The sequence below is a fragment of the Paraburkholderia sp. 32 genome, from assembly GCF_050435345.1.
Taxonomy (GTDB): domain Bacteria; phylum Pseudomonadota; class Gammaproteobacteria; order Burkholderiales; family Burkholderiaceae; genus Paraburkholderia; species Paraburkholderia tuberum.
Window position 1 is genome coordinate 3,144,994 of the sequence record NZ_JBNDKD010000003.1, and the last position, 112,687, is coordinate 3,257,680.

The 112,687-nt window shown below is 65.4% G+C and carries 105 protein-coding genes, 1 other RNA gene, 1 pseudogene and 1 riboswitch (1 of these 108 cut by a window edge); of the genes and pseudogenes, 46 read left to right on the plus strand and 61 right to left on the minus strand.

All coding sequences use genetic code 11. The features are described 5' to 3' along the window. Positions 1-945, minus strand: the 5' portion of a protein-coding gene (locus OKW26_RS37350) for an MraY family glycosyltransferase (protein WP_184059737.1). The gene continues 156 nt to the left of window position 1, outside the view; the window shows 945 of its 1,101 coding nt (coding positions 1-945); it begins with the start codon at positions 943-945; its stop codon lies beyond the left edge, outside the window. Between OKW26_RS37350 and OKW26_RS37355 the strand changes: the two genes are divergently transcribed. Together OKW26_RS37355 and OKW26_RS37360 are read left to right on the plus strand one after the other, a co-directional pair. Then, positions 944-1,162 carry a hypothetical protein gene (locus tag OKW26_RS37355; protein WP_429356717.1) on the plus strand — a complete coding sequence of 73 codons (219 nt, stop codon included), beginning with the start codon at positions 944-946 and terminating at the stop codon, positions 1,160-1,162. The genes OKW26_RS37350 and OKW26_RS37355 overlap by 2 nt on opposite strands. 32 nt (positions 1,163-1,194) lie before the next feature. Continuing rightward, positions 1,195-2,754, plus strand: coding sequence for a methyl-accepting chemotaxis protein (locus tag OKW26_RS37360; RefSeq protein WP_429356718.1), 1,560 nt, complete (start codon positions 1,195-1,197; stop codon positions 2,752-2,754). 125 nt (positions 2,755-2,879) lie between these two features. On the opposite strand, the gene galE is transcribed toward OKW26_RS37360, so the two are convergent. The 4 genes from galE to OKW26_RS37380 form a co-directional block, all read right to left on the minus strand. Continuing rightward, complete coding sequence (galE, locus tag OKW26_RS37365; protein WP_429356719.1) at positions 2,880-3,902, minus strand: UDP-glucose 4-epimerase GalE; 1,023 nt, start codon at positions 3,900-3,902, stop codon at positions 2,880-2,882. A 13-nt stretch (positions 3,903-3,915) separates the two neighbouring features. Next, positions 3,916-5,064, minus strand: coding sequence for a glycosyltransferase family 4 protein (locus OKW26_RS37370; protein WP_429356720.1), 1,149 nt, complete (start codon positions 5,062-5,064; stop codon positions 3,916-3,918). Positions 5,065-5,201: 137 nt separating this feature from the next. Beyond that, positions 5,202-6,032 (minus strand): glycosyltransferase, encoded by an 831-nt coding sequence (locus tag OKW26_RS37375; protein ID WP_429356721.1) that lies wholly within the window; start codon positions 6,030-6,032, stop codon positions 5,202-5,204. Then, entirely contained in the window at positions 6,029-7,291 is a 1,263-nt protein-coding gene (locus OKW26_RS37380) for an oligosaccharide flippase family protein (protein ID WP_429356722.1), read from the minus strand. Before OKW26_RS37380 ends, OKW26_RS37375 begins: the two co-directional genes overlap by 4 nt. 343 nt (positions 7,292-7,634) lie before the next feature. On the opposite strand from OKW26_RS37380, the gene OKW26_RS37385 reads away from it, so the two are divergent. The 4 genes from OKW26_RS37385 to waaA all read left to right on the plus strand — a co-directional run bounded on the left by OKW26_RS37385 (position 7,635) and on the right by waaA (position 12,573). Further along, complete coding sequence (locus OKW26_RS37385) at positions 7,635-9,029, plus strand: phosphomannomutase/phosphoglucomutase (protein WP_090803354.1); 1,395 nt, start codon at positions 7,635-7,637, stop codon at positions 9,027-9,029. A 175-nt stretch (positions 9,030-9,204) separates the two neighbouring features. Further along, positions 9,205-10,206, plus strand: coding sequence for a lipopolysaccharide heptosyltransferase I (gene waaC, locus OKW26_RS37390; protein ID WP_429356723.1), 1,002 nt, complete (start codon positions 9,205-9,207; stop codon positions 10,204-10,206). 80 nt (positions 10,207-10,286) lie between these two features. Beyond that, positions 10,287-11,171: a Kdo hydroxylase family protein gene (locus OKW26_RS37395; RefSeq protein ID WP_184020906.1), complete on the plus strand. Its 885-nt coding sequence runs from the start codon at positions 10,287-10,289 to the stop codon at positions 11,169-11,171. Between the two features lie 88 nt (positions 11,172-11,259). After that, entirely contained in the window at positions 11,260-12,573 is a 1,314-nt protein-coding gene (gene waaA / locus OKW26_RS37400; protein WP_429356724.1) for a lipid IV(A) 3-deoxy-D-manno-octulosonic acid transferase, read from the plus strand. A gap of 132 nt (positions 12,574-12,705) precedes the next feature. On the opposite strand, the gene OKW26_RS37405 is transcribed toward waaA, so the two are convergent. Then, entirely contained in the window at positions 12,706-13,284 is a 579-nt protein-coding gene (locus tag OKW26_RS37405; RefSeq protein WP_187611816.1) for a hypothetical protein, read from the minus strand. Beyond that, the gene (locus OKW26_RS37410) at positions 13,274-13,762 is read right to left on the minus strand and encodes a hypothetical protein (RefSeq protein ID WP_429356725.1); all 489 of its coding nucleotides are present in this window, start codon (positions 13,760-13,762) and stop codon (positions 13,274-13,276) included. The genes OKW26_RS37405 and OKW26_RS37410 overlap by 11 nt, the downstream gene beginning before the upstream one ends. A 164-nt stretch (positions 13,763-13,926) precedes the next feature. Here OKW26_RS37410 and OKW26_RS37415 point away from each other — a divergent pair, with 164 nt between their 5' ends. Beyond that, the gene (locus tag OKW26_RS37415) at positions 13,927-14,337 is read left to right on the plus strand and encodes a hypothetical protein (protein ID WP_429356726.1); all 411 of its coding nucleotides are present in this window, start codon (positions 13,927-13,929) and stop codon (positions 14,335-14,337) included. A gap of 61 nt (positions 14,338-14,398) precedes the next feature. Continuing rightward, the gene (locus tag OKW26_RS37420; protein ID WP_429356727.1) at positions 14,399-14,626 is read left to right on the plus strand and encodes a hypothetical protein; all 228 of its coding nucleotides are present in this window, start codon (positions 14,399-14,401) and stop codon (positions 14,624-14,626) included. A gap of 12 nt (positions 14,627-14,638) precedes the next feature. On the opposite strand, the gene ureG is transcribed toward OKW26_RS37420, so the two are convergent. The 19 genes from ureG to OKW26_RS37515 all read right to left on the minus strand — a co-directional run bounded on the left by ureG (position 14,639) and on the right by OKW26_RS37515 (position 31,006). Then, positions 14,639-15,301: an urease accessory protein UreG gene (gene ureG / locus OKW26_RS37425; RefSeq protein WP_429356728.1), complete on the minus strand. Its 663-nt coding sequence runs from the start codon at positions 15,299-15,301 to the stop codon at positions 14,639-14,641. 20 nt (positions 15,302-15,321) lie between these two features. Beyond that, the gene (locus tag OKW26_RS37430) at positions 15,322-16,002 is read right to left on the minus strand and encodes an urease accessory protein UreF (protein WP_429357164.1); all 681 of its coding nucleotides are present in this window, start codon (positions 16,000-16,002) and stop codon (positions 15,322-15,324) included. Then, positions 15,989-16,624, minus strand: a complete 636-nt coding sequence (ureE, locus tag OKW26_RS37435) for an urease accessory protein UreE (protein ID WP_184059706.1) — start codon at positions 16,622-16,624, stop codon at positions 15,989-15,991. The genes OKW26_RS37430 and ureE overlap by 14 nt, the downstream gene beginning before the upstream one ends. Before the next feature lie 2 nt (positions 16,625-16,626). Then, positions 16,627-18,333 (minus strand): urease subunit alpha, encoded by a 1,707-nt coding sequence (gene ureC / locus OKW26_RS37440; protein WP_429356729.1) that lies wholly within the window; start codon positions 18,331-18,333, stop codon positions 16,627-16,629. Positions 18,334-18,420: 87 nt separating this feature from the next. Continuing rightward, positions 18,421-18,726, minus strand: a complete 306-nt coding sequence (locus OKW26_RS37445; RefSeq protein WP_018419648.1) for an urease subunit beta — start codon at positions 18,724-18,726, stop codon at positions 18,421-18,423. Positions 18,727-18,751: 25 nt separating this feature from the next. Continuing rightward, complete coding sequence (gene ureA, locus OKW26_RS37450) at positions 18,752-19,054, minus strand: urease subunit gamma (RefSeq protein WP_008923043.1); 303 nt, start codon at positions 19,052-19,054, stop codon at positions 18,752-18,754. Positions 19,055-19,215: 161 nt separating this feature from the next. Further along, positions 19,216-20,028 carry a transporter substrate-binding domain-containing protein gene (locus tag OKW26_RS37455; protein ID WP_090803364.1) on the minus strand — a complete coding sequence of 271 codons (813 nt, stop codon included), beginning with the start codon at positions 20,026-20,028 and terminating at the stop codon, positions 19,216-19,218. A 214-nt stretch (positions 20,029-20,242) separates the two neighbouring features. Beyond that, a complete protein-coding gene (locus OKW26_RS37460) occupies positions 20,243-21,112 on the minus strand; it encodes an urease accessory protein UreD (protein ID WP_429356730.1) in 870 nt (289 codons plus the stop codon). 80 nt (positions 21,113-21,192) lie between these two features. After that, positions 21,193-21,390, minus strand: a complete 198-nt coding sequence (locus OKW26_RS37465; protein WP_429356731.1) for a hypothetical protein — start codon at positions 21,388-21,390, stop codon at positions 21,193-21,195. 58 nt (positions 21,391-21,448) lie between these two features. Then, complete coding sequence (locus OKW26_RS37470) at positions 21,449-21,808, minus strand: hypothetical protein (RefSeq protein ID WP_429356732.1); 360 nt, start codon at positions 21,806-21,808, stop codon at positions 21,449-21,451. A 75-nt stretch (positions 21,809-21,883) separates the two neighbouring features. Continuing rightward, positions 21,884-22,576 (minus strand): urea ABC transporter ATP-binding subunit UrtE, encoded by a 693-nt coding sequence (gene urtE, locus OKW26_RS37475; RefSeq protein WP_429356733.1) that lies wholly within the window; start codon positions 22,574-22,576, stop codon positions 21,884-21,886. A gap of 50 nt (positions 22,577-22,626) precedes the next feature. Then, positions 22,627-23,490 carry an urea ABC transporter ATP-binding protein UrtD gene (gene urtD / locus OKW26_RS37480; RefSeq protein ID WP_187611808.1) on the minus strand — a complete coding sequence of 288 codons (864 nt, stop codon included), beginning with the start codon at positions 23,488-23,490 and terminating at the stop codon, positions 22,627-22,629. After that, positions 23,490-24,689 carry an urea ABC transporter permease subunit UrtC gene (gene urtC / locus OKW26_RS37485; RefSeq protein ID WP_429356734.1) on the minus strand — a complete coding sequence of 400 codons (1,200 nt, stop codon included), beginning with the start codon at positions 24,687-24,689 and terminating at the stop codon, positions 23,490-23,492. The genes urtD and urtC overlap by 1 nt, the downstream gene beginning before the upstream one ends. A gap of 1 nt (position 24,690) precedes the next feature. Continuing rightward, positions 24,691-26,325, minus strand: a complete 1,635-nt coding sequence (gene urtB / locus OKW26_RS37490; protein WP_429356735.1) for an urea ABC transporter permease subunit UrtB — start codon at positions 26,323-26,325, stop codon at positions 24,691-24,693. Positions 26,326-26,616: 291 nt separating this feature from the next. After that, on the minus strand, positions 26,617-27,915 hold the full coding sequence (gene urtA, locus OKW26_RS37495; protein ID WP_184020929.1) for an urea ABC transporter substrate-binding protein: 1,299 nt from the start codon (positions 27,913-27,915) through the stop codon (positions 26,617-26,619). 587 nt (positions 27,916-28,502) lie between these two features. Continuing rightward, positions 28,503-28,874: a hypothetical protein gene (locus OKW26_RS37500; RefSeq protein WP_184045504.1), complete on the minus strand. Its 372-nt coding sequence runs from the start codon at positions 28,872-28,874 to the stop codon at positions 28,503-28,505. Next, positions 28,871-29,743, minus strand: a complete 873-nt coding sequence (locus OKW26_RS37505) for a hypothetical protein (protein ID WP_429356736.1) — start codon at positions 29,741-29,743, stop codon at positions 28,871-28,873. The genes OKW26_RS37500 and OKW26_RS37505 overlap by 4 nt, the downstream gene beginning before the upstream one ends. Positions 29,744-29,939: 196 nt before the next feature. Then, positions 29,940-30,263, minus strand: a complete 324-nt coding sequence (locus OKW26_RS37510) for a rhodanese-like domain-containing protein (RefSeq protein ID WP_018419659.1) — start codon at positions 30,261-30,263, stop codon at positions 29,940-29,942. Between the two features lie 89 nt (positions 30,264-30,352). After that, the gene (locus tag OKW26_RS37515; RefSeq protein ID WP_090805605.1) at positions 30,353-31,006 is read right to left on the minus strand and encodes a protein-L-isoaspartate O-methyltransferase family protein; all 654 of its coding nucleotides are present in this window, start codon (positions 31,004-31,006) and stop codon (positions 30,353-30,355) included. A gap of 289 nt (positions 31,007-31,295) precedes the next feature. Here OKW26_RS37515 and OKW26_RS37520 point away from each other — a divergent pair, with 289 nt between their 5' ends. The 6 genes from OKW26_RS37520 (at position 31,296) to OKW26_RS37545 (ending at position 38,292) form a co-directional block, all read left to right on the plus strand. Beyond that, the gene (locus tag OKW26_RS37520) at positions 31,296-32,384 is read left to right on the plus strand and encodes a LacI family DNA-binding transcriptional regulator (protein WP_429356737.1); all 1,089 of its coding nucleotides are present in this window, start codon (positions 31,296-31,298) and stop codon (positions 32,382-32,384) included. Between the two features lie 3 nt (positions 32,385-32,387). Continuing rightward, positions 32,388-33,875, plus strand: coding sequence for a sugar ABC transporter ATP-binding protein (locus OKW26_RS37525; RefSeq protein WP_429356738.1), 1,488 nt, complete (start codon positions 32,388-32,390; stop codon positions 33,873-33,875). Further along, the gene (locus OKW26_RS37530; RefSeq protein ID WP_429356739.1) at positions 33,856-34,869 is read left to right on the plus strand and encodes an ABC transporter permease; all 1,014 of its coding nucleotides are present in this window, start codon (positions 33,856-33,858) and stop codon (positions 34,867-34,869) included. The genes OKW26_RS37525 and OKW26_RS37530 overlap by 20 nt, the downstream gene beginning before the upstream one ends. A 147-nt stretch (positions 34,870-35,016) precedes the next feature. Beyond that, positions 35,017-35,979, plus strand: coding sequence for a substrate-binding domain-containing protein (locus tag OKW26_RS37535; RefSeq protein ID WP_429356740.1), 963 nt, complete (start codon positions 35,017-35,019; stop codon positions 35,977-35,979). Between the two features lie 67 nt (positions 35,980-36,046). Then, positions 36,047-37,096, plus strand: a complete 1,050-nt coding sequence (locus OKW26_RS37540; protein ID WP_429356741.1) for a sugar phosphate isomerase/epimerase family protein — start codon at positions 36,047-36,049, stop codon at positions 37,094-37,096. 44 nt (positions 37,097-37,140) lie between these two features. After that, positions 37,141-38,292, plus strand: a complete 1,152-nt coding sequence (locus OKW26_RS37545) for a Gfo/Idh/MocA family protein (RefSeq protein ID WP_429356742.1) — start codon at positions 37,141-37,143, stop codon at positions 38,290-38,292. Positions 38,293-38,334: 42 nt separating this feature from the next. Here OKW26_RS37545 and OKW26_RS37550 read toward each other — a convergent pair whose 3' ends face one another. From OKW26_RS37550 to OKW26_RS37575, 6 genes and pseudogenes are all read right to left on the minus strand, one after another. Continuing rightward, positions 38,335-38,595, minus strand: a complete 261-nt coding sequence (locus OKW26_RS37550; protein ID WP_090803389.1) for a hypothetical protein — start codon at positions 38,593-38,595, stop codon at positions 38,335-38,337. Between the two features lie 161 nt (positions 38,596-38,756). Beyond that, a complete protein-coding gene (locus tag OKW26_RS37555; protein ID WP_429356743.1) occupies positions 38,757-39,521 on the minus strand; it encodes a ParA family protein in 765 nt (254 codons plus the stop codon). A gap of 90 nt (positions 39,522-39,611) precedes the next feature. After that, on the minus strand, positions 39,612-40,610 hold the full coding sequence (locus tag OKW26_RS37560) for a zinc-dependent alcohol dehydrogenase family protein (protein ID WP_429356744.1): 999 nt from the start codon (positions 40,608-40,610) through the stop codon (positions 39,612-39,614). Between the two features lie 23 nt (positions 40,611-40,633). Continuing rightward, entirely contained in the window at positions 40,634-41,173 is a 540-nt protein-coding gene (locus tag OKW26_RS37565) for a DUF302 domain-containing protein (RefSeq protein WP_429356745.1), read from the minus strand. Positions 41,174-41,341: 168 nt separating this feature from the next. Next, positions 41,342-42,512: pseudogene (locus tag OKW26_RS37570) on the minus strand (ABC transporter substrate-binding protein). A 39-nt stretch (positions 42,513-42,551) separates the two neighbouring features. Then, positions 42,552-43,493 (minus strand): CysB family HTH-type transcriptional regulator, encoded by a 942-nt coding sequence (locus tag OKW26_RS37575; RefSeq protein WP_184059671.1) that lies wholly within the window; start codon positions 43,491-43,493, stop codon positions 42,552-42,554. Positions 43,494-43,718: 225 nt separating this feature from the next. Here OKW26_RS37575 and OKW26_RS37580 point away from each other — a divergent pair, with 225 nt between their 5' ends. The 6 genes from OKW26_RS37580 to cobA all read left to right on the plus strand — a co-directional run bounded on the left by OKW26_RS37580 (position 43,719) and on the right by cobA (position 49,952). Beyond that, complete coding sequence (locus OKW26_RS37580; RefSeq protein WP_429356746.1) at positions 43,719-45,398, plus strand: nitrite/sulfite reductase; 1,680 nt, start codon at positions 43,719-43,721, stop codon at positions 45,396-45,398. A gap of 21 nt (positions 45,399-45,419) precedes the next feature. Then, positions 45,420-45,962 carry a DUF934 domain-containing protein gene (locus OKW26_RS37585; RefSeq protein ID WP_429356747.1) on the plus strand — a complete coding sequence of 181 codons (543 nt, stop codon included), beginning with the start codon at positions 45,420-45,422 and terminating at the stop codon, positions 45,960-45,962. Next, positions 45,959-46,705, plus strand: a complete 747-nt coding sequence (locus OKW26_RS37590) for a phosphoadenylyl-sulfate reductase (RefSeq protein ID WP_184021006.1) — start codon at positions 45,959-45,961, stop codon at positions 46,703-46,705. The genes OKW26_RS37585 and OKW26_RS37590 overlap by 4 nt, the downstream gene beginning before the upstream one ends. 101 nt (positions 46,706-46,806) lie before the next feature. Beyond that, complete coding sequence (gene cysD / locus OKW26_RS37595; RefSeq protein ID WP_429356748.1) at positions 46,807-47,769, plus strand: sulfate adenylyltransferase subunit CysD; 963 nt, start codon at positions 46,807-46,809, stop codon at positions 47,767-47,769. Between the two features lie 24 nt (positions 47,770-47,793). Next, positions 47,794-49,110 (plus strand): sulfate adenylyltransferase subunit 1, encoded by a 1,317-nt coding sequence (locus tag OKW26_RS37600; RefSeq protein ID WP_429356749.1) that lies wholly within the window; start codon positions 47,794-47,796, stop codon positions 49,108-49,110. An 86-nt stretch (positions 49,111-49,196) separates the two neighbouring features. Then, the gene (gene cobA / locus OKW26_RS37605; RefSeq protein ID WP_184059800.1) at positions 49,197-49,952 is read left to right on the plus strand and encodes a uroporphyrinogen-III C-methyltransferase; all 756 of its coding nucleotides are present in this window, start codon (positions 49,197-49,199) and stop codon (positions 49,950-49,952) included. A gap of 57 nt (positions 49,953-50,009) precedes the next feature. Here cobA and OKW26_RS37610 read toward each other — a convergent pair whose 3' ends face one another. Genes OKW26_RS37610 through lptF form a run of 3 tightly spaced genes read right to left on the minus strand, consistent with a single transcriptional unit; the run spans position 50,010 to position 52,678 of the window. Continuing rightward, positions 50,010-50,390: a sirohydrochlorin chelatase gene (locus tag OKW26_RS37610; protein ID WP_018419678.1), complete on the minus strand. Its 381-nt coding sequence runs from the start codon at positions 50,388-50,390 to the stop codon at positions 50,010-50,012. Positions 50,391-50,428: 38 nt separating this feature from the next. Continuing rightward, entirely contained in the window at positions 50,429-51,577 is a 1,149-nt protein-coding gene (gene lptG / locus OKW26_RS37615; RefSeq protein WP_184065287.1) for an LPS export ABC transporter permease LptG, read from the minus strand. A gap of 3 nt (positions 51,578-51,580) precedes the next feature. Further along, the gene (gene lptF / locus OKW26_RS37620; RefSeq protein WP_184059661.1) at positions 51,581-52,678 is read right to left on the minus strand and encodes an LPS export ABC transporter permease LptF; all 1,098 of its coding nucleotides are present in this window, start codon (positions 52,676-52,678) and stop codon (positions 51,581-51,583) included. 138 nt (positions 52,679-52,816) lie between these two features. Here lptF and OKW26_RS37625 point away from each other — a divergent pair, with 138 nt between their 5' ends. The 3 genes from OKW26_RS37625 (at position 52,817) to OKW26_RS37635 (ending at position 55,700) form a co-directional block, all read left to right on the plus strand. Further along, complete coding sequence (locus OKW26_RS37625) at positions 52,817-54,328, plus strand: leucyl aminopeptidase (RefSeq protein ID WP_429356750.1); 1,512 nt, start codon at positions 52,817-52,819, stop codon at positions 54,326-54,328. Positions 54,329-54,380: 52 nt separating this feature from the next. Further along, positions 54,381-54,797, plus strand: a complete 417-nt coding sequence (locus OKW26_RS37630) for a DNA polymerase III subunit chi (protein ID WP_184059659.1) — start codon at positions 54,381-54,383, stop codon at positions 54,795-54,797. A gap of 84 nt (positions 54,798-54,881) precedes the next feature. Continuing rightward, a complete protein-coding gene (locus OKW26_RS37635) occupies positions 54,882-55,700 on the plus strand; it encodes a DUF2486 family protein (protein ID WP_429356751.1) in 819 nt (272 codons plus the stop codon). A 24-nt stretch (positions 55,701-55,724) separates the two neighbouring features. Here the strand turns inward: OKW26_RS37635 and OKW26_RS37640 are convergent, their stop codons facing one another. Further along, positions 55,725-56,063 carry a c-type cytochrome gene (locus tag OKW26_RS37640; RefSeq protein WP_184021035.1) on the minus strand — a complete coding sequence of 113 codons (339 nt, stop codon included), beginning with the start codon at positions 56,061-56,063 and terminating at the stop codon, positions 55,725-55,727. Between the two features lie 147 nt (positions 56,064-56,210). Continuing rightward, entirely contained in the window at positions 56,211-57,884 is a 1,674-nt protein-coding gene (gene ilvD / locus OKW26_RS37645; RefSeq protein ID WP_429356752.1) for a dihydroxy-acid dehydratase, read from the minus strand. Positions 57,885-58,042: 158 nt separating this feature from the next. Between ilvD and OKW26_RS37650 the strand changes: the two genes are divergently transcribed. Together OKW26_RS37650 and lgt are read left to right on the plus strand one after the other, a co-directional pair. Beyond that, positions 58,043-59,029 carry a LysR family transcriptional regulator gene (locus OKW26_RS37650; RefSeq protein ID WP_184065300.1) on the plus strand — a complete coding sequence of 329 codons (987 nt, stop codon included), beginning with the start codon at positions 58,043-58,045 and terminating at the stop codon, positions 59,027-59,029. A 60-nt stretch (positions 59,030-59,089) separates the two neighbouring features. After that, entirely contained in the window at positions 59,090-59,995 is a 906-nt protein-coding gene (gene lgt / locus OKW26_RS37655) for a prolipoprotein diacylglyceryl transferase (RefSeq protein ID WP_187611785.1), read from the plus strand. Between the two features lie 94 nt (positions 59,996-60,089). On the opposite strand, the gene OKW26_RS37660 is transcribed toward lgt, so the two are convergent. From OKW26_RS37660 to OKW26_RS37680, 5 genes are all read right to left on the minus strand, one after another. Beyond that, positions 60,090-60,815, minus strand: coding sequence for an SIMPL domain-containing protein (locus OKW26_RS37660; protein ID WP_187611784.1), 726 nt, complete (start codon positions 60,813-60,815; stop codon positions 60,090-60,092). 245 nt (positions 60,816-61,060) lie between these two features. Continuing rightward, positions 61,061-61,519 (minus strand): EVE domain-containing protein, encoded by a 459-nt coding sequence (locus OKW26_RS37665; protein WP_429356753.1) that lies wholly within the window; start codon positions 61,517-61,519, stop codon positions 61,061-61,063. Positions 61,520-61,660: 141 nt separating this feature from the next. Beyond that, positions 61,661-61,842, minus strand: a non-coding RNA gene (gene ssrS, locus OKW26_RS37670) — 6S RNA. A 66-nt stretch (positions 61,843-61,908) separates the two neighbouring features. After that, entirely contained in the window at positions 61,909-62,223 is a 315-nt protein-coding gene (locus tag OKW26_RS37675) for a cell division protein ZapA (protein WP_018419691.1), read from the minus strand. Then, complete coding sequence (locus tag OKW26_RS37680) at positions 62,220-62,579, minus strand: ATPase (RefSeq protein ID WP_090803421.1); 360 nt, start codon at positions 62,577-62,579, stop codon at positions 62,220-62,222. The genes OKW26_RS37675 and OKW26_RS37680 overlap by 4 nt, the downstream gene beginning before the upstream one ends. Before the next feature lie 220 nt (positions 62,580-62,799). Then, positions 62,800-63,063, plus strand: a riboswitch (cobalamin riboswitch). Between the two features lie 91 nt (positions 63,064-63,154). Here OKW26_RS37680 and OKW26_RS37685 point away from each other — a divergent pair. From OKW26_RS37685 to cobC, 6 genes are all read left to right on the plus strand, one after another. After that, a complete protein-coding gene (locus tag OKW26_RS37685) occupies positions 63,155-65,101 on the plus strand; it encodes a TonB-dependent receptor domain-containing protein (protein ID WP_429356754.1) in 1,947 nt (648 codons plus the stop codon). Positions 65,102-65,140: 39 nt separating this feature from the next. After that, positions 65,141-66,205: a FecCD family ABC transporter permease gene (locus OKW26_RS37690; protein WP_429357165.1), complete on the plus strand. Its 1,065-nt coding sequence runs from the start codon at positions 65,141-65,143 to the stop codon at positions 66,203-66,205. A 29-nt stretch (positions 66,206-66,234) separates the two neighbouring features. Beyond that, positions 66,235-67,044 (plus strand): ABC transporter ATP-binding protein, encoded by an 810-nt coding sequence (locus OKW26_RS37695; RefSeq protein WP_429356755.1) that lies wholly within the window; start codon positions 66,235-66,237, stop codon positions 67,042-67,044. Positions 67,045-67,077: 33 nt separating this feature from the next. Further along, entirely contained in the window at positions 67,078-68,139 is a 1,062-nt protein-coding gene (cobT, locus tag OKW26_RS37700; protein ID WP_429356756.1) for a nicotinate-nucleotide--dimethylbenzimidazole phosphoribosyltransferase, read from the plus strand. A 73-nt stretch (positions 68,140-68,212) separates the two neighbouring features. Then, positions 68,213-68,989, plus strand: coding sequence for an adenosylcobinamide-GDP ribazoletransferase (locus OKW26_RS37705; RefSeq protein ID WP_429357166.1), 777 nt, complete (start codon positions 68,213-68,215; stop codon positions 68,987-68,989). Further along, a complete protein-coding gene (gene cobC, locus OKW26_RS37710; RefSeq protein WP_090803430.1) occupies positions 68,974-69,564 on the plus strand; it encodes an alpha-ribazole phosphatase in 591 nt (196 codons plus the stop codon). Before OKW26_RS37705 ends, cobC begins: the two co-directional genes overlap by 16 nt. Positions 69,565-69,617: 53 nt before the next feature. Here the strand turns inward: cobC and OKW26_RS37715 are convergent, their stop codons facing one another. Genes OKW26_RS37715 through cobU form a run of 4 tightly spaced genes read right to left on the minus strand, consistent with a single transcriptional unit; the run spans position 69,618 to position 73,228 of the window. After that, positions 69,618-70,568: a cobalamin-binding protein gene (locus tag OKW26_RS37715; RefSeq protein ID WP_429356757.1), complete on the minus strand. Its 951-nt coding sequence runs from the start codon at positions 70,566-70,568 to the stop codon at positions 69,618-69,620. Positions 70,569-70,622: 54 nt separating this feature from the next. Continuing rightward, positions 70,623-71,699 (minus strand): threonine-phosphate decarboxylase CobD, encoded by a 1,077-nt coding sequence (gene cobD, locus OKW26_RS37720; RefSeq protein WP_429356758.1) that lies wholly within the window; start codon positions 71,697-71,699, stop codon positions 70,623-70,625. A 33-nt stretch (positions 71,700-71,732) separates the two neighbouring features. Further along, positions 71,733-72,674, minus strand: coding sequence for an adenosylcobinamide-phosphate synthase CbiB (gene cbiB, locus OKW26_RS37725; protein ID WP_429356759.1), 942 nt, complete (start codon positions 72,672-72,674; stop codon positions 71,733-71,735). After that, entirely contained in the window at positions 72,674-73,228 is a 555-nt protein-coding gene (gene cobU, locus OKW26_RS37730) for a bifunctional adenosylcobinamide kinase/adenosylcobinamide-phosphate guanylyltransferase (RefSeq protein ID WP_429356760.1), read from the minus strand. The genes cbiB and cobU overlap by 1 nt, the downstream gene beginning before the upstream one ends. A gap of 89 nt (positions 73,229-73,317) precedes the next feature. Between cobU and OKW26_RS37735 the strand changes: the two genes are divergently transcribed. Next, the gene (locus OKW26_RS37735) at positions 73,318-74,844 is read left to right on the plus strand and encodes a cobyric acid synthase (protein WP_429356761.1); all 1,527 of its coding nucleotides are present in this window, start codon (positions 73,318-73,320) and stop codon (positions 74,842-74,844) included. Positions 74,845-74,901: 57 nt separating this feature from the next. On the opposite strand, the gene OKW26_RS37740 is transcribed toward OKW26_RS37735, so the two are convergent. Continuing rightward, entirely contained in the window at positions 74,902-75,321 is a 420-nt protein-coding gene (locus OKW26_RS37740) for a PaaI family thioesterase (RefSeq protein WP_090803438.1), read from the minus strand. Positions 75,322-75,564: 243 nt separating this feature from the next. On the opposite strand from OKW26_RS37740, the gene OKW26_RS37745 reads away from it, so the two are divergent. Beyond that, positions 75,565-76,203: a ParA family protein gene (locus tag OKW26_RS37745; RefSeq protein ID WP_184059634.1), complete on the plus strand. Its 639-nt coding sequence runs from the start codon at positions 75,565-75,567 to the stop codon at positions 76,201-76,203. Between the two features lie 45 nt (positions 76,204-76,248). Here the strand turns inward: OKW26_RS37745 and panD are convergent, their stop codons facing one another. The 4 genes from panD to OKW26_RS37765 all read right to left on the minus strand — a co-directional run bounded on the left by panD (position 76,249) and on the right by OKW26_RS37765 (position 78,942). Then, positions 76,249-76,635 (minus strand): aspartate 1-decarboxylase, encoded by a 387-nt coding sequence (gene panD, locus OKW26_RS37750; RefSeq protein WP_187611774.1) that lies wholly within the window; start codon positions 76,633-76,635, stop codon positions 76,249-76,251. 60 nt (positions 76,636-76,695) lie between these two features. Next, positions 76,696-77,529, minus strand: a complete 834-nt coding sequence (panC, locus tag OKW26_RS37755) for a pantoate--beta-alanine ligase (protein ID WP_187611862.1) — start codon at positions 77,527-77,529, stop codon at positions 76,696-76,698. A gap of 283 nt (positions 77,530-77,812) precedes the next feature. Further along, a complete protein-coding gene (locus OKW26_RS37760; RefSeq protein ID WP_429294671.1) occupies positions 77,813-78,736 on the minus strand; it encodes a segregation and condensation protein A in 924 nt (307 codons plus the stop codon). A 20-nt stretch (positions 78,737-78,756) separates the two neighbouring features. Then, complete coding sequence (locus OKW26_RS37765; RefSeq protein WP_090803441.1) at positions 78,757-78,942, minus strand: DUF3460 family protein; 186 nt, start codon at positions 78,940-78,942, stop codon at positions 78,757-78,759. Between the two features lie 267 nt (positions 78,943-79,209). On the opposite strand from OKW26_RS37765, the gene OKW26_RS37770 reads away from it, so the two are divergent. Both OKW26_RS37770 and OKW26_RS37775 read left to right on the plus strand, forming a co-directional pair. Continuing rightward, a complete protein-coding gene (locus OKW26_RS37770) occupies positions 79,210-81,063 on the plus strand; it encodes an autotransporter assembly complex protein TamA (RefSeq protein WP_429356762.1) in 1,854 nt (617 codons plus the stop codon). A gap of 45 nt (positions 81,064-81,108) precedes the next feature. Then, positions 81,109-85,446 carry a translocation/assembly module TamB domain-containing protein gene (locus OKW26_RS37775; protein ID WP_429356763.1) on the plus strand — a complete coding sequence of 1,446 codons (4,338 nt, stop codon included), beginning with the start codon at positions 81,109-81,111 and terminating at the stop codon, positions 85,444-85,446. Between the two features lie 97 nt (positions 85,447-85,543). Here OKW26_RS37775 and metG read toward each other — a convergent pair whose 3' ends face one another. Next, complete coding sequence (metG, locus tag OKW26_RS37780; RefSeq protein WP_429335912.1) at positions 85,544-87,676, minus strand: methionine--tRNA ligase; 2,133 nt, start codon at positions 87,674-87,676, stop codon at positions 85,544-85,546. 406 nt (positions 87,677-88,082) lie between these two features. Next, entirely contained in the window at positions 88,083-88,736 is a 654-nt protein-coding gene (locus tag OKW26_RS37785) for an OmpA family protein (RefSeq protein WP_184059624.1), read from the minus strand. Between the two features lie 340 nt (positions 88,737-89,076). Here OKW26_RS37785 and apbC point away from each other — a divergent pair, with 340 nt between their 5' ends. From apbC to OKW26_RS37810, 5 genes are all read left to right on the plus strand, one after another. After that, a complete protein-coding gene (gene apbC, locus OKW26_RS37790; protein ID WP_090803450.1) occupies positions 89,077-90,165 on the plus strand; it encodes an iron-sulfur cluster carrier protein ApbC in 1,089 nt (362 codons plus the stop codon). 130 nt (positions 90,166-90,295) lie between these two features. Continuing rightward, positions 90,296-90,832 (plus strand): superoxide dismutase family protein, encoded by a 537-nt coding sequence (locus OKW26_RS37795; protein ID WP_090803451.1) that lies wholly within the window; start codon positions 90,296-90,298, stop codon positions 90,830-90,832. A gap of 205 nt (positions 90,833-91,037) precedes the next feature. Further along, positions 91,038-91,607 carry a dCTP deaminase gene (dcd, locus tag OKW26_RS37800; RefSeq protein WP_008924193.1) on the plus strand — a complete coding sequence of 190 codons (570 nt, stop codon included), beginning with the start codon at positions 91,038-91,040 and terminating at the stop codon, positions 91,605-91,607. 90 nt (positions 91,608-91,697) lie between these two features. Further along, the gene (locus OKW26_RS37805; RefSeq protein ID WP_018419715.1) at positions 91,698-93,983 is read left to right on the plus strand and encodes an arginine/lysine/ornithine decarboxylase; all 2,286 of its coding nucleotides are present in this window, start codon (positions 91,698-91,700) and stop codon (positions 93,981-93,983) included. A 66-nt stretch (positions 93,984-94,049) separates the two neighbouring features. Further along, entirely contained in the window at positions 94,050-94,733 is a 684-nt protein-coding gene (locus OKW26_RS37810) for a lysozyme inhibitor LprI family protein (protein ID WP_429356764.1), read from the plus strand. 31 nt (positions 94,734-94,764) lie between these two features. On the opposite strand, the gene OKW26_RS37815 is transcribed toward OKW26_RS37810, so the two are convergent. The 4 genes from OKW26_RS37815 to zwf all read right to left on the minus strand — a co-directional run bounded on the left by OKW26_RS37815 (position 94,765) and on the right by zwf (position 100,110). Next, positions 94,765-95,691 carry a bestrophin family protein gene (locus OKW26_RS37815; protein WP_429356765.1) on the minus strand — a complete coding sequence of 309 codons (927 nt, stop codon included), beginning with the start codon at positions 95,689-95,691 and terminating at the stop codon, positions 94,765-94,767. Between the two features lie 151 nt (positions 95,692-95,842). Next, a complete protein-coding gene (locus OKW26_RS37820; RefSeq protein WP_187614126.1) occupies positions 95,843-97,759 on the minus strand; it encodes a bifunctional transcriptional regulator/glucokinase in 1,917 nt (638 codons plus the stop codon). Further along, positions 97,737-98,453, minus strand: coding sequence for a 6-phosphogluconolactonase (gene pgl, locus OKW26_RS37825; RefSeq protein WP_429356766.1), 717 nt, complete (start codon positions 98,451-98,453; stop codon positions 97,737-97,739). The genes OKW26_RS37820 and pgl overlap by 23 nt, the downstream gene beginning before the upstream one ends. A 193-nt stretch (positions 98,454-98,646) precedes the next feature. Then, positions 98,647-100,110 carry a glucose-6-phosphate dehydrogenase gene (gene zwf, locus OKW26_RS37830; protein WP_184059614.1) on the minus strand — a complete coding sequence of 488 codons (1,464 nt, stop codon included), beginning with the start codon at positions 100,108-100,110 and terminating at the stop codon, positions 98,647-98,649. A gap of 599 nt (positions 100,111-100,709) precedes the next feature. Between zwf and OKW26_RS37835 the strand changes: the two genes are divergently transcribed. The 4 genes from OKW26_RS37835 (at position 100,710) to OKW26_RS37850 (ending at position 105,167) form a co-directional block, all read left to right on the plus strand. Continuing rightward, positions 100,710-101,957, plus strand: coding sequence for an ABC transporter substrate-binding protein (locus OKW26_RS37835; RefSeq protein WP_184059612.1), 1,248 nt, complete (start codon positions 100,710-100,712; stop codon positions 101,955-101,957). 215 nt (positions 101,958-102,172) lie between these two features. Continuing rightward, positions 102,173-103,111, plus strand: coding sequence for a carbohydrate ABC transporter permease (locus tag OKW26_RS37840; protein WP_184059610.1), 939 nt, complete (start codon positions 102,173-102,175; stop codon positions 103,109-103,111). Further along, a complete protein-coding gene (locus tag OKW26_RS37845; RefSeq protein WP_429356767.1) occupies positions 103,101-103,958 on the plus strand; it encodes a carbohydrate ABC transporter permease in 858 nt (285 codons plus the stop codon). Before OKW26_RS37840 ends, OKW26_RS37845 begins: the two co-directional genes overlap by 11 nt. Positions 103,959-104,051: 93 nt before the next feature. Beyond that, on the plus strand, positions 104,052-105,167 hold the full coding sequence (locus OKW26_RS37850) for an ABC transporter ATP-binding protein (protein ID WP_429356768.1): 1,116 nt from the start codon (positions 104,052-104,054) through the stop codon (positions 105,165-105,167). An 84-nt stretch (positions 105,168-105,251) separates the two neighbouring features. Here OKW26_RS37850 and OKW26_RS37855 read toward each other — a convergent pair whose 3' ends face one another. The 4 genes from OKW26_RS37855 to trxB form a co-directional block, all read right to left on the minus strand. Then, entirely contained in the window at positions 105,252-106,172 is a 921-nt protein-coding gene (locus OKW26_RS37855; RefSeq protein ID WP_429356769.1) for a LysR family transcriptional regulator, read from the minus strand. A 130-nt stretch (positions 106,173-106,302) separates the two neighbouring features. Then, entirely contained in the window at positions 106,303-106,962 is a 660-nt protein-coding gene (locus OKW26_RS37860; RefSeq protein WP_429356770.1) for a glutathione S-transferase family protein, read from the minus strand. Between the two features lie 117 nt (positions 106,963-107,079). Then, a complete protein-coding gene (locus tag OKW26_RS37865) occupies positions 107,080-107,847 on the minus strand; it encodes a Smr/MutS family protein (RefSeq protein WP_429357167.1) in 768 nt (255 codons plus the stop codon). A gap of 203 nt (positions 107,848-108,050) precedes the next feature. After that, positions 108,051-109,052, minus strand: a complete 1,002-nt coding sequence (trxB, locus tag OKW26_RS37870) for a thioredoxin-disulfide reductase (RefSeq protein WP_429356771.1) — start codon at positions 109,050-109,052, stop codon at positions 108,051-108,053. Positions 109,053-109,443: 391 nt separating this feature from the next. Between trxB and OKW26_RS37875 the strand changes: the two genes are divergently transcribed. Further along, positions 109,444-111,753 carry a DNA translocase FtsK gene (locus OKW26_RS37875; protein ID WP_184021169.1) on the plus strand — a complete coding sequence of 770 codons (2,310 nt, stop codon included), beginning with the start codon at positions 109,444-109,446 and terminating at the stop codon, positions 111,751-111,753. Positions 111,754-111,904: 151 nt separating this feature from the next. Continuing rightward, positions 111,905-112,648, plus strand: a complete 744-nt coding sequence (gene lolA, locus OKW26_RS37880; protein ID WP_429356772.1) for an outer membrane lipoprotein chaperone LolA — start codon at positions 111,905-111,907, stop codon at positions 112,646-112,648. Positions 112,649-112,687 lie beyond the last annotated feature (39 nt).

A 112,687-nucleotide genomic window follows, 5' to 3' on the forward strand; every position in this document is an offset into this window, starting at 1 on the left:
GCACAGCAGCCACAGATACGGCGACGTCAGCGAGTTGCGGCGCGTCAGCTCGCGCGCGGTGCGCGCGCCGACCGCCCAGCGCATCAGCCGCTTGTAGACCAGCATATGCAGATGCACGCCATCCGGAATGCCCGGCGACATGCCGCGAATGAACTTCTTGCGGTAGATCGAGAAGCAGGTCTCGAAGATCGGGTACATGAAGAGCAGCATTGGATACCACGCGGATACGTCGCGATTGCGCATCACGAGCAGGATCGACAGCTCGGCGAGCATGAAGCCGATGAAGTAAGCACCGCCGTCGCCGAGAAAAATCAGCCCGGCCGGGAAGTTCCAGATGAAGAAGCCGAGCACCGCGCCCATCATCATGAACGACGCGGACAGCACGACCGGGTCGTGCACCTGGAACGCCACATACGCGAGCGACGCGAACATCATGAACGCGACCATCGACGCGAGGCCGTTGAAGCCGTCGATGATATTGATCGCATTGGCGAGCGCCGCGACCGCGAGCACCGTGACCACGAACGAGATCGCCGCATATGACAGCAGAAAGTCGAGCGGCGGCACGCTGATGCGCGTGACCGCGATGTCGAGAAAGAACCAGGCGAGCGCGGCGGCCGCCATCGTGCAGATCAGGCGTGCGAGCGGCGACACGCGCTTGGTCAGATCCTCGACGAGCCCCGAGCCGAACGCCGGCATGCCGCACGCGATCAACCCGAGAATGCTGCCCGATACGGCCGGATACGCGCGATGCAATTGCACCGCGGAGACGATCAGCCCGACCAGAATCCCAGTCCCGCCGATGCGCGGCACCGGCCGCACGTGGAATTTCTGGACGCCGGCCAGATCGGTGTCGGTCGAGAACTTTTCATGCAGATGCGCATAGCGCACGATCAACAGCGTGATCAGCAGAGAGACGAGAAAGCCGAGCGCAAAACTAAGCATGAAAGTGGGCCTGAGCGAAGACGCGGAATTATACAAACGAAACGTGCGGCGGCCGGCGCGCGGCACGGGCGCGAAGCTTTCATCCAGGCCGGCAAAAAAATCCCAGATAGCGAGACCGAAGTGGCCCGCACAGACCCGTGAGCGCTCGCTCCTCATGGATTCCCCCTATGCGGCGCTCGCGCGCCGCAACCGTAAACCTGGATGCGACGAAGTGTAAGTCGCGCGCAACAAAGGCGTTCCGGAGACCCAATGCTTAATAACATCACAATTCGTGGCGGACTGACGCTCGTGATCAGCGTATTCGTCGCCTTCCTTCTGACGGTGATCGCTGTCGGCTACGGCGCGCTGAAGCTCGCCAACGACAGCCTCGACGACACGCAGCGCAGTGCGGTCGCGCTGTCGCATCTGAAGGCGAGTTCCGAGAAGCTTCTGCAGGTGCAGCTCGCATTGGGCACCTATCAGACCTTGTTCAGCGTCGGCAAGCAGACCGACGATCTGCTGCCGGCCGCGCACAAGGTGCTGCTCGAATCGAACAACGACTTCCGCAACTACATGGCCGGCCCGTTCGAGAGCGACGCCGAGCGCAAGCTCGCGCAGAGCGTCGGCGACGCGCGCGCGGCGCTCGTCGACAAGGCGATCGAGCCGGAATTCAAGGCATTGACCGACTTCGACTTCAACACCTTCCGCAACATCCAGGGCGACACGGCGAACAGCCTGTACGCGTCCTACTCGAAAGCGATCGACGCGCTCGAAAAAGCGCAGATGGACAATCAGCATCAGCAGGCCGCGACCGGCGCGCGACGCTTCCAGCTCGCGACAGTGCTGTTCGGCGCGATCGCGGTGATCGCGCTCGTGATCGCGGTGGGCGCGCGCGTCGCATTGTCGTCGGCGCTGATCAAGCCGGTCAACGCGACGGTCAAGCACTTCGAGCGCATCGCGGCCGGCGACCTGAGCGGCGCGATCAAGGTGAAATCGCGCAACGAGATGGGCCAGCTACTCGGCGCGCTGACGCGGATGCGCGACGGCCTCGTCGAAACGGTCGGCAAGGTGCGCGGCAGCACGAGCGCGATCACGCAGGGCGCGAACGAAATCGCGTCGGGCAATGCCGATCTGTCGGCGCGCACCGAGCAGCAGGCGGCCGCGCTGCAGCAGACCGCGGCGAGCATGGAGCAGCTGTCGGCGACCGTGAAACAGAACGCCGACAACGCCAGGCAGGCGAACCGCCTCGCGCACGGCGCGCTCGATACGGTCACGCGCGGCGGCAAGGTGGTGTCGCGCGTGACCGAGACGATGGACGGCATCAGCGAGTCGTCGCGCAAGGTCACGGAGATCATCGGCATGATCGAGGGGATCGCGTTTCAGACCAATATTCTCGCGTTGAACGCGGCCGTCGAAGCGGCGCGCGCGGGCGAGCAGGGACGCGGCTTCGCGGTGGTCGCCTCGGAAGTGCGCAGTCTCGCGCAGCGCTCGGGCGCGGCGGCCAAGGAGATCAAGGAGCTGATCGGCGAGTCGGCGGCGAAGGTCGAGGAGGGTGCCTCGCTGGTGTCGGATGCGCAGAAGACGATTCAGGAAGCGCTGAAGGCCGTCGAGCGCGTGACCGGCGTGATGAGCGAGATCGAGGCGTCGGCGCTCGAACAGAGCGATGGCATCGAGCAGGTCAACAAGGCGGTGTCGCAGATCGACGAGGTCACGCAGCACAACGCGGCGCTCGTCGAGCAGGCGGCGGCCGCGGCGAAGTCGCTGGAGGAGCATGCGATGGCGTTGCGTGATGCGGTCGCGGTGTTCCAGCTGGAAGGGGCAACGGCGTAACGCGTTCAGCAGCCACGGCGCTCACCGTTCTGACGAGGTGAGCGCCAAAGCAAACGGCGGCGGCATCCGCGCTACGCGAATGCCGCCGCCATTTTTTTAACGGGATGCGCTGGTGCCGAAGCGCTTTATGCAAACCCCTGCGGATTCGTCGACTGCCAGCGCCAGTGGTCCGCGCACATGCGCTCGATGCCGAACTGCGCGCGCCAGCCGATGATTTTCTCGGCCGCGCTCGGGTCCGCGAAACACTGCGCGACGTCGCCCGGGCGGCGCGCGACGATCTCGTACGGCACCGGCCGCCCCGACGCCTTCTCGAACGAGCGCACCACGTCGAGCACGCTATAGCCCTGGCCCGTGCCGAGATTGACGACGAAGCTCGCATCGCGCTCGACGAGCGCATCGAGCGCGGCGAGATGCCCGCGCGCGAGATCGACCACGTGGATGTAGTCGCGCACGCCGGTGCCGTCGGGCGTCTCGTAGTCGCCGCCGAACACGCGCAGCTTGTCGAGCTTGCCGACCGCGACCTGGGCGACGTACGGCATCAGGTTGTTCGGAATGCCGGCCGGATCTTCGCCGATCAGGCCACTTTCATGCGCGCCGACGGGATTGAAGTAGCGCAGCGTCGCGATGCGCCACGACGGGTCCGACACTTCGAGATCGCGCAGGATCTGCTCGGCGATCAGCTTCGATTGACCATACGGATTGGTCGCCGACAGCGGGAACGATTCGTCGATAGGCGAGCTCTTCGGCACGCCGTACACCGTTGCCGACGAACTGAACACGAACTGCTTGACGTTGCGATCGCGCATCACGCCGAGTAGCGTCAGCAGGCTGCCGACGTTGTTCGCGTAGTACTCGATCGGCTTCGCGACCGACTCGCCGACCGCTTTCAGCGCCGCGAAATGGATCGCGCCGGTGATCGGATGCGCATCGAAAATCCGCTGCAGCGCGGCTGCGTCGCGCGCGTCGTCGTCGTAGAAGCTCACCGCACGGCCGGTTATTTTCTCGACGCGCCGCACCGCTTCGCGCTTGCTGTTCACGAGGTTGTCGATCACCGCGACGTCGTAGCCGCCGTTCAGCAGTTCGACGCAGGTGTGCGAGCCGATGAAACCCGCGCCGCCCGTTACCAGAATCGTGCCCTTCATGGTCATGCTGTTGCTCCCATTAAAGTAAAACACCCGTGATTTTTTGCACCAGGTCTTTATAGGTTTCGACGACCATGCGTTCGTCGAATTCGGTCGCGACTTTCTGCCGGCCGCGTTCCGCCATCGCGCGCCGCTCCGCGCCGCTCATCTCGAGCATGCGTGCGAGACTCGCGGCAAGGCTCTGCGCATTGCGCGCTTCGCACAACAAGCCGTTGACGCCGTCGGCCACCACCTCGCGGCAGCCGGGCACGTCGGTCGCGACGATCGGCCGGCCCATCGCCGACGCTTCCATCAGCGTGCGCGGCACGCCTTCGCGATACGACGGCAGCACCACGCAATCGGCATCGGCGATGAACGGCCGCACGTCGTGCGCCTCGCCCAGATATTCGATCACGCCTTCCTGTTCCCACGCGGCGACTTCGTCGCGCGTGATCGCGCTCGGATTGTCGACGCCGACCGGCCCGAGCAGCTGAAAGCGCGCGTGGCGGTAGCGCGCGCGCAATTGCCGCGCGGCCTCGACGTATTCGCCGACGCCTTTGTCCCACAGCAGCCGCCCGATCAGCACGAAGCGAAACTCCGCGCGCTCGCGCAGCGGCGTGAACGCGAACTGCTCGAGATCGACGCCCTCGCCGTGCAACAGCCGCGCGCGCTCCGGATGCACGAGCAGCTTGCCGTCGATGAACGCGGCCTGATCGTCGCGATTCAGGAACCACACTTCACGCGGAAAGCGGAACGCGAAACGATACAGCCTTTTGGCGATCTGCGCGGCGCGGCTGTGCTGGATGAACACGTAGCCGAGCCCGGTGGTGACCGCCACCGACTGCACGCCAGCCAGCTTCGCCGCGATCGAGCCGTAGATGTTCGGCTTGATCGTGTAGTGAAACACGACATGCGGACGGATGGTCCTGTACTGCCGATACAGCGCGACGAGCGTGCGCAGATCTTCGCCCGGACTCGTGCCTTTCGACGCCATCGGCAGCTCGATGCAACGGCAGCCCATCGCGGCGAGCAACTCGAACGTGCGGTCGCGCGGCGCGAGCACCGTCACGTCGACGCCGCGCCCGATCAGCGTGCGGATCAGCCCTTGCCGATAGGTATAGATTGCCCAGGCCGTGTTGCAAACGAGTGTAATGCGTAGCGCGGGCGTCGACTTGAAAGAGGGCTTCATGCGAAGAAATGCCGGGCGTTGAATGAACTGTGGACCATTGATACGAAGACAGCGCCCTACGATGCGGCGCGAACCTCAGCGAATGAAGCGACAACGACAGCGGCAGCGACAACGACAGCGCTCACACGCGGCGCGACTCAACGGTTCGCGCGCGGCGTGAGCAGCGCGCGCTTGACCCGCTGTAACGTGCGATAAGGCAGCATCAGATGCAACAGATTCTTCGCGAGGCCCAACCAGTCGTAAGGATTGGCCACGTTGAAGTAGCGCAACTGCAAACGCAGCGTCGAACCGATCTGCCGGCGCCGTTTCGTCGCGCTGATGCCGCCTTCGTTCAGCTCATAGAAAAGGCCGAGTTCCGGCAGATTCGCGCAGTCATAGCGTTCCATCAGACGTACGAACAGATCGAGGTCCTCCGCCGAACGATACGCGGCGCGGTAGTTGCCGACTGTGCGGACGGCATCGATACGCAGCATCATCGACGGATGCGCGAGGCACGAGCGGAAAAAGCGCTGGCGCCGGATCACGTTCGGCTCGGCCGGCGGCGTCAGCATGAAAAGCGGCTCGCCCGCGCGCGTGACGACCTGGGTCCACATGCCGAGGCCCGCCACGTTCGGATGCGCTTGCATGAACGCGCGCTGCTTCGCGAGCCGCTGTGGCACCGCGCGATCGCCCGCGTCGATGCGCGCCGCATAGCGAAAGCCGCGCTGCGCGAGCGCGTCGACGCCGGTTCGCAGCGCACGCTCGATGCCCCCGTTCTGCGCCATGCGCAGCACTTCGATCTTCAGGTTCGGCAGCGTGGGCGCGACGATCGGCGGCGTGCTGCCGTCATCGACGATCAGTACGTGCACCAGCGCACTTTCTTCGAACGACGCGAGCGTAGAATCGACGTCCGCCTGACCGTTATAGGCGGGTATCAGCACCGCGACGTCGTCGAGCGTGGTTTGCGCGGTGGCGGATGAATTCGTCATGGGCGCAATTTGAAACGGATGTAATAAAGATTGACCGAGGCGGCCGCCACATAGCCGGCCGCGAGGCCGACGAGCGCGCCATACGCGCCGAGCCGCGGGATCGCCAGCAGATTGACCGCGAACGCGACGGCGAGCGCGAGCAGCCACTTGGCGAGCAACACGAACTTGGCCTGATATTTGAGCACGACCAGATTGCCGATCGCCTCGACGCCGGCGGGCACCGACAGCCACACGGCCCAGCGGAAGATTTCGATCGCGCCTTCGAAGTCCGGCCCGAACACACGGCGGATGATGAAGCCCGCGAGCAGATCGAGCACGAACGCGCCGCACACCATCAGCACGGCGCTCAGCGCGGTGAGCCGCCACATGTTGCGGCGCAGTTGCGCGATGCCTTGCACGCGGTAGACGAAGGCGGGCGCAATGGTTTGCGCGAGCATCAGCGCGAGCGTGATCCAGTTTTCATTCAACTGCTGGGCGGCCGAGTAGCGACCGAGGTCGGCGAACGAAATCGCGCGCTCGAGCATCAGCCGGTCCAGTTTCAGAAATAGATACATACAGATGAGCCCGAGCCAGAACACGGTGCCCGCGCTCGCGAAGTGCCTGAAGAGCGAACGTTCGACATGCCAGCCCAGCTTGCCGTCATGCCGGCGCATGAAGTAGAGCAACAGCACCGCGCCGATCGCCGCCGATTCGAGCGCCCACAGCCAGCCGAAACGCGCGGGCGCGGCCGTCGCGCGCACCAGCAGATAGACGAGAGCCGCCTTGATCACCGCGGTGCTCATGCTGGTCAGCAATTGCGGCTTGCTGTAGGTCATGCTTTGCAGCCACGCGTTGATCACGCCGACGAACGGCTCGCGAAACAGCATCGTCACCGCGAGGCCGGCGAGCATCGCACCGACGAGCGGTTCGAAGAAGTGCAGCGCAATGCCGAGCCACGTAAGCAGCAGCGCAACGGCCGAGACGGAGATGCGCAACGCGAACGCGCTGCCGAGGACGGTACCGAGTTGTCCGGGCGGCCGGTTGACGATGGTCGGTACGAGGATTTCCGCGCCGCAGACCCAGGTGATCGGCGACAGCACCAGCAGCAGCGTATTCGCGTACTGCCATTTGCCGAACGTTTCGGGCCCGAAGTAACGCGCGAGCATGCCGCTGATCACGATTGCGACGCCGATCTGCGTGAGCCGCTCGAGACCCAGCCAGACGATGTTCGTAAACGCTCGGGTGACGTCGGGATTGGCGAAGCGCTTGACCGTCAGCATCCGTTGGCCGCTCGCCGCTGCGCGTCGGTCAAGCCGCCTCGCACGGCCATGCATGCGGCGCTATGCGCATTCGCCCGCCCGGCCGGCAGCCACGGCAACTTTACAAATGGAGGGCGTCTAAGCATTAGAATGGCGGTATTCAGGCTGGTCAGAAAAACGCAATTATAAGTTGGAACCGGACCGCTTCCGGCAAGGGCGCATCGAGGCGCGGTAACAGGTGTTTTTAACGTGAGTATTACCGTGGTTTTTAACGCGAATTTTTTCCGCGTTTTTTACCGGCGATTGTTACCGGTCGAGGTCGGTGCGCAGGTCAAAATTTTCCATTGCACGCAAGTGAGCCAACATGATCTCCAAATCCATTTTCAAGGCGTATGACATTCGTGGCGTCATTGGCAAGACGCTCGACGCCGACGCCGCGCGTTCCATCGGTCGCGCATTCGGCAGCGAAGTGCGCGCGCAGGGCGGCGACGCGGTCGTGGTCGCGCGCGACGGACGCCTGTCGGGCCCCGAGCTGATCGGGGCGCTGTCCGACGGCCTGCGTGCGGCCGGCGTCGATGTCGTGAACGTGGGCATGGTGCCCACGCCGGTCGGCTACTTCGCGGCGAGCGTACCGTTGAAACTGGCGGGCGGCGAGCGCCGCGTCGACTCGTGCATCGTCGTGACGGGTAGCCATAATCCGCCGGACTACAACGGCTTCAAGATGGTGCTGCGCGGCGCGGCCATTTACGGCGAGCAGATTCTCGCGCTGCATCAGCGCATCGTCGACGAGAACTTCGCCGACGGCAGCGGCAGCTACGCCGAGTACGACATCGCCGACGCGTATCTCGAGCGCATCGCGAGCGACGTGAAGCTCGCGCGTCCGATCAAGATCGTCGTCGATACCGGCAACGGCGTGGCCGGCGAGCTCGCGCCGAAGCTGTTCAGGAAGCTCGGCTGCGAACTCGTCGAACTGTTCACCGAAGTCGACGGCAACTTCCCGAATCACCACCCGGACCCGGCGCACCCGGAGAACCTCGAAGACGTGATTCGCGCGCTGAAGGAAACGGATGCGGAAATCGGCTTCGCGTTCGACGGCGACGGCGACCGCCTCGGCGTCGTCACCAAAGACGGCCAGATCATCTACCCGGACCGTCAGCTGATGCTGTTCGCCGAAGAAGTGCTGTCGCGCAACAAGGGCGCGCAGATCATTTACGACGTGAAGTGCACGCGCAATCTCGCGAAGTGGGTCAAGGACAAGGGCGGCGAGCCGCTGATGTGGAAGACCGGCCACTCGCTCGTGAAGGCGAAGCTGCGGGAAACCGGCGCGCCGCTGGCTGGCGAAATGAGCGGCCACGTGTTCTTCAAGGACCGCTGGTATGGTTTCGACGACGGCCTGTACACGGGAGCGCGTCTGCTCGAGATCCTCACGCGTGTCGCCGACCCGAGCAAGCTGCTGAACTCGCTGCCGAACTCGCACTCCACGCCCGAGCTGCAACTGAAACTCGAGGAAGGCGAGAACTTCGAGCTGATCGCGCGTATGCAGCAGAACGCGAAGTTCACCGGCGCGGACAACGTCGTGAAGATCGACGGTCTGCGCGTCGAGTATCCGGACGGCTTCGGCCTCGCGCGTTCGTCGAACACGACGCCGGTCGTGGTGATGCGTTTCGAGGCCGACAACGACGCGGCGCTCAAACGCATCCAGGACGACTTCCGCCGCGTGATTCTCGCGGAGAAGGCCGATGCGAAACTGCCGTTCTGACGGCTGATGCGGCGCTGCGCTTCGAAGTTCGTTAAGACGGCTCGAAGCGTCGCCCCTACCGAACGCGGCGCGGGTTGCCTTACCGCGCCGCGTTTTTCATGTCTTTCATGGACGGCGCGCTAGAATTGCGGTCCTTTCAACGCATCTTCGAGCCGGATAGCCGGTTTTCCCACTCTTGAGCGCGCAAAAGATACTGATCGTGAGGGTGTCGTCGCTGGGCGACGTCGTTCACAACATGCCCGTGATCGCCGACATCCGGCGCCGTCATCCCGACGCGCAGATCGACTGGCTTGTCGAGGAAAGCTTCGTCGGGCTCGTGGAACTCGTGAGCGGCGTGCGGCGCGCGATTCCGGTGTCGCTGCGGCGCTGGCGCAAGCGCATCCTGTCCGTCGACAACTGGCGCGAGATCGGCGCGTTTCGCCGCGCGCTCGCCGCCGAGCACTACGATCTGGTGGTCGACTGCCAGGGCCTCATCAAGACCGCGTGGCTCGCGAACATGGCGCGCGGACCGCTCGTCGGCCTCGGCAACCGTACCGAAGGCGCCGGCTACGAATGGCCGGTGCGCTTTTTCTACGGGCGGCGCGTGCCGATCGCGCCGCGCACGCACGTGGTCGAACGCACGCGTCAACTGGTGGCCGCGGCGCTGAACGATCCGCCGCCGCAACCCACCGACGACATCGACTTCGGTCTCGACACGGGCCGTGCCGCGCTCGCGCTGTCGCAGGCGAATCTGAATCTGCCGGTGCCGTACGTGGTGTTCGTGCACGCGACTTCGCGCGCCGACAAGCAGTGGCCCGATGCCGCGTGGATCGAACTCGGGCAGGCGCTGGTGCGGCGCGGCGCGTCGATCGTGCTGCCGTGGGGCAGCGACGCCGAGCGCGCGACCAGCGAGCGCCTCGCGAAGGAGTTCGGCGCGGCCGCGATCGTGCCGCCGAAGCTGTCGCTGCCGGCGGTGGTGGGGCTGATCGATGGCGCGGCCGCGACGGTCGGGGTTGACACAGGTCTGGTCCATATCGCGGCGGCGCTGAAGCGGCCCACGGTCGAGTTGTACAATTTCTCGACCGCGTGGCGCACCGGCGGCTACTGGTCGCCGAACGTCGTCAATCTCGGCGCGGCGGGGCAGCCGCCTACGCTGCAGCAGGTGAAGTCGGTGCTTGCCGGCTTCGGGCTGTTGTAACCCGGGCCGGCCGGCATCAGCACCTGCTGCATCCTGTCGGTGCGCTTCGCCTTGCGCACCCTCCGTTCCAAAGGGCGACCATGAACGAAACCCAGATCATCGAAGTAGCGAACGCCGACTGGCACGGCTGCAACCTGTCCGTGCCTCGAGAGACGCTGCTCGCCGGCGTCGAGCGCGGCAAGGTGCTGTACTTCCCGAACCTGCGCTTCGCGATCGACGGTGGCGAGCAGGCGCTGCTCGACCCGGCGCTCGCCGATCCGAACCGCAAGAACATCAGCCTCGAACCGAATGGCGGCGCGCTGCATGGCGTGGCCGGCGATGCGGTCACGCAATCGGCGGTGCGCGCGTTGATCGCGCGTTATCAGGCGAATGCGCGCACGCTCGTCGACGGGCTCTTTCCCGAGTACAGCGGCAAGCTGCGGGTCGCGCCGACGAGCCTGCGGCTGCATCAGGTCGAGACTCGCGAAACCTCGTGGCGCAAGGACGATAGCCGTCTGCACGTCGACGCGTTTCCGTCGCGGCCGAATTACGGCGAGCGCATCCTGCGCGTGTTCACCAACGTCAATCCCCATGGCGTGCCGCGCGTATGGCGCGTCGGCGAGCCGTTCGAGGACATGGCGCAGCGCTTCCTGCCGCGTATCAAGCCGCAGATGCCCGGCTCCGCGTGGCTGCTGAACCTGCTGCACGTGACCAAATCGCTGCGCAGCGAATACGATCATCTGATGCTCAGTCTGCACGACGGCATGAAGGCCGACCTCGACTATCAGAAGACGAGCCCGCAGCAGACCATGCCGTTTCCACCGGGCAGCGTGTGGGTGTGCTTCTCCGACCAGACCTCGCATGCGGTGATGTCCGGCCAGTTCATGCTGGAGCAGACTTTCTTCCTGCCAGTGAAGGCGATGGCGCAGCCGGAATGCGCGCCGCTCGGCATTCTCGAGCGCCTGAAGGGCAGGGCGCTGGTTTGAGCGCGGCGGTCGATTCGAGGGCCGGGCAGATGCCGGCCCGCATCGCGCGCGTGAGCGCGCTGCGCTTTCCGAATCACGCGGGGCGCCGATGCTAAGGGCGATCTATCGCGCGCTCTGGTGGCTCATCGCGCCGCTTGCGGTGCTGCGTCTGTTGATCCGTTCGCGTAAGGAGCGCGGTTATCGCGAGCATATCGGCGAGCGCTTCGGTTATTCGCGCGGGCGCTTGTTGGAGGACAGCGCGCCGTTGATCTGGGTGCATGCGGTGTCGGTCGGCGAGACGCGCGCCGCGCAGCCGCTGATCGATGCGCTGATGAAGGCGCGCCCCGACGCGCGCATTCTGCTTACGCACATGACGCCGAGCGGCCGCGCGACCGGCATCGAGATTTTCGGCGACCGCGTGTTGCGCAGTTATCTACCGTACGACATGCCGCATGCGGTACGGCGCTTCTTGCGCGGGTGGCGGCCGTCGCTCGGTCTCGTGATGGAAACCGAGGTGTGGCCGACCCTGATCGACGAGTGCCGTCGCGCCGACGTGCCGCTCGTGCTGACCAACGCGCGGATGTCGGCACGTTCGTTCAAGCGCGCGGCGAAATTCGGCGGTGCGACGAAGGACGTGTTCGGCGGCTTCGCGCGCGTGCTCGCGCAGAGTCCGTCCGATGCCGAGCGGTTGACCTCGCTCGGCGCGCGCAATGTCGCGGTGCTCGGCAATCTGAAGTTCGACATGAGCACGCCGCCCGAACTCGCGGCACGCGGCCACGCGTGGCGCGCGGCGATCGGCACGCGGCCCGTGTGGGTCGCGGCGAGCACGCGCGAGGGCGAAGAAGCGCTCGTGCTCGAGGCGTTCACGGCGCTCGGCATCGACGATGCGCTGCTGATTCTGGTGCCGCGTCATCCGCAGCGCTTCAATGAAGTCGCGGCGCTCGTCGAGAAAGCGGGGTTGCGGCTCGAACGGCGATCGAGTTGGGCGCCCGATGCGAAGGTCGCGTCGGCGGCGCGCACCGCTGACGATGGCGTGGCGCCGCTGCCTCGCGACGTGAACGTGCTGCTCGGCGATTCGATGGGCGAGTTGGGCGCTTACTACGCGGCGTCGGATCTTGCGTTTATCGGCGGCAGTCTGTTGCCGCTTGGCGGACAGAACCTGATCGAAGCGTGCGCGGTCGGCGTGCCGGTGCTGATCGGGCCGCACGTTTTCAACTTCACGCAAGCCACCGCCGATGCGGTCGCGGCCGGCGCCGCCGTGCAGGTGCAGGACCCGGCCGATCTGGCGCGCGCGCTGCGCGAGCTGTTCGGCGACAAGTCGCGGCGGCTCGCGATGGGCGGTGCGGCTGCCGCGTTTGCGGCGAGGCATCGCGGGGCGACGGCGAGGACGGTGGATGTGTTGGCGGCGTTGTTGCCGGAGTAGTCCCGGAACGCCGGTGACGACCGCGCCGAGCGAAATATTCAAGCCGCAAGCGCCACGCACTTTGTGGCTAACGCTTGCTTATGTGATATGAACCGTCCGAGTGTTATTGCTGCTTCGCGACAGACTCGTCGCTTATTGGGCTTGTGTCGGCGCTACGGCGTCGACCGCTTCCTCTTCCTGCGGAGGTGTGTGGGTCTGCCGGATTTGCTCAATCATCTTGGTTAAGACATCAAAAGCCGTTTCCGGCGTGGCTTGCGTCGGGGTTGGTTTGCCTGGGTTTTGATGTGCAATCGAATCGCGATATTGCTTGATTTGCTTGACCTGCCCGATGAGATCGGGGTCAACTTCGCCTTTGAAAAGATTGAGAATCTCACCAAGCTTCCAGTATTCGACTTCATTCTCGAACTTTTCAGCCAGCTTGTCGGAATACTGCTGCGGATATCCGGCGGCCAGCAGCCGATTGGCCGTTTGCAGATGCTCGATGACGAACCGCTCAAATGTGGCGAATAGCGCCAAAATGGCAAGGTCAGCCGCTTGCCTGGCTGCGTCTTGAAGGGCGGTATTTGCTTCCTCCGGAGTTGCCCCAATGAACTGTGTGCGTCGGATGAGTTCTTCGTGCTGGATTTGAATCGTGCGCGTGGCGACTTTGAAGCAATCGTTCGCCACAGCAAATGCCTTATAGACTGGATCCAGAGGATTATTAAAATTCATAGTCGGAAACATCCGTGAGCAGGTCAAGAAACAGACTCTCTTCAACGCGCTTTGCTCGACGTACTCTGGCCTCGATCCAGTACCAGCCATCTCCGTCGACTCCAGGAAGCATGGGTGCCGACGACGAGGTTGTGTTTTTTCCACCAACGGTAGTCTGCATCGAAAACGTCGGACCTTTTCCAACGTAGAAAAGGAACGCATGTCTCGTCACACGGCCGATTAGATCCACTCTCCCGTGCGCGCCGATGATTTTCGATCCGACAGGCTGGATCTTGGCCACTGACACTCCGTCCTTTGATATGTGAAGGCTCGGGGCATCATATTGGGCCATCATCTCTTCACTGAGTGTTGTGACGTCGCGTTCCACGGTTAGACCATGGTCTCTGCACCAGGCACTCACTTCCCGCAGGAAGGTTGTGACGCGCTGCACATATTCGGCGGAAGAAGAGCCTGCATCTTCGGTTTTTGGTTCAGCCATTGTCTGTCCTTGTATCGTCAGCATGCGCGCACTGCGGCACGCCAACGTCTGCCAGCACAGTCCACATATTTGCGCGTATCAGTGAGATATGAGCAAATGTTCTCGCGCTCACATCTGAAGCCTCAGCGTACCACTGAATCCGTCGCAAAATTTTCAAAGCTAGCATGTCGCTGGTTGGACCAATCGCTTTTTCACCTCTGGCAATGACACTTTTCTCCCAACTGGGTTTTCGGTGGGATCGCGCCGCGATTCCACTAGACGTTCCCGTCCATCCGGTCAAACGTGTATGTTCCCGTTTTCACCGAATGCTGCCGGAGTTCGTGTGGGACGCAGGCGTACTCGAAGGGAATCCGTCGACGTTCGTCGAGGTGGAGACATTGCTCGACGGCATCACCGCCGGTGGTCGGAAGATATCCGATCATGAGCAGATCTTGAACCTCGCGAACGCTTCAAAGCGTTTGCTGGCGCTGTTGCGGAATGATCGATTCACGCTCGCCAAGCTTACGTTCGGCGATTTGCAGAGCCACGTGGCGGCGCGTAACGAAGCGCTCGAGTGGGGGCGTTTTCCGAGGTGAAGGTGAACAAACGCGCTATACGCCCGACGTCGCGCTGGGTGAGGCGGGGCGGTATACGCCTGTGCCTACCGTGCCGGGTGCTCCACAGCTCAACTGGGTTTTCGGCGCAGGGACCCGCGCGCTCAGCGAAGAAGTTTCCAATCCATTCGAGCGCGGCTGCGCGTTCTTCCTGTTCGGCGCGTTGCAGCAGTTTTTCTTCGACGGCAACGAAAAGATGGTGCGCTGCTATCTATCGAAGGATGGCACCGAAATGATGGCAGTCCTGCGCGAATGCCATCCTGGCGAGTGAAGCGTCACTTGCTCACACCTTCAACAACCCCTTCTTTTCAATAAACTTCACCACATCATCAAGACCCTCGAGCGCCTTCAGATTACACATCACAAACGGTCGCTCGCCGCGCATCTTCTTCGCATCGGATGCCATCACATCGAGGTTCGCGCCAACCAGCGGCGCGAGATCCGTCTTGTTGATCACGAGCAGATCCGACTTCGTGATCCCAGGTCCGCCCTTGCGCGGAATCTTCTCGCCGCCCGCGACGTCGATCACGTAGATCGTCAGGTCCGACAGCTCCGGGCTGAAAGTCGCCGCGAGGTTGTCGCCGCCCGATTCGATGAACACGATGTCCGCATCCGGAAAACGCGTGAGCATGCGGTCGACCGCTTCGAGGTTGATCGATGCGTCCTCGCGGATCGCGGTGTGCGGGCAGCCGCCCGTCTCGACGCCCATGATGCGCTCGGCCGGCAGCGCGCCCGCGACGGTCAGCAGACGCTGATCCTCTTTCGTATAGATGTCGTTCGTGATCGCGACGAGGTCGTACTGGTCGCGCATCGCCTTGCACAGCATTTCGAGCAGCGTGGTCTTGCCCGAGCCGACCGGGCCGCCGACGCCCACGCGCAGCGGCGGCAGCTTCTTCGTGCGGATCTGGCTCGCGGTATGGAAAGCGGAATGATGAGATGCGTTCATGATGGATCGTGGGAATCGTGCTACGAGCGGAAGAGCCGCGAATACTGCGACTCGTGGCGCGCCGACAGAATGCCGAGCTGCGGCGCGAACGTGTTGAGGTCGTCACGCGAGGTCGCGAGTGCGCGCGCGACGGCCGCGTCGATCGGCTCACGCAGCGCGACGATGATGCGTTGCCCCGCGAGCTGGCCGAGCGGCACCGCCTTCAACGCGGCGGCGGCCTGGTTCTCGACCCAACTGAACGCATAGGCGGCGAGCGCGGCATCGACCGGAGCATTGTGCGCATAGGCGGCGAACGCGAACGCGCTCGGCTGCGCGAGTGGCGTCAGCGACGCGAGCGTTTCGCGCCTCGCCACGTCGCCCCATTCGAGCGACACACACAGCTGTCGCAGCGACCAGCCCATCTGCTCCGTTTCGCGGCGCAGTTCGGCGGACTCGCGACTCGCGAGGAATTCGGCGTTGGCGTCGGCGAGTTCCACGGCGTCGTGCGTGCGCCAGCGTTCGATCTGCTGCGCGAGGAACGGCAACTCGCCGCGCGCGAGCACGTCGGTCAGGCCGCGTTCGATCCATATGCGCGCGGAGTCGGCATCGGTGATGAGCTGCGCTTCAATCGCCGCTTCGAGACCCTGCGAATAGCTGAACGCGCCAATCGGCAGTGCTGGCGACGCGAGATGCAGCAGCGCGGTGAATTCAGCGATGCGCATGACGATGCGGGTGGTGTCCATGTCCGCACGATTCGTCGTGCACGTGGTCATGGTCGTGATCGTGCGAGTGCGAAGAGCCCTCATGGGCATGAGCATGCTCATGCCCATGATGCTCACCAAACACCTGCTGCGCGATCGCATAGTCCTCGGCGAACGTCTCGTCGTGCCCATGCTTATGTCCACCGCCATACGCTCCGGCTTCAGGCTGAAACGGCAGCGACACCTGCTCGACCGTCGCGCCGATGCGCTTGAGCATGTCGGCGAGCACCGGATCGTATTCGAGTTTCAGATAATCGGCGCCCACTTCGACCGGCGTATGACGATTGCCGAGGTGATAGGCGGCGCGCGTCAACGTCAACGCGTCCGAGGCGCGTACGACAAGCACGGCTTCATCAGCTGCAACGACACGCACGAGCCCGCCATCATCGGCGACGAGCACGTCGCCATCGCGCAGCACGGTGCCGCGCGGCAACAGCAATGCGATTTCCTCGCCGTCATCGAGCGTCGCGGCGAGCCGGCTCTTGCGACGTTCATCGAACGCGAGCGTCAAGGTCGGCGCACGCTTGACGAGTACCGGCGCGATCTTCAGATGCGGCGCGAGAAGTTTGTTCAGTGTACGCATGATCAGAACAGGAAATAGCGTTGCGCCATCGGCAGCACGGTGGCCGGATCGCAGGTCAGCAACTGGCCGTCGGCGATCACCTGATAGGTTTCCGGATCGACGCTGATGTTCGGGCGCCACGCGTTGTGAATCATGTCGGCCTTCGTCACGTTGCGGCAGTTTTTCACCGCGACGATGCGCTTGTGCAAACCGTAGCGTTCGGCCACATTCGCATCGGCGGCGAGTTGCGACACGAAGGTCAGCGACGTGCGGCCTAGCGCTCCCCCGCGCGTCGCGAACATCTCGCGATAGTGCACGGGCTGCGGCGTCGGAATCGATGCATTCGGATCGCCCATCTGCGCCATCGCGATCATGCCGCCCTTCAGGATCAGCGACGGCTTGATGCCAAAGAACGCCGGCTCCCAGAACACGAGGTCGGCCCACTTGCCCGGTTCGATCGAACCGACTTCATGCGCGATGCCGTGCGTAATCGCCGGATTGATCGTGTACTTCGCGACATAGCGTTTCGCGCGGAAATTGTCGTGGCGCGCGTTGTCCTCGGGTAGCACGCCGCGTTGCACCTTCATCTTGTGCGCGGTCTGCCACGTGCGGATGATCACTTCGCCGACGCGGCCCATCGCCTGCGAGTCCGAAGAAAGCATCGACAGCGCGCCGAGATCGTGCAGGATGTCCTCGGCGGCGATCGTCTCGCGGCGAATCCGCGATTCGGCGAACGCGATGTCTTCGGCAATCGACGGATCGAGGTGATGGCACACCATCAGCATGTCGAGATGCTCGTCGAGCGTGTTGACCGTGTAGGGCCGCGTCGGATTCGTCGACGACGGCAGCACGTTCGCTTCGCCGCACACCTTGATGATGTCCGGGGCGTGGCCGCCGCCCGCGCCTTCGGTGTGATACGTGTGGATCGTGCGGCCCTTGAACGCGGCGACGGTCGCTTCGACGAAGCCCGCTTCGTTTAGCGTATCCGTGTGGATCGCGACCTGCGTGTCGGTATCGTCTGCGACCGAAAGGCAGTTGTCGATCGCCGCGGGCGTCGTGCCCCAGTCCTCGTGCAGCTTCAGGCCGATCGCGCCCGCGGCGATCTGTTCGGTCAGCGGTGCCGGCTGGCTCACGTTGCCCTTGCCGAGAAAGCCGAGGTTCATCGGATAGCCGTCGGCCGCTTGCAGCATGCGTTCGAGATGCCATGGCCCCGGCGTGCAGGTGGTCGCATTCGTGCCGGTCGCGGGGCCGGTGCCGCCGCCGAGCATCGTCGTCACGCCGCTCGCGAGCGCTTCCTCGATCTGCTGCGGGCTGATGAAGTGGATGTGCGTATCGATGCCGCCCGCAGTCACGATCAGCCCTTCGCCCGCGATCACTTCGGTGGCCGCGCCAATCGCGATCGTCACGTTCGGCTGGATGTCGGGATTGCCGGCCTTGCCGATCGCCGCGATGCGGCCGTCCTTGATGCCGATGTCGGCCTTCACGACGCCCCAGTGATCGAGGATCACCGCGTTCGTCACGACGGTATCGACGACCTCGGCATGTACGCGCTGCGACTGGCCCATGCCGTCGCGAATCACCTTGCCGCCGCCGAACTTGACCTCTTCGCCGTAGGTCGTGAAGTCGCGCTCGATCTCGATCAGCAGTTCGGTGTCGGCGAGGCGCACGCGGTCGCCGGTGGTGGGGCCGAACATCTCCGCGTACGCGCGGCGGCCAATGCGTAGTGTCATGGTGTGGGTCCGGAATGAGCTACAAGCGAGCGACAGGCAAGGCAAGGCGGAGCAGGGCGGTCGAAACGCCAGGGCGCGGGCAGCGCATCACAGCTTGCCCATCACCTTGCCGTTGAAGCCGTAGACTATGCGCTCGCCGGCCAGCGCGACGAGTTCGACCGTGCGCTCCTGACCGGGCTCGAAGCGCACCGCGGTGCCCGCCGCGATGTTCAGGCGAAAGCCGCGCGCCGCTTCGCGATCGAACGACAGCGCGTCGTTCACCTCGTAGAAATGATAATGCGAGCCGATCTGCACGGGACGGTCGCCGGTATTCGACACGACCACCGTGACCGTCGCGCGGCCCGCGTTCAGTTCGTGCTCGCCGTCGTCGATGAGGAGTTCGCCGGGAATCATGGGGCCAGCCTTGACGAAGAGGAGTTCAGGGAATCGGGTGATGGACGGTGACGAGCTTGGTGCCGTCGGGAAACGTCGCTTCGACCTGGATGTCGGGGATCATCTCGGGCACGCCCTCCATCACGTCGGCGCGCGTGAGCAGCGTGGTGCCATAGTGCATCACCTCGGCGACGCTCTTGCCGTCGCGCGCGGCTTCCATCAGCGCGGCGGTGATGAAGGCGACCGCCTCCGGATAGTTCAGCTTGAGGCCGCGCGCGCGGCGCCGTTCGGCGAGCAGCGCGGCGGTGAAGATCAGCAGCTTGTCCTTCTCGCGAGGTGTCAGCTTCATCGGGTGTGGGTCTCGGCGTTTGATGTGTCGTGGCGGCGTCGTGTTCGCGTCGCGGTGACGGGGGCCTGGCGTCGCGCGATCATCCGGTCACGGTATCAAGTCCGGCTAACGGCGCGCTTACAACTACGTTTGCGACCGCGCATGCCACCGCGTTTGCAGAATTACAGGTCGGCGGGCAGCGGTGCGCCGAACCACTTCTTCGACATCGCACCGAGCGTGCCGTCGTGTTTGGCCTGGGCGATCGCGGCATCGACCTTCTGTTGCAGGCGCGGCTCGTTCTTGTTCATGCCGACGAAGCACGGCGAGTTCTTGATCACGAACTTCGGCTCCGGACGGCGCGGCGGATTCTTCGCCAGGATCGCGGCCGCGACGATGTTGCCGGCCGCGATCAACTGCACCTGGCCGGACAGGAACGCGGCGATCGTCGCGTTGTTGTCCTCGAAGCGCTTGATCGTCGCGTTCGGCGCCATCTGCGTGAGACCGATTTCCTCGAGCGCGCCGCGCGTCGCGCCGACGGTCTTGCCGGTGAGATCGGCGGGACCGCTCACCTTGATGTCGGCGGGACCGAACACGCCCTGGTAGTACGGCGCGTACGCGCTCGAAAAGTCGATCACCTTTTCGCGCTCGGGCGTTTTGCCGAGCGACGAGATCACGAGGTCGACCTTGCCCGTTTGCAGATACGGAATGCGGTTCGCGCTGTTGACCGGCACGAGTTCGAGCTTCACGTTCATCGCTTTGGCGAGCAGCGCGGCCGTGTCGATGTCATAGCCCTGCGGCTTCATGTCGGGGCCGACCGAGCCGAACGGCGGATAGTCCTCGGGCACGGCGACCTTCAGCACGCCGGCCTTGGCGATGTTGTCGAGCGTGTCGGCGTGCGCGGGGCCCGCATGAAACGCGAGATCGGCGACGATGGGCAAGGCGAGCAATGCGGCTAGCAAGGCGCGGCGCGCGGAGCGGGAGAGAGTGCGGGTCATGGGCGTGAGCAGTGGTGGTGTCGTGGGTGTCGGGTCGTCGCTGGCTTCATCGTGGCCGGCCGCGAAGTGGCGAGTGCATGCAAGCTGTGTGCCATCCCTATGCGGCGTGGCGGGGCGGCGTGCTACGCCAGTTCGCGCACATGGTTGGGGCGTGCGCGTGCGCCGCCTTGGTGCGCAAAGAGCGTGATGAAGACGAAAGCGGGAAGCCGCGCTGTCAGGTCGACCAGATCCGCAACGGCACCGCCGCGACACCATGCACGACCGGCCGCAATTGCAGCCAACAGCGCGTGAGCGCGTGCTGCAGCGTTTCCATCGAGCGCGACACCGCGCGCACGAGCAGCACGCCGTTCGTCACGCACGAGGCGGCTGCTCGCAACGTGTCGTCGAACGGCAGTTGCGCGCTCAGCGATTCGGCGAGCGCGTCGTCGCAAGCGGCGCCTACGGCCCACAGCGTGCCGTAGGCCGGAAAGCCGGCGAGCCCCTGCGGCGCGTCGCGCAGCGGATCGTCGGCGGTGAGGCTCGCGCGTTCGAACCACAGCAGCTCGCCATGCGCGCCGACGATGCGCGACACCGCGCGCAAGCTACCCGCCGACCAGCGTTCGCCGGCCGCCTGGCGTCCGAGCTGGGTCGCGTCCCAGCCGATTGCGCTCGCGCCGTCGGCGAGCGTCAGCGAAAAATCGAGGTGCGCGTTCGCGTGATCGAACACGATGTTGTTCTGCGGCAGCCAGTCGAGCTTCGCGTGCTCACCGACACGCAGCGCGATGCGCTGCCGCGCCGCGCGGCCGTTCGACTTGTACCACTTGGTTGCGCCCGGCGTCGTCAGCACCGCATGCGTTTGCGCGGCGAGCGTGATGTCGAGGTCGAGCTGATCGCCACCCGCGACGCCGCCGGGCGGATGCACGATCACCGCGTGACAGATCGTCGGGCCTTCCGGATAGAGCGGCCGTTGCACGCGCAGCGGTCCGTCGTGCAGCCGGTGCGCGAGCGTCGTGCGAGCGTCGCCGCCGACGAAGCCGAGTTCGAGCCGCGCGCGCCACGGCGTGTGCGCGGCGGCGAGCGTGGCGTGGTTTTCGTGAAGCGACATGCGGATGGATGGGGGAATCGGCGTGCGACGAGGATAGCACGCGTGTCGAGGCGCGGAAGCCGCGGAAGCCGCGGCAGCGGCTACGACGCGGTACTCTCGGGCGAGGCTTCGGTCACCGACAGCACCTTGATGCCCTCCCACTGCGGATGCAACAGTCGCAGCAACGCAAGGATCGCGCGGGGGGTGTTTTCCTGGACGGTCAACGAGTCGCTGCCTGTCTGGGTTGCTTTCTTGCCATGTTGGCAATACTGATATTCGACGTGAACCGTCACGGACATGCTTTTCTCCCTCTATATCGATTTTGTGTCGCCGAGCCAGGCCGTATCGCGGCGGCGTCTATGGTACGGGTGTCGGCTCGGCGTGATCGTCCACGCCCCGTTCCGCGCGATTGACGAATCCGCAGTCGAGCAATAGCTGACAGAAGGCTTCCGGCGAACACGACGGCCCGGTCGTCCCGGCCATTCTCGCGAGAACGTCGGGGAACGACGCGAGCACGTGCCAGCTGTCGTAATACGCGTGCAGCTGCGGCGCGAGTTCGTTGCCGAGCTTCTCCCAGCGCACCGACAGCATGCCGACCGTACCGCCGCTGTCCACTTCGAATAGACCAAAAGTGACCGCCGACACGACGTTCATCACCCTGCAATAGGAGGCTGGGTTTCTGTAAAACTCGCGTCTGACCTGCTTGTTGTCGTCCATGGTGTCCACCTCGTCGAACCGTTGCGGCGTTGCATAGCCTGTGTAACGGTTGCGCGGCGGATAACTTGAGCTCGCTTACACGGCAATCAACGCCCTTACCCCATCCGCATCCATGTTCGCCCCCTCGCCGCCCGCGACGATCTCGCCGCGACTCATCACCCAGTAACGATCGGCGATCGCTTTGGCGAAGTCGTAGTACTGCTCGACCAGCAGCACCGTCATGCCCATGTCCTCGACGAGCTGCCGCAGCGTGCGGCCGATGTCCTGAATGATCGACGGCTGGATGCCCTCGGTCGGCTCATCGAGGATCAGCAGTTGCGGCTCGCTCATCAGCGCGCGGCCGATCGCGAGCTGTTGCTGCTGACCGCCGGAGAGATCGCCGCCGCGCCGGTTGCGCATGTCCTTCAGTACCGGGAAAAGCTCGTAGATGCGCTCGGGGATTTTCTTCGGCGCCTTTCTGCTCGCGGCGCCCACCAGCAGATTTTCCTCGACGGTGAGGCGCGGAAAGATATCGCGGCCCTGCGGCACGTAGGCGAGCCCCTGAGCGACGCGGGCATGGGTCGGCAGTTTCATCAACTGTTCGCCGCGCCATGCGATCGCGCCGCTTTTCGCGGGCACGACGCCCATCAGGCAGCGCAGCAGCGTGGTCTTGCCGACGCCGTTGCGCCCGAGCAGCACCGTCAGCTTGCCGTCGGGCACCGTGAGCTTCACGTCGCGCAGAATATGGCTGCCGCCGTAGTATTGGTTCAGTCGGTCTACTTCGAGCATTGTTCAGTCGTCCTGTCGGGTTGACGATGCGGTGCCGCTTCCAGCAGCAATCAGCGGCCTAGATAAGACTCGATCACCGTCTCGTCGCGCTTGACTTCGTCGAGCGTGCCGTGCGCGAGCACGCGGCCTTCGGCCATCACCGTCACCTTGCCTGTGTCGCCCGCGAGCGCCGCGACGAACTCCATGTCGTGCTCGACGACCATCATCGAGCAGGTGCCACGCAGGTGGTTGAGCAATTCGGCGAGTTGCATCGTTTCGTCGTCGGTCATGCCGGCCGCGGGTTCGTCGAGCAGCAGCAGCGCCGGTTGCTGCATCAGCAGCATGCCGATTTCGAGGCGCTGCTTCTGGCCGTGCGATAGCTCGCCGGCGAGCCTTCGCGCTTCGCTTTCCAGCCCGATCAGCGCGAGCGTTTCCTCGATGCGGGCCTGCGCGTCGCCATCGAGCCGCGCGCGCAGCGACGCCCACCAGCCCTTGTCGGTCTTCATCGCGAGTTCGAGGTTTTCCCACACCGGATGCTGTTCGAACACGGTCGGCTTCTGGAACTTGCGGCCGATGCCGGCGCGCGCGATCGCCGGTTCGTTCATGCGCGTGAGATCGATCGACTGGCCGAGAAACACCTTGCCGTGATCGGGCGCGGTCTTGCCCGTGATCACGTCCATCATCGTCGTCTTGCCCGCGCCGTTCGGGCCGATGATGCAGCGCAGTTCGCCCGCGTCGATCGCGAGCGACAGCGCGTTCAGCGCGCGAAAGCCGTCGAAGCTGACCGTCACGTCTTCGAGATAGAGGATCGTGCCGTGCGATACGTCGATCTCGCCGGGCACGACCGCGTGTCCCATGCTCGCGACGCCGCTCAGCGAGCGTTCCGGTGGTGCTTCGGGTAAATCCAGATCGGGAACCATCGGGTTTTCGTTCATCAGCGGTTCCTTTTACGCGTCAGCAGATCGGCGAGCCCCATGATGCCGTTCGGCAGCAGCAGCGGCACCAGCACGAAGATCAGGCCGAGAAAGAACAGCCAGTATTCGGGGAAGTTCGCCGTGAAGAAGCTCTTCGCACCGTTCACGGCGAACGCGCCGATAATGGGGCCGATCAGCGTGCCGCGTCCGCCGACCGCCACCCAGATCGCCATTTCGATCGAGTTGCCCGGCGACATCTCGCCCGGATTGATGATGCCGACCTGCGGCACGTACAACGCGCCCGCGATGCCGCACAGCACCGCCGACACGGTCCACACGAACAGCTTGTACGCGAGCGGGCTGTAGCCGAGGAACATCAGCCGCGTTTCGCCGTCGCGCACCGCGCTCACCACGCGGCCGAGCTTCGACGTGACGATCGCGCGCGCGCCGATGAACGCGGCGATCAGCACCGCGAACGTAATGAGCAGCAAGGCGGCGCGCGTGCCCTGATGCGTGATCGGAAATCCGCCGATGCGCTTGAAGTCGGTAAAGCCGTTATTGCCGCCGAAGCCCGTCTCGTTGCGAAAGAACAGCAGCATCGCGGCGAAGGTCATGGCCTGCGTGATGATCGACAGATAGACACCCTTCACGCGCGAGCGGAACGTGAAGAAGCCGAACACCCACGCGAGCACGGCGGGTACCAGCACGACGAGCAAGAGCGCGTAGCCGAGATGTTGCGTGCCCTGCCAGTACCACGGCAACTGGTGCCAGTCGAGAAACACCATGAAGTCGGGCAGATCGCTGCCGTACTTGCCATCGTGGCCGATCGCGCGCATCAGGTACATGCCGATCGCGTAGCCGCCGAGCGCGAAGAACAAAGCGTGACCCAAACTCAGGATGCCGCAGTAGCCCCACACCAGATCGAGTGCGAGCGCGGCGATCGCATAGCACATGAACTTGCCGGTCAGCGTCATCGCATACGCGGACAGATGCAAGGCGCTCGTCTCCGGAATCACCAGCGCGGCGAACGGCACGCCGAGGCCGAACACGATGATCAGCGCGATCAGCGCGAGCCACGCGCGACGCGACAACAGCGCGGGCCGCGGTGGCAGGCCGAGCGCGAAGCCGGTGTTGGACTCGCGCGCGCCGCCAGCGCCGGCGGCGCCGGCGCGCGACGACGAAGCGGAAGCGGGGTCTGCCGATGAAGTAGCCGATGTCATCTCATGCCTCCGCGCTACGGCCCTTCAAGGCGAACATGCCCTGCGGACGCTTCTGGATGAACAGCACGATCAGCACGAGCACCGCGATCTTCGCGAGCACCGCGCCCCAGAACGGTTCGATCGCCTTGCTGACGAGTCCCAGCCCGAAGCCGCCGAGCACGGTGCCCGCGAGCTGGCCGACGCCGCCGAGCACGACCGCCATGAACGAATCGATGATGTAGCTCTGGCCGAGATCCGGCCCGACATTGCCGATCTGCGACAGCGCGCAGCCGCCGAGCCCCGCGATGCCCGCGCCGAACGCGAACGCATACGAATCGACGCGCGCGGTCTTCACGCCGACGCACGCGGCCATGCGACGGTTCTGCGTGACCGCGCGCACGAACAGACCCAGCCGCGTGCGCGTGAGCACGGCCCACGCGATCGCGACGACGATCATCGAGAACGCGAGAATCGCGAGCCGGTTGTACGGCAGGATCAGATTCGGCAGCACGGTGACGCCGCCGCTCATCCACGACGGATTGACGACCTGGACGTTCTGCGCGCCGAACAGCATGCGGGTGGCCTGAATCAGGATCAGGCTCACGCCGAAGGTGGTCAGCAGCGTTTCGAGCGGGCGGCCGTACAGGTGCTTCAGCACGAGCCGTTCGAGCACGATGCCGACCAGCGCCGCCGCGACGAACGCGGCCGGTATCGCGAGTAGCGGATACCAGTCGAACGCGTTAGGCGCGAAGCGCTGAACGAGGTTCTGCACGACATAGGTCGCGTACGCGCCGATCATCAGGAATTCGCCGTGCGCCATGTTGATCACGCCGATCAGGCCATATGTGATGGCGAGGCCGAGCGCGGCGAGCAGCAGCACGCTGCCGAGCGACAGCCCCGCGAACAGCGTGCCCGCGATCTGGCTGCGGCGCTGGATCGCATCGAGCTCATCGATGCCGCTTTGCGCTGCCGCGCGCACGCGTTCGTCGGCTTCGGCAAACGTGCCGTCGGCTTTCTTCGCGACCAACGGGCGCAGCAGTTCGTTCATGTCGAGGTCGTGGCGCGCGGCGACCAGTTGCACCGCATCGAGGCGCTTGGCCGGATCCGGGTCGTGCAATGCGCTCATCGCCCACAGCGTGTCGAGACGTTTCTTCAGAGCGGGATCGGTTTCTTTTGCGCGCGCCGCGTCGACGAGTGGCTTGATCGACGGATCGGGGTTTTGCAGCAGCGCATCGACGGCGGCTGCGCGTGTCGCCTGGTCGGGCGAGGCGAGTTGCAGACCCGACAGCGCGCCCGCCACTTTCGAGCGCAGCAGGTTGTTCAGCGTGACCGGTTGCGCGTCGCTCGTGGCGACGGGCTGGCCGGTGACGGCATCGCGGGTGGCGTCGCCGTCCTGCAGCAGTACCGCGCCTGCGTCGGTGGCGAGCGCGTTGTCGTCGGCGAGCGCCTTGAGCACCGCGAGCGACGCGGCATCGTGCGTCGAGATCAGCTTGTCGATCGCGGCGGACTTCGCCTCGAAGTCGTCGCCCGCGAGCGGCGCGACGTCGGCCTGGGTCAGCGCGAATGCGGCGCCCGGCGCGGCGGCGAGAAGGACCGCGAGCGGCAGCAGGAGCGTCGCGCCGCGTCGTCGTACGGAAGTCGGAAATGAAAACGCCATGATGGCCTTTTGCACTGGGTTGAATCGATGAGCCGCTCGAGAGCGCGAGGGCGTCGCGTCAGACGTCGCCGCCGCTTCAGCGGGACGTTGCCGCGCATTGGCGTGCGCGGTCACGCCGCGCGACACAGCGAACGCGCGGCGGCGGCGCGAAGCGCAGCGCGTCCGGGTGACGCGCGAGCCGCGCGCGCGTCGGCACGCAGGTCGCGCGTCGCGACCGGAGCGGCGATACCCGCGCGGTGACCCGCGCGCCCCACCGCCGCCGCGAGCCGCAACTAGGCTCACGCCGACACGTCATGCGACGCGCGAGCGCCGCAGGAACGCCGGAATCGAGCTGACCACATCCGGCTTGCCAGCATTGCCGGCGATGAACGGGCTCCACGGTTGCGCGCGAATCGGTCCCTTGGTGTGCCACACGACGTTGAACTGGCCATCCGCGCGTACCTCGCCGATCATCACCGGCTTGTGCAGATGGTGGTTGCCGTCCATCTCGAGCGTGAAGCCCGACGGTGCGGCGAACGTCTGGCCGACCATCGCGACGCGCACCTTGTCGACCTCGGTGCTCTTTGCTTTCTCGACCGCCTGCTTCCACATATGCATGCCGACGAAGGTCGCTTCCATCGGATCGTTGGTCACGCGCTTCGTGCCGCCCGGCAGGTTGTTGTCCTTGACCCACGTGGCCCATTGCTTCTTGAACTTCTCGTTGGTCGGGTTGCGCAACGACATGAAGTAGTTCCAGGCCGCGAGATTGCCGACGAGTGGCTTCGTATCGATGCCGCGCAGCTCCTCTTCGCCGACCGAGAACGCGACGACCGGCACATCCGACGCCTTCAGCCCCTGGTTGCCGAGCTCTTTGTAGAACGGCACGTTCGAATCGCCGTTCACGGTCGAGATCACGGCAGTCTTGCCGCCTTGCGAGAAGGTCTTGATGTTCGCGACGATGGTCTGATAGTCGCTGTGGCCGAACGGTGTATAGACCTCCTGAATGTCGGCTTCCTGCACGCCCTTCGATTTGAGGAACGCGCGCAGGATCTTGTTGGTCGTGCGCGGATACACGTAGTCGGTGCCGAGCAGGAAGAAGCGCTTCGCGCCGCCGCCTTCGGCGCTCATCAGGTATTCGGTCGCGGGAATCGCCTGCTGGTTCGGCGCGGCGCCCGTATAGAACACGTTGCGCGACATTTCCTCGCCTTCGTACTGCACCGGATAGAACAGCAGGCCGTTCAGCTCCTCGAACACCGGCAGCACCGACTTGCGCGACACCGAGGTCCAGCAGCCGAACACGACCGCGCACTTGTCCTGAGTCAGAAGCTGGCGCGCCTTCTCGGCGAACAGCGGCCAGTTCGACGCCGGGTCGACGACCACGGGCTGGATCTGACGGCCCATCACACCGCCGTTCTTGTTGATGTCGGCGATCGTCATCAACGCGGTGTCTTTCAGCGACGTTTCGGAGATCGCCATCGTGCCGGACAGCGAATGCAGGATGCCCACCTTGATCGGGCCGCTATCGGACTGCGCGTGCGCGAACGGCACACGGCCCGCGAGCGCGAGCGCGCCGGACATGGAGCCGAACTTCAACAGACTGCGACGTTTCATGTGCTTTCCCCTTGTCATTGATGGTCACTGTTTTATGAGCGTCGATTTCAGCCAGCCTGGCTGAGCTCGCACGACTAGCCACTTGTCTACTGCAAGGCACATGCCATGTGACACATTCGACGCGGTGCGCGTGCGATGCCCGTTGCGGCGCGGCTATCGGCGAGAGGGCTGCGCGTCGAGCCATCGATGCCGCGGCGCGAAACTGGTGCAGTCGCGCGCGCCGCGCCTCGTTCAGGTGCGTGTCGCGCCGCGACGAAGCGCACTTCGCCGCCAGCGAAGCGCCGCTGGCGCGCGTGGGGCGTCGGCGGTGCATCGGCGGTGCATGGGCGGCATCGGGGCGCCGCGTCTTTGTGCATGACGTGGGGTTTGGGTGGACTGAAAGACCGCCGATGCCGAACAGGGAGAGCCGACACGACAGAACGCGCCCCCGACAGCCCATCCGATATGTCAGCCTTCAGGGGGACTTGCTAGTCGCAGCTAATCTGCTTGACGATTCCACCGGGGCCATAGACAAGCCGACATTCTTTATAGGAAGCGGATAGTTGCCTTGTAAGCACGATGCCAGTGCCTGCTATCGTGCCAGTGTCCTAAACCGATGATTCGGGTTCTACTTCAAGGGAATCAAACTCTATAAGTAATTCAGCGCCTAGTGTGGCCTCAAGAACCGCAATGTTTTTCAACGGCTTCCCTTTCCCCCACGAGTAAGCTTTGTCCAGCGAGGCTAGTGCCTTCCGGTACTCATCCGAATTGAAATCGGTTAGCACCTTGATTGAGTAGACGATGTTCTGTATCAGAAAGTCGTTGGCCCAACATCGGGTGGCCCCGCTGAACAACAGCCGTACTCGGTCTTTCTTGTTATCGAACATCAGACGAAGTTCGACAACTTCCTTGTCCATGTCCGCTGCTATACCGAGCAGGTACCAGTCGTGAAATGATACGTACTGTTCAATGATTTTCATCTTGGGTCATCCATCCATCGGGGGTTCCAAGGACTGAAGGGTACAACCAAGCCCCCACCGTCTCGCGCGCTGCCATTCCAGTTATGTGCGTGCGGTTTCATGCCATTGTGAAAATGGTCGAAATCCAGGTCTACAACAGGTTTCCCATCATCTCCGAATAGCCGCATCTGCCCGCTGCCCGGATTCGTGTACCACGTTCCCGGCTCGCCCTCGTTTGGAGTTTTGGCAATGTCGAATGAGTCAACATCAGCGATACCCGACTGGTATTCGAACGGCTGCGCGTCACCAAGCAGCGTCGATGCGTCTCCATCGCCGGCTCGCGCGCCGATCACGGCGACAGCGACATCGAGCAGACTGCCGTCGCTGCTGCGACCAGACGCGGCGGCAGGTGCGGCGAACAACCGGACTTGCCGCGTGACCTGATCGTACGGGCCGGACCGCATGAGTCTGTCGTTCGGGAGATCGGCTGCCCTCACCGCAAAGTTCCTCAGCGGCGTGCTATGGGTTTGCGGAAACAGGTCAGCACGACGGCCTTTGACGGCAAGCAGGCCTCCCCGCCGCACCTCTGCGAGAAGCGCATTGATGACCCACCAGCCATCGGTGTCAGGGTCACGGTCTCGGAAAGCTTGAAACGATAGGGACAGACGCCACCCGATGCTTTTGATCAACTCCCGGTCCCGTTCCCACTCCCGACGCTTCAGTTCGGCAATGCCCAGAAATTCTCGGGTATCTGCTTTGGCCCTCTCGAGGTCGGCGGCCTTCCTCAGGCACGTCTTGAAATGCCTCTCATCACAGATTACATAACAAGCACCCAAGGGCCTCTGACAGCGCAGCTCCACGGAGTGCATCTCAAACACGGACAAGGACATAGGTATGTCGACGATCTATATGAAGTTGCTGCCCGGATCGGCAGCGATCAGATAATCACCGTGCGACAGGTCGTCCGTAGATGGGCGACGGCCCAAAATTTTGGCTGCTCTAGCGAGCGTGCGCAGCACCAAAGACAAACGGCGCAAGGACCGTCAGCCCTTGCGCCGCTTCAACGCGCTACCTTCGCGCCGAATCTCAGTAAGTCGGAACCGACGGATCGACCTGACGCGACCACGCGTCTATCCCGCCTTGCAGATTGAACACGTTGGTGTGTCCGCGCGATTCGAGGAACATCGCGACCTGCGCGCTGCGCGCACCGTGATGGCAGATGCAGACGATCTGCGCGTCGTCATCGAGTTCTTCGCTGCGCGCGGGAATCTCGCGCATCGGAATCGACACGATGCCGGCGATCGACGCCGTTTGCAGTTCCCACGGCTCGCGTACGTCGAGCAGCACGGGTGCGGGGCGCGAGGTATCGGCGAGCCATTCGGCGAGTGCGGGAGCGGTCAGGTTTTGCATCAGCGAGACATCCAGTTCGTGGGACGGCGGCTTACTCGCCGCCCGTCCAGATCAATAATACAGCGCGAAGCGCAGCGAAAAAGTGCCGCTTAGAACCTGAACCGCGCCGGCTGCACCGCGTTGGCGAGCGGCTCGACATAGGTTTCGAACACGTCGGAGATGCGGTATTGCTTCTCGTCGATGCGCGTGATGATTTGCGCCTTCATCACCGGCGCGCTGCCGACGAACGCCGCGAGACGGCCGCCGACCTTCAGCTGTTCGAGGATTTCCTGCGGCAGCACCGGCAGACCGCCCGACACGCAGATCACGTCGTACGGTGCCGCGCCGGTCCAGCCGCGCGCGGCGTCGCCGGTCGCGACTTCGACGTTCAGCACGCCGTTGGCGATCAGGTTGCTCTTCGCGAACTCGGCCAGTTCCGGTTCGATGTCGACGCTCAACACGTGTTGCGCGCGATGCGCGAGCAGCGCCGCCATGTAACCCGAGCCCGCGCCGATTTCCAGCACGCTTTCGTGCTTCTTCACCGCGAGTTCCTGCAGCACGCGCGCCTCGACGCGCGGCGCCAGCATGTGCTGGCCGGCCGGCAGCGGCACTTCGAAGTCCGCAAAAGCCAGGTCGCGGTAAGCGGCGGGGACGAAATTCTCACGTTTGACGATCGACAGCAGATTCAGCACGTCCTGGTCGAGCACTTCCCAGGGGCGGATCTGCTGTTCGATCATGTTGAAACGCGCTTGCTCGATGTTCATGGTGGATTCGGCGGTTTTGGTTTGGCGAGCGGGCGGCGGCTGCCGCAGACTTTTGTCCTGACCCGGCCCCGGCGGATTGCCGGCGGCCGCGGCTTCGGAGCAAGGCATTCGCATCGCAAGCCGCGTCAGGGGAACGGCGGGATTGTATCAAATGGCGGACTCGCGCCGGCCGCTCGCGGGCAAGCGCCAGGCCGGGCGGCCCCCGTGTTAATCCCTAGCGATCCGTCCTTGCGATTCGCATCGCCATCGCCACAAAATGTAATCGATTACATTTTTGCTGCGAGGTCGTGTGTCCCGAACGCCGTCCCGATCGTCGCCGGCCGTGGTGTCCGGCGCGAGCAGTCAACCGCAACCCCAGCCGCAGCGGCGCTCGCCGCGCGCGGCCGACGGGCCGTCGATCGCCGGCGTGGCCGAGCAGGCGGGCGTGTCGGTCGCGACGGTGTCGCGCGTGCTGAACGGCCACGAGAACGTGCGGACCGCTACCCGCGACAGGGTGCTCGCCGCGATCGACGCGAGCGGCTACCGCGTCAACGAACTTGCTCGCAATCTGCGCACCGCCGAAAGCCGCCTGCTGCTGACGATGGTGCCGGACTTCGGCAATCCGTTTTACGCGGAGATCGTGCGCGGTATCGACAGCGTCGCGCGTCGGCACGGCTATTTCATGCTGCTATGCGACACCGGCGCGGACCCGGGGCGTGAGCGCAGCTACTTCGACATGCTGCGGCGGCGCCGCGCGGACGGCGCGATCTGCCTCGATCCGGCGACGATCCAGCAGGCGCTCGGCGAGGCGTCGCAGGCGCTGCCGTGGGTCGCGTGCTGCGAGTTCGATCCGCAGATGGGCGTGCCCTACGTCGGCATCGACAACTACCGCGCGGCCGGCGACGCGGTGCGCCACCTGCTCACGCGCGGCCACCGGCGCATCGGCTTGATCAATTCCGACGTCGACTATCTGTATGCGCGCCAGCGTCAGCAGGGCTACCTCGACGCCTTGAGCGACGCGGGCATCGCGCCCGACCCGTGCTGGCGCATGAATCTGAACAGCCTCGATTACGAAGCGGGTGCGTCGGCCGCGGCTGCGTTGATGCGGCAGCCCGATGCGCCGAGCGCGATCTTCGCGGTGTCGGACACGCTCGCGATCGGCGTGATCCACGGCTTGCGCAGCGTCGGCAAGCGCGTGCCCGACGACGTCGCCGTGGCCGGCTTCGACGACATCTCGCTCGCCGCGCAGATCGATCCGCCGCTCACGACGATCGCGCAGCCGATGCGCGAGCTCGGCGAGACCGCCGCGCGTCTGCTGCTGCAACGCCTCGCGAATCCGCAGGCCAACGTGCCGGGCGTGCTGCTGCCGCATCGCCTCGTGATCCGTGGGAGTGCGTGAGCCATGAGCCTCGCGATCCGTTTCGACGACATCCGCAAGGACTTCGGGCCCGTGCGCGTGCTGCACGGCGTGAGCTTCGAACTCGCGCCCGGCCGCATCTACGGTCTGCTCGGCGAGAACGGCGCGGGCAAGTCGACGCTGATGAAAATCCTCGCCGGCTATGAAACGGCAACGTCAGGCAGCGTGCTGGTCGACGGCCACGCGCAGCGCTTCGCCGGCTCACGCGACGCCGAGGCGCAGGGCATCGTGCTGATCCACCAGGAGTTCAACCTCGCCGAGCATCTGACGATCGCGCAGAACATGTACCTCGGTCACGAGAAGCGCCGCGGCTGGTTAGTCGACGATGCCGCGATGCGCAGCGACGCCGCGCGCTATCTTGCGCAGGTCGGGCTCGAGCGCGCGCCGGACACGAAGGTGCGCGAGCTGATCGTCGCGGAAAAGCAGATGGTCGAGATCGCGAAGGCGCTGTCGCGCCGTGCGCGTCTCCTGATCATGGACGAGCCGACTGCGACCCTGACACCCGCCGAGACCGAACGGCTCTTCGCGCTGATGCTGAAGCTCAAGGCCGATGGCGTGACGATCGTCTACATCTCGCACAAGCTCGATGAAGTGGAGCGCATCACCGACGAAGTGATCGTGATGCGCGATGGCCGCTTCGTCGCGCGCGGTGAAACCGCGGGGCTCGCGCGTCAGCAGATGGCGAACCTGATGGTCGGGCGCGACGTGTCCGACATGTTCCCCGACAAGCAGACGGTGCCCGCCGACACGCCGATCGCGTTGCGTGTGAACGGCCTGACGGTGCCCGACTGGGTCGAGGATCTGAGCTTCGAGGTGCGCGCGGGCGAAGTGCTCGGTTTCGCGGGCCTCGTCGGCGCGGGCCGCACCGAGGCGTTCGAGGCGATCATCGGCTTGCGCAAACGCACGGGCGGCACGATTGAAATCGCCGGCCGGGCAGTCGATCTGAAGAACCCGCGCGACGCGATGCGCCACGGTCTCACGTATCTGAGCGAGGACCGTAAGGGCAAGGGTCTGCACGTCGACCTGAGCCTGCAGGACAACGTCACGCTGATGACGCTAGAACGCTACGCGCATCCGCTGCTCGACATGAAAGCGGGGCGCGCGGCCTTGCAGAAGGCCGTCGGCGAATTCGGCATTCGTACCGGCGACCTGTCGAGCCGCGCGCGCATGCTGTCGGGCGGCAACCAGCAGAAGCTCGCGCTTGCGAAGTTCCTGCAGCCCGACCCGAACGTGATCGTGCTCGACGAGCCGACGCGCGGCGTCGACGTCGGCGCGAAACGCGACATCTACTTCCTGATTCATCGTCTCGCCGCGCAGGGCCGCGCGGTGATCGTCATTTCATCCGAACTGGTCGAGCTGATCGGCTTGTGCCATCGCGTCGCCGTCATGCGCGCGGGACATCTGCAAGCGACGCTGACGCTCGAGCATCTGACCGAAGAGGAGTTGATCGCTCATGCGACCGGCACCCACTGAAGCCGTGCAATCACGGCGCGCGCTGCGCGTCGCGCAGCGGCTCTACACGCTCGGGCCGCTCGCCGGGCTGATCGTGCTGTGCATCGTCGGCACGCTGCTCAATCGCGACTTCGCGACGCTCGACAACCTGATGAACGTGCTGACGCGCACGTCGTTCATCGGCATCATCGCGGTCGGCATGACCTTCGTGATCATCTCGGGCGGCATCGATCTGTCGGTCGGCTCGATGGCCGCGCTGATCGCGGGCATCATGATCTGGCTGATGAACGGGCTCGCGGCGGCCGCCGCCGGTCATGCGTTGCCGCCGCTCGTGATCGTGACGATCGGCATCGTCGCGGCGTTCGTGCTCGGCGCGCTGTTCGGCTGCGCGCATGGGCTGCTGATCACCAAAGGGCGCATCGAGCCGTTCATCGTCACCCTGGGCACGCTCGGGATTTTTCGCGCGGTGCTGACATGGCTCGCCGATGGCGGCGCGCTGACGCTCAATGATTCGCTATCGGACCTCTACGGTCCCGTCTATTACGCGAGCCTGTTCGGCGTGCCGGTGCCGATCTGGGTGTTTCTCGTGGTCGCGGCCGGCGGCGCGCTGATCCTCAATCGCACCGCGTTCGGCCGGCACGTGCAGGCGATCGGCTCGAACGAACAGGTCGCGCGTTATGCGGCGATTCGCGTCGATAAGGTGAAGATCGTCACTTATGTGCTGCTGGGGATTTGCGTGGGCGTGGCCACCGTGCTCTACGTGCCGCGCCTCGGCTCCGCCACGCCGACCACGGGCCTGTTGTGGGAGCTCGAAGCGATTGCGTCGGTGGTGGTCGGCGGCACCGCGCTCAAGGGCGGCGAGGGGCGCGTGATCGGCACCGTGATCGGCGCGATCCTGCTGTCGGTGATCGCGAACATCCTGAACCTGACCAGCATCATCAGCGTGTATCTGAACGCGGCGGTGCAGGGCGTCGTGATTATTTTCGTCGCGTTCGTGCAGCGTGGGCGGCGCTAGCCGCGTACTTCCAGCGGCGCGAGCGCAGTGAAAAAAGCGCGCTGAACAAATCGCAGCGAAGCAGGCGTAGCAAAGCAGGCGCGGTAAACCAACGGCAGGTCCGAAAAATCGAGGCGAGCGAACGCCTCATGATTGGAGACACACACCATGAAGCAAGTCATTCGAGCGATCGGCGCCGGCGTGCTGGCGTTGGGGATACTGGGCACGAGCGGCGCGGTGCGCGCCGACGACAAGGTCACGCTGGGCGTCGCGATTCCGACGGCCGATCACGGCTTCACCGGCGGCATCGTCTGGTGGGCGAACAAGGCGAAGGCGGATCTCGAGAAGGCGCATCCGGATCTGAAAGTGATCGTGAAAACGGCCGCCAACGCGCCCGAGCAGGCGAACCAGTTGCAGGATCTCGTGACGGTCAACAAGATCAACGCGCTCGTGATCTTCCCGTACGAATCGGCGACGCTGACACAGCCGGTCGAGCAGGTGAAGAAGAAAGGCGTGTACGTGACGGTGGTCGATCGCGGCCTGACGAACACGAGCGCGCAGGACGCCTACGTGGCCGGCGACAACACCGCGTTCGGCAAGATTCCGGCCGAGTACCTGGCAAAGGCACTTGATGGCAAGGGCAACGTCGTCGCGCTGCGCGGCATTCCGACCACGCTCGACAACGAGCGCTGGACCGCCTTCACCGGCGTGATGAAAAACTATCCGGACATCAAGATTCTCGACGCGAAATACGCGAACTGGAATCGCGACGACGCGTTCAAGGTGATGCAGGACTACCTGACGCGCTTCAAGCACATCGACGCCGTATGGGCCGCCGACGACGACATGGCGGTCGGCGTGCTGAAGGCGATCGATCAGGCGAAGCGCAACGACATCAAGATCGTGTTCGGCGGCGCGGGCTCGAAGGGCATGGTGAAGAACGTGATGGACGGCGCGCCGATGATCGAGGCCGACGTGTCGTACTCGCCGAAATTCATCTACGACGCGATCAAGCTGACGGCCGAAGCGCGGCTGAAGGGCGACAAGCTGCCGGCCACCACGATCATTCCGTCCGTGCTGATCACGAAGGAAAACGCCCAGCAGTTCTATTTCCCCGACTCGCCGTTCTGAGCGGCGCGCCGGGCATCGTCTAGCACGCGCGGGCGCGGCCCGCGCGCAAAGTTCGAGGAACCGTACGATGAAAACCATCAAAGGGCCGGCGATTTTTCTCGCGCAGTTCGTGGGCGACGACGTGCCGTTCGACAACCTCGCGCATCTCGCGGATTGGGCCGCGGGTCTCGGCTTCAAGGGCATCCAGGTGCCGTGCGACCCGCGCCTGATCGATCTCGACAAGGCGGCCGCGAGCGACGCGTATTGCGACGAACTGCGCGAGAGCGTCGACAACGCGGGCGTCGCGATCACCGAACTATCGACCCATCTGCAAGGGCAACTGGTCGCCGTGCATCCGGCTTACGACACGCTGTTCGACGGCTTCGCCGCGCCGCAGGTGCGCGGCAATCCGGCGGCGCGCACCGAATGGGCGATCGCGCAGATGAAGCTCGCGGCGCAGGCGTCGCGTCGTTTGGGCCTGAGCACGCACGTGTCGTTTTCGGGCGCGCTCGCGTGGCCGTATCTGTACCCGTGGCCGCAGCGGCCGGCCGGTCTCGTCGAAGCCGCGTTCGAAGAGCTCGCACGCCGCTGGACGCCGATTCTCGATGCGTTCGACGCGGCCGGCGTCGATGTCTGCTACGAACTGCATCCGGGCGAAGACCTGCACGACGGCGTGACGTTCGAGCGCTTTCTCGCGGCGGTCGATCAGCATCCGCGCGCGAACATCCTGTACGACCCGAGCCACTTCGTGCTGCAACAGCTCGACTATCTCGCGTTCATCGATATCTACCACGAGCGCATCAAGGCGTTTCATGTGAAGGACGCGGAGTTTCGTCCGACCGGCAAGCAGGGCGTGTACGGCGGCTACAGCGGCTGGGTCGAACGCGCGGGGCGGTTTCGCTCGCTCGGCGATGGGCAGATTGACTTCGGCGCGATCTTCTCGAAGATGGCGCAGTTCGATTTTCCGGGCTGGGCCGTGCTCGAATGGGAATGCGCATTGAAGCATCCGCACGACGGCGCGCGCGAAGGCGCGGCGTTCATTCGCCGGCACATCATCCACGTGGCCGAGCGTGCGTTCGATGACTTCGCGGGAAGCGGTGTCGATACCGCGCAGTTAAAAAGCGTGCTCGGCATCTGACAGCCGGGCGGTGACAGCCGACGCAACACATGGGAGCGCAAACAATGCAGCGAAGAAGGCTCAGGCTGGGGATGGTCGGCGGCGGGCAGGGCGCGTTCATCGGCGCCGTGCACCGGATCGCCGCGCGGCTCGACGATCGTTTCGAACTGGTGGCGGGCGCGTTGTCGTCCGATTCCGAGCGGGCGCGGGCGAGCGCCGTCGAAGCGGGCATCGCGCGCAGCTATGCGGATTGGCGCGAGATGGCGCGCGCCGAGGCCGCGCGCGAGGACGGCATCGACGCGGTCGCGATCGTCACGCCGAATCATCTGCACGCGCCGGTCGCGACGGCGTTTCTCGAAGCCGGCATCCACGTGATCTGCGACAAGCCGCTCGCGGTTTCGCTCGCCGAAGGTGAAGCGCTCGCGAAGCTCGCGCAGTCAAAAAAGCGGCTGTTTGCGCTGACGCATACCTATTCGGGCTACCCGCTCGTGCGGCATGCGCGCGAGCTGGTCGAACGTGGCGAACTGGGCGAGATTCGCGTCGTGCAGGTCGAGTATGCGCAGGACTGGCTCGCCGAGCCGGTCGAAACAGGCGGCGCGAACAGGCAGGCAAGCTGGCGCACCGATCCGGCGTTGGCGGGACCGGCCGGGTGCCTCGGCGATATCGGCACGCACGCGTATCAACTGGCCGCTTTCGTCACGGGGATGATGCCGCGCGCGCTGTCGGCCGAGTTGCACACGTTCGTACCGGGGCGTCGTGTCGACGATCACGTGCAGGCGATGCTGCGTTATGCGAACGGCGCGCGCGGCATGTTGTGGGCGAGCCAGGTGGCGAGCGGCGCGGAGAACGCGCTGCGCTTGCGCGTGTATGGCACGAAGGCGGGACTCACGTTCGATCAGGAGGAGCCGAACGCCTTGTGGTTCACGCCGTTGGGCGGCGCTGCCGAACGATTGACGCGCGCTCGGGTGAACAGTCAGGTTGCCGCGCATGCGACGCGCGTGCCGGCCGGGCATCCGGAAGGCTATCTGGAAGCGTTCGCGCAGTTGTACCAGGATGCGGCGTTGCAGATCGATGCGTTGAACGATGGTCGCGCGCCGCCAGCCGAGAGCCTGCTATTGACGACGGTCGATGATGGCGTCGACGGTTTGCGGTTTATCGATGCGGTGCTGAAAAGCAGTGCGGCGGATGGGCGGTGGGTGCAGATGGAAGGGGCATGAAGCGTTGCAACAAAACGCCAGGTCGACGAAGCTGCCGAAGCGTCAACCGCCCTTGCTTTTCTTGATCTGCGCTTCGAACGCGATATCGAGCTTGCTGGCCTTGCGCGGCTTCTGCGGGCCGTACGCGTCGACGAACTTGACGAAGTCGTCGAGCGTCAGCGGGTCGGACACTTTCTTGTCGGCTCCGCTCGATTTGTCGACCAGGTAGAACAGGCCGCCCGACAGACTGATCGCGGCGAAGCGCGGGTTGCCGCTGCGCGTTTTCAGGCGCTCGACGGCGTGGATGGCTCGGGTGGTGCGCATGATGGGGACTGCGGCGGCTGATTGACGAGAGCGTTACTTTAACAATTTTGCCGACGGTATGCGGTTGGGGACTAAGCACGAAAACACGCGATGAACCACGACCCGCTCGGCGACAGCGGAGAAGGGTGGCTCGCGCTCGCGCTTCGGCGCCGCGCTCCGGCTTACTCGCTCAACTCCCGATGCAACGCCCGATACTCCTGCGCCAGCTTATGCCCCGGATCGAGATGAATGACGGGTGTCGCCAGCTGATGCGACTCACGGATCTTCACCGACGATGACAAGCGCGACCCCAGCACCGGCAAGCCTTCGCCGATCAGTTCGTCGACGAGCTTTTGCGGCAGGCTCGCGCGAGGCTGGAACTGGTTGATGACGATGCCCTCCACCTGCAGCGCGTCGTTGTGATCCTGCTGGATCTCCTTGACGTTTTCGAGCAGCGTGTAGAGCGCGCGACGCGAGAAGTCGTCGCAGTCGAACGGAATCAGACAACGCTCGACGGCGATCAGCGCCGAGCGCGTGTAGAAGTTCAGCGCGGGCGGCGTGTCGATGTAAATCGCGTCGTACATGTCGAGTTCGTTCAGCGCGTCGCGCAGCTTGTAGATCTTGTAGCGCGATTCGAGCTTGCCGTGCAGCGTGTCGAGGTCGGGATGGGCGGGCATCACGTCGAGATTCTCGAAGCGGGTCGGATGGATGAACGAGGTCGCTTCCACGGGTTTGAAGCTGAAGCCGAGCGCGGTTTCGAAGAAGCCCGCGACAGTGGGGTTGACCTCGCTCGCCTGGGCGCCGAGCAGGTACTGGGTCGAATTCGCCTGAGCGTCGAGGTCGATCACCAGCGTACGCAGACCTTCGTTCGCGCTGATGGCCGCCAGGTTGCAGACGATGGTCGATTTGCCTACGCCACCTTTCTGATTGAATACAACGCGCCGCATGGTCTCCCCTTGAACGGAAGCGGTTACAAAGGGCCCAGCATACCTGAGTCGGGTGACGGCACTGATTTCGATGGGTTGTTCGTGACCGGGTCAGCGTTGCGCGGTATCCACGTCGACCACCACCTTCACACGTCCAGTCCCACTGGCAACGAGCTGATAGGCCTCGTCCGCGCTGCGCAAATCGAACCGTGTCTGATCGACCACGGGCGCGAGCGCGCCGCTTTCCACGAGCCGCGTCGCTTCGCGCATCATCTCGCCGAGGTGCGCGCGATATCGACCGGTCAGCAACGGATACAGCGTGAAGATCCCTGAATAGCTGGCTTCACGAAACGACAGCGGCGCAAGCGCATGCGTCCCCCAGCCAAGCGCACTGACCACGTGCCCAAAATGCCGGACCGCGGCAAACGACGCATCGAGCGAGGCCCCCCCTACCGTATCGACGACCAGATCGAAGCCTTCGCCATCGGTCAAACTCGCCACATACTGTTCGACCGTCTGCGCGCGGTAGTCGATCGGTGTCGCGCCGAGCCGCCGCACCAGCTCGGCATTGTGTGCGCTCGCGGTTGCATAGACGTCGGCGCCGAGCGCGCGCGCCAGTTGCACGGCGATGTGGCCGACCCCTCCGGCGCCACCCTGGACCAGCACTTTGGTTCCGCCTTGCAGATGCGCGCGATCGACGATACCCGCATACGACGTGATGAACGCGAGAGGCAACGCGGCGGCCTCGCGCATCGACAGATTGCGCGGCGCATGGGCGAGCAGGGCGGCATCGACCGCAGCGTACTCGGCGAGCGACCCCTGGATGCCGCCGACGCCGCCGGTCATGCCATACACGTTGTCGCCGACAGCGAACCCGCCGACGCCATCGCCGAGCGCCTCCACCGTGCCCGCGAGGTCGATACCGAGGACGAGCGGCAACGGGTGTTGCGCGTGCGCGGCCTCGCCCGCGCGAATCTTGATGTCGAGCGGATTGAGGCCGCTCGCGGCGACGCGCACCAGGACCTGGCCGGCAGCGGGTTCCGGGCGGGGCAGCGGCGTGTATTCGAGCGGGCCGTTGTATTGGCTGAGGATCAGAGCGTGCATGGACATGGCGGTCTCCTTGGTTCGACGCGTTACCGCGCGGCCGCATCGACGAGGGCGGCCACACCGCTCACCGGCTTCATCAAGTCGTCCGGCAGACCATGCCGCTCACGAAGATAGGCCGTCGAGTTGAACGATAGCCACGCACGGCCGTCCGCATCCTCCCAGACGAGCACCTTCAAAGGAAGATCGAGCGCGGCGGTCGGCGCGAGTTGCATCAACGGTGTACCGGCTTTGGGATTGCCGAAGATCAGGAGCCGGCTGAACGGCATCGCCAGTCCCTCGCGCCCAGCGTCACCGCTGAAATCGATGCACGCGAAAACCGTCAGCCCTCGCTCCAGAATCAAGGTTTGAAGACGCTCGGCGGTCGCGCCGCCCGCACGGGTGCTTGCAACGGTGACGATGCCAGCGCTGGCGTTCTCTGCGATCGAAGCGGTGGCCATCATGCCTCCCGTGCGGATGTTGTGCTCCGGCAGCGTTCGCGTGATCAGGTCTGCCGGACGGGCAACGCGTTGACCGTGACGCAGCATGCGTCGCATGCGTGCAATGCGCCAACGGAGAAGCGGATCCATGCAGTGTAGGCGTTCGCTGGTGCGGTGTGGCCGATCGTGCGGACGCGCTGTGAGGGAAGTTCTGCCGAAAGGCGAATGAAAGCGGATGGGGCGCCCGCTGAACGAACGGCGGCTTCCACATTCGCGAAGCCGCCGTCAGGGGCGCCTGATCGGCGCCCCGATGCCAGATTACTGGCTCAGGTAAACAAACTTGCCATTCTTGATGGTGCCCATCACGCTCGCCCGCTGATCGAGACCGACGTGATCCTTCGGGCTCGTATTGACGACCCCGTTCGGCACCACCAGCTCATGCGCGTGTTCGAGCTCGTCGCGCAATGCGACGCGAAACGCGGGCGTACCCGGCTGCGCGGTCTTCAACGCGCGCGCGACGGGCGTCCTGCAGGCGCGGGTACACGCCGGCCGCGTCGCCCGCGAACTGCGTGACGCTGCCGGGGCCGTACTTCGCCTCGTACGCGTCGACGAACGCGAGCGCCGCCTTCTTCGACGGATGATCGGCCGGCAGCGTGCGCGCGACGACGACCGGTTGCGTCGGGAACAGCGTGCCTTCCACGTCTTTACCGCCGAGCTTGATGAACTCCGGCGTCGCGATGCCATGCGTCTGATAGATCGGGCCCTTGTAGCCGCGCTCGATCAGCGTGCGCTGCGGCAGTACCGTTGGGGTGCCCGCGCCGGCGATCAGGATCGCGTCGGGCTTCGCGGCCATCAGCTTCAGGATCTGGCCGGTCACGCTCGCGTCGGTGCGGTTGTAGCGCTCGGTCGCGACCAGCTGGATATGGCGCAGCGCAGCGAACTTGCTGAACTCGTTGAGCCAGCTTTCGCCGTAGCCGTCCGCGAAACCGATGAAACCGACCGTCTTCACGTCGTGGTTCGACATGTAGCGCGTCATCACGTCGGCCATCGCGCTATCGGTCTGCGCCATCTTGTAGGCCCAGATCTTTTTGCCTTCCTGCGGCTCGACGACGATGGCCGAGCCGATCAGCGTGATCATCGGCGTCTGGCTGTCGGCGACCGGATCGAGCGCGGCCATCGCGGCCGGCGTGATGTTCGGGCCGACGATCACGTCGACGTGGTCCTCGTTGATCAGCTTGCGGATGTTGCGCACGGCGTTGCCGGGGTCGGACGCGTCGTCGAGGAAGATGTAGTCGGCTTTCTGGCCGGCGATCGTCTGCGGCCACATCAGCATCGCGTTCTTGCTCGTGATGCCGATCACGGCGGCCGGTCCGGTGTACGACAGATCGATGCCGACTTTCAGGTCGGCGTGCGCCGCGCCGGCGACGAGCAGCGCCGCGGCCGCGAGGCCGCGCAGGGTGTTGCGTACTTTATTGTTATGCAACTTCATCGGAAGGTCTCCGTAGCGAGAGAGCGGTATGGACGCGGTTCAAAGCTCATAGGTTTCGTGTTCGCCATTCAGCGCCTGCTCGATCAGCTTGCGGTTCAGGCTCGGCGACAGCAGCTCGACGAGCGTGTACACGTAGCTGCGCAGATACGCGCCCTGTTTCAGCGCGACGCGCGTCACGTTGCTGCCGAACAGATGGCCGACCGGCATCGCGCGCAAATGGCGGTCGCGCTCGGCGTTGAACGCGATGTCGGCCATGATGCCGACGCCGAGGCCTAGCTCGACGTAGGTCTTGATCACGTCGGCGTCGATCGCCTCGAGCACGATGTCCGGATGCACCCCGCGCAGGCGGAACGCTTCGTTGATCTTGGTGCGGCCGGCGAACGCGTTGTCGTACGTAATCAGCGGGTACTGGGTCAGGTCGTCGAGCGACAGCAGCTTGCGCTCGAGCAGCGGATGGTCGGGCTGCATCACCGCGACGTGGTGCCACTGGAAGCAGGGCAGCGACACCAGATCCTTGTAGTTCGAGATCGCCTCGGTCGCGATCGCGAGGTCGGCCTGGTCGTGCAGCACCATTTCGGCGACCTGGGTCGGGCTGCCTTGCAGAATTGAAAGGTGAACCTTCGGAAAGCGCTTCTTGAACTCCGCGATCGCCGCGGGCAGCGAGTAGCGCGCCTGCGTGTGGGTGGCGGCGATCGTCAGATTGCCCTGGTCCTGCGCCGCGAAGTCCTTGCCGACCCGCCTCAGGCTTTCCACTTCCTGCAGGATTTTTTCGACCGATTGCAATATGATGCGGCCCGGCTCGGTCAGCGAGCGCACGCGCTTGCCGTGGCGGGTAAAGATTTCGACGCCAAGTTCGTCCTCCAGCTCGATGATCGCCTTCGAGACGCCCGGCTGGCTCGTAAACAACGCCTTGGCCGCTTCGGTGAGGTTGAAGTTCTGCCGCACAGCCTCGCGGACGAAGCGGAATTGGTGCAGGTTCATATATAACCTCGCCGCATATAAAAAGAATTTTTTAGTCGTTTGAAATATAAGGCGAGTTTATTACGATCTGTCCATCTTTTTCAATATGGATATCTGTATTTGTTATAAGCAAATGAGCGATGGGTCTAAACGCTCGCTTGCGATAGCTGACAAAGCCGGTATTCAAGCCGCGGCCGATCCGGACGGTCGCGTGTCACGCAAGTTTCGAAAAATTGGGGCCCCCGAATGTACCAATACGATCAGTACGACCAGACCATCGTCGATGAACGGGTCGCGCAGTACGCCGATCAGGTTCGCCGCCGCTTGTCGGGCGAATTGAGCGAAGAGGAATTCCGTCCGCTGCGCCTGCAGAACGGTCTGTATTACCAGCGCCACGCGTACATGCACCGCATCGCGATTCCGTACGGCAACTTGCGCAGCGACCAGATGCGCGTGCTCGCGCAGATCGCGCGCGAACACGACCGCGGCTACGGCCATTTCTCGACGCGTTCGAACATCCAGTACAACTGGATCAAGCTCGAAGAAACGCCGGAGATTCTGCGCAAGCTCGCCGCCGTGCAGATGCACGGCATTCAGACCTCGGGCAACTGCATCCGCAACATCACCGCCGATCAATTCGCCGGCGTCGCGCCCGACGAAGTCGTGGATCCGCGTCCGTGGGCCGAAATCCTGCGTCAATGGTCGACGTTCCACCCCGAATTCGCGTGGCTGCCGCGCAAGTTCAAGATCGCGGTGTCGGGTTCGAAGGAAGACCGCGCGGCCGTGCAGATCCACGACATGGGCGTGTATCTGCGCAAGAACGAACAGGGCGAACTGGTGGCCGACATCCTCGCCGGTGGTGGTCTGGGCCGCACGCCGATCGTCGGCGCGGTGATCCGCCGCGATCTGCCGTGGCAGCACCTGCTGACCTATAGCGAAGCCGTGTTGCGTGTGTACAACCGCTACGGCCGCCGCGACAACATGTACAAGGCGCGTATCAAGATTCTGGTGAAGGCGCTCTCGCCGGAGAAGTTCGCCGCGCAGGTCGAAGAAGAGTGGCAGCACCTGAAGGACGGCCCGTCGACGCTCACGCAGGCCGAAGTCGATCGCGTGACGCAATACTTCGCGCCGCCCGCTTACGACAAGCTGCCGGACACCGATACGTCGTTCGAAAAGCATCTGCTGGAAAACCGCGCGTTCGCGCGCTGGGTCGAGCGTAACGTGCGTCCGCACAAGGTGTCGGGCTACGCGTCGGTCACGCTGTCGCTGAAGCCGACCACGGTTGCGCCGGGCGACGCGACGGACGTGCAGATGGACGCGGTCGCCGACTGGGCCGACGAATACTCGTTCGGCAAGGTCCGCGTGTCGCACGAACAGAACCTGATCCTCGCCGACGTCAAGAAGCGCGACCTGTTCGCGCTGTGGGAAAAGGCCAGGGCGCAGGGTTTCGCGACGCCGAACATCGGCTTGTTGACCGACATCATCTCGTGCCCGGGCGGTGACTTCTGCTCGCTCGCGAATGCGAAGTCGATTCCGATCGCGCTCGCGATCCAGGAACGTTTCAACGATCTCGACTACGTGTACGACCTCGGCGACGTGTCGCTGAACATCTCGGGCTGCATCAACGCGTGCGGTCACCATCACGTCGGCAACATCGGCATTCTGGGCGTCGACAAGGACGGCTCCGAGTGGTACCAGGTGACGCTCGGCGGCGAGCAGGGCACCGGCGCGACCGGCGCTCACCTTGGCCGTGTGATCGGCCCGTCGTTCTCGGCCGAGGAAATGCCCGACGTGATGACGAAGGTGATCGATACGTTCGTGGAAAACCGCCAGGAAGGCGAGCGTTTCATCGATACGTACACCCGCATCGGCATCGCGCCGTTCAAGGAGCGCGTGTACGCCGCGCGTCAACCGGCTCACGCGTAACCGCGAAAGGATACTGAACAGATGGCTTCAATCATCAAGAACCGCGCGATCGTCGACGACGACTGGAGCGTCGTGCGTGCCGCGGAAGACGGCGCTTTGCCGGCAGTGGCCGAACTGCCGGCCGGCAAGGTCATCGTGCCGCTGGCGCTGTGGCAGGCCGAGCGTGAAGCGCTCGTGGCCGCGCGTCAAGCCGCCGACATCGGCGTATGGCTCGCGCCGGATAACGAACCGGCGGACATCGTCGGCGACTTCGACAAGCTCGCGCTGATCGCCGTGGACTTCCCGGTGTTCCGCGACGGCCGTGGCTACAGCATCGGCCGTCTGCTGCGCGAGCGCTATGGCTACAAGGGCGAACTGCGCGCGATCGGCGACGTGCTGCGCGACCAGATCACGTTCATGTTCCGCTGCGGCTTCGACGCGTATGCACTGCGCGCCGACAAGGACATCAACGACGCGTTGAAAGCGTTCGACGACTTTAGCGTGCAGTACCAGGGCGCCGTGGACACGTCGCCGCTGTTCCGCCGCCGTGCCGCGCAGGCTGGCGCCGCCAAGGTCCCGGCATGAGCGCCGCCCAATCGTTGAGCCCGGAGCTCGCAGCGAAGGTCGAGCGTCTCGACGCGCTGCTCGACTCGATCGCCGCGCGTCACGCGAACGTGAAGCTCGCGAGCAGCCTCGCGGCCGAAGACATGCTGCTCACGCATGCGATCCTGTCGCGCGGCGTGAAGATCGGCATCTTTTCGCTGAACACGGGGCGTCTGCATGCGGAAACGCTCGGCATGCTCGACCGCGTGAAAGAGCGCTACGGCTACGACATCGAGCAGTTTCATCCGCAGGCGGCCGCGGTCGAGCAGTATGTGAACGGGCACGGCCTGAACGCATTCTATGAAAGCGTCGAGCTGCGCAAGCGCTGCTGCGAGATCCGCAAGGTCGAGCCGCTCAATCGCGCGCTTGCCGAGGTCAGCGCCTGGGTGACCGGGCAGCGTCGCGAGCAATCGGTCACGCGTGCCGAGCTGCACGAGGAAGAGCACGACGGCGCGCGCAACATCGCCAAGTTCAATCCACTCGCGGACTGGACCGAAGCCGAAGTCTGGGATTATCTTAGTGCGTTCGACGTGCCGGTCAATCCGCTGCATGCGCGCGGTTATCCGAGCATCGGCTGCGAGCCGTGTACGCGTGCGATCCGCCCCGGCGAAGACAGCCGGGCGGGGCGCTGGTGGTGGGAGTCGCGCGATACGAAGGAATGCGGCTTGCATATCACGGCGATTACTCCGATTGCGGTCGAGCGCAACGAAAACGCGTCGGCCTGAGCGCCGCCTACCGAGCTTGCGGCGCATTACCGCCGAAACCGATCTGAATATTTTCGCCCGTGCGAGCAGCGCTTGCCGGGCGAACTAACGAAGGACCCGCTATGAGCACCACGCTCGATTCCACTGTCAACGCTCCACTTGCCAACACGGTCAACCGGATGGATCACCTCGATTGGCTCGAAGCCGAGTCGATTCACATCCTGCGCGAACTGGTCGCCGAATGCAGCAAGCCGGCGCTGCTGTTTTCGGGCGGCAAGGATTCCGTCGTGGTGCTCGCGCTCGCACTGAAGGCGTTCGGCCTCGGTGCGAACCGCAAAACGCAGCTACCGTTCCCGCTCGTGCATATCGACACGGGCCACAACTACGACGAAGTGATCGACTTCCGCGATCGTCGCGCGCAACAGATCGGCGCGGAACTGGTGGTCGGCCATGTTGAAGATTCGATCAAGCGCGGCACCGTGCGTCTGCGTCGCGAAACGGATTCGCGCAATGCCGCGCAGGCGGTGACGCTGCTCGAAACCATCGAGCAGTACGGTTACACCGCGATGATCGGCGGCGCGCGCCGCGACGAGGAAAAGGCCCGCGCGAAAGAGCGCATCTTCTCGTTCCGTGACGAATTCGGCCAGTGGGACCCGAAGGCGCAGCGCCCGGAACTGTGGAGCCTGTACAACGCGCGTCTGCACAACGGCGAACACATGCGCGTGTTCCCGATCTCGAACTGGACCGAGCTCGACGTGTGGCAGTACATCGCGCGTGAACAGCTCGAACTGCCGTCGATCTACTACGCGCACCAGCGCGAGATCGTGCGCCGCAACGGCCTGCTCGTGCCGGTCACGCCGCTCACGCCGATGCGCGAAGGTGAGACGAGCGAACAGGCGCTCGTGCGTTTCCGCACGGTCGGCGACATCAGCTGCACGTGCCCGGTCGAAAGCGACGCGGACGACCTCGAGAAGATCATCGCCGAGACGGCTGTCACCGAAATCACGGAACGCGGCGCGACGCGGATGGACGACCAGGTGTCGGAAGCGGCGATGGAGCAGCGCAAGAAGCAGGGTTATTTCTAAGCACACGACGAAGGCAAAGCAACCATGAGCAGTATTCATCAACCAGAAGACCTCGGCGTGCTGCGTTTCATCACCGCGGGCAGCGTCGACGACGGCAAGAGCACGCTGATCGGCCGCCTGCTGTACGACAGCAAGGCGGTATTGAGCGACCAGCTCTCGGCGCTGTCGCGCGCGAAGAACAAGCGCACCGTCGGCGATGAAATCGATCTGTCGCTGTTGACCGACGGCCTCGAAGCCGAGCGCGAGCAGGGCATCACGATCGACGTCGCCTACCGCTACTTCGCCACCGCCAAGCGTAAGTTCATCATCGCCGATACGCCGGGCCATGAGCAGTACACGCGCAACATGGTGACGGGCGCGTCGACCGCGCATGCGGCGATCATTCTCGTCGACGCGACGCGCGTGACGTTCGAAAACGGCGTCGCGCAACTGCTGCCGCAAACCAAGCGTCATAGCGCGATCGTCAAGCTGCTCGGTCTGCAGCACGTGATCGTCGCGATCAACAAGATGGACCTCGTCGACTACAGCGAAGCGCGCTTCAACGAGATCCGCGACGCCTACGTCGAGCTCGCGCGTCACCTCGGTCTGCAGGACGTGCGCTTCGTGCCGGTGTCGGCGCTGAAGGGCGACAACATCGTCACGGCGAGCGAGCGCATGCCGTGGTACGCGGGCGAGCCGCTACTCGACGTGCTCGAAGCGCTGCCGGTCGAAACCGCGAACGGCGAGGCGCTGCGCTTTCCAGTGCAGTGGGTCGCGCGCCAGGACGGCAGCCAGGCCGACGATTTCCGCGGCTACATGGGCCGGGTCGAATCGGGCGAAGTGAAGCTCGGCGACACGATCGTCGTGTTGCCGGCCAATCGCGAAGCGACCGTGGCCGAGATCATCGCGCCGGTGGTCGGCGGCACCGCGCAGGTGGACCGTGCGTTCGCCGGTCAGACGGTGACGATCCGTCTCGCGGAAGACGTCGACGTGTCGCGCGGCGACACCTTCGTGCTGCGCGAAGCGGCGCCGGAGCCGGCGAAGAAGCTCGAAGCGGACCTCTGCTGGTTCGACGACGCGCCGCTGTCGACGCAGCGCAAGTATCTGCTGAAGCAGACCACCAGCACGGTGTTCGCGAAGATCGGCGCGATCAGGGAAGTGCTCGACGTGCATACGCTGTCGCAGGCGACCGATCGCAAGGAACTGGCGATGAACGACATCGGTCGTGTCGCGCTGACCTTGCAGAAGCCGCTCGTGTGCGACGCGTACGACTCGCATCAGGGCACCGGCGCGTTCGTGCTGATCGACGAGGCGACGAACCACACGGTCGCCGCCGGCATGATCCGCGCGTTTTCCGCCTGAGCACGGCAAGGCTAGCAGGGGACGGATGGGCCACACAGGCGACGCAACGCGCCGCCGCGTACGCTCCAACGAACAGGTTGATGTCAATGGGTAAGGTTTATCTGATCGGCGCGGGACCCGGTGCCGCGGACCTGATTACGGTGCGCGGCGCGCGGCTGCTCGGCGCCGCCGACGTCGTGCTGCACGACGCGCTGGTCGAGCCGGCGATGCTCGACTACGCGCCCGCGCGGGCGAAGCGCATTGCGGTCGGCAAGCGCTGCGGCCAGCTATCGACGGCCCAACAGTTCATCAACAAGCAGATCGTCGATGCGGCTTTGGAGCACGACGTGGTCGTGCGTTTGAAGGGCGGCGATCCGATGCTGTTCGGCCGCGCCGACGAAGAGATGCGCGCGCTCGAAGCCGCGGGCATCGAGTATGAAGTCGTGCCGGGCATCACCGCCGCGCTGGCGAGCGCGGCCACGCTGAAGCGTTCGCTGACGCTGCGCGGCGTGTCGCGCAGCGTCGCGCTCGCGACGTTCAGCCGCGCGCCAGGTTCCGATGAGATCCGCGAGCAGGTCAACGCCGATTCGCTGGTGTTCTACATGGGCCGCGACAGCGGCGTCGAAATCGCCCAGCAACTGATCGATGCTGGCAAGCCCGCGACGACGCCCGTGGCGATCGTCGAGGCGTGCAGCACGCCGCGCGAACGCATGCTGACGCTGACGTTGGAAGATCTTGCGGCCGGCGAAGCGCAGCGCTGGGTCGATGCGTCGCAGCCGAGTCTGTTGATGATCGGCGAGGCGTTCGCGGCGCGGCAGACCGAGGCGAAGCGCGCGTCGAATGGGATGCTGGTCGCGGCCTGAATATCCTCGGCAGGGCCGACCCGAGAGCGGCGAATCTGAGCAACCAGAACGAAAAAATCAGAGCTGCCGCAAGCAATATTGCGCGAGCGCATCCAGCACCGAATCATCCTCGCCGACTGCCACCGCGCAGCGAATCTCGACACCGGGATGCGCGGCGCGGCAATGATCGACGATCGCGGGCAAATCCTTGCGGACATGACCGCCTTGCCCGAAGAACACCGGCACCACGGTGATCGCATCGCAGCCTTGCGTGACGAGTTGCGCGACGGCCGTCGGCAGGTCGGGTTCCATCAGTTCGAGAAAGGCGAGCGTAACCGCAGGAGCTTCGCCCGTCGCCGCGCGCGCGGCGCGCAGCTTGTCGGCGAGCCGCTCGAACGGCTCGCGCCAGCGCGCATCGCGCGCGCCGTGGCCAAACAGAATCAGTCCGTGCATAGCCATCGCATCAGCTCCTGACGATGCCCCTCAACGCACTGGCGTTAGTGCCGGTCGACCCACTTCAACCCGACGAGCCCCAGCACCAGGTAGACGAGCCCAGGTGTCGCCGCGGTCAACGGCGCGGGCCACGTATTGAGCGTGCCGATATGCGAGAACAGCGTGTTGAACAGCTGGAAGCTCATGCCGAGCATGATGCCGCCGAACACCTTCACGCCGACCACGCCCGCGCGCGTATGCAGATACGCGAACGGCAGCGACAGCACCAGCATCACGAACACCGCGAACGGATACAGCACCTTGCGCCACAGCGCGATTTCATAGCGCTGCGTGTCCTGATGGTTTTCGGTCAGATGCTGGATATAGCGGAACAGATTGAACATCGACATCCGGTCCGGCGACACCAGCAGCACCGACAGGATCTGCGGCGTCAGCTCCGAGCGCAGCGAATACTCGGGCAGCGTGACCTGCTTCGCGCGATAGACCGGATTGAGCGCATCTGCCGGCGTACCCGGAGCGGGGGCCACGTCGAGCAGTTGCGTATCGGTCACGCCGGTCAGCAGCCAGTGGCCCGGCGGCTGATAGCGGCCGCTCTGCGCGATGCGAATGTTCGTCAGGCGGAACTTCGAATCGAACTCGTAGATGCGCACGTTGCTGATCGTCGCGTCGGGCTTCAGCTCGCCGACGTTGACGAAGCGCGTGACCTGCTCGCCGTCGGCGCGCTCGGTCAGCGTGTCCTTGACCCACACGCCCGACTGGAAGTTGCTCGACACCGACGAGCCGAGCGCCTCGAGCCGCACGCGCTCGGAGAGCTGATCCGTATACGGGCCGACCACTTCGCCGATCAGATAGGTGACGATCACGAGCGGAATGCCGATCTTCAGCAGCGAGCGCAGCGCCTGATTCGTCGCGAGGCCTGATACGCGGAAGATCGTGTATTCGGAGTTCGCCGCCATCTGCGCGAACACGTAGATCGCGCTGATCAGCGCCGCGACCGGAATGATTTCGTAGAAACGCGACGGCGTTTGCAGCGCGACGCGCAGCACCGCGTACTGAAACTTGTAGTTGCCGTGGCCGACCGAGTTCAGTTCGTTGATCAGGTCGAAGAAGAAGAACAGACCTGAAAATGCAAACAGGATGAACACGAACGTGAGATAGATCTGACGCGCGAAATACCTTTCATAAATGCGCATCGCTCAGGCTCCCTGCGAACGGCTGAACATGGCGCGCGTAAATAGCGGCCGGTTGCGCACCCGCATCCAGAAGATGAACGCGACGATCCCGAGCACGATCACGTGCAGGATCACGAGCCCGACGCCGAACGACATCTTGCCCTGCTCGATCCACGCCTGCACGACGTTCAGCAGATTCGAATAAGTGAGGTAGATCAACACGGCCATCACGAGGTTGATCGTGCGGCTGCGCCGCGGGTTCTGGTGCGCGAGCGGAATGGCGAGCAGCATCAGGTTGATCGCGATCAACGGAAGACCCGCGCGCCACGCGAATTCGGCGAGGTTCTCTTTAGTGGGATTGCGCAGCAGCGTGAGCGTCGGCAAGCCGGTGGTGGTCGGCGTATTGACGACCGGCTGGCTCTGGATCTTCACGCCGTAGCGCTCGAACTCCATGATGCGGAAATCGGGGCGGCCCGGTTCGCCGTCGTAGCGGCGGCCGTTTTCCAGCACGACGAAGCGGTCGCCGTTCTTGTGCGTCTCGATGTGGCCGTTCTTCGACACCACGACGTTGACCTTGCCGCCCTCGGTGCTCGTCACGAACACGTTTTCCACATGCCCCTGGTCGGGCGACATCTTCTCGATGAAGAACACGCGATGCGTGGTCGGCGATTCGCGGAACTGCCCCGGCGCGAGCAGCGAGACTTCGTCGCGCTGCTGGAAGCGCGCGCGGATCAGCTTGCTCTGCTGGTTCGACCACGGCCAGCCGACGAACACGAAGAACATGATCAGGATGATGATCGGCGTGGCGAAAATGCCGATCGGCTTGATGAATTGCGTGAGACTGACGCCCGAGGACAGCCACACGACCATCTCGGAGTCCTTGTACCAGCGCGTGAGCACGAACAGGATCGACACGAACAGCGTCGCGACGAGCATGATGGCCAGATAGCCGATCACGGTGAGGCCGATCAGGACCAGCACGTCGCGCGGGTCGACCTCGCCCGAGGCCGCGAAGCCGACGATGCGGATCATCATCGTCGTCAGCACGAGCGTGAGGAGAACCATGAACACGGCGCCAGCCGTGTACGCGAGCTCGCGCTGGAGGGAGCGTTCAAAGATCATTGTTGATGACGAGAGGGGGCGCTCACGGCGACGCGGGGATTCGTTCCCGTCACGCCTCCGGTGCAGCCGCCGCGGGAAAAAATAGCGGATAATTGCGGCTTTCATCCTAAGCCCAGATTTTATCCGAGGACAAGCGCGATGGACTTTAGCATAAAAGCCTGTGATTGGACCAAAGGCTCGACGAACGGTTTCCTGACCGGGAAATCCGATTGCATCGTGATCGGTGTGTTCGAGTCGCAAACGCTGTCGGGCGCCGCGCTGGAGATCGACGCGGCCACCAAGGGCCTGCTCACGCGCGTCATCAAGGCAGGCGACATGGACGGCAAGGCGGGTACCACGCTGTTCCTGCACGAGGTGTCGGGCATCGGCGCGTCGCGCGTGCTGCTCGTCGGGCTCGGCAAACAGGACGCTTTCAGTCAGAAAGCCTACGGCGAGGCGGTCCGCGCCGCATGGCGCGCGCTGCTCGGCACGAAGATCGTGCAGGTCACGTTCACGCTCGCGCAACTGCCGGTGCTCGAACGCACGGCCGACTGGTGTGTGCGCGCCGCGATCCTCGCGCTGCGCGAGCTGACCTACCGCTTCACGCAACTGAAGAGCAAGCCGGAGAACACGCCGCGCGCGTTGAAGCGCATCGTGTTCAGCATCAACACCGGTGACGAGAAGGCCGCCAAGCTCGCCGCCAGGCAGGGCGCCGCGCTCGCCAACGGCATGGACCTGACGCGCGAGCTCGGCAATCTGCCGAGCAACGTCTGCACGCCGACCTATCTGGCGAACACCGCGAAGAAGCTCGCGAAAGACTGGAAGCTGAAGGTCGAGGTGCTCGGCGAGAAACAGTGTGAAGCGCTGAAGATGGGCTCGTTCCTGTCGGTCACCGCGGGCGCGGTCGAGCCGGCGCAGTTCATCGTGCTGCAGTACCAGGGCGCCGCCGCGAAGGCCGCGCCGGTCGTGCTGGTCGGCAAGGGCGTCACGTTCGACACGGGCGGCATCTCGCTGAAGCCGGGCGAGGGCATGGACGAGATGAAATACGACATGTGCGGCGCGGGCTCGGTGCTCGGCACGCTGCGCGCGGTCGCCGAGATGGGCCTGAAGATCAACGTGGTCGGCATCATTCCGGCCGTCGAGAACATGCCGTCGGGCACGGCCACCAAGCCGGGCGACATCGTCACCAGCATGAAGGGCCTCACGATCGAGGTGCTGAACACCGACGCCGAGGGCCGCCTGATTCTGTGCGACGCGCTCACCTACGCGGAGCGCTTCAAGCCGGCCGCGGTCATCGACATCGCGACGCTGACGGGCGCCTGCATCATCGCGCTCGGCCATCACAACAGTGGCCTGTTCTCGAAGGACGACGCGCTCGCGGGCGAACTGCTCGACGCGTCGCGCGAAGCGGCCGACCCGGCATGGCGCCTGCCGCTCGACGACGAGTACCAGGACCAGCTGAAGTCGAACTTCGCGGACGTCGCGAATATCGGCGGGCGTCCGGCGGGCAGCGTGACGGCCGCGTGCTTCCTGTCGCGTTTCACGGATTCGTACCCGTGGGCGCATCTCGACATCGCCGGCACCGCGTGGAAGAGCGGCACCGCGAAGGGCGCGACGGGCCGTCCGGTGCCGCTGCTCGGGCAGTTCCTGATCGACCGCGCCGGCCAATGACGCAGTGCGGTAAGCGCGCGCACGGCGCGCGACAAGCGGGGCGGAGCGGCCGATGACGAGAATCGACTTTCACTCGAACGTCGGCGATTCGCTGCTGTACGCGTGTCGCCTCGTGCGCAAGGCGTATCTGGCGGGCCAGCCGCTCGTCGTGCTGGCCGAGCCCGCGCGCCTGCGCGCCTTCGACGAAATGCTGTGGACCTTCTCGCCGCTCGACTTCGTGCCGCACTGCATGGCGGGCACGCCGCTTGCCGCCGACACGCCCGTCGTGCTGGCCACGAATCTCGACGACGTGCCGCATCATCAGGTGCTGCTCAATCTGGGCGCAACGGTGCCGGCGCAGTTCGCGCGCTTCGATAGATTGCTCGAAGTGGTCGGTAACGCACACGAGGAACTCGCTGCGGGCCGTGAGCGCTATCGCTTCTATCGCGATCGCGGCTATGCTTTGAACAACTACAAGCAAGGCGGCTAGTTCGGTGCGCTGCGCGTCATGGCCGCGAGGAACGCGGCATGCGGACCGCCTGCCCTGGCTTGGACTCAAACACGGAGAGCGCACGTGTCCGATCCCCACGACAATTCGATTCCGGTCCTGAACGAGGTCCTCGTGCCGGGCCGCGCGCGCGAGACGCGCGAGGCGTCGACCGATGCCGCCGCGCCTGCATCCCAGCCGGGCGCCGAGCCCGCAAGCCCAGCCGTCACGCAACCGGCGGCGGTGCCCGAGCCCGCTTCCCGCACGGAGCCCGCGTTCGTGCCAGCGCCCGCGCATCGAGCCGACCCCACGCTGGCGCCCGAGCCGGTACTCGCGCCCCAACCGGTGCCCACGCCCGAGCAACTGAGTTCGCCGGAGCCCGTGCTCGTGCCGGAGCCGATGCCGACGCGAGAAGCCCCGCATGCGGCGGAGCATGAGCCTCTCGCGCAGACCGAGCTTCATCAGCCGCACATGGCTGATCACACGCACCCGAGAAAACACGCACGGCCGCATCACGGCATTCATGTGCGACATGGGCATGACGACTTGCATGAGGACGTGGAGGTGTCGCCCGGCGTGTTCGATCGTACCGAGCCCTTCATACCGCTCGAAGCCGGCGCGACCGTGCCGCCGGATATCGACCATGAAGGCGCGCACGAAGCCGCTCCCGCTCAGCCCACACTCGATGCCGACGCGCTCGCCGCACGTTTGCACGGACGCTTCCAGCGTTTTCTGACGGGCGAGGGGCGCGGCATCATCGAGGCGCGCTGCCGTGATGCAGTGCAGCAGCACACGAGTCTGCTCGTGAGTCAGATCACGCGCGAGGTCGCGCAGACGCTCGAAGCCGAGATGACCGATTGGGTACGTGAAGCGGTGGAAGAAGAAATCGCGCGGCGCTCGCGTTGACGCCGCGGTGACCTGAGAGCGCCGTTATTTGAGCGTCAGCACCCAAGCCGCCAGCGTGGCCGCCTGATCGGGCGTCAGTTGCGTGTTCGCGGGCATCGGCACGGTTCCCCATACGCCGGTGCCGCCATCGAGGATCTTGCGCTTCAGATAGGAGGCGGCGTCGTTGCGTCCCGCATAGCGGGCTGCAACGTCGTGCAGCGCCGGCCCCATGAACGGGCGAGTGACCGAGTGGCAGCTCATGCAGTTCTTCTGCTGGGCGAGCGCGAGCCCGGCTGTTTCGGCTCGGGCTGCGGGACTGGCGGCGCTCAATGCGGCGGCGAGCGCAACAGTGGCTGCTACGGCCGCGTACGACATCGATTTCATTATGGTCTCCGCCAGTGCAGATGCCCGGCTCGTGGTGCACGCATTATAAGAGCAAAGGGGCGCACGGATTTTCGTGCGCCCCTTGCGTTTTCGCGTAACGTGGCGGCGGGTTATCCCTGTCGGGGCGGGCCAGGCCGGCCGCGGTCATTACCCCGTCACCGCCCCTCGATTCGCCGGCTGCGCGAGCGCGAAATACTTGGCCATCACGCCGCGTGTGTAGCGCGGCTTCGGCGCCTGCCATGCGGCGCGGCGGCGCTGCAGCTCGGCATCGTCGATGTTCAGTTGCAGCAGCAGCTGGTGCGCGTCGATCGTGATCGAATCGCCTTCCAGCACGAGCGCGATCGTGCCGCCGACGAACGCCTCCGGCGCGACGTGCCCAACCACCATGCCCCAGGTGCCGCCCGAGAAGCGGCCGTCGGTGATGAGCCCGACCGATTCGCCGAGCCCCTTGCCGATGATCGCCGAGGTCGGCGCGAGCATTTCCGGCATGCCGGGGCCGCCCTTCGGGCCAAGATAGCGCAGCACGACGACGTCGCCGGCGACGATCTTGTCGGCGAGGATCGCTTCGAGCGCGCTCTGCTCGTCGTCGAACACGCGCGCCGGGCCCGTGATGACGGGGTTCTTGAGCCCGGTGATCTTGGCGACCGCGCCGTCTTCGGCCAGATTGCCCTTCAGGATCGCGAGATGGCCTTCGGCGTAGAGCGCCTTGTCGATCGGGAAGATCACCTGCTGATCGCTGCGCGGCCTGGCTGGTACGTCCTTCAACTCCTCAGCGATCGTTTTGCCGGTGATCGTCATGCAATCGCCGTGCACAAGCCCGGCGTCGAGCAGGATCTTCAGCACCTGCGGAATGCCGCCCGCCTTGTGCAGATCGGTGGCGACGTACTGCCCCGACGGCTTCAGGTTGCAGATCACCGGCACTTTTTTGCGCATGCGCTCGAAGTCCTCGATCGTCCATTCGATCTCGGCCGCGTGCGCGATCGCCAGGTAGTGCAGCACCGCGTTGGTCGAGCCGCCGGTCGCCATGATCAAGGCAACCGCGTTTTCGATCGACTGCTTCGTGATGATGTCGCGCGGCTTCAGATCCTTCTTGACGGCTTCGACGAGCACACGCGCCGATTCGGCGGCCGAGTCGACCTTCTCCTGGTCGGGATTCGCCATCGTCGACGAATACATGAGCGACATGCCGAGCGCCTCGAACGACGAGCTCATCGTATTGGCCGTGTACATGCCGCCGCACGAACCGGTCGACGGACACGCATTTTTCTCGATGCCCTCGAAATCCTCCTGCGACATGCGGCCCGCCGTGAATTCGCCGACCGCCTCGAACGACGACACGATCGTCAGATCGGTGCCTTTCCAGTTGCCCGGCCGGATCGTGCCGCCGTACACGTAGATGCCCGGCACGTTCATGCGCGCGAGGCCGATCATGCCGCCCGGCATGTTCTTGTCGCAGCCGCCGATCACGACCACGCCGTCCATCCATTGCCCTTGCACGCAGGTCTCGATGCAATCGGCGATCACCTCGCGCGACACGAGCGAGTACTTCATGCCCTCGGTGCCCATCGACATGCCGTCCGAGATCGTCGGCGTGCCGAAGGTCTGCGGGTTCGCGTCGGCGCGCCTGATCGCGGTGACGGCCGCGTCGGCGAGACGCTGCAGGCCGGCGTTGCACGGCGTGATCGTCGAGTGGCCGTTGGCGACGCCGATCATCGGTTTGTCGAAATCCTCCTTCTGGTAGCCGAGCGCGTAGTACATCGAGCGATTCGGTGAACGCGCGATGCCTTGCGTGATGTTCTTCGAACGACGGTTGTAGGCCATGGGGAGCTCCAGTCTGGCTGTTCTGATGAAAGCGCGCGGCGGCGTGCGCGCGCGCATCCGTTCAGTGTAGTTCCGCCAGACCGTGCAAACCGGCGGTTTTGCGTGACACGCGTCGTGTGTATTATTCGCGGTTGTTCAGGTCGTAAAATATATCAATCATGCTGCCGACGATCCCCGACCTGCGCCAGTTGCGCTATTTCGTCACCGTCGCCGAGGAAAAGCACTTCGGGCGCGCGGCCGCGCGTCTGTCGATGACGCAGCCGCCGCTGTCGCAGGCGATCCGCGCGCTCGAGGAGACGCTCGGCGTCGAGCTGTTCGCGCGCACCAAGCGCTCGGTCGAGTTGACGGCGGTCGGCGCCGATCTGTTGCCGGAGGTGCAGCGGCTGCTCGCGGCCGCGGAAGGGCTCAGGCCGCTCGCGCAGAGCCTCGCGCGCGGCGAGGCGGGCGTGCTGTCGCTGGCGTTCGTGTCGACTGCGGATTACGGCCTGCTGCCGCTGCTGCTGCGCGATTTCGGCGCGCGGCATCCGCGCGTGCGGCTCGAACTGACCGAGGCGACCAGCGACGTGCAGGTCGAGGAACTGGTGGCCGGGCGTATCGACGCGGGTCTGGTGATCGCGCCGCTGCCGTCGCGGCATGCGGCGCAGCTGTCGTGGCTGCCGATAGCGCGCGAGCCGCTCGTGATCGCGATGTCGACGGAGATGGCGCAAGGCTTGCGGGGCAGCGTGAACGCAAACGGCAAGGGCAGCGCCGCCGAAGACCCCGCCGCCGAATGGCTCGACATGCCCGTCAGCCTGCGCGATGTCGCCGACGCGCCGCTCGTGATCTTCCCAAGGCGTCTCGCGCCAGGCTTTTATGACATCATTATGGATTGCTACGGCGTTGCGGGCCTCGCGCCACGGATCGGCCAGGAGGCGATCCAGATGCAGACCATCGTGAGTCTCGTGTCGGCCGGCATGGGCGTCGCGCTGGTGCCGCAATCGTTGCGTAACCTGCGGCGCACGGGCGTCGTGTACCGGCCGCTGTCCGAGTCGGTGCCCGCGATCGAGACGGGCCTCGTCTGGCGCACCGACGAGGTCAGCCCGGTGCTGGCGGGCTTCATCGACATCGTGCGCGCGCATGCGGCGAGCGTCGCGTCGCGTGTCTAGATCCCGCTTCTGATTCCCTGTAAAAACTGCTTTCGAACCTGAACTGCCCATAACTACACGATGCTCATTCACCCCAATTTCGACCCTGTCGCCATCCATCTGGGGCCGCTCGCCGTGCGCTGGTATGGCTTGATGTACCTCGTCGCGTTCGTTGCGGCGATCGTCGTCGCCCGGCTGCGGCTGCGGCTGCCGTACGTCGCCGCGCAAGGCTGGACCGCGAAGGATATCGACGACATGCTGTTCTACGGCGTGCTAGGTACGATCCTCGGCGGCCGGCTCGGCTATGTGCTGTTCTACAAGGCGAGCTTTTATTTCGCGCATCCGCTCGACATCTTCAAGGTGTGGGAAGGCGGCATGTCGTTTCACGGCGGCTTTCTCGGCGTGACGATCGCGATGATGCTGTTCGCTTATCAGCGCAAGCGCTCGTGGCTGCAAGTCACCGACTTCGTCGCGCCGATGGTGCCCACGGGCCTCGCGGCGGGGCGCCTCGGCAACTTCATCAACGGCGAGCTGTGGGGCCGCGTGACCGATCCGTCGGCGCCGTGGGCGATGCTGTTTCCCGGCGCCGCGCCTGACGACGCCACATGGCTCGCCGCGCATCCGCAACTGGCCGCGCAATGGCATCTGAACGAAGTGTTCGCGCAATATCACATGCTGCCGCGACATCCGTCGGAGCTGTACGAGATCGCGCTCGAAGGCGTGGCGCTGTTCTTCGTGCTGATCTTTTTCTCGCGCAAACCGAAGCCGCTCGGCGCGATTTCCGCGATGTTCCTGATCGGCTACGGCCTGGCGCGCTTCACGGTCGAATTCGCGCGCGAGCCGGACGATTTCCTCGGCCTGCTCGCGATGGGGCTGTCGATGGGTCAATGGCTGTCGCTGCCCATGATTCTCGCGGGCATCGGCCTGATGGTGTGGGCGTATCGCCGTGGGCGTCGCGAGCCGGCGCAGGCGGTTGGCGCGAACTGAGCGGCGCTCGGCTAGCGTAGCGAGCGTTGCATGAAAAAACGCCACGGCATCGATGGATGCCGTGGCGTTTTCTGTTTGGGCTTGCGCTTGCGCATCACTTCATCTGCACCGACCCCGACACGTTGACCGTCACCGTCGACGTGCCGCCTTCGAGCGACAGCGGCGCGCTCTTCGCGTCGGCGCCCATCGCGCGTGCGCTCATCATCATCATCGGACGCGGCATCACGCCGCTGTGATTCACGTTGACCTCGCGGATCGAATAGCCGCTAAAGCCGAACGCCTGCGAGGACGCCGCGGCCTGCTCGCGAAACGATTTGATCGCCTCGCCGCTGAGCCGCTGTTCGGCCGCGCGCTGCGCTTGCGGCGACAGCGAGAAACGCACGTTGCCAACCTGCATGATCGATGCCATCTGTCCGGCGAGCTTCGATGCCGCGGCGAAGTCGCGCGATTCGAGCACGACTTCCGTGCGGCCGCGCCACGTCGTGATGCGTCCGTCGCGGTCCGTCGACGGGAAGATCGAGAACGCGCCCGAGCGCGCGGTCACGCCGCTGACGCCGCGCGCTTTCTGCAATGCCGCGTCGGCGCGTTCGTTCAGCGTCGACGTCAGCGACGACGGCTCGCTCGCTTCCTGCTCGTAAAACAGCGTGATTTCGACTTCGTCCTGCGGGACTTCCGCGCTCGCCTGCGCATTCAGCGACAGCACGCCCGAAGGCTGCGGCATCATGGTCTGCGCTCGAGCGGGCGCAGGGTTCAGTGCAAGTGCCACAGGCGCGCCCAAGGCGAGCGCAAGTGCGAGGGACCGTGCGGTTTTTGTCGTCATGACTGGAATCCTTGTTTGAACAGGTTGTGCACGTTCGACGCGAGCGACGGGTGGTGGCGCGCGGTTTGACGGCTGCGCTGGCGAATGCATCGGCTTGCCCTCGAGCGGCCGGTTCGAGTTCACGCTTTCGTCGACCGATTAGGCGCGTTTTACCGACGCTTGGTTCCCCAATTAGTGCTTCGCCGCCGCATCGGAAACGATGACCTGGATGCGATCACGACAGGTGCCGCGTCGCGCGTTCGCCCTTAAACCAGCTGTTTAGTGATGAAGCGCCATTCGGCTTCGGTCACCGGCGTGATCGACAGGCGGTTGCCTTTGGCGAGCACGCGCATGTCCTGCAATTCGGCATGCTCGCGCAGCGCGGCAAGCGGAATCAGCCCGATTTTCTTCTTGAACACGACGTCGACGAGCATCCAGCGCGGCGTTTCCGGCGACGATTTCGCGTCGTAGTACGAGCTCTTTTTATCGAACTGCGTAGGGTCCGGATACGCGCTCGACGAGACCTCCGCGATGCCCGCGATGCCGGGCTCCGGACAGCTCGAATGATAGAAGAGCACGCCGTCGCCGACCTGCATCACGTCGCGCATGAAGTTGCGCGCCTGATAGTTGCGTACGCCCGTCCACGGCAAGGTGCGATGAGGTGCGTTGGCGAGGTCGTCGATGCTTGCTTCGTCCGGTTCGGACTTCATCAGCCAGTAGCGCATGAATCGGAGTGAGCGTATGAGATTGAACGAAGCGCAACAACAGCAGGCGTGTACGGAAAAACCCCTGAAAAAGGCGCTCAAACGAAAAAACGACGACCAAAGAAAAACGGCATCGAACCGAAGTCCGATGCCGTTCCAGATAAGGTCCCCGCCTTAGCCGCTAGGCCGGCATCCTGAACCGAGGGTTCAGAATTGGTCGCAGTTAGCAACACTTCGGGTACATCAGACTGAGTGACGCGCACACCCGTGCTACAAATTTCCGCAACCGTGCACATGGCATTGGTTCAAGGAATGTATGACCTTGGCGAACCAGGCAGGGAAGCTAAACCGATGAAGCTACAACCCAAACCGTTCAACACGTGACCGATTCGAAACCGGCCCACTACTGCTTACTGCAAGCTGTACTGCTCGATCACAGTACCTAGCTGTTCGTTCATTTGCTGCATTGTACGCCGGATTTCTTCAGCGGGAAATGCTTCTCCGTGTCGCACGCTGCTTTGCAGCTTAAGCAGTTCCGATGCCAGCGACAGCGCAGCCATCACCGCGATGCGATCGGTGCCGCGCACGTTGCTGCCGCTGCGGATTTTCTTCATCTCGGCGTCGACGCGCGCGACCGCCTCGAGCAGCGCGCCTTCCGTTTCCGGCGAGCAGGCGAGACGATAGGGTACTTCGAGAATCGATACTTCGATCTGCTTGGTGGTCATGCGCTTTCTCCGTGTCGGCTCACGTCGCTTTCCGCTTCCTCGTGTCCGGGCTGGGCGGACTCGAGCAGATCGAGCTGGTTATCCGGTTCGCTGCTCGCGCGTGCGCGCGGCAATTTTTCGAGAATCGCATTCAGGCGCACCTGAGCGTCGTCGATCTTGGCGGACAGCGCGTCGCGTTCCGCCTGCAGTGCGTCGCGCTCTTCGCGCAATTGCGCGAGTTCCGCATGCGTGGCTTGCACTTCGGCACGCGTTTGCGCGAGCTGCTCTTCGAGCGCGAGCCGCGCTTCGTTGTGGCGCTGGCTGATCGCAATCAGCTTGCCGATGTTCTGGGAGAGTGATTCGAGTTCGGTGAGCATGTGCTGCGTCCTCTAAAGACATCGCATTTTAGCGCGGAATATTACAGGTTCCGACAATTGTCTCGTTTCGAGACGTAACAGCATCGCTACGTGCAGGTTCGTTGCATGTCGTGTCGTCGACCATAAGGTAAAAAACCGGTAATCCATCGGACAATAACCTGCATTCAACAGAACCGATTGCGCTCCGGTTGACCTTTCTTGACGCCCCGCGAGGCCGCTCGTAAACTTCCCGCACTCTGGTGCCCGCGCGCGCTTCTCGGCGCGCGCAGTTAAACGGGAAGCAGGACGCGCGCGGTGCCAAAACCGGATGCGCGAACCTGCGCTGCCCCCGCAACGGTAAGCGACCGCATGTGATGTGCTCATGCAGGTCGGTCCTGGTCGCAAGGTTGGAAGTTCAACGTGCGAGTGTGCCACTGCGCGTCACGCGTGGGAAGGCGGATCGATGTGTCGTAGCCCGGATACCGGCCAGAAAAGAGGGACGTCCCCCCGCGAAAACGCTAAACAAGGGGGCGCCTCGTGACGCGTCGGCCTGCGGGGAAGCAGGCCGCGCACGCTATCCACAGGAATGTCATCCCATGCTGTCCCCCATCGCCCGCGCAACGCTGCTCGCGTTCGCGAGCCTGCCGCTCGTCGTGCATGCGCAAAGCGCCGAGCCCGCGTCCGCGTCTGCGACGCCGTATTCGTCTTCATCGTCCGCCACGGATGCTACCGCCGCAAACGCTGCAATCGCTGCCAATGCCGCCTCCACCGATGCGTCGGGCAACGTGCTGTCGCCGATCGTCGTGACCGCGCAACGCGGACCGCAAGCGTTGCGCGATGCGATCCCGCAGACTACGCAGTTCGATCAGCAGGACATCGCCGACACGACCGCGACCGATCTGCCCGGCCTGCTGCAACTCGCGCCAGGCGCGCAAATCTCGCGCACGGGTGGCCCCGGTTCGACCACGAGCCTCTTTCTGCGCGGCGCATCGTCGACGCAATCGCTGCTGCTGATCGACGGCGTGCGCGTCGATTCGGTGAGTCTCGGCTCAGCTCAACTCGCACAGATTCCGCTCGATCAGGTCGATCACGTCGAAGTGGTGAACGGCAACGTGTCGGCGTTGTATGGCTCGGGCGCGATCGGCGGCGTCGTGCAGGTGTTCACGAAAGACGGCGGCGATCATCCGCCGCGTTTCAATTTTTCGGTCGGCTACGGCAGCTATCGCACGCAGACGCAAACGGCCGGCGTGAACGGCGCGCTCGATCAGGACGGCCGCACGACTTTCAATATTTCGCTCGCGCGCACGAAGGACGACGGCTTTTCGTCGCTCAATCCGCTCGAGGCGCCGAACGCGAATCCGAACGCAAACGGCAATCTGAACGAGAGCATCAGCGCGTCGCTGCGTCACAAGTTCACCGACAGGTGGGACGCGGGCGTCAGCTATTTCCAGTCGAACAACGACAACAGCTACGACAATGCGTACGGCGAGCCCACCGATCTGAACAATCTCTATAGCAAGGTGCGTCAGGTGTCGGTATTCGCGAACGGCAAGCTGACCGACTGGTGGACCACCCACGTCACGCTCGCCGAGGGCGACGACCGCAGCGTGTCGAACACCAATGGCATCTACAACGGCCGCTTCGATACCGACAATCGCCAGTACACGTGGCAGAACGATTTCGCGCTCGCCGCGCACCAGAAGCTGCAATTCGGCTACGAGCATCTCGACCAGACGCTCGACTCCGACACGTTCGCCGCGCCCGACCGTCACGTCGATTCGGTCTTCGCGGGCTACAGCGCGCGCTTCGGCCGCAACCAGATTCAGGCCAACGTGCGACGCGACCAGTACTCCGATTTCGGTGGAGCGAACAGTTACTATCTCGGCTACGGATTCGACATCACGTCGCGCTGGAAGGTAACCGCAAGCTATTCGGATGCGTTCCGCGCGCCGAGCTTCGACGATCTGTACTATCCGATCAGCGGCAACCCGTCGATCCAGCCCGAGCGCAGTCATTCGGTCGAAGCCGGTTTGCAGTATGCGACCGATGCGCTCGGCGTGATGCGTCTGAACGCATTCCAGACGCGCTATACGAATCTGATCGACTACGTGCAGACGATCCCCGGCATCTACCTCGCGGAGAACGTCGGCCGTGCGAAGGTGCAGGGACTCGAGGGATCGTGGAGCGGTCATGTCGGCAAGACCGACGTGCGCGCAACGGTGACGCTGCAGAACCCGGTCGATCTCGACAACGGGACCGACCTCGTGCGGCGCGCGCGTCGGTTCGGGTCGTTCGCGGTGAATCGCAGTATCGGTGGATGGCGGGTTGGCGGCGAGTGGATCGTCAGCGGTCCGCGTACCGATAGCACGGGCAACCTCGGCGGTTATGGCATCGTGAATCTGTCGGCGCGCTACAACGTCACCAAAGCGTGGTACGTCAGCGCGCAAATCGACAATCTGTTCAACAAGGATTATGAAACGGCCTACTCGTATAACTCGCCGCGACGCGGTGCGTATCTCACGCTCGGCTGGCAGCAGCAGTGACGCGCGCGCCGGGGTGGCCGCATGCGTGAGCGCACGCGGATGAGCCGCGCGTCCGCTTCGCTGTGCGCCGCGATGGCGACGCCGCGCCCGATGAACGCGAAACGCGCGGCCGCGATCTGGCTCGGCCTCGCGCTCGCCGCCATCGCGGTGCTCGGCGCCTCGCTGGTGCTCGGCAGTGTGCCGCTCGCGCCGTCGCGCGTGCTTGCGGCGCTCGTGCCGACGCACACGTTCGGCGGCACGGGCAGCAACGATCTCGCCGGCGAAATCGTGCGTACGTTGCGTTTGCCGCGCGCGCTCGCGGGCTTCGCGTGCGGCGCGTTGCTCGCGCTCGCCGGCGCGCTGCTGCAGGTGCTGCTGCGCAATCCGCTGGCCGAGCCATACGTGCTCGGCGTGTCGGGCGGCGCGGCGACGTTCGCGCTCGTCGCGATGATCGCGGGCGGCGCATGGTGGCTCGTCGATGCGAGCGCGTTCGCGGGTGCGTTCGTGTCGATCCTGCTGGTGCTCGGCCTCGCGCGTCGCGAGCTATGGCGCGGCGAGCCGCAGGACACGTCGCCCCGTTTGCTATTGACCGGCGCGGTGATCGCGGCCGGGTGGGGCGCGCTGATCACGCTGCTGCTCAATCTCGCGCCCGACAGCCGTCTGCGCGGCATGCTGTTCTGGCTCACCGGCGACCTGAACGGCGGCGCGCTGCCGTGGACCGCGCTGATGGCGCTCGCGCTCGTGTTGCTTGCGATCGTGCCGGCCGCGCCGCGTCTGAACCTGTTGCTGCGCGGCGACGCGGCCGCCCAGGCGTTGGGCGTCGCCGTGATGCCGCTGCGTTTGCGTGTGTACCTGGTCGCGTCGCTGGCGGCGGCCGCGGCGGTGACGACCGCGGGCACGATCGGCTTCGTCGGTCTCGTCGTGCCGCACATGCTGCGGCTCGCGTTCGGCAACGATCAGCGCATGCTGCTGCCGGCGGCCGCGCTCGGCGGCGGTGTCGCGGTGATGGGCGCGGATCTGATCGCGCGTACCGTGATCGCGCCCGCGCAATTGCCGGTCGGCGTGATCACGTCGCTGGTGGGCGTACCGGTGTTCCTGTGGATGCTGCTCAAACGCCGCCGATGATACGAGCCAAACCCAGTCCCACCTGTTCGATGCTGAGCATGCAGCGCCTGACGTTGCGCGCCGGCGCGCGCACCTTGCTCGACGCGTTCACGCACACGTTCCATGCGGGCGAAATCTGGTGCATCGCCGGGCCGAACGGCGCGGGCAAGACCACCTTGCTATCGACGCTGGCGGGGCTGTTGCATCCGGCGGCGGGCCATGTCGAACTCGATGGCGTGCGCGTGGCCGACTGGCAGCCGCTGCCGCTCGCACGGCGCCGCGCGCTGATGCCGCAAAGCGCGGCCGATGCGTTCGACGCAAGCGTGCTCGACATCGTGCTGCTGAACCGCTTCCCGCATCTGGGCGGCTGGGGCTGGGAGCGCGATGAGGATCGCGCGGCCGCGCGGGCGGCGCTCGAACGGCTCGGCCTTGCGGACTTTGCGGCGCGCGACGTGCTGTCGCTGTCGGGCGGCGAGCGTCAGCGCGTTGCCCTCGCGGCGGTGCTGTGCCAGGACGCGCCGCTGTTGCTGCTCGACGAACCGTTGTCGCATCTCGACCTGCATCATCAGGTCGACTGTCTCGAAGCGCTCGTCGCATGGACGCGCGAACCGCGCCGTAGTGTGCTGTTCTCGTGCCACGACCTGAACCTCGCGCGCCGCTTCGCGACGCACGCGTTGCTGCTCGACGGCGCGGGCGGCGCGTATGCGGGCCCAGTGCGCGACGTGCTGACGCCCGCGTTGACGAGCCGCGCGTTCGGCTATCCGCTGATTCTGATTCGCGACGGCGAGCACGAGGCGCTGATACCCGCGCCGCGCGCGCGTCACGAATCGCCTGCCGGCCATGACGCACAGTCAGGCTGATATTTATTCCTATCCCTTGTTTCGATCACACCTATGACTCGCATCCCACACCCAGCCGGTTTGCCCGAAGTCGCGCCGCTCGATCAGACGCTACGCGCCGAATTGCAGCGGATCATCGATACGCGCACCAAACCGCTCGGCAGCCTCGGCCGGCTCGAAACGCTGGCGCGCCAGATGGGCCTGATCCAGCGTAGTACGCGTCCCACCGTGCAGCGTCCCGCGATGATCGTTTTCGCGGGCGACCACGGCATCGCCGCCGAAGGCGTGAGCCCCTATCCGCAAGCGGTGACCGCGCAGATGGTCGCGAACTTCATCGCGGGCGGCGCGGCGATCAACGCGCTCAGTCACGTCGCGGGTCTCGAACTCGAAGTGGTCAACGCGGGCATCGCGACGCCGCTGCCGTCCACGGACCGACTCGTCGACATTCCGGTCGGGCCCGGCACGCGCAACTTCGCACACGAAGCCGCGATGACGCACGCCGAAGCGCTCGCCGCGATGCAGGCGGGCGCCGCGCGCGTGCGTCATCACGCGGCGCTCGGCACGAACGTGATCGGCTTCGGCGAGATGGGCATCGCGAACACCTCGGCGGCCGCGTGTCTGATGAGCCGCCTGTGCGGCGTGCCGATCGACGACTGCGTCGGCCGCGGCACGGGTCTCGACAATGCCGGACTCGCGAAGAAGCGCAACGTGCTCGCGGCGGCGCTCGCGCGCGATGCGGATGCACGTGCGCCGCTCGACGTGCTCGCGACCTTCGGCGGCTTCGAAATCGCGATGATGGCGGGCGCGTATCTGGCGGCCGCCGAGGCGCGCATGACCATCCTCGTCGATGGCTTCATCGCGACGTCCGCGCTGCTGGTCGCCGATGCGTTCTCGCCCGACGTACGCGAGTACTGCGTGTTCGCGCATGCGTCGAACGAGGCCGGGCATCGGCGCATGCTCGATCATTTCGGCGCGCAGCCGCTGCTGTCGCTCGACATGCGGCTCGGCGAAGGCACGGGCGCCGCGCTCGCGGTGCCGTTGCTGCGCGCGGCGGTGGCCTTCGTCAACGAGATGGCCAGCTTCGATTCGGCGGGTGTCGCCGATCGCGAACCGTGAAGCGCACGAGCACGCGCTTCGCGATAACGCGAAGCTCGGCCCGCAGCGCCGTGAACCTGCACTCGCCACGTTCATGAACCCGCTCGCGGAACTGCGCTATTTCTTCACGGCGCTCGGTTACTTCACGCGCGTGCCCGTGCCGCGCTGGGTCGGTTTCGAGCCGCATTATCTGAACGCCGCGGCGCGCTATTTTCCGCTCGTCGGCGTGTTGGTCGGCGGCTTCAGCGCGCTCGTCTATCTGGCCGCGCTGCGCGTGTTTCCGGCGAGTGTCGCGGTGCTGCTGTCGATGGCCGCGTCGCTCGTGGTCACGGGCGCATTTCACGAGGACGGTCTCGCCGACTGCATCGATGCGTTCGGTGGCGCCTATACGCGCGACGATGCGCTGCGCATCATGCACGACTCGCGCATCGGTGTTTTCGGCGCCATCGCGCTCGTGATCGCTCTGGCGATCAAGTGGCAAACGCTCGCGGCATTGCCACCGCTGCGCGCCGCAAGCCTGATGCTTGCGGCGCATGGCGCGAGCCGCGCGTGCGCGATCAGTTACCTGGCCACGCTCGACTATGTGCGCGCGGCCGGCAAAGCCAAGCCGGTCGCGCAGCGTTTGAGCAGGCCGGCGCTGTTGTGCTCCGCGCTGTTCGGGCTGCCGTGGCTGCTGTGGCCGAACGGCCCCGGCATGCCCGACTGGCGTTTCGCCGCGCTCACGTGTGCTGTGCTGTTCGCGCTGCGCTTCGCGATGGGTCGTTATTTCGTCAGACGCATCGGCGGCTATACCGGCGACTGCCTCGGCTTTGCGCAGCAGATCTTCGAATTGAGCATCTACCTGGTGGGGCTTGCATGGATATCGTCCTGATTCGACATCCCGCTGTCGCGCTCGAGGCGGGGGTTTGTTACGGCCATAGCGATGTCGCGTTGGCGGAAAGCGCCGAGGTCACGTCCAATGCGTTGGCGGTGAAGCTCGCGAGCTTGCAGGTGCCGGCGCCGCGTGTGCTGATCACGAGTCCGCTTACGCGCTGCGCCGCCCTAGCGACCGAGATCGCGAACGACTTCGGCTGCGTGGTCAGCCACGACGAGCGCCTGAAGGAAATGGATTTCGGCGAGTGGGAAGCGCAGCGCTGGGATACGATCGATCGCGCGCTGCTCGACGACTGGGCCGCCAATTTCGAACATGCGCGCGCGCACGGCGGCGAGAGCGTCGCGCAATTCGTCGCGCGTGTGCGAGCGTGGTTCGATGCGTTCGCGCTGACGCGCGAGCTGTCGCCCGCATACGTGGTCACGCACGCGGGCGTGATGCGCGCGATCGCGTCGTGGGTGCTGGAGGTGCCGCTCGCGCATTGCCTGCAGTGGTCGCTAGATATGACCGGGATCGTCTGGTTGCGACGTAACGACGAGACGCTGCAGTGGTCGCTCGTGCGATGGAATGCGTGACCCGCTTGGTCATCCGGAAAACCGATCCTTTTTTCTCGCCACACGCGGCGCCGTCATGGCGCAGGCTGCTTGCTGCGCGAGCGCGCCAGTTCGAGGTCCTCGCACAGTTGCCGCGCGCCTTGCGCGATGCGCGGCGCGGGGCGATTGATCAGATCGCCGTCGATCGCAAACAGGTTGTTGTTCGCGACGGCCGCGAGGCCCGGCCATGCGCGCCATGTGTCGAGTTGCGGCAGCATCGTGTCGGGCCGCGTCGCGCCGGGCGCGGCGGTGACGATCGCCTGCGGATTCGCCGCGAGCACCGCTTCGATCGACACGGTCGGCACGAGCGGCTGCAGGTCCGCGAACACATTGCGGCCGCCGCATAGCGTGATCACGTCGCTGATCATGTGCTCGCCGTTGAGCGTCATCAGCGGCCGGTCCCATACCTGATAAAAGACGCTGACGGCCGGGCGGTTCGCATACCGCGCGCGCAGACGGGCGATGTCGTCGCGGAAGGCGGCCGCCGCCGCATCCGCGCTCGCCGATGTGCCGAGCAGCCGGCCGAGCTTGGTCAGCGACACGGCGATATCGTCGAGACGGCGCGGCTCGCTGAAAAAGAGCGGCACGTGTAGCTCGCGCAAGCGTTCGAGCTGGCGCTGCGCGTTGCCGTGTCGCCACACGACGATCAGGTCCGGTTTCAGCGCGACGATGCGTTCGAGGTCGAGCGCCTTGTTGTCGCCGACGCGCGGGAGTTGCTTCGCTTCGGGCGGATAGTCGCTGTACGACACGGCGCCGACCATCTTCGGGCCGCCGCCTGCGGCGTACAGCAATTCGGTCACGTGCGGGGCGAGGCTGATCACGCGCTGCGCGGGCGCGGCGAGCGTGACGGTCGCGCCGCTGTCGTCGGTGACGGTGATCGCGGCGTGCGCGCTCAGTGCGGTCAGCGCGAGCGCTGCGGCGCCGAACCAATGGATGAAGCCATGCGCGGGCGGGGCAAAGCGGATGGAACGAGCAAAGCGGATCATCGGACGAGGGCGGATCACGAAGCGTTGAGCGGCTTGGGTGCGAAGGTCACTGCGCTAACTCGACCGCGCGGTATCGATCGAGTCAACCGCCTGTTGCAACTGTTGCTCGAAGCGGGTCCATTCGGCTTCGTCGCCCGGCAGCCCGAAGCGCACACTGGCCGATGGCACCCGAAGCGATGGCGGAAAAAGACGCGTCCACACGCCGCGCCGCGCGAGCGCTTCATGCAACGCGGCGGCGCGCGCATCGTCGGTCCATGCGAAAAGCGGCGTGCCGCGTGTCGCGAAACCGTGCGCATGCAACAGCCCGGCAAGCCGCGCGCTGTCGCCGATGAGCCGCTCACGCATGCGCGTTTGCCACGCGGCATCGTCGAACGCGGCGCTCACCGCATGACGCGCGGGACCGCTGACAGTCCACGCCCCCAGCCTGTCGCGCAACGCGGCGAGCAATGCGGGCGCGCCGAGCACGAAGCCGGCGCGCACACCCGCGAGCCCGAAGAACTTGCCGGGCGAGCGCAACACGACGAGCCCGTCCCGGTGCGTATGCGCCGCCAGCGACGCGACCCGCGCGGCCGGCAGCGTATCGGCGAACGCTTCGTCGACGAGCAGCGTGCCGCCGCGTTCGCGCAACTGCGCGTGCCAGTGCAGCAGCCTGGCGGCATCGATATGCGTGGCGGTCGGATTGTCGGGGTTGACGATCGTGACGTGCGTGAGCGCGGCGGGCAGCGTGTCGCGATGCACGTCGAGCGGCGCGACCGCGTGTCCGGCGCGCGCGAACGCGGGCGCGTACTCGCCGTAGGTCAGCGGCGCGATGCCGACCGTCGCGGGCGACAGCAACGCGGGCAGCGCGCGAATCGCCGCCTGGCTGCCGGCGACGGGCAGCACGTGCGCGGCATCGGGCGCGTCGTAGTAGCGCGCGGCCCGCTCGGCGAAGCCGTCGCCTTCGTCGGGCAAACGGCGCCACGCGTCGGCGGGCAGCGGCGGCACCGGATAGCCGTGCGGATTGATGCCCGTCGACAGATCGAGCCACTGAGCGTACGCAATGCCGTAGCGCGCCGCCGCGTCGTGCAGGTTGCCGCCGTGCGCGATCGGGTCGCTTGCGGCGTGCTCGCGCGGTTGCGTCCAGTCGGTCATGCGCTCATCCCATCGCTACGCGCGTCGTTCCGCTCAGCCATGAAACGGCACGCTCAACAACGCCAGCACGATCAGCACGGCCAGCCAGAGAATCACCGTGCGTTCGACCAGCATCAACGCGGCGCCCACATGACGCGCCTCGGCGGGACGCCCGAAGCCCAGCGTCGGCCGGTGCTCGAGCGTGCCGTGATACACGGCCGGCCCGCCGATCAGCACGTTCAGGCTGCCGGCGCCGGCGGCCATCACCGGGCCCGCGTTCGGGCTGTCCCAGCGCGGCGCTTGCTCGCGCCAGCAGCGCCAGGCGGTCAGCGTGTCGCCGAGCAGCGCGTAGCTCGTGGCAGTCAGCCGCGCGGGAATCCAGTTCAGCACGTCGTCGATGCGCGCGGCTGCCCAGCCGAAGCGCAGATAGCGCGGCGTGCGATAACCCCACATTGCGTCGAGCGTATTGGCGAGGCGAAAGCCGAGCGCGCCGGGCCCGCCCGCGAGCGCGAACCAGAACAGCGCGCCGAAGATCGCGTCGTTGCCGTTTTCGAGCGCCGATTCGATCGCGGCGCGCGCGAGCGCGGCCTCGTCCGACTGCGCGGTGTCGCGCGAGACGATCCGTGCGGTCAACTCACGTGCCGTGGCCAGATCGCGTTGGCCGAGCGCCCGCGCGATCGGCGCGATGTGATCGCGCAGGCTGCGCGCGCCGAGCGCGAACCACAGCAGCGCGACATGCAGCGCGCAGGCCGCGAACAACGGCAGCACGGCGACGAGCCACCACGCGATCAACACCGGCGGGAGAACCGCGAGCGCCCATGCGAGCAGGCCCCTGAGCCGCAGACGCCGCTCGTGATTGAAGCGCGCCTCGATGCGCGCCGCCCAGTTGCCGAAGCCGACCAGCGGATGCCGGCGGCTCGGCTCGCCAAACCAGCGATCGACGGCGACGCCCGCGACCGCGAGCGTCGCGACCAGCGGCATGGTCAGCGGCGGCATCACACGCCGCTCGCGCTTTTCAGCGCGAGCGGCAGTCCCGCGACCATCAGCGTGGCCGCGCTGCTCAACGCGGCGATGCGCTGATTCAAGCGCCCGAGTTCGTCGACGTAAAGACGCGTGGCTTCGCCGAGCGGCACGACGCCGAGGCCGATCTCGTTGCTGACGACGATGATCTTGCCGCGCGCGCCGGCGAGCGCCGCTTCGAACGCGGCGGCCTGCTCGTAGTAGTGCGACAGCGGCGCCGCCGCGCCGTCGGCGGGACATAGCAGGTTTGCGAGCCACAGCGTCAGGCAGTCGATCAGCAGACACCGGCCCGGCGCGTCGTGTTGTGCGAGCGCGCCGGCGAGGTCGTCGTCCGCTTCGACGAGCCCCCAATGCGCGGGCCGCCGCTCGCGATGATGCGCAATGCGCGCGTTGAATTCGGCGTCGTCGGTGACGCGGGCGGTGGCGATGTAGATGACGGGGAGGGCGCTGTCGCTGGCGAGCCGCTCGGCATGCGCGCTCTTGCCGGAGCGGGCGCCGCCGAGGACGAAGGTGAGGTCGCGGGGAGTCATCCTATGATTGTACCGGCGCGATGGGATAATGCCGCTCGATTGCATTGCAACGCCACTGTCCATCTTCCACCTGCACCGCCGTGACCCGAATGCCCATTCCTCCCGACACCCTGCCCGTGCCGCGCGGCACGCTGATGATCCAGGGCACCACGTCCGACGCGGGCAAGAGCACGCTGGTTGCGGGACTGTGCCGCCTCGCGCGCCGCGCGGGTGCGCGGGTCGCGCCGTTCAAGCCGCAGAACATGGCGTTGAACAGCGCGGTGACCGTCGACGGCGGCGAGATCGGCCGCGCGCAGGCATTGCAGGCGCTCGCCGCGGGCATCGACGCGCACACCGATCTGAACCCGGTGCTGCTGAAGCCGACCAGCGATCGCGGCGCTCAGGTGATCATCCACGGCAAGGCGCGCATCAATCTCGACGCGCGCGCGTATCACGACTACAAGCCAGTCGCGTTCGAAGCGGTGCTGGAGTCGTATGCGCGGCTGCGCGCGTCGTACGACACGATTTTCGTCGAAGGCGCGGGCAGTCCGGCCGAGATCAATCTGCGCGAGCGCGACATCGCGAACATGGGTTTCGCGGAGGCGGTCGACTGCCCGGTCGTGCTGGTCGCCGACATCGATCGCGGCGGCGTGTTCGCGCACCTGACCGGCACGCTCGCGTGTCTGTCCGACAGCGAGCAGGCGCGCGTGCGCGGCTTCATCATCAACCGCTTTCGCGGCGACATCGGTCTGCTGAAGCCCGGGCTCGACTGGCTGGAAGCGAAGACCGGCAAGCCGGTGCTCGGTGTCGTGCCGTATCTGCATGGCCTGACGCTCGACGCCGAGGACATGCTGCCGCCCGAACTGCGCGCGGCGGCGAGCGTTGATTCGCGCCGTCTGCTGCGCGTGGTCGTGCCGGTGCTGCCGCACATCAGCAATCACACCGACTTCGACGCGTTGCGCGCGCATCCGCAGGTCGATTTTCACTATGTGCGCGCGGGTACGCCGCCGCCGGCCGCCGATCTGATCATCCTGCCGGGCTCGAAGAACGTGCCGGACGACCTCGCGTTTCTGCGCGCACAGGGCTGGGACGACGTGCTCGCGCGGCATCTGCGCTACGGCGGCCGCGTGATCGGCATTTGCGGCGGCATGCAGATGCTCGGCCGCGAGATCGCCGATCCGCATGGCGTCGAGGGCGCGCCGGGCACCTTCGCGGGCTTCGGCTGGCTCGACTATGCGACGGTGCTCACGCGCGACAAGACGCTGAAGAATGTGACCGGGCGCCTGGCGCTGCCCGGCACGCCGGACGTCGCCGGCTACGAGATTCATATGGGCGAGACGCGCGGGCCGGCATTGGACACGCCGGCGCTGCGACTCGACCACGCTGGCCCGCGCGAGGGCGGCGCGGAGTTTGGCCGTCCCGATGGCGCGATGTCCGCCGATGGCCAGATTCTCACGACCTACGTGCATGGCCTGTTCGACACGCCGGCCGCGTGCGCGGCGCTGCTCGCATGGGCGGGTTTGAGCGATGCCGAAGCGCTCGACTATCCGGCGTTGCGCGAGGCGTCGCTGGAGCGGCTGGCCGATACGCTGGCCGGGCACGTCGATATGCGCAGGCTGTTCGCGGCGCTGGGGTGACGCTCTGCGCCGGCCTCCTTCATCGGAGTGAACGCAATTGCTGCTCGCGCGGTTCGCTCAGTACAACACCATCTGCGTGCAACGAAACAGCGCGATGGTCTTACCATCCGGACCGGTGACCGTCGCGTCCCAGACCTGCGTGCTGCGCCCAAGGTGCACACCCTTGGCGACCGCGCGGATCGTGCCCTGCGTCGCGGTGCCGAGGAAGTTGCTCTTCAGCTCGATCGTCGTGAAGTTGCGCGAGTTTTCGGGCAGATGCGCGATGCACGCGTAGCCGCACGCGGTGTCGGCGAGGCCGATCACCGTGGCCGCGTGCAGGAAGCCGTTCGGCGCGAGCAGCGCCTCGCGCACGGTCAGTTCGGCGACCAGTGTGCCCTGGTCCACGGTCAGCACGCGCAGGCCCAGTAGGTCCGGCAGCGTGCCCTTCTGGCGCTCCAGCAGGCGTTCGACGGTGTATTCCGGGCGCAGTTTGCTCATGAGATTCAGGTCCTTGTCGAAAAAAACGGCGGGTTGGAGCGGCCGATTCGCGATGTGGGGGCTTCGGCCGCGCTGAATTTGTCGATATTATCAACGGCTGGACCGGTGGGCGTCCCTGGAAACCGAACTTCGAACGGCAGCGATCGTGGAGCCCGCCGGCGCCGGTCACAGCGGATCGGCGGGGACGGAGCAATAGCGCGGCAAACCGGCTGGCGGTGTCCAGCCTTCTTTCCGGGAGATTTCATGTCGGTGATCGTGGTGGCGAATCCGAAGGGCGGCGTGGGCAAGAGCACGCTATCGACCAATCTGGCCGGCTATTTCGCCGCGGCGGGCGAATGGGTCGCGCTGGCCGACCTCGACAAGCAGCACTCCGCGCATGCGTGGCTCGAATTACGGCCCGCCACGCTGCCGAACATCGAAACCTGGGAGGTCAACCCCGACACGCCGGCCAAGCCGCCGAAAGGCCTCGAGCACGCGGTCGTCGACACGCCGGCCGGCCTGCACGGCAATCGCCTGAACATCGCGCTCGATCTCGCCGACAAGGTGATCGTGCCGTTGCAGCCGTCGCTGTTCGATATTCTCGCGACCCAGGAATTTCTCGAGCGGCTGGCGAAGGAAAAGGCGGTCAGGAAGGGCGCGATCGAGGTCGGCGTGGTCGGCATGCGCGTCGATGCGCGCACGCGCTCGGCCGAGCAGCTGCATCGCTTCGTCGAGGGATTGAAGCTGCCGGTGCTCGGTTTTCTGCGCGACACGCAGAACTACGTGCAGCTCGCGGCGCACGGCCTGACGCTGTGGGACGTCGCGAAAAGCCGTGTGGAGAAGGATCTGGAGCAGTGGCAGCCGATCGTCGAGTGGACGAACGGCGCGGGGAAGAAGGGCTGAGGCGGGGGCTGCCCGCCATCAGTCAAGCGTCAAGCTGAGCTTCGCTCAGCGCCAGGCCTGCGTGGGCACGTGGTCGCGGCTGCCCTTGATCTTGTTGTTTTCATCGACGAACACGAGGTCCGGCTTCCAGCCCGCCTTCAACTCCGCCTCGTCGACCACCGCGAACGCCGCGATGATGACCAGATCGCCGAGCTGCGCGCGACGCGCGGCCGAGCCGTTCAGCGAAATCATGCCGCTGCCGCGCTCGCCCTTGATCGCGTAGGTCGAGAAGCGCTCGCCGTTGTTGATGTTCCAGATGTCGATACGCTCGTTTTCGACGATGTTCGCCGCTTCGAGCAGATCTTCGTCGATCGCGCACGAGCCCTCGTAGTGGAGCTCGCAGTGCGTGACCGCGACGCGGTGAATCTTCGACTTCAGCATATTGCGTTGCATGATCAATCCAATCCTGTGTGACTGCGCAGTGTAACTGTGTTCGCGCGGGCGGTTGCGGCGTCAGATTTCGAGGTTGTCGATGAGCCGGGTCGCGCCGAGCTTCGCGGCGGCCAGCACCACGAGCGGTGCGTTGGCGTCCTGCGCGCCGGGCGCGATCAGGTTCGAGCGCTTGCGGATCGCGATGTAATCGGGATTCCAGCCGCGCGTCGCGAGCGTCGCTTTGGCCGACTCTTCGAGTTTCGCGAAGTCGCGCTCGCCCGCGAGCACCGCGTCGCGCACCCGATTGAGTTCGGCGGCCAGCATCGGCGCCTCGGCGCGTTCGGCGGCCGAAAGGAACCGGTTGCGCGAGCTGAGCGCGAGGCCGTCGGTGTCGCGCACGGTTTCGGCGGCGACGATGTCGGTCGGCAGCGCGAACTGGTGGCACATCTGGCGCACGATCATCAGCTGCTGGTAATCCTTCTTGCCGAACACCGCGACGCGCGGCTGCACGCACGACATCAGCTTCATCACGACCGTGCACACACCGTGGAAGAAGCCGGGGCGAAATTCGCCCTCGAGGATGTCGCCGAGATCGTGCGGCGGATGCACGCGGTATTCCTGCGGCTCCGGATACATGTCCCTTTCGGTCGGCGCGAACAGCACGTAGACCCCTTCCTTTTGCAGCTTCTCGATATCGGCTTCGAGCGTGCGCGGATATTTGTCGAAATCCTCGTTCGGGCCGAACTGCAGGCGGTTGACGAAGATGCTCGCCACGACCGGGTCGCCGTGCTGGCGCGCGAGGCGCATCAGCGACAGATGGCCCTCGTGCAGGTTGCCCATCGTCGGCACGAAGGCCGTGCGATTCTGGCCGCGCAACTGGTCGCGCAATTCATGGATCGAGCTGATGACTTTCATGATCGGACAGGGATAGGCTCGCGCGGCGCGCGATCCGGTTGGCGCGACACCTGGCGGAATCGCGCGGGTCATCGCCTCACCGGCAAATGAGGGGTTCGGAGCGCGGATTGTAGTGGATTTGGGCAGCGGACGCACCGAAACGCGGCGGCACTTCCGAGCGGGGCGCGACGAGCTTGCCGCGCACTCCCCGCTGAGGCCCGCCAGGCATCGCTGCGACGGTGTTCGTAGCGAGATTTCCACGGTCCGGCCGCGGTCCGGCCGTCAAGCGGCCGTCATTCAGCGCTCAGGCCGGTAGATACGCCAGCCGCACGTAAATCGGCGCGAACGGCTCCGCCTGGGTGATTTCGACGAGCGATTCACGGCACAGCTCGAGCACGGCGATGAAATTCACGATGACGACCGGCACGCCGCGGCTCGTGTCGAACAGATCGGAAAACTCGATGAAGCGCGCATTCTGCAACTGCCGCAGGATCAGGCTCATGTGCTCGCGCACCGACAACTCCTCGCGCGAAATCTTGTGATGCTGGACCAGCTTCGCGCGCTTGATCACGTCGGCCCACGCGGCGCGCAGGTCGTCGCTGTTCACGTCCGGGAAGCGCGGGGCGACACTCTGCTCGATGTAGACCTCGGCGCGCAGGAAATCGCGCCCAAGCTGCGGCAACTGGTCGATGCGTTGCGCGGCGAGCTTCATCTGCTCGTATTCGAGCAGGCGGCGCACCAGTTCGGCGCGCGGGTCTTCGGCTTCCTCGCCGGTGTCGGCCTTCTTGACCGGCAGCAGCATGCGCGACTTGATTTCGATCAGCATCGCGGCCATCAGCAGATACTCGGACGCGAGTTCGAGATTGGTCTTGCGCAGTTGCTCGACGTAGCCGAGATATTGCACGGTGACATCCGCCATCGGGATGTCGAGCACGTTGAAGTTCTGCTTGCGGATCAGGTACAGCAGCAGGTCGAGCGGCCCCTCGAAGGTCTCGAGGAATACCTCGAGCGCGTCCGGAGGGATGTACAGGTCGTTCGGCAGCTTGAACAGCGGCTCGCCGTACAGACGCGCGAACGCGACGCCGTCGACCGTGTCGGGCGTCGAATCCGTGGCGGGCGTGGAAAGCGCGGTGTCGGACGGTGCCGGCGCTGGGCCGTGAACCGGGCCGTGAACCGGGCCGTGTATCGGGCCGTGAAGCGGACCATGCACCTCGTCAGCGTGACTCATCGTCGGCGTGACTGGGGAGCTTAGAAGTTCTGGTAGTACGAGTAAGGCGTCTGCTCCACGCGCGAAGTTTTCTGCTCGGCGCGCTCTTCCAGATCGATCGGCTGTTTGTCCCACAGCAGTGCGCGGCCTTTGCGTTGCTCGGCCTCCAGATTGGGCTTCTGTTGCTTGAGCTGGTTCAGGAACTGGGTGATGTCCGATTGATACATGGCTCGACGTCCGTGGTGGGTAGGGTGGCGGCTCTCGGGCTGGCCGCTGCGCGGTGCCGCGGGGAGGGCGCCGTCGTCCGCGATTTTACCGCATGCGTCGCGGGCGGTCGAAAATCGCCGCGGGCCGCCCATTTTTGAGATGAAGCGCGGAGCTCCGCCAGGGGCACGAGACAGGCCGATCGGGGTCGCGTTGTGGTCAAATAGCATGCCTCGATCGGATGCGCGGCCGGGGCGCGAGAATTCACTCATTGAGGCCGGAGGTCCTGTTTGGCGGGAGGTACGATCGACATGCCGCGTGCGTTGCGCGGCGAGACCGGCCAGGCGCGCGGGCGCGCGCGTGAGCGCGAGGCGCTCGCGCGGTGCTGGCTGCGTGTGTCGCTCGCCATCGGCCTCGGCCTCCTGATGTTGCTGCTCGCCGCGGGCAAGGCTCAGGCGGCGAGCAAGGCACCGAGCTACAAGGTCGAGGTGGTCGCCGAGCCGCGCGCGCTGCGCCGGCTGCTCGAACAGCACCTCGATATCTCGCGTTTCGCGAAGCGGCCCGACGTCACCGACGACCAGTTCTCGTTCCTGATCACCGCGACGCCACAGCAGGTGCGCGATCTCGCCGCGACGCAGGGCTATTTCTCGCCGCTCGTCAGCACCGACGTGCGCACCGTCGACAATCTGCGGCAGGTCACCGTGCGCGTGGAGCCGGGCCCGCAGACCAAGGTCACGTCGGTCGATCTGTCGTTTCGCGGCGCGGTGCTGACCGAAGACCCATCGCGCGAAAACGCGACGCGCTTCGCGTTCTCGCTGCACGAGGGCCAGCCGTTCTCGCAGGGCGCCTGGGACGACGCGAAGAACGCGTCGCTGCACGAGCTGCAATCGCGCCGCTACCTCGCCGCGAAGATCTACCACTCGGAGGCGCTGATCGATCCGCGCACGCACACGGCGAAGCTGTCGGTGATCTACGACAGCGGGCCGACCTTCACGATGGGCCAGCTCGACGTGCAGGGCACGAAGCGCTATCCGGAGCGCATCGTCCACAACGTCAATCCGATCTCGCCGGGCGAGATCTACGACACGCGCACTGTCGCCGAACTGCAGCGCCAACTGCAGAACACGCCGTACTTCGCGAGCGTCGCGATCGACCTCGACGACAACCCCGCCAAGCCGCTCGACACGCCGGTGCACGTGAAGGTGTCGGAGTTTCCGTATCACAGCTTCCGCGGCGGCGTCGGCTATTCGACCGACAACGGCCCGCTCGTGCAGGGCGGCTACACGTATCTGAACACGTTCGGCGCGGCGTGGCCGTTCACCGTCGAGGGCCGCGCCGACAAGACGCAGCAATACGGGCAGATCCAGCTGTCGATGCCGCCGGGCCAGCACGGGTGGACCAATAGCATGCTCGCGTCGTACACGACCACCGACGTCTCCGACACGCGCATCTACAGCATCCGCGGCGGCGTGCAGCGCTCGCGCACGTCGCAGTTCCTCGACTACAGCTATTCGCTGCTGTTCTACGACGATCAGCTCGACCAGAACGCGGCGCCGCCGACCCGCGCGCACGCGCTGGTGCCGGGGTGGTCGTGGACGCGGCGCGACACCGACGACCCGCTGTTCCCGCGCCGCGGCAACCTGATCCACGTCGAGGCGGGCTTCGCGGTGAAAGGTCTGCTCGCCGACCAGTCGTTCATCCGCGGCTACGCGCGCGGCCAGCAGTATTTCCCGATCGGCGTCGACGACATCGTGCTGATCCGCGCCGAACTCGGCGGCGTATTCACGAGCGGCAGCTCGAGCGGCATTCCGGCGTCGCTGCTGTTCCGCGCGGGCGGCTCGAACTCGGTGCGCGGCTACGGCTTCCAGAGCATCGGTAACAACGTCGCCGGCTCGATCCTGCCGACCAAGTACCTGCTGACGAGCGCGGCCGAATACCAGCACTGGTTCTCGCACAACTGGGGCGCGGCCGTATTCTTCGACATCGGCACCGCGACCGACACCTGGGGCGAAAAAGTTTTCTATCCGGGCGCCGGCGTCGGCGCGCGCTGGCGCAGCCCGGTCGGCCCGGTCAATCTCGATGTCGCTTACGGGATCCGCGATAACCGGGTGCGGCCGTATATCACGCTCGGCATCGCGTTCTGACGTTTTGACGACAACCCACTACCTTATTTGCCACCGTATTCACGCATGACCACCGACGTCACCGCCCCGCCCCCCGCGCAGCCGCCCGGCGCCATGCCGCCAGGACCGCCGGATGGGCAGCAGCCGCCCGACACGCCGCCGCCGAAGCGGCGCTGGGGCCGGCTGCTGCTGAAGTCGGTCGCGGGCACGGTGGTCATGCTGGTACTGCTCGCCGCACTCGCGGTCGGTCTGCTGTACGGGGCGCTGACGACCGAGCGCGGCACCGCGTACGCGTGGCACGCGGCCGTGAAGCTGCTCGGCGGCCGGCTCGCCGGCACGCTCGACGGCGGCACGCTCGCGCGCGGCGTGCAACTGCGCGACGTGCGCTGGCGCAGCCTCGACGGCAGCGGCACCGACATCGAGATCGACCGCATCGCGGGCAGCTGGGCGCTCGCGCGCGAGCCGTGGCGGTTCACGATCGACTACCTGCACGTCGGCACGATCGAGGCGCGCGTCGGCCCGTCGTCGTCGAGCACCAGCGAGCCGCTGAGCTTGCCGCAGGATCTGCAGCTACCGATGCAGCTGGAGATCCGCGACGTGCAGGTCGAGCGGCTGCTGCTGCACCAGGGCGCGTCCACGACGGAGCTGTCCAGCTTCGCGTTTCATGGGCGCAGCGACGGGCGTCATCACGAGGCCGCGATCGATCGGCTCGATACGCCGTTCGGGGCGCTGACGGCAGCGGCGAAACTCGATGGCGTGCGGCCGTTTCCGCTCACCGGCGAAGTCGGTTATGCGGGCAAGGTCAACAATGAAGCGGTGCAGGTGGCCGGCCACCTGAGCGGCACGCTCAAGCAGCTCGTCGCCGAGCTCGATGCGAGCGGCATGAAGCTCGCCGGCCACGCGCGGGTCGAAGCGGCGCCGTTCGCCGCGGTGCCGTTGCAGCGCGCGACGCTGAGCTTCGATCATGTGAATCCGCAGGCTTTCGCGCCGGGTGCGCCGCTGGCCGATCTGGCGGTGCGCGCGGAGCTGCAGCCGGTCGAGCAGGGCGCGGCGACCGCCCCTGGCACAGCCAGCGCGGCGAAACCGTCGGCCGCCAGCCATCCGCACCACATCTTCGGCGGCCACCACGCGCCGGCCAAACCGGCGGCGGGTTTCGCCGTCGCCGGCCATGTCTCGATCGTCAACGCGAAACCCGGCGCAATCGACCAGAAACTGCTGCCGCTGATCGATGCGAACGCCGACGTGCGCCTCGACGCCCACACGCAGAGCATCTCGAACCTGAACGTGCGGCTCGTGCGCAACGCGACGCTCACCGGCGGCGGCGCGCTGAGCGGCCGGCACGGCCGGCTCGATCTGAGCGTCGCGCGGCTCGACCTGAACGCGCTGCAGGCGACCGTGCGGCCGACGCAGCTGTCCGGCCCGATCGGCATCCGCCTGAACGACGACATCCAGACCCTGACGCTCGATCTCGCCGACCCCGCCGCCGCGCTGCGCGCCCAGGGCAAGATTACGTTCGACCCCGCACGCATCAGCTTCAACGACGTGCGCGTCACGTCGGGCCGTGGCCGCATCGATCTATCGGGCGCGCTGAAGCACGATGAGAACTCGACCTACAACCTGAAGGCGCAACTGACCGATTTCGATCCGCTGTCGCTGACCTCGCAGATGCCCGCCCGCACGCCTGTCACGACATCCGGCGCGTCCGCCGCGAGTGGCGCGCAACGCGAGCGGCAAGCGCAAGCCGCGGCGCTCGTGGGCAGCACCGCCGGCGCGAAGAGCGCGGCGCCCGGCGATCAGGCCGCCGCCATCGCGAAGAACACCGCGCAGGCCGCGGTGCAGACCGAAGTGCTCGAGCGCAGGACGCCACCGCCCGCGCATGGCGCGGGCCCTGCGCCACGCGCGGCCGCGCATGCAGGTCCGCCAGCGCGCAGGATCGAGGCGCGCGTGAACGCCACGGTCACGGCAGCAGGTGTGCTCGCGCCGGTCTTCACGACGCGCGCCGAATTCACGCTCGGTCCGAGCGTCTACAACGACCTGCCGCTCACGGGCGGCGGCATGATCCAGCTGGCCGGCTCGCGAATCCTGCCGAGCCACGCGAATCTTTCGGTGGCGGGCAACCGGGTGAATCTGCAAGGCAGCTTCGGCGCGGCCGGCGACCGGCTGCGCTTCGGCATCGACGCGCCGCAGCTCGATCGGCTCGGCTTCGGCCTCGCGGGCGCGGTCGCCGCGGACGGCGACGTTACCGGCTCGTTCGCGCATCCGAACGTCACGCTGAATTACAAGGCCGACAGCGTCGTGTTCGCGAGCAACCGCATCGGCCATGCGGAAGGCCACGCCGAGTTGCGCGACGGCGCGAACGGCGCGCTCGCGTTCACGACCGACGCGCGCAATGTCAACGCGGGCGGCGTCGACCTCGCCACGCTGACCGCCCGCCTGTCCGGCACACGCGCGAACCACACGCTCGAAGCCGCCGCGACCGGCAAGCTGCAGGACCGACCGCTCGATCTGACGCTCGCCGCCAACGGCAAGCTGACCGACACGCGCGACGGCTCGCGCTGGGACGGCACCGTCACGCGTCTGCAAAATCGCGGCACGCCGGCGCTCAATCTCGAATCGCCGCTCGCGCTCAGCGCCGGGCCGGGGCACCTCACGCTCGGCGCGACGCGCCTGACGATCGAAGGCTCGGTGCTGACCCTGAAGTCATTCGCGTTCGATCACGGCCGCGTCCAGTCGGCCGGCAGCCTGACCGATGTGTCGCTCGCGCACTTGCAGGAGCTGCGTCACCAGATCACCGGCGAGCCGCCCGCCGTGCGCACCGACCTCGTGTTCGACGGCGACTGGGACTTCTCGCTCGGCGCGACGGCGAGCGGCCACATCGAGCTGCGCCGGCGCAGCGGCGACGTGACGGTCGAGATCGGCCGCGGGCTCTCGTCGATGGGCATTGGCGACATCCGCGCGCGCGCCGAATTCACCGGCGGCAACCGGCTCAATGCGACCGTGCATGCGCAGGCGAGCCGCGTCGGCGTGATCGATGCCGACGCGCACACGCCGCTCGTGCTGCGCGACGGCATGTTGAGCGTCGATCCGCAAAGCGCGCTGTCGGGCAACGTGAACGCGAACGTGCCGTCGCTGCGCACGACGGGCGGCCTGCTCGGCCCCGGCTATCTGCTCGACGGCCATCTCGCGCTGAAGCTCGCGCTCGGCGGCACGGTCGCGAAACCGAACGTGACCGGCTCGCTGACCGGCGACGGTCTGTCCGCGACGGTCGTGAGCCAGGGCGTGCAACTGAAGGATGGGGTCGTGCGCATCGCGCTGTCGCAGAACATGGTGGACTTCCAGCAGGTCGAGTTCCACGGCGCGAGCGGCACGCTGCGCGCGACTGGGCACGTGCGTCTCGACAGCCCGGAGCCCGACATGACCGCGAGCATCGTCGCGGACAAGCTCGATGTGTTCGCGTCGCCGGACCGCCATCTGTCGCTGTCGGGCAGTGCGAACATCTCGAACGGCGGCGTGGAGCGCGGCCCCGTGATCGACGGCAAGTTCGTGGTCGACAGCGCGCGGTTCGATCTGCCCGAGCAGGCCGCGCCGAGCCTCGGCGACGACGTCGTGATCATCCGCCCGGACGGCACGCGCTCGGGCGGCCGGCCGCGTCCGAGCGAAGGCGGCCAGCCGCCGGCGAGCCCGTTCGCGCCACGCGCGAACATCGAGATCGGCCTCGGCAACGACTTCCGCTTCCGTGGGAAGGGCGCCGATCTCGGCCTCGCCGGCACGATCACCGCGACGAGCGCGCCGAATACGCCGCTGCGCGCGGTCGGCAACGTGCGCGTCACGCCGGGTTCGACCTACACCGAATTCGGCCGCAAGCTCGCGATCGAGAACGGCTTCTTCACGTTCAACGGGCCGGTCACGAATCCGGGCATCAACATTCTCGCGATGCGCCGCAACCAGCAGGTCGAGGCCGGCGTACAGGTAACGGGCACGCTGCAGGCGCCGGTCGCGCGGCTCGTGTCGGAGCCAAGCGTGCCGGACAACGAAAAACTGTCGTGGCTGCTGTTCGGCCACGGCACCGACCAGGGCAACAACCTCGGCCAGCAGAGCACGATGACGACCGCGCTCGCGCTGCTCGGCAGCGCGACGGGTCAGCGGATCGCGCAGACCGTCGGGCTCGACGAGTTTTCGATCGGCCGCAGCGACGTCGGCCTGACCGATCCGCAAGTCGTGATGGTGTCGAAGGCGATCAACGAGCGGCTCGTGATTGGCTACGAGCAGGGGTTGCAGTCGGCGAGCAATGCGATCAAGGCGACGATCAATCTGACGCGATACTGGTCGCTGGTCGTGTATGGCGGCACGTTCTATGGCGCCGACGTGCTGTACACGCGGCGCTTCGACCGGATCTCGTGGTGACGCGGGCAACATAAAAAAACGGCACGCCTGGAAGCGTGCCGTTTTCGTCATACCTGCCTGCGGCGAGGTGGGGCGAGGCGCCCAAAGGCGCCGCGCGTTACTTCACGCGCATGCCGGGCTTCGCGCCGCTATGCGGCTCGAGCACGTAGAGGCCCGGTTCGGCCTTCTCGTCCGCCGCCGATGCCGCCAGCACCATGCCCTCGGACATGCCGAACTTCATCTTGCGCGGCGCCAGGTTCGCGACCATCACGGTCAGCTTGCCGATCAGCTGCTCCGGCTGATACGCGGACTTGATGCCCGAGAACACGTTGCGGGTCTTCTCTTCGCCGACGTCGAGCGTCAGTTGCAGCAGCTTGTCCGAGCCTTCCACCGCCTTGCAGTCGACGATCTTCGCGATGCGCAGATCGACCTTCGCGAAGTCGTCGATCGTGATGATGCCGGCCTCTTCTTCCTTCGCGGCGACGGCCTTGGCGTGGGCCTTCGCCTTGGCCTTCGCGTCGGCCGGCGCCGCTTCCGGCGTGGCCTGCAGCGAGTCGCGATTGGCCGCGAGCAGCGCCTCGATCTGCTTCGGATCGACGCGCGTCATCAGATGCTTGTACGCGTTGATCGGGCGCGCCGAGCTGAGCGGCACGGTGGCGTCGGCCCACACGAGCGGCTCGATGCCGAGGAAAGCCTCGACCGCTTCGGCGAGCTTCGGCAGCACCGGCTTCAGGGCCAGCGACAGCAGACGGAACGCCTCGATGCTGACGCTGCAGGTCTCGTGCAGCGCGACCGCATTGGCCGGGTCTTTCGCCTGATCCCAAGGCTTGGCGGTATCGACGTAGGCGTTGACCGAGTCGGCGAGCTCCATGGTCTGACGCAGCGCGCGGCTGTACTCGCGCGCCTCGTAGTGCGCGGCGATCTGCGGCAGCGCCGCGCGCAGCGTGCCGAGCAGCGGATGATGCATCGCGCTGTCCTGCACGCGGCCGTCGAAGCGCTTGATCAGGAAGCCGGCCGCGCGGCTCGCGATGTTCACGTACTTGCCGACCAGATCGCTGTTCACGCGCGCCTGGAAGTCGTCGAGATTCAGGTCGAGGTCTTCCATCGTGCTGTTCAGCTTGGCCGCGAAGTAGTAGCGCAGCCATTCCGGATTCAGGCCGGTGTCGATCACGCTTTGCGCGGTGATGAAGGTGCCGCGCGACTTCGACATCTTCGCGCCGTCGACCGTCAAAAAGCCGTGCGCGAACACGTTGGTCGGCGTGCGATGGCCCGAGAACTCGAGCATCGCGGGCCAGAACAGCGTGTGGAAATACAGGATGTCCTTGCCGATGAAGTGGTACTGCTCGGCCGTCGAGCCCTTGCGGACCCACGCGTCGAAGTCGAGGCCGCGCTTTTCGGCGAGGTTCCTGAAGCTTGCGTAGTAGCCGACCGGCGCGTCGAGCCACACGTAGAAATACTTACCGGGCGCGCCCGGAATCTCGAAGCCGAAGTACGGCGCGTCGCGCGAGATGTCCCAGTCGGCGAGCTTGGCTTCGCCGGCGTCGCCGAGCCATTCGCGCATCTTGTTGGTCGCTTCCGGCTGCGCGAGGCCGCCGACCCAGGCGCGCAGGAAGTTCTCGCAGCGCGGATCGGACAGGCGGAAGAAGTAGTGCGTCGAGGTCTTGCGAATCGGCGTCGCGCCCGAGACGACCGAGTACGGATTGACGAGCTCGGTGGGCTGGTAGGTCGAGCCGCAGACTTCGCAGCTGTCGCCGTATTGGTCTTTGGCGCCGCATTTGGGGCACTCGCCCTTGATGAAGCGGTCCGGCAGGAACATTTCCTTGACCGGGTCGTACGCCTGTTCGATCTCGCGCGCGTCGATCAGCCCCGCTTCCTTCAGCGCGAGGTAGACGTTTTCGCTGAGCACGCGGTTTTCGTCGGAGTCGGTCGAGTAGTAGTTGTCGAACGAAATGCCGAAGCTGTCGAAGTCGCGCTTGTGTTCCAGCCAGACGCGATCGATCAGCTGTTTCGGCGTCAGACCTTCCTGTTCCGCGCGCAGCATCACCGGCGTGCCGTGCGTGTCGTCTGCGCCGACGTAGTAGACCTCGTGGCCGTGCATTCGCAGCGCCCGGACCCAGATGTCCGTCTGGATATATTCGACCAGATGGCCGATATGAATCTGCCCGTTCGCATAAGGAAGGGCCGACGTGACGAGAATCTGACGGCGGCCGGGCGGCGCGCCTGCTGGGAGGTCGGTGGCGGGTGCTGACATAAGGATCGGGGGTGCCTGCGGTGGGACGAAACGGTGATTTTAGCAGGGCGCACGCCGCACGCGGACCGGGCGCGGCGGGCTGGACGCGCGGAACAGAGGGGGATGGGGGCGGGCGCTGCGGTTGGGGGACCGCCAGGAACGATGCCTGGCGAAGCGGGGTGCAAAACCGCGCGGGCAAAAAAAAACCGGGGTCGATAAACCCCGGAGCAACAACGACAAGAGGAGAATGGTGACGTGATGGCTTCGCCAGCCACGTACCGTAAAGACAGACCGCGGATTTTCCGCAGAGTTCGAAATTTTTTCGATCCGTCGACAAACCGTTCCGGCGGCTCGTCCCGCCCGCAAGCCGGGCGCGTGCGGCTGAAGCCCGGCCGGCCCGGCGGCGCCTTCTCCTTGAGACTTGCCCTTATTGGGTCGCGTGCTGGGCCGTGGCGCGCAGATAGATCTCGACGCGACGGTTGGCCGCACGGCCGGCTTCGGTGTTGTTGTCGGCGATCGGCTGGTTCGGGCCCATGCCGGTGGCCGACAGGCGCTGCGGCGCGATCCCGCGTTGCGCCAGATAGCCGGTCACGCTCTGCGCGCGATTGACCGACAGCGTCTCGTTGTATTGCAGCGAGCCGGTGCTGTCCGTATGGCCGACGACCGACGCGACGACTTCCGGATTCTGCTGCAGCGTCTGTGCGAGCTGGTCGAGTACCGGTGCGAACGACGGCTTGATCGCGTAGCTGCTGGTGTCGAACGTGACCGAACTCGGGATGTTCAGCTTGAGCGATCCGTCAGGTTGCTCGGTGATCTGCGTGCCGGTGCCCTTGGTCGCGCCCGACATGCGGTTGCGGATGTTGTCCCAGTTGTAGCCGGTGACGCCGCCCACCGCGGCGCCGGTGGCCGCGCCGATCGCCGCGCCCTTGCCGCCGCCGAAGATCGCGCCGATCGCCGCGCCGGCACCAGCGCCCACGCCGGTGCCGACTGCTGTATTGGTGCCCTGTTGGGTTGCGCAGCCTGCCACCAGCGAGCCGGCCACGGCGAATACGGCCACGCGAGTCATGATTCTTGCATTCATTTTGGTTTCCTTTCGAGTGCGAATGAGCTAGCGGGTAGCGGTCAGTCTATGCAGCGAACATTACGGCAATGCACCGACCACTCAGAAAGTTCGGGAACGATTCCTGCGCCTTGCTTCGCGCGGTCCTACAGCGAAGAAGGGTCTTCGGGCACCGTGTGCCGTCAGACACTACAATAGTGCCTGAAACACACAGTGATGCGACCCTACGGCGTCCCGCGTGCCCCGAAGGGTGCCCGGCACGTTCGATTTTCGCAATGCCGCATAACAATTTCTTGCAAATTCCGCCGCGTGGCCGATCGGTCCATCTCGCCGCGCCGCACCTCTTCCCCACGGAGTTTCAATGAGTATCGATCGGGCTTTGGTCGACGCCGCCGTCGCGGCCGTCACTGACCCCAACACGGGCGCGCCGTACGCGGCCGCGAAGAGCATCCGCAACGTGGTTGTGGAGGGCGACGCGGTCAACCTTCAGGTGACGCTCGGCTACCCGGCGAAAAGCCAGTTCGACGCGATCCGCCAGCGCTTCGCCGACGCGTTGCGCGCGGTGCCCGGCGTCGCGAACGTGCGCGTCGAGGTTTCGCAACAGATTGCCGCACACACCGTGCAGCGCGGCGTGAAACTGCTGCCCGGCGTGAAGAACATCGTCGCGGTTGCCTCGGGCAAGGGCGGCGTCGGCAAGAGCACGACCGCCGTGAATCTCGCGCTCGCGCTCGCGAGCGAGGGCGCGGCGGTCGGCATTCTCGACGCCGACATCTACGGCCCGTCGCTGCCCACCATGCTCGGCATCGAGGGTCGCCCCGAATCGCCCGACGACAAATCGATGAACCCGATGACCGGCCACGGCGTGCAGGCCAGCTCGATAGGTTTCCTGATCGAGGCGGACAACCCGATGGTGTGGCGCGGCCCGATGGCGACCTCGGCGCTCGAACAGCTGCTGCGCCAGACCAACTGGCACGAACTCGACTATCTGATCGTCGACATGCCGCCGGGCACCGGCGACATCCAGCTGACGCTCGCGCAGCGCGTGCCGGTTACGGGCGCCGTGATCGTCACGACGCCGCAGGACATTGCGCTGCTCGACGCGAAGAAGGGCCTCAAGATGTTCGAAAAGGTCGGTATCCCGATTCTCGGCATCGTCGAGAACATGGGCCTGCACATCTGTTCGAATTGCGGGCACGAGGAGCACATCTTCGGCGCCGGCGGCGGCGAGCGCATGGGCAAGGAGTATGGCGTCGAGGTGCTCGGCAGCCTGCCGCTCGACATCACGATCCGCGAGCAGGCCGACTCGGGCCGTCCGACGGTCGTCGCGGACCCGAACGGGCGCATTGCGGAGCTCTATCGCTCGATCGCGCGCAAGGTCGCGGTGCATATCGCCGAACGCGCGCGCGACATGAGCTCGAAGTTTCCGAACATCGTCGTGCAGAACACCTGAGCGGCCGTTCGGGCGAGGGATTAGGGGTGATCTCGATCCCTATTTTCACGAACTCTCGCGGTATCATGTCGACTTCACGAGTTCGGCTCGGCGGCCGCAGGGGCCGCCGCCAGGCCGACAAGAGGATCGCATGGGAAAACGAATCGACGGGCACGCGGTACATGCGTTCATCGTCCTGACTGCCGGCTGTGTGCTGTTGAGCGGCTGTGGCGTATTCCTGAGACCACAGGAAAAGCGCGCCGACGCGCAACTGCTGCCCACCGTGGGCAATCAGGCGCACGGTCTCGTGACCTTTATCGAGCGCTCGGACGGCGTCCAGGTCACCTACAATCTCACGGGCTTGCCGCCCAATAGCGACCACGCGCTGCAGGTGCACGAGCGCGGCGACTGCAACGCCGCCGACGGCTCCAGCGCCGGTCCGGTGTTTTCGCCGGCGGCCGAACGGCTCAAGGCCGGCGCGCGCGTCGAGGGCGATCTCGGCAACATCCATGCGGACGCGAACGGCGTGGCCACCGGCTTCATCGTCGCGCCGGACGTGTCGCTCGACGGCATCCGCTCGGTGCTGCAGCGCGCGGTACTGCTCCACCGCGATGCGACCGATCCCTACGCTTACCCTCAGCATGGCGCGGGCGCGGCGATCGCCTGCGGCGTGATTCGCCAGCAGTGAAGCGCGAGCGCGCTTTCGCCGCGCCCGCCCCGCAACGGCGTCGTGCCAGTCGGCGGACCCCCTTCATCGGGCGCGCCTCGCGCCATCTGCGGCAGCGTCTCCGTGATCGCGTAAAATAAGCGGCCTTTGCCGGCTGGGCGCCGCCGCCGGCCGTTTTCATCTATCTTTCGTCACACCTGATATTCACGTCGAGCAGCTCTCACCTATGACCATCAAATCTGACAAGTGGATCCGGCGCATGGCCGAGTCGCACAAGATGATCGAGCCGTTTGCGCCCGATCAGGTTCGCGTCTCCGAAGATGGCCGGAAGATTGTCAGCTACGGCACTTCGAGCTACGGCTACGACATCCGCTGCGCCGACGAATTCAAGATCTTCACCAACATCAACTCGACGATCGTCGATCCGAAGAACTTCGACGAGAAGTCGTTTGTCGATTTCAAGGGCGACGTCTGCATCATCCCGCCGAACTCGTTCGCGCTCGCGCGCACGGTCGAGTATTTCCGTATTCCGCGCAGCGTGCTGACCGTGTGCCTCGGCAAATCGACCTACGCGCGCTGCGGGATCATCGTTAACGTGACGCCGTTCGAGCCGGAATGGGAAGGCCACGTCACGCTCGAATTCTCGAATACGACACCTTTGCCTGCGAAAATTTACGCGAACGAAGGCGTCGCCCAGGTGCTGTTTTTCGAAAGCGACGAGATTTGTGAAACGTCGTACGCGGATCGCGGCGGCAAGTATCAAGGTCAGCACGGCGTCACATTGCCGAAAACGTGACGCCGGCAGCGTCTTGACCCACCAGTTATTCGGGTGACCGCTGCGCTTTTTACGTCACGCAGCGGTCGTTTTCTTTTTGGAGAATCGCCCATGAAGTTCCGTTTCCCCGTCGTCATCATCGACGAAGATTTCCGCTCCGAGAACATCTCGGGTTCCGGCATCCGGGCTTTGGCCGAAGCCATCGAGAAAGAAGGCGCGGAAGTGCTCGGGTTGACGAGCTACGGCGATCTGACCTCGTTCGCGCAGCAGTCGAGCCGCGCGTCGTGCTTCATCCTGTCGATCGACGACGACGAGCTGCTGCCGTACGTCGATAACGTGGTCGTCGAAGGCGAGACGCCCGAGCTTGCCGCCGCGATCGTCGCGCTGCGCGCGTTCGTGACCGAAGTGCGCCGCCGCAACGCCGATATTCCGATCTTCCTGTACGGCGAAACGCGCACTTCGCGCCATCTGCCGAACGACATCCTGCGCGAGCTGCACGGCTTCATCCATATGTTCGAGGACACGCCGGAGTTCGTCGCGCGCCATATCATCCGTGAGGCGAAGGTGTATCTCGACTCGCTGGCGCCGCCGTTCTTCAAGGAACTGGTGCAGTACGCGGAAGAAGGTTCGTACTCGTGGCACTGCCCGGGTCACTCGGGCGGCGTCGCGTTCCTGAAGAGCCCGCTCGGCCAGATGTTCCACCAGTTCTTCGGCGAGAACATGCTGCGCGCCGACGTCTGCAACGCGGTCGACGAACTGGGCCAGCTGCTCGACCATACCGGTCCGGTCGCGGCCTCGGAGCGCAACGCCGCGCGCATCTTCAGCGCCGACCACGTGTTCTTCGTGACCAACGGCACCTCCACCTCGAACAAGATCGTCTGGCACGGCACGGTGGCGCCGGGCGACATCGTGCTGGTCGACCGCAACTGCCACAAGTCGATCCTGCACGCGATCACGATGACCGGCGCGATCCCGGTGTTCCTGACGCCGACCCGCAACAACTTCGGCATCATCGGCCCGATTCCGCGCAGCGAGTTCGAACCGGAGAACATCCGCAAGAAGATCGAGGCGAACCCGTTCGCGCGCGAAGCGCTCGCGAAGAACCCGAACCTGAAGCCGCGCATTCTGACGATCACGCAAAGCACCTACGACGGCGTGATCTACAACGTCGAGATGATCAAGGAGATGTTGGGCGAATGGCTCGACACGCTGCACTTCGACGAAGCGTGGCTGCCGCACGCCGAATTCCACGAGTTCTATCAGGACATGCACGCCATCGGCGCGGGCCGTCCGCGCATCGGCGCGATGGTGTACGCAACGCACTCCACGCACAAACTGCTCGCCGGCATCTCGCAGGCGTCGCAGATCGTCGTGCAGGATTCGAAGAACAGCCGCTTCGACAAGCATCGCTTCAACGAGGCGTATCTGATGCATACGTCGACGAGCCCGCAGTACGCGATCATCGCGTCGTGCGACGTGGCCGCGGCGATGATGGAAGCGCCGGGCGGCACCGCGCTCGTCGAGGAGTCGATCGCTGAAGCGCTCGACTTCCGCCGCGCGATGACCAAGGTCGACACCGAATACGGCGACGACTGGTTCTTCAAGGTGTGGGGCCCGGACCAGTTCGCCGAGGAAGGCATCGGCTCGCGCGACGACTGGATGCTGCGCCCCAACGACGCGTGGCACGGCTTTGGCCCGCTCGCCGAAGGCTTCAACATGCTCGACCCGATCAAGGCGACGATCGTCACGCCGGGTCTCGACATGGACGGCGGCTTCGGCGAAACCGGTATTCCGGCCGCGATCGTCACGAAGTACCTGGCCGAGCACGGCATCATCGTCGAGAAGACGGGCCTGTACTCGTTCTTCATCATGTTTACGATCGGCATCACGAAGGGCCGCTGGAACTCGATGGTGACCGAGCTGCAGCAGTTCAAGGACGATTACGACAACAACCAGCCGCTGTGGCGTGTGCTGCCCGAGTTCGTGCAGCATCATCCGATGTACGAGCGTGTCGGCCTGCGCGACCTGTGCCAGCAGATCCACAGCGTGTATCGCGCGAACGACATCGCGCGTCTGACGACCGAGATGTACCTGTCGAGCATGGAGCCGGCGATGAAGCCCTCCGACGCGTTCGCGAAGCTCGCGCACCGCGAGATCGATCGGGTACCGATCGACGAGCTCGAAGGCCGTGTCACGTCGATCCTGTTGACGCCGTATCCGCCGGGCATTCCGCTGCTGATTCCGGGCGAGCGTTTCAACAGGACCATCGTCAACTATCTGCGCTTCGCGCGCGAGTTCAACGAGCGCTTCCCGGGCTTCCATACGGATATCCACGGGCTCGTCGGCGAAATGGTCAACGGGCGCATCGAATACTTCGTCGATTGCGTGCGCATCTGACGATGGGGTGGGTGACGTTTCTGCCGGGCCTCGCGGCGATCGGCCGCTGGCGGCGCGGGGCCCGGCGTGCTGGCCTTCGCGCTGGCGGCCGGCACGGTGGGGTTCGGCGGCATCGCGAGTCCGGCGGCGCATGCCGAGGTGGCCGCCGCCGATCCGATCGACGCGTCGATGCGCGCATGTCTCGCGCGCGCCGACATGTCGACGACGATGGGGCAGGTGCAGTGCATGGACGCTGCGCGCATCGGCTGGAAGGTCGCGGTCGACAACGCGTACCAGCAGTTGCTCGCGAAGCTGCCGCCCGCGCGGCGCAGGCTGTGGGAAAGGAGCCAGTCGAGCTGGCTCGCGTCGCGCGATGCCGAGAAGCAGTTGCTTGCCGCGGTCTTCGCCACGACCCAAGGTTCGATGTACGTGCTTTCCGAAGCCGACATGCAGCTGCAGCCGGTGCGCGACCGCGCGCTCGCGCTGCGCAGCGCGCTCGCCGATTCGAACGGTCCGGCGCCGCGCCGGCCGCGCGCCTGCAACGCCGACGCGCGTTGCGAACACGCGATGTTCGATCTGAAGCGCTACTATCGTGTGCTCGAATCGAAGATGCCGGCGCAATCGCGGCCGACGCTCGTGCACGCGCAACGCGCGTGGAGCGCGTATCTGACGGCGTCGACGCGGCTCGTCGACGAGCACGGGCGTATCGACATCATCGGCGCGCGCGTCGCGACGATCAAACGGCTCTCCGAAACGGCCGGCAACCACTGACGGTCGCCGACCGGCGCGGCCCACCGCGCATTCAATCCCATCGATAACGGTCTTCGCGCGGCTGCGGCGGCGCGAGCGCCGGCTCGCCGAGCAGATCGCGCATCGCATCCTCGATCATCGCGGACATCGTGTTGAGCGCGAGGTCATTGTCGTCGGTGCCGAACGGTTCTTCGAGCTGCGACGCGATCGCTTCGTGCGCCATGAACGTGTACGCGACGAACACCGCGAACACCGGCGTGAAAATGCCGATGCTATTGACGAGTCCGAATGGCAGCGACGCGCAGAAGAAGTACACGGTGCGGTGGATCATCACCGAATACGCGAACGGCAGTGGCGTCGACGCGATGCGCTCGCACCCGCCGATCACATCCGACAGCCCGCTCAGATTGCGATCGAACGCGAGCACCGCCATCGGATCGAGCGCCCCCGCGCGTGCCGCGCGCTGCACCCATTCGCCGAGGCACAGCAACAGGGCGGCTGGCTTGTAGCGCGATCCAATCACACGTTCAAACAGTGCGCGGGGCAGCCGCGCGGCAAGGTCGTCGCGCGGTTCGGTCTTGCGCAACTGATGACGCAGCGCATGCGGGAGCGCGCTCAGCATCGCCAGAAACGCGGCGGCTTCTTCTTTGGGCAACTCGCGCGACGGCAGCGTCAGCGCCTCGCGCGTCAGCGAGCGCGACTCATTGAGCAACTGCCCCCACAGCTTGCGCGCCTCCCACCAGCGGTCGTAGCTCGCGTTGTTGCGAAAGCCGAGAAACACCGCGAGCGCAATGCCGACCAGCGAGAACGGCGCGATCGAGTTCAGGTTCAGGCTGACGGGCAGCAGATGATCGTGTGCGGCGAGCGCAATGATCGAGATGAAGAAGATCAGCAGGAGCCGCGGCAGCAACTGCGGCAGCACCGAGCCGCGCCACGCGAGCAGCATGTGAAACCAGTGGAGATGCGGGCGGATGATCATGGCAAAGCGGTTCGGCCAGGAGATAGAGCGCCTATTATCGGTCGCTTTTCGCGTCCCCAAACAGGAAAACCCGCGGCGGGCGCATCGAAGACGATGCACACGCCGCGGGTTCGTTCACCGCAAGCGGATCGGGACAGCCGTTCACGGAGGCTCAGTCGCGCGCCGACGAAGCAGCGCCGTGACTGAGCCAGTCGAGCACGGCCGTCGCGTCGTCGTCGGCGCCTTCGCGCGCTTTCTCGACCGTCTCGGCGACGTCGTCGCTCGGCACCGCGCGCCGAATCGCCACACCGACCGCGAGAATGTCGATCATCACGAGGTGCAGGATGCGCGAGATCATCGACAGTTGCGACTCGCGAATCTCGATGTGATCGGTTTCCAGCGCGACCGTCGCACGCTTCGCGAGCGGGGTGTTGCTCGACGTGATCGCGATCACCTGCGCGCCGGCCTGCATCGCGACGTCGAGCACGCGCAGCAGCTCGGGCGCGCGCCCCGACTTCGACACCGCGACGATCACGTCGCCCTTGCCGAGCAGCGCGGCCGAGGCCGCCTGCATGTACAGGTCACCGTACGCGATGGTCGGAATGCCGAAGCGGAAGAACTTGTAGTGCGCGTCCTGCGCGACGATGTTCGAATTGCCGAGTCCGTAGAACTCGATGCGCCGCGCGCCGTTCAGCAGGTCGATGGCGCGTTCCACGTGCTCGAAGTTCAGATGCTCGCGCAATTGCAGAATCGCGGACACGGTGTTGTCGAGCACCTTCGCGCCGAAGTCGGTCGCGGTGTCGCCGAGATGCACCTGGCTGTGGCTGACCGGAATCGTGCCGGTCAAACCGGTCGCGAGCTTGAGCTTGAAGTCCGACAGCCCCTGGCAGCCGAGCGAGCGGCAGAAGCGGATCACGGTCGGCTGACTGACGTCGGCCTTGCGCGCGATGTCGACGATCGGATCGTTGATGATCGAACGCGGGTGGTTCAACGCGAGTTCGGCGACGCGGCGCTCGGCCGGCGTCAGCGCATCGCGCATCTGGCGAATCCGCTCGAACACCGCCGACGAGCTGCCGCCCGCGCGGTTCGACAGCTGCTCCGCCAGAATCGCCGATACGCCGAGGAACGCCGGGTATTCGGCGGTAATCACATAGGTCGGCACGTTCTGCAGATACGCCTCGAAGCGGCCCTTCGCCTCGAAGCGCTGGCGGAACGATGAACGCGCGAAGAACTCGCCGAGGCGTGGCACGACGCCGCCGCCGATATAGATGCCGCCGAGCGCGCCGAGCGTCACCGCGATATTGCCGGCGAAGGTGCCGAGAATGCCGCAGAACACGTCGACCGATTCAGCCGCGAGCGGCTCGCCTTCGAGCGCGCGCTTGACCACATCGGCGGTATTGACGCTGGCCGGCACGCGCTTCTTGTCGCGGCCCGCGAGCGCGCGATAGATCACCTCGATGCCGGGCCCCGCGGCCACGCGTTCGAACGACACGTGCGACCACTTCTTGCGCGCGTACTGCAGCACGATATCTTCACGCTCGTCGGCGGGCGCGAAGGTGGCGTGGCCGCCTTCGCTGCCGAGCGCGATCCAGCGGTCGTCGGCGGGAATCAGGCCCGACACGCCCATGCCGGTGCCGGGGCCGAGCAGGCCGATCACGCTGTTCGGCCGGCGCTGGCCACCGCCCACCTGCACGCGCTGAGCATCGGTGAGGCCGGGCAGCGCCATCGCGAGCGCGGTGAAGTCGTTGACCACGAGCAGCGTGTCGAAGCCGAGCGCGCGGCGCGTCGCTTCGATCGAAAAGGTCCAGTCGTGATTGGTCATGCTGACCTGGTCGCCGTCGACCGGGTTCGCAATCGCGATCGCCGCGTGATTGACGCGGCCGATCTTCGTGTCCTTCAGATACTTCTTGATGACGTCGGCGACACTCGGGTAGTCGGCGCAAGGATAGATCTGCACCGAGCCGATTTCGCCGGGGCCCGTCTCGAGCGCGAAACGCGCATTGGTACCGCCGATGTCGGCCAGGAGCCTCGGTCCATCGGCGTGCTGGACCGCGCCCGGCACAGCTTTAGTTTGCACACCAGTAGACATCGAGTCTCACTCCCTTGTCGTTCGCCAGCTGCGAGATGGCATTTTTTTGTAGCGCGGCGGACGCGGCGTTGAGCACGTCCATCTTGCGCGGCCCTGCGATCAGCAGAAACAGATGCTTCACGTCCTTCAGCGCGGACAGCGACCAGCTCACGCGCGCGTGCGGCGCCGCGCCCGGATGCACGGCGACGAAACGCTCGGTCGTGTTGATCGCGTGATCCCATTCGGGCGCGTCGGCGAAGATCGACGCGGTGTGGCCGTCTTCGCCCATGCCCAGCACCGCGACGTCGGGCGCCATGGCAAAGCGCGCGTCCGCGTTCAGCGCGGCGACGTGCGAATGCAGATCCTGGGTGGTGTCGACGAGCGGCCAGAAGGTCGCGTGTTGCGCCGCGTTCTGCAGCAACGTGGCGCGCGCGAGCTGCGCGTTGCTCGCGCTATCGGTCTCCGGCACCCAGCGGTCGTCGACCAGCGTGATCGCGATGCGGGGCCAGTCGAACGTCTGCGTCGACAACGTTTGCAGGAACGGACGCGGGCTGCTGCCGCCGGACACGGCCAGCATGGCCGGGCGCGCGAGCGGGGTTGACGTGCCGGTGCCGGCCGCCTGTGCGGCAAGCGACGCATGTAACGCGTCGCCCACCGCTTTCGCCAGCGCGTCGGATTGGGCGCGCTGGTCGTCGAAAGCGTGAAGCTCGATCACTTCTCCTCCGTGCTGCTTTCTTGTTAGGTCTGCGGAATCAGCCTGACTGCTCTCGCACGATGCCTGCAAGGCGGGTGGCCTGCAAACGCATGACGCGATACCGGCGCGACTCCGTTCAGTTCGTCGGTGGTGTTGCCGGCGCCGCGCGCCGAGGTGTTCATCGCGCGCGGCGCCGTTCATCGATTCATCAAATTCAATTCTCTTCCTCGAGCCAGCAGGTGCCGTGCTGGGCGAGCATCGCGCTCGCCGCGGCCGGTCCCCACGTGCCCGCCGCGTACGGCTTGGGCGGCTTGGTCGAGGCCTTCCACTCGTTCAGGATCGGCTCGACCCAACGCCATGCGGCTTCCTGTTCGTCGCGCCGCACGAACAGCGCGAGGCGCCCGTGGATCACGTCGAGCAGCAGCCGCTGATAGGCCTCCATCTGGCCTTCGCGGAAGAACCGGTCGAACGCGAGATCGAGGTATACGCTCGCGAGGTTCATACCCTCGCCGGGCTGCTTCGCGAGACAGTACAGACGAATCGTCTCGTTCGGCTGCAGACGGATCACGAGGCGGTTCGCGCCCGCGCGCAGCGCCGACGCGCCAAGCGCCGAATGCGGCACCGCACGGAAATTCACGACGATCTCGGCGACGCGATCGGCGAGCCGCTTGCCCGTGCGCAGGAAAAACGGCACGCCGGCCCAGCGCCAGTTCTCGATCTCGACCTTCAGCGCGACGAAGGTCTCGGTCGAGCTATCGGGCTTCACGCCGTGCTCGGTCGCGTAGGCCGGGACCGTGTTGCCACGGATCACGCCCGAATGATACTGGCCGCGCACCGCGACCTTGCCGATTTCCTGCGGCTCGACCGGTTTGAGCGCGCGCAGCACGCGCAGCTTTTCGTCGCGCACCGAGTCGGAATCCATCGAGTGGGGCGGCTCCATCGCGACGATCGACAGCAACTGCAACAGGTGGTTCTGCACCATGTCGCGCAGCGCGCCGGTATTGTCGTAGAAGTCGCCGCGCGCTTCGACGCCGAGTTCCTCGGCGATCGTGATCTGGATGCTTTCGACCCACTCGCGGCGCCACAGCGGCTCGAACAGCGCATTGCCGAAGCGCAGCGCGAGCAGGTTCTGCACCGGCTCTTTGCCGAGGTAATGGTCGATCCGGTAGATCTGTTCTTCCGCGAAGATTTCGCCGACCGCATCATTAATTGCGTTCGACGACTTCAGGTCGTAGCCGAGCGGCTTCTCGAGCACGATGCGCGCATTGTGGTTCAGGCCCACCGCGGCGAGCGCATGGCAGATCGGCACGAACAGCGACGGACCCGTTGCCAGATAGAACACGCGGATGCCGGGCATCTCCTGGATCGCGTCGCGCAGTTGCGCGAAGTCATCCGGATTGCCGAGATCGATCTTCACGAACTCGATGCGCGCGAGGAAGCTCGTCCACGCGGCTTCGTCGAGGCCGTTCTTCGACACATGCGGCTTGACGTGCCCGTCGACCCACTGCAGATACTCGCCGCGATCCTCGACGTGCCGCGCGAGCGCGACGATCTTGCCGCTGTCGGCGAGCATGCCGCCCGCGCGGTGCGCCTCGAACAGCGCGGGCAGGATCTTGCGCATCGACAGATCGCCGGTTCCGCCGAAGAGAACGAAGGTGAAGCTTGCGTCGGTATGCATGAGTCTCCGTCGATGTCCTGAAGGGTCGCCGCGCTGATCGGACACTGCACGCGCAGCGCCCCGGAAGAGCGACCGTAGTCCGATAAAATATTTTTTGACACTGAATTGTAGTTTAACTACAATCCAAATCAAGAGGTAGCGTTAATTCGATGAAAAAAGCGTGCGCTGTACTGACGGAATGCACGCTTTTTGCGAATCGGCGGGCGTCCCCGGCACGCTAACGGACAATGGGACAACGCCTTCCGGTACGCGCCAGCAGGGTGCCGGCGGACCTTACGGAAAGCCGGGGAGTCGACGGGCTTGCGGGGTCGTTGCCCGCAGCCGACGTCAGGCTGGCGTCGAGTTGGCGTATGAGGTACCTCGAGTCTGCAGCGCGATGCGGGCAGGCAAAAATCAAAAGAGGAGACAGTCAGTTGCATCCCGAACCACTCACCTCTTGAGCGTCCAGCGGCCGGACATCGGTCCGCCGGCACATGCCCTCGCGCATGCGCCCGACCGTGCTCGATCGCCAGTGTTTTGCCTGTTTGAACCAACCACAGCACCCTGGCGACATCAGGGGCCATTCGTTTTTTTGTTCAGGTGTCTGGAGGAGATAAGCAATGAAATTTCGCGCGATCATGGGCGCTCTGTGCGCTGCGGGTCTGATGTGTGGCGTGTCGGCCGTGCAGGCCGCCGAGTCGATCGAAGTGCTGCACTGGTGGACTTCGGGCGGCGAATCCAAGGCCGTCGGCGTCCTCAAGGACGACATGACGAAGCAGGGCTACACGTGGAAGGACTTCGCGGTCGCGGGCGGCGCTGGCGCGGCTGCCATGACGGCACTGAAGACGCAGGTGATCTCGGGCAACGCACCGAGCGCCGCGCAGATCAAGGGTCCGCTGATCCAGGAATGGGCTTCGCAGGGCGTGCTGGTGCCAATCGACTCGGTCGCGGGCGACTGGAAGAAGAACCTGCCGCCGGAAATCGACAAGATCATTCGCGCGGACGGCCACTACGTCGCCGCTCCCTTCTCGGTGCACCGCGTGAACTGGCTGTACATCAACAAGGCTGCGCTGGACAAGGCAGGCGGCAAGGTGCCGACCACGTGGCCTGAGTTCTTCGCGGTGGCCGACAAGATGAAGGCCGCGGGCATCCAGCCGATCGCGATGGGCGGCCAGCCTTGGCAGGACCTGACGCTGTGGGAAGACGTCGTGCTGTCGCAGGGCGCGGACTTCTACAAGAAGGCGCTCGTCGACCTCGACGAGAAGACGCTGACCTCGGACAAGATGGTCGGCGTGTTCGACACGGTCCGCAAGATCCAGGGCTACTTCGACGCGGGTCGCACGGGCCGTGACTGGAACCTCGCGACGGCCATGGTCATCAACGGCAAGGCCGGCATGCAGTTCATGGGCGACTGGGCGAAGGGCGAATTCACCAACGCCGGCAAGAAGTCGGGCACGGACTACGTCTGCGCCGTGGTGCCGGGCACGGAGAAGGCCTACACGTTCAACGTCGACTCGTTCGTGTTCTTCCAGCAGAAGGGCCAGAAGGCCGCGACGCCGGGCCAGCTCGCGCTCGCGAAGACGATCATGTCGCCGGCGTTCCAGGAGCAGTTCAGCCTGTACAAGGGCTCGATCCCGGTGCGTCTCGGCGTGCCGATGGACAAGTTCGACGACTGCGCGAAGAAGTCGTACGCGGATGAGCAGATTGCGATCAAGGCCGGCGGTTATGTGCCGTCGCTCGCTCACGGCATGGCTCAGCCGGATGCCGCGGCAGGCGCGATCTCCGACGTCGTCACGAAGTTCATGAACTCGCAGGAAGATTCGAAGACCGCGGTTCAGGCTCTCGCGAAGGCAGCGAAGACCAAGTAAGCGTAAGTACGAAGCGTTGCGCCCGGCGGCTTGCATCCGAAGCACCGGGCGCGCCCTTCGGGCCGTGGGGGATCGGACCTCGCTGCTTTCGTTCGCAGCGCAGTCCGGCGCCACCCGGCTCACCCTGGTTTCATGGAGTCACACCCAGACCGTCGCGGTTCCGCGCCATGCGCGCATGGGCATCCCGGCGGTACAGTTTCAGCAGGAGTCGAGTAGTGACTGCTTCCATCAGCGGGAACGGGAAAACGGCCACCGTCACCCGCCGCACGTCGCCCATGGCGGCCCTTGCCGATCGCTATATTCCGAAGCTGGTGCTCGCACCCAGCGTCGTGATCAGCCTGATCTTCGTGTATGGCTTTATCGCAATCACCGGCTATCTGTCGCTGTCTACTTCGCGGCTGATGCCTCGTTGGGAGTTCGCGGGTCTCGACCGCTATCGCGAACTGTTCCAGAACGACGTGTTCTGGACTTCGGCCGCGAACCTCGGCTGGTTCGGCATTCCGTTCATCGGTATCTGCATCGGTCTGGGTCTGTTGCTCGCGATCCTGCTCGATCAGCAGATCCGCAACGAAGGCGCGCTGCGCGCCGTGTTCCTGTATCCGATGGCGCTGTCGTTCATCGTGACCGGCACCGCGTGGCAATGGATTCTGACGCCGAGCATCGGCATCGAGAAGGTGTTTCACGACTGGGGCTGGACGAGCTTCTCGTTCAACTGGCTCGGCGACCCGGACAGGGCGATCTTCTGTATCGTGATCGCGGCGGTCTGGCAGTCCACCGGCTTCGTGATGGCGCTGTTCCTCGCCGGCTTGCGCGGCGTCGACAGCGAGATCTTCAAGGCCGCGCAGATGGACGGCGCGAACCTGCCGACCATCTACCGCAAGATCGTGATTCCGAGCATGCGGCCGGTGTTCTTCTCCGTGCTGCTGATCCTTTGCCACATCACCATCAAGACGTTCGACCTGGTCGTCGCGCTGACCGCCGGCGGTCCGGGCACGTCGTCGTCGCTGCCGGCCATTTTCATGTACACGTTTTCGTTCAACCGTGGGCAACTCGGCGTCGGCGCGGCATCGTCGATCATGATGCTCGCTACCGTAGTGGCCGTGCTCGTGCCGCTGATGTATCTGGAATCGAGGAGCACCCGCAATGCAGCCTAAGATGACGATTAGCCGTGCCGTCATTTACGCGGCCCTGGTTCTGTTCGCGCTGTACTTCCTGTTCCCGCTGTATGTGATGCTGTCGACGTCGTTCAAGGACATCGACCAGTTGCGCGCCGGCAACCTGCTGACGCCGCCGACGAGCTGGACCTTCGCGCCGTGGCTCAAGGCGTGGAGCGGCGCGTGTACGGGGGTGCGTTGCGACGGCATGCAGCCGTTCTTCATGAACTCGGTGCGCATGGTGATTCCGGCCGTGCTGATCTCGTCGATCATCGGCGCGTTCAACGGCTACGTGCTCACGCACTGGCGGTTCCGCGGCGCCGATCCGATCTTCACGATGCTGCTGGTCGGCTGCTTCATTCCGTTCCAGGCGATCCTGCTGCCGATGGCGCGCCTCGAAGGCATCCTCGGCCTCGCGAACACGGTGAGCGGCCTCGTGCTCGTGCACGTGATCTACGGTATCGCGTTCACGACGATGTTCTTCCGCAACTTCTACGTGAGCGTGCCGGCTGAACTCGTGAAGGCCGCGCGGATCGACGGTGCGGGTTTCTTCACGATCTTCACGAAGATCCTGCTGCCGGTGTCGCTGCCGATCTTCATGGTGTGCCTGATCTGGCAATTCACGCAGATCTGGAACGACTTCCTGTTCGGTATCGTGTTTTCCGGCGTCGATTCGATGCCGATCACCGTGGCGCTGAACAACCTCGTCAACACCTCGACCGGCGTGAAGGAATACAACGTGGACATGGCCGGCGCGATCATCGCGGCGCTGCCCACGCTGCTCGTCTATATCATCGCCGGACGTTACTTCGTGCGCGGCCTGACCGCGGGCGCGGTGAAGGGCTAAATCACCCTGGAGCGACGGCGTTACACCGAACGCGTGCCGTCGTCGCCTGACAAGACGTTTTCAAGCAGTACCAGAGACTAGAGGATTCACAGCATGGCAAGCCTTTCCATCCGTGACGTGTACAAGACCTACCCGAACGGGGTGCCGGTTCTGAAGGGTGTCGACATCGACATCGAGGACGGCCAGTTCCTGATTCTGGTCGGCGGCTCGGGCTGCGGTAAGTCGACGCTGCTCAACATGATTGCCGGTCTCGAAACCGTGACCAAGGGCGAGATCCAGATCGACGGCAAGACGGTCAACAACCTGTCGCCGAAAGATCGCGACATCGCGATGGTGTTCCAGTCATACGCGCTGTACCCGTCGATGACGGTGCGCGAGAACATCTCGTTCGGCCTGAACATCCGCAAGGTGCCGAAGCGGGAGCAGACGCAGATCGTCGAGCGCGTGTCGAACACGCTGCAGATCAAGCATCTGCTCGATCGCAAGCCGGGTCAGCTGTCGGGCGGCCAGCGTCAGCGCGTCGCGATGGGCCGCGCGCTCGCGCGCGATCCGGTGATGTTCCTGTTCGACGAGCCGCTGTCGAACCTCGACGCGAAGCTGCGTATCGAGATGCGTTCGGAAATCAAGCTGCTGCATCAGCGCCTCGGCACGACGATCGTCTACGTGACGCACGATCAGATCGAAGCGATGACGCTCGGCGACCGCATTGCGGTGATGAAGGACGGCATCGTTCAGCAGTTCGGCGCACCGCAGGAAATCTACGACTCGCCGTCGAACCTGTTCGTCGCGGGCTTCATCGGCGCACCGCCGATGAACTTCATCGAAGGCAAGCTGGTCGAGCAGGGCTCGGGCGTCGGCATCGAACTCGATACGGGCGTCGCGCGCAAGGTGCTGGTGCTGCCGTTCGATTCGGCGAAGGTGCGCTCGCACGTCGGCAACAACGTGATTCTCGGCCTGCGTCCGGAACGCATCACCGATGCGCGCGGCGCGCACGGCGACGACTCGAAGCTGCAGCCGGTCGAAGTGAAGGTCGACGTGATCGAGCCGACCGGTCCGGACACGCTGGTGTTCGCGCAGATCAACGGCAAGCGCGTGGTGAGCCGCGTGCACCCGGCGTCGAACCCGCAACCGGAGCAGAATGCGACGCTGCTGTTCGATACGTCGAAGGCGGTGTTGTTCGATCCGGCGAATGAAGAGCGGATTGCGTAAGTCGTCGCCTAAGCGCTGAATCCGTCGCTACAGAAAAGCCCCATGCGTTGAATTGCGCATGGGGCTTCTGTTCTTTTGCAGCCGTTACGCCGCCCCGGGCAAACGCAAGTCGGGATTGTTGCGCGCGAGCTCGCTGGCCCAGTCGATAAACGCGCGCAACCGCGAACTCAGATTGCGGCGATGCGCATACAGAATCGACAGCGGTGTACCGGGGCTCGTGTAGTTGCCGAGAATCTCTGTGAGCGCGCCTTGCTCGATCAGTTCGGCGACCATGAAGCGCGACGGCTGGATGATGCCGTGGCCCAACACAGCCGCCGTGATGTACACCGAGCCGTCGTTGACGGCGAGCGTGCTATCCATCGCGACGCGCTCGATTTCGCCGTCCACTTCGTATTCGAACGGGAAGGTCCTGCCGCTGCGCGCGGACACGTAGTTGACCGCGCGATGCTCGCCGAGGTCCTCCAGTGTGGTCGGCGTGCCGAACTTGCGCAGATACGCGGGCGATGCGCACGTGACGATGCGCGCAAGCCCGATGCGCTTCGCAACGAGGCTCGACTCGTCGAGCGTGCCCATGCGGATCACGCAATCGACGCCGTCCTGGATCAGATCGATGTTGCGGTCCGCGAGACCGAGGCGTACGTCGATCGCGGGGTATTGCGCGTAGAAGTCGTCGAGCGCGGGCAGCAGCAGCGAGCGCGCCAGCGTGCCGGAGGTGTCGACGCGGATCGTCCCCGCCGGATTCTCGCGCTTGCTCGACAGCGACGACTCGGCATCGGCGACGTCGGCGAGAATGCGCACGCAGCGCTCGTAGAACGATGCGCCGTCTTCGGTCACGCTGACCTGGCGCGTCGAGCGGTTCAGGAGCCGCACGCCGACGTGTTCCTCGAGCGCCTGGATCGTGCGGCTGACCTTCGCGCGCGGCAGATCGAGCGATTCCGAAACCTTGGTGAAGCTGTTCGCTTCGACCACGCGCGTGAAGATCTCCATCGCTTCGAAACGGTCCATGGTGTGCCTTGTGGGTGGTGAGCCAGAAGAAGGGCGGGGCAGGTTTGCGACACGACAGGAAGTCTACAGCCAGCAAAACTGGTTGTCTGCCGCGTCTCGTTCGCGCGCAACTGCCACCGCCGCTCGTGGCTCAATCCCGCTCCGGCGCGCCCAGCGGAAATAGCGGCCGGTAGGGCCGCGCCTCGTCGACCGCGCGTGCGAACGAGGGCCGCGCGAGCAGCCGCTGCCGGTACGCGCGCACGTGCGCGAACGCGGGGTCGATCGGGTGCGTCCAGTCGGCGTAGAACAGGAACGGGGCGGCGCCGCAGTCGGCGAGGCTGAAGCTGTCGCCGGCGGCCCATTCGCGCTCGGCCATGTGACGGTCGAGCCATGCGTACGAAGTGTCGAGCAGCGCGCGCGCATCGGCGACGCCACGCCGGTCGCGCTCGGCTTCGGGACGCAGGCTATCGAACACGACTTTTTGCTGTGGAGTCGAAATGTAGTTGTCGAAGAAGCGGTCCATCGTGCGCACCTCGAGCGCCACGCGCGGATCGGCGGGCAACAGCGTGACAGGCCCCGGATAATGCAGGCCCAGATATTCGATGATGATGCTCGCCTCGACCACCGTGCGCCCGCCGTCGACGAGCACCGGGAAGCGCTTGATCGGCCACAGCGCGGCCAATTCGGCCATGACCTTCGGGTCGTCATGCGCGAGCACGCGCATCTCGAACGGCGTACCGTTTTCGTACAGCGCGGTCAGGGCCTTCTGGCAGTAGGACGAGAATGGATGGGCATAAAGCAGCGGGGGCATCGCGATTCACCTTTGACGGTTACACAGCACGAGTACGCGGTGACGACGAGAGCCACACCGCGCGACGGCCAGGCTGGCCGTTTACCCCACGACGAACGACGGCCGAAAAAATCGACCTCAGACCTTCGCGCTCGCCCCATGCGGCGGCAACGACCCCGGCTGCAACAGCACGACCACCGCGCCGGCGCCGCCGTCATGCGGGCGCGCCTGACAGAACGCGATCACTTCGGATTTCTGCACGAGCCATGCGCGCACTTTGCCCTTCAGCACCGGCTCCTTGCCGATCGACCCCAGACCCTTGCCGTGAATCACGCGCAGGCAGCGCAGGCCGCGTTTGGCCGATTCGCGGATGAATTCCGCGAGCGCCTCGCGCGCCTCTTCGCGCCGCATGCCGTGCAGGTCGATCTGCGCCTGCACGATCCAGTCGCCGCGCCGCAGCTTGCGCACTACGTCGCGGCTCAAGCCGGGGCGGCAATACGACAGCGTTTCGTCGGTTTCGAGCAGCACTTCGGGGTCGAATTCGTCGGAGATCGCTTCGTGCAGCACCGCCTCCTCGTCGAGCAGCGTCTGCACCGGCAGCGGCGGCGGGGGATTGCGCGTGAGCGTCGCGCGCGGCGCAATCGCGAGCGGCGCGACTTCGCCGATCTCACGGCGGAACAGATCGGCGTCGGCGGCCGCTTCGCGCTGCGCCGCTCGCGTCGCCGCCTGTTCGCGCTCGCGCCGCTCGGCTTCGCCCTTCAACGCTTCACGCAACGCACCGAGTCCGGCGAGCCCCGATGCGCGATCGAGCTTCGGTGCGACGGCGGGCGCAGCCGTTGCGGGCGCGGGACGCGTGGCGGCTTGCGGGCGTTTCGGTTCGTTCGGATGGGGCTGATTCTTCGGCATGTCGGCAATACAGGCGGAAAGGTCGGTCGGTGGTGCTGCCAACGCGCTCGATGCACATTGACAAGACGGCAAAAACGACAAAGGCCGCCGGCATTTCAGCCGCGGCCTTCGTGAGCCAATGACAGCAGCGCTGCGCCACCGTCATTTTACTGTCGCGCCCGTTTGTCGGGACTTCGTCTCGACATACGGCAGCGCGGCGCGGATCAGCGGTCCGCTTCCGCGCTCATCGCGTGCTCGCCGGCCATTTCGTTGATGGTCTCGAGATAGCGCTGCGCGTCGAGCGCGGCCATACAGCCGGTGCCCGCGCTGGTGATCGCCTGGCGATAGATGTGGTCCTGCACGTCGCCCGCGGCGAACACGCCCGGCACGCTGGTCGCGGTCGCGAAACCGTTCAGGCCGCCCTTCGTGATGATGTAGCCGTTCTTCATCTCGAGCTGGCCGTCGAAGATGTCCGTGTTCGGCTTGTGGCCGATCGCGACGAACAGGCCCTGCAGCGCGATGTCAGTGGTCTCGCCACTCTGCGTGTGCTTGATGCGCAGGCCGGTCACGCCGGAGTTGTCGCCGGTTACTTCTTCGAGCACATGGTTCCACTTGATCTCGACGACGCCTTCCTTCTCCTTCGCGAGCAGACGGTCGATCAGGATCGGCTCGGCGCGGAACTTGTCGCGGCGATGGATCACGGTCACCTTCTTCGCGATGCCGGCGAGGTAGAGCGCCTCTTCGACGGCCGTATTGCCGCCGCCGATCACGGCGACGTGCTGCTGCTTGTAGAAGAAGCCGTCGCAGGTCGCGCAGGCCGACACGCCCTTGCCCATGAACGCCTCTTCCGACGGCAGGCCGAGATACTGCGCCGATGCGCCCGTCGAGATGATCAGCGAATCGCACGTGTATTCGCCCGAATCGCCGATCAGGCGAATCGGCTTCTCATCGAGCTTCGCCGTGTGGATGTGGTCGAAGATGATCTCGGTATTGAAGCGCTCGGCGTGCTCGAGGAAGCGCGCCATCAGTTCCGGGCCTTGCACGCCGTTGGCGTCGGCGGGCCAGTTTTCGACGTCGGTCGTGGTCATCAGCTGGCCGCCTTGCGCGATGCCGGTGACGAGCACCGGCGCGAGGTTGGCGCGCGCCGCGTAAACCGCCGCCGTGTAGCCGGCGGGACCGGAACCGAGAATCAGAACCTTGGCGTGTTTCGTTGCAGTTGCGGGCATGATCGAATCCTTGTACGGCGCGCGGCTCGCCGCTGCGTAGCCGTGCGTTTTTGAGCTGAAACTGTAGATGGGTATCAGTCGGGCATTATAAAGGGCGGGGCGTGCCGCTGCGCCATCAAGCTTTCTGATCGCCGCGATAGCGTGGCGGCGTGGGCGCTCGGGGCGAGCCCGCGGCGCGATACGGCGAATTCAGCGCGCCTCGCGCATGCGTCTGTGGTCAAACAGCCAGGTTACCGTCATTTACAGCCTCGCGCGGGACACAGCGTTTACAATAGCCCGGATCGAAGTTTCCGTTAGCCGGGATCGGGCCCGAAGCCGTGCGCGGCGAGGCTCGGGCCGCGTTCCCGGCGGCAGTTTCAGCCTGAACCGGCTACCCCAGGCAACAGGATCAATGGCAAAAGCTCCCTATACCGCGAGCGCGCAGGCATTGCCGCACCGCATGTCGCGCCTCTTCACCGAAATCCGCTGGATTCTGCAGGTGGCCCTCGGCGTGTTCCTGCTGATGTCGCTCGTCAGCTACAGCAGGCACGACCCGAGCTGGACCCATGCCGCGCAGGTCGACCATATCTCGAACTGGGCGGGCCGCGTCGGCGCGTGGACTTCCGACATCCTGCTGCTGCTGTTCGGTCTGTCCGCCTACTGGTGGATCGTGCTGCTCGGCCGCCACATCTCCGCGAACTACAAGCGCATCACCCGCAACGAAGAGCCGCAGGACGACGACGCGCCGCGCGGCGTCAGTTGGCTCGCGGACGCGTTCGCGTTCATGCTCGTGCTGCTGTCGTGCAACGGCCTCGAGGCGCTGCGCATGTGGTCGCTGAAGGTGCAGTTGCCGCGCGCGCCTGGCGGCGTGATCGGCGAGGCTGTCGCGCGCGGCATCTCGCATGCGCTCGGCTTCACCGGTGGCACGCTCGCGCTGCTGCTCGGTCTCGGGATCGGGCTGTCGCTGTACTTCCGTTTTTCGTGGCTGTCGGTCGCGGAGAAGGTCGGCGAATCGATCATTTCCGCGGTGACGTTCGCGAAGCTGCGCCGCGAGGCCGGGCTCGATCGCAAGCTCGGCGAAGCGGCCGCCGTGAAGCGCGAAGGCAAGGTCGAGAAGGGCCGCGTGCGCATCGAGGAGCACGAGCCCGTAGTGATCGTGCCGCCGCTCGCCACGCCGGCGAAGTCGGAGCGTGTCGAGAAGGAACGCCAGGTGCCGCTCTTTACCGATCTGCCCGGCGACTCCACGCTGCCGCCCATCGCGCTGCTCGACCCCGCGCCAGCCGCGCAGGAAACCATTTCCGCGGACACGCTCGAATTCACGTCGCGCCTGATCGAGAAGAAGCTGAAGGACTTCGGTGTCGACGTGAGCGTGGTCGCCGCGTATCCGGGGCCCGTCGTCACGCGCTATGAAATCGAGCCGGCCACGGGCGTGAAGGGCAGTCAGATCGTTAATCTCGCGAAGGATCTCGCGCGCTCGCTGTCGCTCGTGTCGATTCGCGTCGTCGAAACGATTCCGGGCAAGAACTACATGGCGTTGGAGCTGCCGAACCAGCGCCGTCAGACCGTGAGCCTGTCCGAAATTCTCGGCTCGGCCGTGTATGCGGATGCCGCGTCGCCGCTCACGATGGGTCTCGGCAAGGACATCGGCGGCAAGCCCGTGTGCGCGGATCTCGCGAAGATGCCGCATTTGCTCGTCGCCGGCACGACTGGTTCGGGCAAGTCCGTGGGTATCAACGCGATGATCCTGTCGCTGCTGTACAAGGCGAGCGCCGAGCAGGTGCGCATGATCCTGATCGATCCGAAGATGCTCGAAATGAGCGTCTACGAAGGCATCCCGCATCTGCTGTGTCCGGTCGTCACCGACATGCGCCAGGCGGGCCACGCGCTGAACTGGGCGGTCGCCGAAATGGAGCGCCGCTACAAGCTGATGAGCAAGGTCGGCGTGCGTAACCTCGCCGGCTACAACAACAAGATCGACGAAGCGGCCAAGCGCGAAGAGAAGCTGCCGAATCCGTTCAGCCTGACGCCGGACGATCCGGAACCGCTGACGCGTTTGCCGAACATCGTGATCGTCATCGACGAACTGGCCGACCTGATGATGGTCGTCGGCAAGAAGGTCGAAGAGCTGATCGCGCGGATCGCGCAGAAGGCGCGCGCGGCCGGCATCCATCTGATTCTCGCTACGCAGCGTCCGTCGGTCGACGTGATCACCGGCCTGATCAAGGCCAACGTGCCGACCCGTATGGCGTTCCAGGTGTCGTCGAAGATCGACTCGCGCACGATTCTCGACCAGCAGGGCGCCGAGTCGCTGCTCGGCATGGGCGACATGCTCTATCTGCCGCCAGGCAGCGGTTTGCCGGTGCGCGTGCACGGCGCGTTCGTGTCGGATGATGAAGTGCATCGCGTCGTCGACAAGCTCAAGGAGCAGGGCGAGCCGAACTATATCGAGGGCATTCTCGAAGGCGGCGTGAGCGGCGAGGGCGACGAAGGCTCGGCGGGAACCGCGTCCACCGAAGGCGAGTCGGACCCGTTATACGATCAGGCGGTCGACGTCGTGCTGAAGAATCGCCGAGCGTCGATTTCACTCGTGCAGCGGCACCTGCGCATCGGCTACAACCGGGCGGCGCGTCTCCTCGAACAGATGGAGAATTCGGGCGTGGTGTCGGCGATGTCGTCGAACGGCAATCGCGAGATCCTGGCGCCGGCGCGCGAGGCGGAATAGCCGCAACGAGCCATTGCGGCCATCGCGAGCGACGCCGCGTGCACCGTCCGGTGCGCCATTGCGGCTCGACGCCGGGCCAGTCACTCTGTGTTCAGCGAGTGCGTCGAGCCGGCGCAGCCCATCACCGAATTCATTCAAGGGAGAAAAACCTATGCAAGCAATCGCGCAGCAGGATGCCCGGCAGCGTCGAGCGGGGCGCCTCGGCGAGCGCGTGTCCCGCGGCATGCGCAAGATCGCGCGCGCCGTGGGCAGTGTCGCGATCGGTGCGTCGCTGCTCGTCGCCTCGCACGCGTTCGCGAGCGGCACCGAGCAACTGAAGGCATTCATCGCGCAGGTCCATTCGGCGCGCGGCGCCTTCGTGCAGCAGGAAGTGCGCGCGCCGAGCAAGGCGCAGGGCGCGAGCGGCGCGCTGTCCGCCGCGAACCCGGCCAAGCCGACCACGTCGAGCGGCACGTTCATGTTCGCGCGGCCCGGCAAGTTCATCTGGCAATACGAGAAGCCCTACTCGCAATTGCTGCAGGCGGACGGCGACAAGTTCTACGTCTACGACAAGGATCTGAACCAGGTGACGGTGCGCCCGCTCGGCAACGCGCTCGGCGCAAGCCCGGCGGCGATCCTGTTCGGCAGCAACGATCTGGACAAGAACTTCTCGCTGCGCGACGCGGGCGTGAAGGCCGGCATCGACTGGCTCGAACTGACGCCGAAGGCGAAGGACACGCAGTTCGAGCGCGTCGGCATCGGCTTCAAGGACGGCAATCTCGAAGCGATGGAATTGCACGACGTGTTCGGTAACGTGACGCTGCTCACGTTCTCGAACATCCAGAAAAATCCGCAACTGCCGCCCGATGCATTCAAGTTCACGGTGCCGAAGGGCGCGGATGTGATCAACGGATAAACCGCGCGGTAGGCGCCGACACTGGCGCCTTTGCAAACG

Coding starts and splice junctions, on each gene's coding strand:
- OKW26_RS37460 (WP_429356730.1), bottom strand. CDS start 21,112: ATGTCGCTTCACGAAAACCACGCCACGCTCGCCGCCGCGCACACGCCG.
- OKW26_RS37510 (WP_018419659.1), bottom strand. CDS start 30,263: ATGCAAAACCTGACCGCTCCCGCACTCGCCGAATGGCTCGCCGATACC.
- OKW26_RS37380 (WP_429356722.1), bottom strand. CDS start 7,291: ATGCTGACGGTCAAGCGCTTCGCCAATCCCGACGTCACCCGAGCGTTT.
- panD (WP_187611774.1), bottom strand. CDS start 76,635: ATGCAACGCAATATGCTGAAGTCGAAGATTCACCGCGTCGCGGTCACG.
- OKW26_RS37850 (WP_429356768.1), top strand. CDS start 104,052: ATGGCAAGCCTTTCCATCCGTGACGTGTACAAGACCTACCCGAACGGG.
- OKW26_RS37690 (WP_429357165.1), top strand. CDS start 65,141: ATGAGCCGCGCGTCCGCTTCGCTGTGCGCCGCGATGGCGACGCCGCGC.
- metG (WP_429335912.1), bottom strand. CDS start 87,676: ATGTCAGCACCCGCCACCGACCTCCCAGCAGGCGCGCCGCCCGGCCGC.
- OKW26_RS37575 (WP_184059671.1), bottom strand. CDS start 43,493: ATGAACCTGCACCAATTCCGCTTCGTCCGCGAGGCTGTGCGGCAGAAC.
- apbC (WP_090803450.1), top strand. CDS start 89,077: ATGAGTATCGATCGGGCTTTGGTCGACGCCGCCGTCGCGGCCGTCACT.
- urtC (WP_429356734.1), bottom strand. CDS start 24,689: ATGACATCGGCTACTTCATCGGCAGACCCCGCTTCCGCTTCGTCGTCG.
- OKW26_RS37845 (WP_429356767.1), top strand. CDS start 103,101: ATGCAGCCTAAGATGACGATTAGCCGTGCCGTCATTTACGCGGCCCTG.
- cobT (WP_429356756.1), top strand. CDS start 67,078: ATGACTCGCATCCCACACCCAGCCGGTTTGCCCGAAGTCGCGCCGCTC.
- OKW26_RS37745 (WP_184059634.1), top strand. CDS start 75,565: ATGTCGGTGATCGTGGTGGCGAATCCGAAGGGCGGCGTGGGCAAGAGC.
- OKW26_RS37465 (WP_429356731.1), bottom strand. CDS start 21,390: ATGTCCGTGACGGTTCACGTCGAATATCAGTATTGCCAACATGGCAAG.
- OKW26_RS37775 (WP_429356763.1), top strand. CDS start 81,109: ATGACCACCGACGTCACCGCCCCGCCCCCCGCGCAGCCGCCCGGCGCC.
- cobD (WP_429356758.1), bottom strand. CDS start 71,699: ATGACCGACTGGACGCAACCGCGCGAGCACGCCGCAAGCGACCCGATC.
- OKW26_RS37865 (WP_429357167.1), bottom strand. CDS start 107,847: ATGCCGAAGAATCAGCCCCATCCGAACGAACCGAAACGCCCGCAAGCC.
- OKW26_RS37505 (WP_429356736.1), bottom strand. CDS start 29,743: ATGTCCTTGTCCGTGTTTGAGATGCACTCCGTGGAGCTGCGCTGTCAG.
- dcd (WP_008924193.1), top strand. CDS start 91,038: ATGACCATCAAATCTGACAAGTGGATCCGGCGCATGGCCGAGTCGCAC.
- OKW26_RS37410 (WP_429356725.1), bottom strand. CDS start 13,762: ATGGCTGAACCAAAAACCGAAGATGCAGGCTCTTCTTCCGCCGAATAT.
- OKW26_RS37375 (WP_429356721.1), bottom strand. CDS start 6,032: ATGACGAATTCATCCGCCACCGCGCAAACCACGCTCGACGACGTCGCG.
- OKW26_RS37370 (WP_429356720.1), bottom strand. CDS start 5,064: ATGAAGCCCTCTTTCAAGTCGACGCCCGCGCTACGCATTACACTCGTT.
- OKW26_RS37820 (WP_187614126.1), bottom strand. CDS start 97,759: ATGTCTACTGGTGTGCAAACTAAAGCTGTGCCGGGCGCGGTCCAGCAC.
- OKW26_RS37405 (WP_187611816.1), bottom strand. CDS start 13,284: ATGAATTTTAATAATCCTCTGGATCCAGTCTATAAGGCATTTGCTGTG.
- OKW26_RS37550 (WP_090803389.1), bottom strand. CDS start 38,595: ATGCGCACCACCCGAGCCATCCACGCCGTCGAGCGCCTGAAAACGCGC.
- zwf (WP_184059614.1), bottom strand. CDS start 100,110: ATGCATACCGACGCAAGCTTCACCTTCGTTCTCTTCGGCGGAACCGGC.
- OKW26_RS37525 (WP_429356738.1), top strand. CDS start 32,388: ATGAGCCTCGCGATCCGTTTCGACGACATCCGCAAGGACTTCGGGCCC.
- urtE (WP_429356733.1), bottom strand. CDS start 22,576: ATGCTCGAAGTAGACCGACTGAACCAATACTACGGCGGCAGCCATATT.
- OKW26_RS37395 (WP_184020906.1), top strand. CDS start 10,287: ATGAACGAAACCCAGATCATCGAAGTAGCGAACGCCGACTGGCACGGC.
- panC (WP_187611862.1), bottom strand. CDS start 77,529: ATGAAAGTCATCAGCTCGATCCATGAATTGCGCGACCAGTTGCGCGGC.
- OKW26_RS37705 (WP_429357166.1), top strand. CDS start 68,213: ATGAACCCGCTCGCGGAACTGCGCTATTTCTTCACGGCGCTCGGTTAC.
- OKW26_RS37650 (WP_184065300.1), top strand. CDS start 58,043: ATGCTGCCGACGATCCCCGACCTGCGCCAGTTGCGCTATTTCGTCACC.
- OKW26_RS37590 (WP_184021006.1), top strand. CDS start 45,959: ATGAGCGCCGCCCAATCGTTGAGCCCGGAGCTCGCAGCGAAGGTCGAG.
- OKW26_RS37540 (WP_429356741.1), top strand. CDS start 36,047: ATGAAAACCATCAAAGGGCCGGCGATTTTTCTCGCGCAGTTCGTGGGC.
- ureA (WP_008923043.1), bottom strand. CDS start 19,054: ATGAAGCTGACACCTCGCGAGAAGGACAAGCTGCTGATCTTCACCGCC.
- cysD (WP_429356748.1), top strand. CDS start 46,807: ATGAGCACCACGCTCGATTCCACTGTCAACGCTCCACTTGCCAACACG.
- urtD (WP_187611808.1), bottom strand. CDS start 23,490: ATGAACGAAAACCCGATGGTTCCCGATCTGGATTTACCCGAAGCACCA.
- ilvD (WP_429356752.1), bottom strand. CDS start 57,884: ATGGCCTACAACCGTCGTTCGAAGAACATCACGCAAGGCATCGCGCGT.
- OKW26_RS37805 (WP_018419715.1), top strand. CDS start 91,698: ATGAAGTTCCGTTTCCCCGTCGTCATCATCGACGAAGATTTCCGCTCC.
- OKW26_RS37530 (WP_429356739.1), top strand. CDS start 33,856: ATGCGACCGGCACCCACTGAAGCCGTGCAATCACGGCGCGCGCTGCGC.
- OKW26_RS37445 (WP_018419648.1), bottom strand. CDS start 18,726: ATGATTCCCGGCGAACTCCTCATCGACGACGGCGAGCACGAACTGAAC.
- cbiB (WP_429356759.1), bottom strand. CDS start 72,674: ATGCCGCCGCTGACCATGCCGCTGGTCGCGACGCTCGCGGTCGCGGGC.
- OKW26_RS37385 (WP_090803354.1), top strand. CDS start 7,635: ATGATCTCCAAATCCATTTTCAAGGCGTATGACATTCGTGGCGTCATT.
- OKW26_RS37740 (WP_090803438.1), bottom strand. CDS start 75,321: ATGAGCAAACTGCGCCCGGAATACACCGTCGAACGCCTGCTGGAGCGC.
- OKW26_RS37675 (WP_018419691.1), bottom strand. CDS start 62,223: ATGACCACCAAGCAGATCGAAGTATCGATTCTCGAAGTACCCTATCGT.
- OKW26_RS37585 (WP_429356747.1), top strand. CDS start 45,420: ATGGCTTCAATCATCAAGAACCGCGCGATCGTCGACGACGACTGGAGC.
- OKW26_RS37630 (WP_184059659.1), top strand. CDS start 54,381: ATGACGAGAATCGACTTTCACTCGAACGTCGGCGATTCGCTGCTGTAC.
- ureG (WP_429356728.1), bottom strand. CDS start 15,301: ATGAACGCATCTCATCATTCCGCTTTCCATACCGCGAGCCAGATCCGC.
- OKW26_RS37715 (WP_429356757.1), bottom strand. CDS start 70,568: ATGATCCGCTTTGCTCGTTCCATCCGCTTTGCCCCGCCCGCGCATGGC.
- OKW26_RS37735 (WP_429356761.1), top strand. CDS start 73,318: ATGCCCATTCCTCCCGACACCCTGCCCGTGCCGCGCGGCACGCTGATG.
- OKW26_RS37855 (WP_429356769.1), bottom strand. CDS start 106,172: ATGGACCGTTTCGAAGCGATGGAGATCTTCACGCGCGTGGTCGAAGCG.
- OKW26_RS37835 (WP_184059612.1), top strand. CDS start 100,710: ATGAAATTTCGCGCGATCATGGGCGCTCTGTGCGCTGCGGGTCTGATG.
- OKW26_RS37560 (WP_429356744.1), bottom strand. CDS start 40,610: ATGTCCATGCACGCTCTGATCCTCAGCCAATACAACGGCCCGCTCGAA.
- cobC (WP_090803430.1), top strand. CDS start 68,974: ATGGATATCGTCCTGATTCGACATCCCGCTGTCGCGCTCGAGGCGGGG.
- OKW26_RS37455 (WP_090803364.1), bottom strand. CDS start 20,028: ATGACCCGCACTCTCTCCCGCTCCGCGCGCCGCGCCTTGCTAGCCGCA.
- OKW26_RS37555 (WP_429356743.1), bottom strand. CDS start 39,521: ATGCGGCGCGTTGTATTCAATCAGAAAGGTGGCGTAGGCAAATCGACC.
- ureC (WP_429356729.1), bottom strand. CDS start 18,333: ATGACACTACGCATTGGCCGCCGCGCGTACGCGGAGATGTTCGGCCCC.
- OKW26_RS37580 (WP_429356746.1), top strand. CDS start 43,719: ATGTACCAATACGATCAGTACGACCAGACCATCGTCGATGAACGGGTC.
- OKW26_RS37695 (WP_429356755.1), top strand. CDS start 66,235: ATGCTGAGCATGCAGCGCCTGACGTTGCGCGCCGGCGCGCGCACCTTG.
- OKW26_RS37535 (WP_429356740.1), top strand. CDS start 35,017: ATGAAGCAAGTCATTCGAGCGATCGGCGCCGGCGTGCTGGCGTTGGGG.
- OKW26_RS37355 (WP_429356717.1), top strand. CDS start 944: ATGAAAGTGGGCCTGAGCGAAGACGCGGAATTATACAAACGAAACGTG.
- OKW26_RS37500 (WP_184045504.1), bottom strand. CDS start 28,874: ATGAAAATCATTGAACAGTACGTATCATTTCACGACTGGTACCTGCTC.
- OKW26_RS37415 (WP_429356726.1), top strand. CDS start 13,927: ATGTCGCTGGTTGGACCAATCGCTTTTTCACCTCTGGCAATGACACTT.
- OKW26_RS37610 (WP_018419678.1), bottom strand. CDS start 50,390: ATGGCTATGCACGGACTGATTCTGTTTGGCCACGGCGCGCGCGATGCG.
- OKW26_RS37360 (WP_429356718.1), top strand. CDS start 1,195: ATGCTTAATAACATCACAATTCGTGGCGGACTGACGCTCGTGATCAGC.
- OKW26_RS37640 (WP_184021035.1), bottom strand. CDS start 56,063: ATGAAATCGATGTCGTACGCGGCCGTAGCAGCCACTGTTGCGCTCGCC.
- cobU (WP_429356760.1), bottom strand. CDS start 73,228: ATGACTCCCCGCGACCTCACCTTCGTCCTCGGCGGCGCCCGCTCCGGC.
- OKW26_RS37860 (WP_429356770.1), bottom strand. CDS start 106,962: ATGCCCCCGCTGCTTTATGCCCATCCATTCTCGTCCTACTGCCAGAAG.
- cobA (WP_184059800.1), top strand. CDS start 49,197: ATGGGTAAGGTTTATCTGATCGGCGCGGGACCCGGTGCCGCGGACCTG.
- trxB (WP_429356771.1), bottom strand. CDS start 109,052: ATGCCCGCAACTGCAACGAAACACGCCAAGGTTCTGATTCTCGGTTCC.
- OKW26_RS37625 (WP_429356750.1), top strand. CDS start 52,817: ATGGACTTTAGCATAAAAGCCTGTGATTGGACCAAAGGCTCGACGAAC.
- galE (WP_429356719.1), bottom strand. CDS start 3,902: ATGACCATGAAGGGCACGATTCTGGTAACGGGCGGCGCGGGTTTCATC.
- OKW26_RS37680 (WP_090803421.1), bottom strand. CDS start 62,579: ATGCTCACCGAACTCGAATCACTCTCCCAGAACATCGGCAAGCTGATT.
- OKW26_RS37765 (WP_090803441.1), bottom strand. CDS start 78,942: ATGTATCAATCGGACATCACCCAGTTCCTGAACCAGCTCAAGCAACAG.
- OKW26_RS37660 (WP_187611784.1), bottom strand. CDS start 60,815: ATGACGACAAAAACCGCACGGTCCCTCGCACTTGCGCTCGCCTTGGGC.
- lgt (WP_187611785.1), top strand. CDS start 59,090: ATGCTCATTCACCCCAATTTCGACCCTGTCGCCATCCATCTGGGGCCG.
- OKW26_RS37600 (WP_429356749.1), top strand. CDS start 47,794: ATGAGCAGTATTCATCAACCAGAAGACCTCGGCGTGCTGCGTTTCATC.
- OKW26_RS37760 (WP_429294671.1), bottom strand. CDS start 78,736: ATGAGTCACGCTGACGAGGTGCATGGTCCGCTTCACGGCCCGATACAC.
- OKW26_RS37875 (WP_184021169.1), top strand. CDS start 109,444: ATGGCAAAAGCTCCCTATACCGCGAGCGCGCAGGCATTGCCGCACCGC.
- OKW26_RS37545 (WP_429356742.1), top strand. CDS start 37,141: ATGCAGCGAAGAAGGCTCAGGCTGGGGATGGTCGGCGGCGGGCAGGGC.
- OKW26_RS37515 (WP_090805605.1), bottom strand. CDS start 31,006: ATGAACATCGAGCAAGCGCGTTTCAACATGATCGAACAGCAGATCCGC.
- OKW26_RS37685 (WP_429356754.1), top strand. CDS start 63,155: ATGCTGTCCCCCATCGCCCGCGCAACGCTGCTCGCGTTCGCGAGCCTG.
- urtB (WP_429356735.1), bottom strand. CDS start 26,325: ATGGCGTTTTCATTTCCGACTTCCGTACGACGACGCGGCGCGACGCTC.
- OKW26_RS37430 (WP_429357164.1), bottom strand. CDS start 16,002: ATGCGCATCGCTGAATTCACCGCGCTGCTGCATCTCGCGTCGCCAGCA.
- lptG (WP_184065287.1), bottom strand. CDS start 51,577: ATGCGCATTTATGAAAGGTATTTCGCGCGTCAGATCTATCTCACGTTC.
- OKW26_RS37665 (WP_429356753.1), bottom strand. CDS start 61,519: ATGCGCTACTGGCTGATGAAGTCCGAACCGGACGAAGCAAGCATCGAC.
- OKW26_RS37795 (WP_090803451.1), top strand. CDS start 90,296: ATGGGAAAACGAATCGACGGGCACGCGGTACATGCGTTCATCGTCCTG.
- lptF (WP_184059661.1), bottom strand. CDS start 52,678: ATGATCTTTGAACGCTCCCTCCAGCGCGAGCTCGCGTACACGGCTGGC.
- urtA (WP_184020929.1), bottom strand. CDS start 27,915: ATGAAACGTCGCAGTCTGTTGAAGTTCGGCTCCATGTCCGGCGCGCTC.
- OKW26_RS37565 (WP_429356745.1), bottom strand. CDS start 41,173: ATGGATCCGCTTCTCCGTTGGCGCATTGCACGCATGCGACGCATGCTG.
- waaA (WP_429356724.1), top strand. CDS start 11,260: ATGCTAAGGGCGATCTATCGCGCGCTCTGGTGGCTCATCGCGCCGCTT.
- lolA (WP_429356772.1), top strand. CDS start 111,905: ATGCAAGCAATCGCGCAGCAGGATGCCCGGCAGCGTCGAGCGGGGCGC.
- OKW26_RS37785 (WP_184059624.1), bottom strand. CDS start 88,736: ATGAATGCAAGAATCATGACTCGCGTGGCCGTATTCGCCGTGGCCGGC.
- OKW26_RS37470 (WP_429356732.1), bottom strand. CDS start 21,808: ATGGACGACAACAAGCAGGTCAGACGCGAGTTTTACAGAAACCCAGCC.
- ureE (WP_184059706.1), bottom strand. CDS start 16,624: ATGCGTACACTGAACAAACTTCTCGCGCCGCATCTGAAGATCGCGCCG.
- OKW26_RS37815 (WP_429356765.1), bottom strand. CDS start 95,691: ATGATCATCCGCCCGCATCTCCACTGGTTTCACATGCTGCTCGCGTGG.